Origin of the sequence: Flavobacterium sp. LS1P28 (genome assembly GCF_003970335.1) — a bacterium.
Taxonomy (GTDB): Bacteria; Bacteroidota; Bacteroidia; order Flavobacteriales; family Flavobacteriaceae; genus Flavobacterium.
The window spans coordinates 57,672-161,410 of the sequence record NZ_RYDI01000006.1; the positions used below are offsets into that span (position 1 = coordinate 57,672).

The 103,739-nt window shown below is 34.1% G+C and carries 85 protein-coding genes, 1 tRNA gene and 1 pseudogene (1 of these 87 only partly in view); 52 read left to right on the top strand and 35 right to left on the bottom strand.

All coding sequences use genetic code 11. The annotated features are described in order from the left end of the window. The 15 genes from EKL97_RS06835 to EKL97_RS06905 all read right to left on the bottom strand — a co-directional run. On the bottom strand, nt 1-157 hold the 5' portion of the coding sequence (locus tag EKL97_RS06835) for a 4'-phosphopantetheinyl transferase superfamily protein (RefSeq protein WP_126568514.1). Its footprint begins 329 nt before the window's first position; 157 of the gene's 486 nt are visible here — the first part of the coding sequence; it begins with the start codon at nt 155-157; its stop codon lies beyond the left edge, outside the window. After that, on the bottom strand, nt 154-429 hold the full coding sequence (locus EKL97_RS06840; RefSeq protein WP_126568515.1) for an acyl carrier protein: 276 nt from the start codon (nt 427-429) through the stop codon (nt 154-156). Before EKL97_RS06840 ends, EKL97_RS06835 begins: the two co-directional genes overlap by 4 nt. A gap of 90 nt (nt 430-519) precedes the next feature. Continuing rightward, nucleotides 520-1,794, bottom strand: coding sequence for a beta-ketoacyl-[acyl-carrier-protein] synthase family protein (locus tag EKL97_RS06845; RefSeq protein ID WP_126568516.1), 1,275 nt, complete (start codon nt 1,792-1,794; stop codon nt 520-522). Between the two features lie 124 nt (nt 1,795-1,918). After that, nucleotides 1,919-2,392 carry a 3-hydroxyacyl-ACP dehydratase FabZ family protein gene (locus EKL97_RS06850; protein WP_126568517.1) on the bottom strand — a complete coding sequence of 158 codons (474 nt, stop codon included), beginning with the start codon at nt 2,390-2,392 and terminating at the stop codon, nt 1,919-1,921. Between the two features lie 25 nt (nt 2,393-2,417). Continuing rightward, a complete protein-coding gene (locus tag EKL97_RS06855) occupies nt 2,418-3,470 on the bottom strand; it encodes a type III polyketide synthase (RefSeq protein ID WP_126553243.1) in 1,053 nt (350 codons plus the stop codon). Beyond that, nucleotides 3,467-4,177 (bottom strand): methyltransferase domain-containing protein, encoded by a 711-nt coding sequence (locus EKL97_RS06860; protein ID WP_126568518.1) that lies wholly within the window; start codon nt 4,175-4,177, stop codon nt 3,467-3,469. Before EKL97_RS06860 ends, EKL97_RS06855 begins: the two co-directional genes overlap by 4 nt. Continuing rightward, nucleotides 4,178-5,308: an NAD(P)/FAD-dependent oxidoreductase gene (locus tag EKL97_RS06865; protein ID WP_126568519.1), complete on the bottom strand. Its 1,131-nt coding sequence runs from the start codon at nt 5,306-5,308 to the stop codon at nt 4,178-4,180. It lies immediately after the preceding gene. A gap of 129 nt (nt 5,309-5,437) precedes the next feature. Then, a complete protein-coding gene (locus EKL97_RS06870; protein WP_126568520.1) occupies nt 5,438-6,712 on the bottom strand; it encodes a mechanosensitive ion channel family protein in 1,275 nt (424 codons plus the stop codon). A 254-nt stretch (nt 6,713-6,966) separates the two neighbouring features. Further along, entirely contained in the window at nt 6,967-8,874 is a 1,908-nt protein-coding gene (acs, locus tag EKL97_RS06875; RefSeq protein ID WP_126459723.1) for an acetate--CoA ligase, read from the bottom strand. 529 nt (nt 8,875-9,403) lie between these two features. Beyond that, complete coding sequence (gene ilvC, locus EKL97_RS06880; protein WP_126553235.1) at nt 9,404-10,873, bottom strand: ketol-acid reductoisomerase; 1,470 nt, start codon at nt 10,871-10,873, stop codon at nt 9,404-9,406. A gap of 107 nt (nt 10,874-10,980) precedes the next feature. Continuing rightward, nucleotides 10,981-11,502, bottom strand: coding sequence for an acetolactate synthase small subunit (gene ilvN, locus EKL97_RS06885; RefSeq protein WP_126459729.1), 522 nt, complete (start codon nt 11,500-11,502; stop codon nt 10,981-10,983). A 151-nt stretch (nt 11,503-11,653) separates the two neighbouring features. Beyond that, nucleotides 11,654-13,348, bottom strand: a complete 1,695-nt coding sequence (gene ilvB / locus EKL97_RS06890; protein WP_126568521.1) for a biosynthetic-type acetolactate synthase large subunit — start codon at nt 13,346-13,348, stop codon at nt 11,654-11,656. Between the two features lie 57 nt (nt 13,349-13,405). After that, the gene (ilvD, locus tag EKL97_RS06895; RefSeq protein ID WP_126568522.1) at nt 13,406-15,079 is read right to left on the bottom strand and encodes a dihydroxy-acid dehydratase; all 1,674 of its coding nucleotides are present in this window, start codon (nt 15,077-15,079) and stop codon (nt 13,406-13,408) included. 61 nt (nt 15,080-15,140) lie between these two features. After that, entirely contained in the window at nt 15,141-16,259 is a 1,119-nt protein-coding gene (leuB, locus tag EKL97_RS06900; protein ID WP_126514921.1) for a 3-isopropylmalate dehydrogenase, read from the bottom strand. A 38-nt stretch (nt 16,260-16,297) separates the two neighbouring features. Then, on the bottom strand, nt 16,298-17,473 hold the full coding sequence (locus EKL97_RS06905) for a 2-isopropylmalate synthase (protein WP_126568523.1): 1,176 nt from the start codon (nt 17,471-17,473) through the stop codon (nt 16,298-16,300). 154 nt (nt 17,474-17,627) lie between these two features. Between EKL97_RS06905 and EKL97_RS06910 the strand changes: the two genes are divergently transcribed. Continuing rightward, complete coding sequence (locus EKL97_RS06910) at nt 17,628-19,172, top strand: hypothetical protein (RefSeq protein WP_126451594.1); 1,545 nt, start codon at nt 17,628-17,630, stop codon at nt 19,170-19,172. A 192-nt stretch (nt 19,173-19,364) separates the two neighbouring features. Here EKL97_RS06910 and EKL97_RS06915 read toward each other — a convergent pair whose 3' ends face one another. Continuing rightward, nucleotides 19,365-21,341 (bottom strand): thiamine pyrophosphate-dependent enzyme, encoded by a 1,977-nt coding sequence (locus EKL97_RS06915; protein WP_126568524.1) that lies wholly within the window; start codon nt 21,339-21,341, stop codon nt 19,365-19,367. A gap of 171 nt (nt 21,342-21,512) precedes the next feature. Between EKL97_RS06915 and EKL97_RS06920 the strand changes: the two genes are divergently transcribed. The 8 genes from EKL97_RS06920 (at nt 21,513) to EKL97_RS06955 (ending at nt 30,121) form a co-directional block, all read left to right on the top strand. Further along, nucleotides 21,513-22,463 carry an isopenicillin N synthase family dioxygenase gene (locus tag EKL97_RS06920; protein WP_126459743.1) on the top strand — a complete coding sequence of 317 codons (951 nt, stop codon included), beginning with the start codon at nt 21,513-21,515 and terminating at the stop codon, nt 22,461-22,463. Between the two features lie 242 nt (nt 22,464-22,705). Continuing rightward, entirely contained in the window at nt 22,706-23,035 is a 330-nt protein-coding gene (locus tag EKL97_RS06925) for a translation initiation factor (RefSeq protein WP_126568525.1), read from the top strand. 119 nt (nt 23,036-23,154) lie between these two features. After that, entirely contained in the window at nt 23,155-24,024 is an 870-nt protein-coding gene (locus tag EKL97_RS06930; protein ID WP_126568526.1) for a nucleoside phosphorylase, read from the top strand. Nucleotides 24,025-24,118: 94 nt separating this feature from the next. Next, the gene (locus tag EKL97_RS06935; protein WP_126568527.1) at nt 24,119-25,243 is read left to right on the top strand and encodes an SDR family oxidoreductase; all 1,125 of its coding nucleotides are present in this window, start codon (nt 24,119-24,121) and stop codon (nt 25,241-25,243) included. A gap of 75 nt (nt 25,244-25,318) precedes the next feature. Beyond that, nucleotides 25,319-25,846 carry a GNAT family N-acetyltransferase gene (locus EKL97_RS06940; protein ID WP_126568528.1) on the top strand — a complete coding sequence of 176 codons (528 nt, stop codon included), beginning with the start codon at nt 25,319-25,321 and terminating at the stop codon, nt 25,844-25,846. Next, nucleotides 25,846-26,697, top strand: coding sequence for a substrate-binding domain-containing protein (locus EKL97_RS06945; protein WP_126568529.1), 852 nt, complete (start codon nt 25,846-25,848; stop codon nt 26,695-26,697). Before EKL97_RS06940 ends, EKL97_RS06945 begins: the two co-directional genes overlap by 1 nt. 20 nt (nt 26,698-26,717) lie before the next feature. Next, nucleotides 26,718-27,650 (top strand): transglutaminase, encoded by a 933-nt coding sequence (locus EKL97_RS06950; protein WP_126451587.1) that lies wholly within the window; start codon nt 26,718-26,720, stop codon nt 27,648-27,650. A gap of 212 nt (nt 27,651-27,862) precedes the next feature. After that, the gene (locus EKL97_RS06955) at nt 27,863-30,121 is read left to right on the top strand and encodes an acyl-CoA dehydrogenase (protein ID WP_126568530.1); all 2,259 of its coding nucleotides are present in this window, start codon (nt 27,863-27,865) and stop codon (nt 30,119-30,121) included. Between the two features lie 148 nt (nt 30,122-30,269). Here the strand turns inward: EKL97_RS06955 and EKL97_RS06960 are convergent, their stop codons facing one another. From EKL97_RS06960 to EKL97_RS06980, 5 genes are read right to left on the bottom strand one after another with little or no spacing between them, the layout of a single operon-like run. Further along, nucleotides 30,270-31,577: a TolC family protein gene (locus EKL97_RS06960; RefSeq protein ID WP_126568531.1), complete on the bottom strand. Its 1,308-nt coding sequence runs from the start codon at nt 31,575-31,577 to the stop codon at nt 30,270-30,272. Further along, nucleotides 31,570-33,996 (bottom strand): ABC transporter permease, encoded by a 2,427-nt coding sequence (locus EKL97_RS06965; RefSeq protein ID WP_126568532.1) that lies wholly within the window; start codon nt 33,994-33,996, stop codon nt 31,570-31,572. Before EKL97_RS06965 ends, EKL97_RS06960 begins: the two co-directional genes overlap by 8 nt. A gap of 2 nt (nt 33,997-33,998) precedes the next feature. After that, nucleotides 33,999-36,428 carry an ABC transporter permease gene (locus EKL97_RS06970; RefSeq protein WP_126568533.1) on the bottom strand — a complete coding sequence of 810 codons (2,430 nt, stop codon included), beginning with the start codon at nt 36,426-36,428 and terminating at the stop codon, nt 33,999-34,001. A 12-nt stretch (nt 36,429-36,440) separates the two neighbouring features. Next, nucleotides 36,441-37,145, bottom strand: a complete 705-nt coding sequence (locus EKL97_RS06975; RefSeq protein ID WP_126459762.1) for an ABC transporter ATP-binding protein — start codon at nt 37,143-37,145, stop codon at nt 36,441-36,443. Nucleotides 37,146-37,195: 50 nt separating this feature from the next. After that, complete coding sequence (locus EKL97_RS06980) at nt 37,196-38,434, bottom strand: efflux RND transporter periplasmic adaptor subunit (RefSeq protein WP_126568534.1); 1,239 nt, start codon at nt 38,432-38,434, stop codon at nt 37,196-37,198. A 140-nt stretch (nt 38,435-38,574) separates the two neighbouring features. Here EKL97_RS06980 and EKL97_RS06985 point away from each other — a divergent pair, with 140 nt between their 5' ends. After that, nucleotides 38,575-39,924, top strand: coding sequence for a sigma-54-dependent transcriptional regulator (locus EKL97_RS06985; RefSeq protein WP_126568535.1), 1,350 nt, complete (start codon nt 38,575-38,577; stop codon nt 39,922-39,924). After that, on the top strand, nt 39,896-41,260 hold the full coding sequence (locus EKL97_RS06990; RefSeq protein WP_317125233.1) for a HAMP domain-containing sensor histidine kinase: 1,365 nt from the start codon (nt 39,896-39,898) through the stop codon (nt 41,258-41,260). The genes EKL97_RS06985 and EKL97_RS06990 overlap by 29 nt, the downstream gene beginning before the upstream one ends. A 56-nt stretch (nt 41,261-41,316) precedes the next feature. On the opposite strand, the gene EKL97_RS06995 is transcribed toward EKL97_RS06990, so the two are convergent. The 6 genes from EKL97_RS06995 to EKL97_RS07020 form a co-directional block, all read right to left on the bottom strand. Next, a complete protein-coding gene (locus EKL97_RS06995) occupies nt 41,317-42,627 on the bottom strand; it encodes an MFS transporter (protein WP_126568536.1) in 1,311 nt (436 codons plus the stop codon). Between the two features lie 177 nt (nt 42,628-42,804). Beyond that, nucleotides 42,805-43,620, bottom strand: a complete 816-nt coding sequence (locus EKL97_RS07000) for a M48 family metallopeptidase (RefSeq protein ID WP_126553209.1) — start codon at nt 43,618-43,620, stop codon at nt 42,805-42,807. Between the two features lie 88 nt (nt 43,621-43,708). Beyond that, nucleotides 43,709-46,108 carry a glycoside hydrolase family 31 protein gene (locus EKL97_RS07005; RefSeq protein ID WP_126568537.1) on the bottom strand — a complete coding sequence of 800 codons (2,400 nt, stop codon included), beginning with the start codon at nt 46,106-46,108 and terminating at the stop codon, nt 43,709-43,711. A 309-nt stretch (nt 46,109-46,417) separates the two neighbouring features. Beyond that, nucleotides 46,418-48,325, bottom strand: a complete 1,908-nt coding sequence (gene glgB / locus EKL97_RS07010; RefSeq protein WP_126459777.1) for a 1,4-alpha-glucan branching protein GlgB — start codon at nt 48,323-48,325, stop codon at nt 46,418-46,420. A gap of 68 nt (nt 48,326-48,393) precedes the next feature. Continuing rightward, entirely contained in the window at nt 48,394-49,674 is a 1,281-nt protein-coding gene (locus EKL97_RS07015; protein WP_126556343.1) for a glucose-1-phosphate adenylyltransferase, read from the bottom strand. Beyond that, nucleotides 49,671-51,092: a glycogen synthase gene (locus tag EKL97_RS07020; protein WP_126556340.1), complete on the bottom strand. Its 1,422-nt coding sequence runs from the start codon at nt 51,090-51,092 to the stop codon at nt 49,671-49,673. The genes EKL97_RS07015 and EKL97_RS07020 overlap by 4 nt, the downstream gene beginning before the upstream one ends. A gap of 153 nt (nt 51,093-51,245) precedes the next feature. On the opposite strand from EKL97_RS07020, the gene EKL97_RS07025 reads away from it, so the two are divergent. After that, nucleotides 51,246-52,112, top strand: a complete 867-nt coding sequence (locus EKL97_RS07025; protein WP_126555815.1) for an alpha/beta fold hydrolase — start codon at nt 51,246-51,248, stop codon at nt 52,110-52,112. 39 nt (nt 52,113-52,151) lie between these two features. Beyond that, nucleotides 52,152-52,541, top strand: a complete 390-nt coding sequence (msrB, locus tag EKL97_RS07030) for a peptide-methionine (R)-S-oxide reductase MsrB (protein ID WP_126514806.1) — start codon at nt 52,152-52,154, stop codon at nt 52,539-52,541. 471 nt (nt 52,542-53,012) lie between these two features. On the opposite strand, the gene EKL97_RS07040 is transcribed toward msrB, so the two are convergent. Continuing rightward, on the bottom strand, nt 53,013-54,635 hold the full coding sequence (locus EKL97_RS07040) for an amidase (protein ID WP_126568538.1): 1,623 nt from the start codon (nt 54,633-54,635) through the stop codon (nt 53,013-53,015). Nucleotides 54,636-54,902: 267 nt separating this feature from the next. Here EKL97_RS07040 and EKL97_RS07045 point away from each other — a divergent pair, with 267 nt between their 5' ends. The 5 genes and pseudogenes from EKL97_RS07045 (at nt 54,903) to EKL97_RS07065 (ending at nt 57,568) form a co-directional block, all read left to right on the top strand. Beyond that, entirely contained in the window at nt 54,903-55,148 is a 246-nt protein-coding gene (locus EKL97_RS07045) for a hypothetical protein (protein ID WP_126561604.1), read from the top strand. Nucleotides 55,149-55,321: 173 nt separating this feature from the next. After that, nucleotides 55,322-55,762 (top strand): KTSC domain-containing protein, encoded by a 441-nt coding sequence (locus EKL97_RS07050; protein WP_126561605.1) that lies wholly within the window; start codon nt 55,322-55,324, stop codon nt 55,760-55,762. A gap of 372 nt (nt 55,763-56,134) precedes the next feature. Next, entirely contained in the window at nt 56,135-56,908 is a 774-nt protein-coding gene (locus tag EKL97_RS07055) for a DUF4369 domain-containing protein (RefSeq protein ID WP_126555812.1), read from the top strand. Nucleotides 56,909-56,926: 18 nt separating this feature from the next. Beyond that, nucleotides 56,927-57,313, top strand: a pseudogene (locus EKL97_RS07060) (TlpA family protein disulfide reductase); the annotation flags it as partial. A gap of 174 nt (nt 57,314-57,487) precedes the next feature. Further along, a tRNA-Tyr gene (locus EKL97_RS07065) sits at nt 57,488-57,568 on the top strand. 118 nt (nt 57,569-57,686) lie between these two features. Here the strand turns inward: EKL97_RS07065 and EKL97_RS07070 are convergent. Both EKL97_RS07070 and EKL97_RS07075 read right to left on the bottom strand, forming a co-directional pair. Next, nucleotides 57,687-58,373: an SIMPL domain-containing protein gene (locus EKL97_RS07070; protein ID WP_126459784.1), complete on the bottom strand. Its 687-nt coding sequence runs from the start codon at nt 58,371-58,373 to the stop codon at nt 57,687-57,689. Nucleotides 58,374-58,423: 50 nt separating this feature from the next. After that, nucleotides 58,424-59,062: a rhomboid family intramembrane serine protease gene (locus tag EKL97_RS07075; protein WP_126459787.1), complete on the bottom strand. Its 639-nt coding sequence runs from the start codon at nt 59,060-59,062 to the stop codon at nt 58,424-58,426. A 114-nt stretch (nt 59,063-59,176) separates the two neighbouring features. On the opposite strand from EKL97_RS07075, the gene EKL97_RS07080 reads away from it, so the two are divergent. Then, the gene (locus EKL97_RS07080) at nt 59,177-60,046 is read left to right on the top strand and encodes a lysophospholipid acyltransferase family protein (RefSeq protein WP_126568539.1); all 870 of its coding nucleotides are present in this window, start codon (nt 59,177-59,179) and stop codon (nt 60,044-60,046) included. Between the two features lie 85 nt (nt 60,047-60,131). On the opposite strand, the gene EKL97_RS07085 is transcribed toward EKL97_RS07080, so the two are convergent. After that, nucleotides 60,132-61,619: an aminotransferase class V-fold PLP-dependent enzyme gene (locus EKL97_RS07085; RefSeq protein ID WP_126562165.1), complete on the bottom strand. Its 1,488-nt coding sequence runs from the start codon at nt 61,617-61,619 to the stop codon at nt 60,132-60,134. Nucleotides 61,620-61,786: 167 nt separating this feature from the next. On the opposite strand from EKL97_RS07085, the gene EKL97_RS07090 reads away from it, so the two are divergent. Together EKL97_RS07090 and EKL97_RS07095 are read left to right on the top strand one after the other, a co-directional pair. Then, nucleotides 61,787-62,203 (top strand): DM13 domain-containing protein, encoded by a 417-nt coding sequence (locus EKL97_RS07090; RefSeq protein WP_126555800.1) that lies wholly within the window; start codon nt 61,787-61,789, stop codon nt 62,201-62,203. A 10-nt stretch (nt 62,204-62,213) separates the two neighbouring features. Next, on the top strand, nt 62,214-63,116 hold the full coding sequence (locus EKL97_RS07095; RefSeq protein WP_126568540.1) for a hypothetical protein: 903 nt from the start codon (nt 62,214-62,216) through the stop codon (nt 63,114-63,116). 97 nt (nt 63,117-63,213) lie between these two features. On the opposite strand, the gene EKL97_RS07100 is transcribed toward EKL97_RS07095, so the two are convergent. The 3 genes from EKL97_RS07100 to EKL97_RS07110 form a co-directional block, all read right to left on the bottom strand. After that, complete coding sequence (locus tag EKL97_RS07100) at nt 63,214-63,804, bottom strand: porin family protein (RefSeq protein WP_126568541.1); 591 nt, start codon at nt 63,802-63,804, stop codon at nt 63,214-63,216. A gap of 26 nt (nt 63,805-63,830) precedes the next feature. Beyond that, nucleotides 63,831-64,604, bottom strand: coding sequence for a membrane metalloprotease (locus EKL97_RS07105; protein ID WP_126568542.1), 774 nt, complete (start codon nt 64,602-64,604; stop codon nt 63,831-63,833). A 104-nt stretch (nt 64,605-64,708) separates the two neighbouring features. After that, nucleotides 64,709-65,752 carry a hypothetical protein gene (locus EKL97_RS07110; protein ID WP_126555792.1) on the bottom strand — a complete coding sequence of 348 codons (1,044 nt, stop codon included), beginning with the start codon at nt 65,750-65,752 and terminating at the stop codon, nt 64,709-64,711. Nucleotides 65,753-66,010: 258 nt separating this feature from the next. Between EKL97_RS07110 and EKL97_RS07115 the strand changes: the two genes are divergently transcribed. The 4 genes from EKL97_RS07115 (at nt 66,011) to EKL97_RS07130 (ending at nt 70,694) form a co-directional block, all read left to right on the top strand. Beyond that, entirely contained in the window at nt 66,011-66,526 is a 516-nt protein-coding gene (locus EKL97_RS07115) for an RNA polymerase sigma factor (RefSeq protein WP_126459810.1), read from the top strand. Nucleotides 66,527-66,588: 62 nt separating this feature from the next. Further along, nucleotides 66,589-67,503, top strand: coding sequence for a FecR family protein (locus EKL97_RS07120; RefSeq protein ID WP_126568543.1), 915 nt, complete (start codon nt 66,589-66,591; stop codon nt 67,501-67,503). Continuing rightward, the gene (locus tag EKL97_RS07125; RefSeq protein WP_126568544.1) at nt 67,490-70,024 is read left to right on the top strand and encodes a TonB-dependent receptor; all 2,535 of its coding nucleotides are present in this window, start codon (nt 67,490-67,492) and stop codon (nt 70,022-70,024) included. The genes EKL97_RS07120 and EKL97_RS07125 overlap by 14 nt, the downstream gene beginning before the upstream one ends. Nucleotides 70,025-70,124: 100 nt before the next feature. Beyond that, nucleotides 70,125-70,694: a PepSY-associated TM helix domain-containing protein gene (locus EKL97_RS07130; RefSeq protein ID WP_126459818.1), complete on the top strand. Its 570-nt coding sequence runs from the start codon at nt 70,125-70,127 to the stop codon at nt 70,692-70,694. 193 nt (nt 70,695-70,887) lie between these two features. On the opposite strand, the gene glmM is transcribed toward EKL97_RS07130, so the two are convergent. Continuing rightward, nucleotides 70,888-72,279 (bottom strand): phosphoglucosamine mutase, encoded by a 1,392-nt coding sequence (gene glmM, locus EKL97_RS07135; protein ID WP_126568545.1) that lies wholly within the window; start codon nt 72,277-72,279, stop codon nt 70,888-70,890. A gap of 120 nt (nt 72,280-72,399) precedes the next feature. Between glmM and EKL97_RS07140 the strand changes: the two genes are divergently transcribed. The 27 genes from EKL97_RS07140 (at nt 72,400) to EKL97_RS07270 (ending at nt 103,609) form a co-directional block, all read left to right on the top strand. Then, entirely contained in the window at nt 72,400-72,981 is a 582-nt protein-coding gene (locus EKL97_RS07140) for an ACP phosphodiesterase (protein WP_126568546.1), read from the top strand. 276 nt (nt 72,982-73,257) lie between these two features. Then, a complete protein-coding gene (locus EKL97_RS07145) occupies nt 73,258-73,671 on the top strand; it encodes a GxxExxY protein (RefSeq protein WP_126454889.1) in 414 nt (137 codons plus the stop codon). Nucleotides 73,672-73,816: 145 nt separating this feature from the next. Beyond that, a complete protein-coding gene (gene ggt, locus EKL97_RS07150; protein WP_126568547.1) occupies nt 73,817-75,502 on the top strand; it encodes a gamma-glutamyltransferase in 1,686 nt (561 codons plus the stop codon). 14 nt (nt 75,503-75,516) lie between these two features. After that, nucleotides 75,517-77,202, top strand: coding sequence for a gamma-glutamyltransferase (gene ggt, locus EKL97_RS07155; RefSeq protein WP_126568548.1), 1,686 nt, complete (start codon nt 75,517-75,519; stop codon nt 77,200-77,202). 212 nt (nt 77,203-77,414) lie between these two features. Then, complete coding sequence (locus tag EKL97_RS07160) at nt 77,415-79,199, top strand: chloride channel protein (RefSeq protein ID WP_126568549.1); 1,785 nt, start codon at nt 77,415-77,417, stop codon at nt 79,197-79,199. Between the two features lie 101 nt (nt 79,200-79,300). Beyond that, nucleotides 79,301-82,132: an excinuclease ABC subunit UvrA gene (uvrA, locus tag EKL97_RS07165; protein WP_126568550.1), complete on the top strand. Its 2,832-nt coding sequence runs from the start codon at nt 79,301-79,303 to the stop codon at nt 82,130-82,132. Nucleotides 82,133-82,168: 36 nt separating this feature from the next. Continuing rightward, nucleotides 82,169-82,528 carry a cupin domain-containing protein gene (locus EKL97_RS07170; protein ID WP_126459837.1) on the top strand — a complete coding sequence of 120 codons (360 nt, stop codon included), beginning with the start codon at nt 82,169-82,171 and terminating at the stop codon, nt 82,526-82,528. 120 nt (nt 82,529-82,648) lie between these two features. Beyond that, nucleotides 82,649-83,377: a TIGR00730 family Rossman fold protein gene (locus EKL97_RS07175; protein ID WP_126459840.1), complete on the top strand. Its 729-nt coding sequence runs from the start codon at nt 82,649-82,651 to the stop codon at nt 83,375-83,377. A gap of 198 nt (nt 83,378-83,575) precedes the next feature. After that, entirely contained in the window at nt 83,576-86,323 is a 2,748-nt protein-coding gene (locus EKL97_RS07180) for an aminopeptidase (RefSeq protein ID WP_126568559.1), read from the top strand. A gap of 186 nt (nt 86,324-86,509) precedes the next feature. Further along, nucleotides 86,510-88,918, top strand: coding sequence for a thiamine pyrophosphate-dependent enzyme (locus tag EKL97_RS07185; RefSeq protein ID WP_126459843.1), 2,409 nt, complete (start codon nt 86,510-86,512; stop codon nt 88,916-88,918). Nucleotides 88,919-89,259: 341 nt separating this feature from the next. After that, nucleotides 89,260-89,937, top strand: coding sequence for a peptidoglycan DD-metalloendopeptidase family protein (locus tag EKL97_RS07190; RefSeq protein ID WP_126459846.1), 678 nt, complete (start codon nt 89,260-89,262; stop codon nt 89,935-89,937). A 3-nt stretch (nt 89,938-89,940) separates the two neighbouring features. Then, complete coding sequence (locus EKL97_RS07195) at nt 89,941-90,423, top strand: hypothetical protein (protein WP_126555770.1); 483 nt, start codon at nt 89,941-89,943, stop codon at nt 90,421-90,423. 325 nt (nt 90,424-90,748) lie between these two features. Further along, nucleotides 90,749-91,300 (top strand): helix-turn-helix domain-containing protein, encoded by a 552-nt coding sequence (locus tag EKL97_RS07200; protein WP_126460145.1) that lies wholly within the window; start codon nt 90,749-90,751, stop codon nt 91,298-91,300. 47 nt (nt 91,301-91,347) lie between these two features. Then, nucleotides 91,348-93,942 (top strand): ATP-binding protein, encoded by a 2,595-nt coding sequence (locus EKL97_RS07205; RefSeq protein WP_255416333.1) that lies wholly within the window; start codon nt 91,348-91,350, stop codon nt 93,940-93,942. Nucleotides 93,943-93,944: 2 nt separating this feature from the next. After that, entirely contained in the window at nt 93,945-94,379 is a 435-nt protein-coding gene (locus EKL97_RS07210) for a response regulator (protein ID WP_126459855.1), read from the top strand. Nucleotides 94,380-94,584: 205 nt separating this feature from the next. Further along, on the top strand, nt 94,585-94,776 hold the full coding sequence (locus EKL97_RS07215; RefSeq protein WP_126555764.1) for a hypothetical protein: 192 nt from the start codon (nt 94,585-94,587) through the stop codon (nt 94,774-94,776). A gap of 302 nt (nt 94,777-95,078) precedes the next feature. After that, the gene (locus EKL97_RS07220) at nt 95,079-95,300 is read left to right on the top strand and encodes a hypothetical protein (protein ID WP_126555761.1); all 222 of its coding nucleotides are present in this window, start codon (nt 95,079-95,081) and stop codon (nt 95,298-95,300) included. A gap of 122 nt (nt 95,301-95,422) precedes the next feature. Further along, the gene (locus EKL97_RS07225; protein WP_197037190.1) at nt 95,423-95,857 is read left to right on the top strand and encodes a hypothetical protein; all 435 of its coding nucleotides are present in this window, start codon (nt 95,423-95,425) and stop codon (nt 95,855-95,857) included. A 275-nt stretch (nt 95,858-96,132) separates the two neighbouring features. Beyond that, nucleotides 96,133-96,351 carry a hypothetical protein gene (locus EKL97_RS07230; RefSeq protein ID WP_126459867.1) on the top strand — a complete coding sequence of 73 codons (219 nt, stop codon included), beginning with the start codon at nt 96,133-96,135 and terminating at the stop codon, nt 96,349-96,351. A gap of 343 nt (nt 96,352-96,694) precedes the next feature. Next, the gene (locus EKL97_RS07235; protein ID WP_126568552.1) at nt 96,695-97,333 is read left to right on the top strand and encodes a porin family protein; all 639 of its coding nucleotides are present in this window, start codon (nt 96,695-96,697) and stop codon (nt 97,331-97,333) included. A 33-nt stretch (nt 97,334-97,366) separates the two neighbouring features. After that, complete coding sequence (locus EKL97_RS07240; RefSeq protein WP_126459873.1) at nt 97,367-97,519, top strand: lmo0937 family membrane protein; 153 nt, start codon at nt 97,367-97,369, stop codon at nt 97,517-97,519. Nucleotides 97,520-97,545: 26 nt separating this feature from the next. Next, entirely contained in the window at nt 97,546-97,815 is a 270-nt protein-coding gene (locus EKL97_RS07245) for a YtxH domain-containing protein (RefSeq protein WP_126555752.1), read from the top strand. Nucleotides 97,816-97,955: 140 nt separating this feature from the next. Next, entirely contained in the window at nt 97,956-98,171 is a 216-nt protein-coding gene (locus tag EKL97_RS07250; protein WP_126576256.1) for a histidine kinase dimerization/phospho-acceptor domain-containing protein, read from the top strand. Between the two features lie 364 nt (nt 98,172-98,535). Next, nucleotides 98,536-100,227 (top strand): Ig-like domain-containing protein, encoded by a 1,692-nt coding sequence (locus EKL97_RS07255; protein ID WP_126562179.1) that lies wholly within the window; start codon nt 98,536-98,538, stop codon nt 100,225-100,227. A gap of 3 nt (nt 100,228-100,230) precedes the next feature. Next, nucleotides 100,231-102,264 (top strand): OmpA family protein, encoded by a 2,034-nt coding sequence (locus EKL97_RS07260; RefSeq protein WP_126568553.1) that lies wholly within the window; start codon nt 100,231-100,233, stop codon nt 102,262-102,264. A gap of 429 nt (nt 102,265-102,693) precedes the next feature. After that, nucleotides 102,694-103,173 carry a nuclear transport factor 2 family protein gene (locus EKL97_RS07265; RefSeq protein ID WP_126562180.1) on the top strand — a complete coding sequence of 160 codons (480 nt, stop codon included), beginning with the start codon at nt 102,694-102,696 and terminating at the stop codon, nt 103,171-103,173. Then, nucleotides 103,163-103,609: a DinB family protein gene (locus EKL97_RS07270; RefSeq protein WP_126568554.1), complete on the top strand. Its 447-nt coding sequence runs from the start codon at nt 103,163-103,165 to the stop codon at nt 103,607-103,609. Before EKL97_RS07265 ends, EKL97_RS07270 begins: the two co-directional genes overlap by 11 nt. The last annotated feature ends 130 nt before the right edge of the window (nt 103,610-103,739 follow it).

A 103,739-nucleotide genomic window follows, 5' to 3' on the forward strand; every position in this document is an offset into this window, starting at 1 on the left:
TTCTGGACCATAAATTCCAAACCATTACTTCTGGATTTACGGCATTAGAAATTAACAGCTGTTCGTTTTTAGTAAATATTTTATCTAAAAAGCGGTTGCGTTTCCAATTGCTTTCTTTTTTGGCTAAAGCCAAATCGACAAGGTCATTTCCTATCATTTTTCTGGTGATTCACTACTTTTTTCAGCTAATTTGGTTTCAATAATAGCCATAGCTGCTTTTACATTTATCATGCGTTCCATTGATTCGTTATCAATCAAAATATTATATTTTTCCTCTATATCCAAAATAACATCTACTAAATTAGCGGAGTTTATCTTTAAATCATTGATGAAATCCGTATCTTCAGAGAGTGAGTCAAAAGCTTCTTGATTCAGAATATATGGTTTTACAATGGCTTTTAGCTCCTGAATAGTTTCTTGTTTGTTCATAATTAATATTGATTTTACAGCACTTAAGTACATTTCGTTTTCTAACGACAAAAAAATTACCACAAATTGGGGAATTTACGGTTCATTTTTTCATTTTTTAAATTTTTTAAAAATTACACACCCATTCACATCACCAAAACCAAAACTGGCTTTTGCTAATGTATTTATTTCTATATCAAGTCGTTGTCGTGGAACTCTTGATTCATCAATTAGTGCTGTTATTTCTGGATTCAAATCGGCACAATTGATATTCGGGAAAATAAATCCGTGATGCAATTGCAGTACCGAAGCCACGCTTTCAATACTACCGGCGCCACTTAAACAATGTCCAACCATCGACTTTAAAGAATTGATGTATGGAAAATCAATTCCTTTTCGATTTAAAGCCTCACTCCAATTCTGAATTTCCAGACTATCTTTGGAAGTGGCTGTCAAATGTCCGTTGATTGCGTCAATTTCACTGGCTGAAATTCCGGCATTTGTCAAAGCATTTTGAATGCATCTTTGCACCGCAACCGGATTTGGTGCAGTCATGGTTCCTAAACCGCGCTGCCCTCCTGAATTGATATTTCCACCTAAAACTTCCGCATAAATTCGTGCGCCACGTGCAATCGCACTTTCTAAATCTTCTAAGACCAAAGCACCTGCTCCGCTTCCGGGAACAAATCCGGAAGCAGCTGTGCTCATTGGTCTAGAACCCTGTTTTGGTGTTTCATTATGTTTAAAAGTACATACCTTCATAGCATCAAATCCGCCCCAAATATACGGACCGGAATCACTGGTACTTCCGGCTAAAATACGTTTTGCCTGCCCTGATTTGATGCGTTCATACGCCATTAAAATACTTTCGGTGCCAGTGGTGCAGGCCGAAGAATTAGTAGAGACTTGATTTCCAAGTCCTAATTTCCCACCCAGATACGCACTCACACCACTATTCATTGTTTGCGCTACGGCTGTACTTCCCAGTCTTCTCGTTTGTAAATCATCTATTTTATAAATGCTTTCGCGAAATTTATCAATTCCGGAAGTTCCTGTTCCAAAAATAGTTCCGCTGTCCCAATCCGGTTCTTCGTTAATTTCCAATGATAATCCGGCATCCTTCCAGGCATCAATTCCGGCAATTACGCCATATAAAATCCCTGTTGAATTGAAGTTTCTAAGTTCTAATTCCGTAAAATAATGCCCTGCTAATTCTGCAGAAACTTCGGGTTTTCCTACAATTTGACAAGAAAATTGCAATCGCTCCAACTCAGCGTCGTGCCTGATCCCGGAAATTCCGTTTTTGATGGCATGAGTGAACGCATCAAGACCTACTCCATTTGGAGCAACTACACCAAGACCCGTTATAACTACTCTTTTGTTCATTTTTTAATGTTAAATAATATTCAATTTCAATAACAATGGCAAAAAAATAATAATTTTAATACTACCAAATAGAGTACTACAGTGACAAAATATTGAAAAGAATTAAATTATACTGTTGCTTAATTTATTTTAATTCGGTTTTGAGTCCCACTTCTTTGGAGAGGGTTGGGGTGAGGATCATTCCCGCTATTGTTCCTGTGCAAACATTTTCTCCTTTTTCGTTTTTCATGATGACCTTACATTTTAATTTTCCAAATCTAAAATATATTTTTTCTGAAATTACGATCACTTTTTCATTTGGAAAAACAGGTTTTAAAAATTCTATTTCACTTGATGTTAAGGCAATTGAAGTACTAGAACTAAATGAATCATCTAACAAAAAAATGCCAAGACAAACCAATCCAATTTGCGCCATGACTTCTATCAAAATTACACCTGGAGTAACTGGAAATTCCTTAAAATGACCTTTGTAAAAATCAAGATTTTCATCAAAAGTAAAGGTTCCTTCCACTCCGTTTTCATCGATTTGGAGAATTTCATCCACAAACAAAAAGGATTTGGAATACGGTAATTTTGCTATAATTTCTTCTTTTTTCATAGTTTTTCTATTCCCCATTTGGGAGCTAAAACTCCAATAAAATTCGTTGTGCCGAAAATCCCGGTCCAAAACTCAGCATTAATCCTTTTTCTCCTTTTTTAGGCTGCTTATCCATGATTTGTTCTAAAACATACAAAACTGTGGCGCTGGACATATTTCCATAGGAGCGCAAAACCTCTTTGGTATCATCAATATTTTTTCCCAAACCAGAAAATAAAGCCTCAACGGTTTGCACAATTTTCTTTCCACCGGGATGAAAAATAAGATGGTCAATATCCTCCATTTTTAAATTATTTTTTTCTAAAAAAGGATGAATAATATCCGGAAAATGAGAAACAATCGTTTCCGGTACTTCAATATCAAGTACCATCTGCAATCCAGAATTGGTGAGTTTAAAACCCATCATGTGGATGTTATCATAAAAATGATACATCTCCTCTGCTACAATCTCAGGACCTTCGTCATCTTCATGTGAGGAAAGTAAAACGCAAGCGGCACCATCACCAAAAATGGCAGCACTTACGATATTTGCCATCGAAAAATCATCGAGTTGAAACGTAGCCGTGGGACTTTCTACGGCAATTACCGCAGCTCGTTTTCCGGGATTGGCCTGCAAGAAATTTTTAGCATAAATAATTCCTGAAATCCCGGCGGCACAACCCATTTCGGTCACGGGAAGCCTTACTATATCCTGACGCAACTTCAATGTATTGATTAAATACGCATCGAGAGACGGAATCATAATTCCGGTGCAGCTCACCGTGATGATATAATCTAAATCTTGCGGATTCCAATTTGCTTTTTTTAAAGCTTTTGCTAATACTTTTTCACCTAAATCAATGACTTCACGAACATAAATAGCATTTCTTTCTTCAAATGAAGTTTTGGTAAACACCTCTATCGGATCCATTATGGAATAGCGTTTGTCAACAGCTGCACCTTCAAAAATTTTCTTTACTTTTCTGATGAATCGTTCGTCTTGCCCCACTAGCCAAGCATCCAAAAAAGGAATTATTTCAGCTGTTGTTCTGGAATATTTAGGCAGCTGTTTGGTTACGGTTTTAATTTTTACACTCATATTTTTGAAATTATCCATTGGTATCTAAAAGCCCATTTCCAATGAATTTTATAGTTTTTAAAATTTAATTTTTTCGAGAACGCTATCAATTCTTCTTTCTTAAAACCTCTTAAAATTGATATTAATCCGTCTTCTCGTGACATAGCATTCAACTGAAATACAACACATAATGCCTGAAATAATCGATAGGCAATGGCGCTACGATGTAAATCATTGATTACAATTCCGATGGATGTATTGTTATAAAGAACTTTCAATAATCGAATAATCTCATCGTCTTTGAAATGATGTAACGTCAAAGTGCACAAAACAATATCATATTTTAGATTATTAAATGATTCATTAAAAATATCTTCGCAGCGATAACTGATATTAGCATATTTATCTGATAATTGTCGTGCATGTGAAATTGTAAAATTGTTAGCATCGATGCCTATTAACTGGAAATTTAGGTTGTTTTTAAGACCAAAATCAGCCAGGGTTCGCAACATATCCCCATTACCACAACCCACGTCTATAATAACAATTTCTTTAGATTTGGAATCCTGAACAAGTTCTTGTACTCCTCTTAGAGTTAACTGGTTTCCTCCTAAAAGCTGATTGATCCGGGCAATTTTATCTAAGGCATCACGTAAAATCTCACCTTCCATGGTAAAATCATCCATGATTTCCGGTTTATCAGTTCTATATTTGGTATTTAGTGTCATTTACGAGTGAAGAGTGATTGGTTTTCCGTGTGTGTTTTTTATAATTTTTAGCAATAAAAATGGAAATATAATTAATATACGCATCAATACTGCTGAAAGTTTTTGTTTTTGTAAAATATTGGATAAAAACCGTCCCATTTTAAGTCTTCCCTTAAAATTTAAATTCCATTCTTGCAGGTATCGCTTTTCTAATTCGGCTCTGGATTTAATCTCGGTGTTATAAAATTGAACTACTAATTCTGATGCGATTTTGGCGCTATGAATTGCCATAGCCATTCCGTTTCCGCACAAAGGATGAATTAATCCGGCTGTATCGCCAATCATTAAAACATGGTTTTCAACGGCGTGTTTCTTTTTGAAAGAGATTTGGCTTATGGTCAATGGTTTTTCAAACAATAATGTACTGGTTTCAAAAAGGGTTTTTAAGTGTGGGTTTTGAGAAACAATAGTATTTTGATATTCAGTAATGTTTTTAAACTGCTTAAACGTTTTATAATCGGCTAGATAACACATGTTAATCACTTCGTTTTCAACTTTAGAAACACCGCAATAGCCTCCTTTAAAATTATGCAAACCCACTACATCATTGGGAAATTTCCCAGAATAATGTGCTTTTACGGCCAGCCAAGGTGATTTTTTATGAATAAATTCTCGATTCATTTTTTGGTCAATAATAGAACGTTTGCCAAAAGCACCAATCACCATTTGGGACTCTAAAACCATTAAATTTGTCGTGGTTATTATAAATTTATCCTGCTCAAAATGAACATTTTCTACTTGATCTTTTAGTATTGTACACCCGTTATCGATAGCCTTTTTATACAAATATTCGTCTAAAACAAAACGGCTGATGCCAAAACCACCAAGAGGTAAAATACTTTGTATTGTTTTTCCTCTTGCAGTAGAAAACTCAAGTTTTGTAATGTGTGTCGGCTTTAAATGGGCTATATCTAAATCCAACCAATTGAGATATGGCATCACTTCATTAGAGATGTATTCGCCACACACTTTATGTTTTGGATAACTATTCTTTTCAATAACCGTCACCTGAAGCCCTAATTTAGATAAATGTATAGCCGAAGTCAGTCCAGCTAACCCACCACCAATAATTACTACTTGTTTATCTTTCATACAAAAGTAAATTTATGGATTTGTTTGCTAGTATGGGTATAACAAATGATAAAAAAACTGGCCTTATTGTTTAATTTTAGTTAATACATGCAATTGCTTCATCAATTGTCTTTGAAGATACCCCTTAAATTACCGGTTGAAATTCCGAAAATCATTTCCTGTAGGTTCCTCAAAAACCTCGAGTTCAAATTCAGAAGTGATGGTAAATAGATGATCAAAAATATCAGATATAATAGTCTCGTATTTTAACCATTCTTTTTCTGCGCTAAAGCAATAAATTTCTAGTGGTAATCCTTTCGATGTAGATTCTAGCTGACGCACCATTATAGTCATGTCTTTATTAATACTGGGATGAGCCGTAATGTATTTTTCAGCATAGATTCTAAAAACGCCTATATTAGTCAGCCTCCTGATATTTACTGAAACGATCTCATTGTCCAATATTTCCGAATTAGTTTTTTGTACCTCATTTTCTTTTTGAGTGATGTAATTTTGAATTAGTTTGTATTTTTTGAATTGCGAGAGCATTTTTTCATCACAAAACTGAAAACTACTGACTTTTAAATAAATAGCTCTTTTTATTCGTCTCCCGCCAGAATCACTCATACCTCGCCAGTTCTTGAAAGAGTCTGTGATAAAAGCATAAGTGGGTATTGTAGTGATCGTTTTATCCCAATTTTGAACTTTTACAGTATTTAAATTGATTGACATCACATCGCCGTCCGCATCATATTTTGGCATCGAAATCCAGTCCCCTACCCGAACCATATCATACACGGACATTTGAATACTGGCAACAAACCCCAGAATGGTATCTTTGAAAATTAAAAGTAAAATAGCCGTCATGGCGCCCATTGCCCCTAGAAAATAGAAAGGACTTTTGCCTAACATGATGGATAAAACCAGTATTCCTCCAATAAAATAGACTACAATTTTAAGTACCTGAATGTAACTGGTAATCGGTTTGTCTTTTAAAATTAAGGTATTGGACACTATTTCATCAAAGACTGATAATACAGTAATAACAGAATGTATTATTACTAAAATTATAAAGATATTTGATAGAATAATTATATACTCAATTGCTTTTGGAAAATCTCCAAAGATGTATGGAGCAACCATGATAATGATGAAAGCAGGGACTAAATAGGCTATTTTTTCAAAAACTCTTCTTTCTATCAGGACATCATCCCAAACTACTTTTGTTTTTAAAAAAAATTTGTGCACAAAACGAACTATAATTATTTTCGTTAAATACCAAGACAAAAAACTTATTATAAACAATACAAAAATAAGCGTCAAAAGTTTCAAATACAAAGCCACTATTGGATCTAAACCAAAATCTTCAATAAACCATTTGTCTAACCAGAGTGCGATGTTGTATTTTTTTTCAATTTGAATCATAGTAAATTTAGCTTTAAAGGTAAAGATAGGTTACCTATTCTAAGCAGTCAAAAACCAGCTCCGCATTGTGTTTACATTAACATCTTCTACTAGTATTTACAGCTATTTTATTTTCTTTGAATGAAATACAATCTTGTCATATTGCATTTTAAACTAAAAAACCCTTTCAAAGTTTAAACTTTGAAAGGGTTTTGAATTAAAAGACGCTATTTAATAAATTGGATGTTCTAATTGTTATTTTGACATAAATGGCATTACAACTTTCCTTCTTTTATTTCTTCTACAATCTCTGGATTTAATAAGGTAGAAATATCTCCAAAATTAGAATAATCTCCTTCTGCAATTTTTCTAAGGATTCGTCTCATGATTTTTCCGGAGCGTGTTTTTGGTAAACCGGTAACAAACTGAATTTTATCTAACTTAGCAATAGGCCCAATATGATCTGAAATATGCTGATTAATCTCTTTGGCTAAGTTTTCTTTATTTCTGGTTTCTCCGGTTTCTTTAAGGATTACAAAACCATATAATGCATTCCCTTTGATGTCGTGAGGAAAACCTACAATGGCTGATTCCGCAACAGCAGGATGTTCATTTATAGCATCTTCAATAGGTGCTGTTCCCAGATTATGACCGGAAACAATTACCACATCATCTACTCTTCCTGTGATTCTATAATACCCAACCTCATCACGTAAAGCACCGTCTCCTGTGAAAAATTTACCTGGAAAGGCAGAGAAATACGTGTCTTTGTAGCGCTGATGATCACCCCAGATTGTTCTGGCAATTCCTGGCCATGGAAATTTGATGCACAAACTACCAACGACCTGATTCCCTTCTATTTCATTTCGTTTTTCATCCATTAGTACGGGTTGAATTCCGGGTAATGGCAACGTGGCATAAGTAGGTTTTGTTGGGGTAACAAATGCAATAGGCGATATCATAATTCCTCCTGTTTCAGTTTGCCACCAAGTATCTACAATAGGACATCTTCTGTCCCCAACATGATTGTTGTACCAATGCCAAGCTTCTTCGTTTATAGGTTCACCAACTGACCCAATAACTTTTAAGGACTTCAATGGGTATTTTAATACAAAATCTATATTTTCTTTGGCAAGCGCACGAATAGCAGTTGGCGCCGTGTAAAACTGGGTAACTTTGTGTTTTTCGATGGTTTGCCAAAAGCGACTGAAATCAGGATAAGACGGAACGCCTTCAAAAATTACGGTTGTAGCTCCGTTCAATAACGGGCCGTAAAGAATATAGGAATGTCCGGTAATCCAGCCAATGTCAGCGGTACACCAAAAAACATCATTTTCTTCATAATTGAATACGTTCTTGAAAGTGTAGGCAGTATACACCATATACCCTGCAGTGGTGTGAACCATTCCTTTGGGTTTTCCTGTTGAACCGGAGGTGTACAAAATAAACAACGGATCCTCAGCATCCATGATTTCGGCTACATTATTATCTGAAGCCTGATCCAAAAGTGGTTCCAACCATTGGTCACGACCTGCTTTCATATTGATCTTTGAATGAATTCTTTTGGCAACTAAAACTTTTTCAACACAAGGACATTTTTCCAACGCTTCATCAACAATTACTTTTAAGTCGATTGTTTTGTTACCACGAAATCCACCATCAGAAGTAATAACCATTTTACATTCACTATCATTAATTCTGGCTGATACCGCAGAAGCTGAAAAACCAGCAAAAACAACAGAATGTATGGCGCCAATTCTGGCACATGCTAATATTGAAACGGCTAATTCTGGGATCATAGGCAAATAAATACAAACGCGATCTCCTTTACTTATGCCTTGCTCACGCAACACATTTGCCATTTTGCAGACCCGTTGATGCAATTCATTATAGGTAATATGCAATGCTGCTTCTGAAGGATCATTCGGTTCAAAAATAATAGCCGTTTTTTCGCCTCTTTTTGCAAGATGTCTGTCGATACAATTTTTTACAATATTCACTTTGGCTTCAGTAAACCATTTTATGTCGGCTTCAGCCATATTAAAATCAACAACTTTATCCCATTGTTGGTACCATGTAAAATTTTCCTCTGCTATTTTTCCCCAAAATTTTCGAGGTTCACGAACTGATTTATTGTAATGTTTAAAATATTGTTCTAAATTTTCAATTTTATAGTAGCTCATGTTTTAATTTTTTATAAAAGTATTAAATCTAAGTCTATTCCTAATACTATTTAGACTATAAATACCCAGGAAAAAAAATGGATTATTCAATATAAATAGCTTTTAATTACTAATATGATTAATTTTTACTTTTTTGAGGGAATATGTAAAACACAAAAAGCGGAAATATATAAATACCTCCGCTTTTTGTATCAACAAAAAATCCCTAACAATTAATTTAGTAACGACAAATAGTATTTTATTTGAACTATAACTAACCAACCAACCTATTCAGTTGTAATAAAACACCAATCGCTAAAAATTTTCGCAGTGATTTATTTAAGATCAATCGCTATTATACTGCACCATTTTTATAAGTTATTAGGGATTACTTCACTTAATGTTCAATCTCGCTCGACATTAAGTGAATGTAAAAGCGACTATATTCATACTATTTCTTTAATAAATTTTAACTAATTCAAAATATTATAAAACCAATGGTATAGCGCTAATCCCAACACACCCTCTTGTGTGGTAATTCCTAATTTTTTTATCCAATTTTTTTCATCGCAGTCATGGATTCTCTCAACCACTCCCCAACTTCTTCTATTGGATGTTGACGAATGCTTTTGTTTACTGCAATAAGAACCGCATTGTCAACTCCATTTGAAGTTGAAAAAGGTTTCCCTATCACATTAGTATCTACCGTTTTCATAAAATTAATCAACAATGGTTTGCAGGCGTGATCAAATAAATAACAACCATATTCTGCAGTATCCGAAATGATTCGGTTCATTTCATACAGTTTTTTTCGGGCTACTGTATTGGCAATCAGAGGCAATTCGTGTAAAGACTCATAATACGCTGATTCTTCAATAATTCCTGTTTGAGTCATGGTTTCAAAAGCCAATTCGACACCCGCTTTCACCATGGCAATCATCAAAACACCATTGTCAAAATACTCTTGTTCTGAAATATGTGCAGCTGTTGGTGCTGTTTTTTCGAAGTTAGTTTCTGCAGTTGCAGCTCTCCAAGTCAATAAATTGATATCATCATTAGCCCAGTCGATCATCATATTTTTGGAAAATTCGCCAGAGATAATATCGTCCATGTGTTTTTGAAACAACGGACGCATGATGTCTTTTAATTTATCTGCTAATTCATACGCTTCAATTTTTGCGGGATTAGACAAACGATCCATCATATTTGTAATTCCACCATGCTTTAAAGCTTCTGTAACTGTTTCCCAACCATATTGAATTAATTTTGAAGCATAAGCAGGCTCGATTCCTTTTTCAACCATTTTATCGAAACATAAAATAGAACCGGTTTGTAACATGCCACAAAGAATGGTTTGTTCTCCCATTAGATCTGATTTTACCTCGGCTACAAATGAAGAGTTTAAAACCCCGGCTTTGTGACCACCAGTAGCAACCGCATACGCTTTTGCTTGTTCAAAACCAGCTCCGTTTGGATCATTTTCGGGGTGAACCGCGATTAAAGTGGGTACACCAAAACCTCTCTTGTATTCTTCACGTACTTCTGATCCAGGGCATTTTGGCGCACACATAATTACAGTGATATCTTTCCGAATTTGCATTCCTTCCTCTACAATATTGAAACCATGAGAATAAGCAAGCGTTGATCCGTTTTTCATCAAAGGCATGATTGCCGTAACTACAGCTGTATGTTGCTTGTCTGGTGTAAGGTTGCATACCAAATCAGCTGTTGGAATTAATTCTTCATACGTTCCCACTTTGAATCCATTATCAGATGCATTTTTAAACGAAGCTCTTTGTTCCGAAATTGCATCGGCGCGTAAAGCATAAGAAATATCCAAACCAGAATCTCTCATGTTCAACCCTTGGTTCAACCCTTGTGCTCCACATCCTACAATGACTACTTTTTTTCCTGCTAAAGCTTTAATTCCGTCTACAAATTCAGACTGATCCATGAATTCGCAAACACCTAATTGTTCTAATTGTAATCTGAGTGGTAATGAATTGAAATAATTTGCCATTTTTTATTGTTTAATGATTGTAAAATTTAATAATTGTAATAATTAATGCTGATAAGATTGAGATTCCTCCTTCGTCGGAATGAGAAACTACATAGCGACTGAACACTCTAAGAAAGTTTTTCTAATAATGTTGAAATCTCCATTTTTGCTTTGGAAACTGATATTCTCCCGGAACGAACAAATTGCATGATTCCAAAAGGTTTTAATTTATCGTATAATGATTCAATTTCAGCACGTTGTCCTGATTTTGAAATCACAAAATAGTCTCTAGCTACTGTAACTATCTCGGAATGGCTTTCTTTGATGATATTCTGAATTTGTTTTTCGTCAAATAGCAAGCTCGACTCAATTTTGAATAATGCATTTTCTAAGAAAATAGTTTCTTCGTCAATATGATAAAAAGCTTTGATGACTTCAATTTGTTTCTCGATTTGTCCTACAATGTTATGTACCCATTTTTCGGTAGTATTCACCACGATAATAAATCTGGAAACACTTTCTATCTCCGATTCGGATACATTTAAACTCAAAATATTGATATGGCGTTTCAAGAATATTCCAGATATTCTGTTCAATAAGCCAACGTTGTTTTCTGAATAAACAGAAATGGTGAATGTTTTATTTTCCATGTTTTTTATCCTCCCCCAGCCCCCTCCAAAAGAGGGGGTGCCGAAACTAGCTTAGGGTATGTTTATAATTTTTATTACTAATTCAAAAATATAATCTATTAACAATTTCTCTTTCAATCTCCCTCCCCTTCGGGGAGGGTTGGGATGGGGATTAACTCAATCTTATATCAGATACCGATGCTCCTGTTGGAATCATTGGGAATACGTTATTTTCTTTTTCTACCATAACTTCCAGGAAATAGGATTCTTTTGAAGTCATCATTTCGGCAACAGCCGCATCAAGATCTTCCCTTTTGGTTACTTTTTTTGCTTTGATGTAATAGCCTTCAGCAATGGCTATAAAATTAGGATTGATCATTTCGGTCGAAGCGTATCTTTTGTCAAAGAACAATTGTTGCCATTGACGAACCATACCTAAAAATTCATTGTTCAAGACCACAATTTTCACAGGAACTTTAGTCTGGAAAATAGTTCCTAATTCCTGAATGGTCATTTGAAACCCTCCATCTCCAATTATGGCTACTACTTCTCGATTTGGCATTCCCATTTTGGCACCAATCGCAGCAGGCAATGCAAATCCCATGGTTCCTAAACCACCAGAAGTGACATTACTTTTGGTCGAATTGAATTTGGCATACCGACAGGCAAACATTTGGTGTTGTCCTACATCCGAAACCATAATGGCATCTCCTTTAGAATGCTTGTTAATCATTTCAATCGTTTCTCCCATAGAAATTCCTTCTTTCTTAGGCTTTAACTCATCATTGATTACAGCTTCTAATTCAATTTCATATTTTTCTTTGAATTTATTGTGCCAGGATTCATGTGTATTATTTTCGATAAAAGGAAGTAAAGCGGTTAAAGACTCTTTGACATCTGCTAAAACGGCCACTGTTGTTTTTACGTTTTTATCGATTTCGGCTGAATCAATTTCAAAGTGGATTACTTTTGCTTGCTTTGCATAGGTTTCCAGATTTCCGGTGACACGATCATCAAAACGCATTCCAAGGGCAATCAAAACATCACATTCATTCGTCAAAACGTTAGGACCATAATTACCGTGCATCCCTAACATCCCTACATTCAGCGGATGATCAGTAGGCAATGCCGAAAGTCCTAAAATAGTCCAAGCGGCGGGAATTCCTGATTTTTCAACAAATGCTTTGAGTTGTTCTTCGGCTTCACCAAGGATAATTCCCTGACCAAATACGATAAAAGGTTTTTTGGACGTATTAATAATTGCAGCTGCTTCCTTAACTTTTTCCAGATTTAAAGTCGGCTTTGGATTGTAACTTCTGATGCTGGTACATTTTTTATAGCTGAATTCCATTTGGTCAAACTGAGCATTTTTTGTAATATCAATTAATACGGGCCCTGGACGACCTGATTTAGCAATATAAAAAGCTTTTGCCATGATCTCCGGAATTTCAGAAGCTTCGGTAATTTGATAATTCCACTTGGTAACCGGAGTCGATATCCCAATAATATCTGTTTCCTGAAAGGCATCAGATCCCAATAAATGTTTCCCTACTTGTCCCGTGATGCACACCATGGGAGTCGAATCAATCTGTGCATCTGCAATTCCGGTAACTAAATTTGTGGCTCCCGGACCTGAAGTGGCTATCGTTACTCCTACTTTACCGGTCGCTCTTGCAAAACCTTGTGCAGCATGGGTAGCGCCTTGTTCATGACGTACTAAAACATGGTGTAATTGATCTTTAAATTTATATAATTCATCGTAAACGGGCATAATCGCGCCACCTGGGTAGCCGTAAACCAAATTTACTCCTTCTTCTAATAAGCATCTAATAACGGCTTCGGCGCCGGATATTGTATTATTTTTCATTATTATTTTTTTAGGCTTATGTCAATTTTGCTATTGCTATTGGCGTTGATTTTGAAGTTATTTATCAGTTACACATCCTGTCGAAGCGCTCGAGACCGCTCTGATGTATTTTAATAAAACTCCCTTATTTACTTTTAATTCAGGTTGAATCCAATTTGCTTTCCTATGTGCAAACTCTGCATCCGATATTTTTAAATTGATTGTATTTTTGACTGCATCAATAGTGATAATATCTCCATTTTTGACGAGCGCTATACCGCCTCCTTCAAAAGCTTCGGGTGTAACATGTCCCACAACAAATCCATGTGAACCACCAGAAAACCTGCCATCAGTAATCAGGGCTACGCTTTTTCCAAGACCAGCACCCATGATAGCTGAAGTAGGTTTAAGCATTTCAGGCATTCCGGGGCCACCTTTTGGACCACAGTACCGGATGACCACTACATTCCCTGGTTTGACTTCACCCCCGCGAACCCCAGTTATTACATCATGTTCATTTTCATAAACAATGGCATCTCCTTCAAAATACTCCCCTTCATTTCCGCTAATTTTAGCCACACAGCCTTCCTCAGCAAGATTTCCATACAAAATTTGAATGGTTCCTGTTGCTTTTAGTGCTTTTTGGATTTCGTGTATTACTTGCTGACCGTCGTTCAAATCCGGAACAGCAGCTAAATTTTCAGCTAAAGTTTTTCCAGTTACTGTCAAACAGTCTCCATGTAACAATCCTTCTTTTAATAAATATTTCATTACTGCGGGAACTCCTCCAGCTTCATGGAGATCTTCCATCAGGTATTTTCCACTCGGTTTCAAATCGGCAAGTAATGGTGTTTTGTCACTTATATCTTGAAAATCTTTAAGTGTAATTTCAATATCTACAGCATGTGCCATAGCGATTAAGTGCATTACTGCATTCGTAGAACCGCCTAAAACAGCTACCATGGTAATCGCATTTTCAAATGCTTTACGTGTCATGATATCTCGAGGTTTTATATCTTTTTCTAACAAAATTCTGATTGCTTTTCCAGCATCAATGCATTCTTGTTGTTTTTCGTCACTTAATGCCGGATTAGAAGAACTGTAGGGTAAGCTCATTCCTAAAGCTTCAATAGCCGAAGACATCGTATTGGCCGTATACATACCTCCGCAGGCTCCTGCGCCGGGACATGCGTTTTGAATCACTCCTTTGAAATCTTCCGGAGCGATTGTATTGTTGAATTTTTTTCCCAATGCTTCAAAGGCAGACACTATATTTAACGATTCCCCTTTCCATTTTCCAGAATGAATTGAGCCTCCATAAACCATGATAGAAGGGCGATTGACTCTTCCCATGGCCATGACGGAACCGGGCATGTTTTTATCACAGCCTGGAATAGCGATTAGTGCATCATACCATTGTGCTCCCATTACGGTTTCAATAGAATCTGCAATTACATCTCTGGAAACTAAAGAAAAACGCATTCCATCAGTACCGTTTGAAATACCGTCACTTACACCAATAGTATTAAAAATCAACCCTACTAAGTCCTCTTTCCAGACTCCTGTTTTTATTTTTTTAGCCAAGCCGTTCAGGTGCATGTTACAGGGATTTCCCTCATATCCCATACTAACAATTCCAACTTGTGCTTTTTTTAAATCTTCTTCAGTCAGACCAATACCGTACAACATTGCTTGTGCTGCAGGTTGTGTTTCATCTTGTGTTATGGTTTTGCTGTATTTATTTAATTCCATTGTCGGTTTATTTGTGTCGGTTTTTATCTGTTTAAAATTATTGAAAGTCAACGAGTGTTGCCTAAACAATAGTCGATTGTCCTATGTAAACATTGTCATTATTGAAATACAATAATTCATCTTTGCTTAAAATATAATTGGATATAAAATCACCTACTTCATTGGTGCCAAATTTAGAATAGGGATTCAAATCTGCTGTGACGACATTTAATTCAATTGCTTTTTCTACCGCTTCATATACTTTTTTAGCTTCTAACTGAAGGCCAAAATGTTCTAAAAGCATAGCAGCAGATAATATTGAGGCAATTGGATTGGCCGTATTTTTGCCTTTTGCCTGAGAAAAAGTGCCGTGTACCGGTTTAAAAAGGGCACTGGAATTCCCCAGAGATGCTGATGGCAATAATCCAATGGCTCCTGTGATTACACTAGCTTCATCCGATAAAATATCACCAAATAAATTCTCGGTCAAAATGACATCAAATTGTTTTGGATTAATAATGATTTGCATCGCGGCATTATCAACATAAAGGAAATCTAAAGTTACATCAGGGTAATTTTCGCTGATTTCCTGGACTACTTTTCGCCATAATCGTGACGTTTCAAGAATACTAGCTTTGTCTACCAGAGTCACTTTTTTTTGTCTTTTCTGAGCTGTTCTAAACGCTAAATGACTAACCCTAATGATTTCCTCATCGGAATACTCACATAAATCAGAGGCTAATGTGCCTTGTGCATTCGTCTTTTTTTCACTGAAATAAGATCCCCCGGAAAGCTCCCTGAAAATCACAAAATCAGTACCCTCAATGATTTTTCTTTTCAAAGGGGATAAATCTAATAAATCCTTATACGGTTTAACAGGTCTTATATTGGCATATAATCCTAATGCTTGTCTCAATTTCAATAAGCCGTTTACAGGGCGCAATTTTGGATCATGATTGTTGTCGTATTTTGTATTGCCAACAGCGCCAAACAATACAGCATCGGTATTCAGACAAAGATTCAATGTTTGTTCCGGCAATGGATTTCCTGTTTTTTCAATCGCAACGGCACCTATTAGTGCATCTTCAAATACAAACTCATGATCGAAAACCACACCAATTGCATACAATGCTTTTTTAGCCTGTAGGATTACCTCCGGACCTATTCCGTCTCCTGAAAGTACTGCTATTTTTAAATTCATAATAGTGCGATTTAAATTGTAATAGAAATCAAAATATTTTAGTTGAGGATTATTTCCTTACTCATTTTACAGGCTTCAATTATTTGATGAATATCATCATCAAGGACTTCTTTTTTGATATCGGCAAACCTCAAAAATTCAATATACACAACATCCAATTGTGTTTTTGAAAGTTCGTACCCCACTTTTTTGGCTCTGTAGGCCAATGCTGCTCTGCCACTTCTGGCGGTAAGAACAATTGATGATTCATTGACACCAACTTCCAACGGATCCATGATTTCATAAGTCGCTCTGTTTTTGATTACCCCATCCTGATGTATTCCGGAGCTGTGTGCAAAAGCATTAGCACCAACAATTGCTTTATTGGGTTGCACCATCATTCCCATACTTTCAGATACTAATCGGCTCATTTCATTCAGCTGACGGGTATTGATATTGGTATCTAAATTCAAATACGGATGTTGTTTGAAAATCATCACTACTTCTTCCAGTGCTGTATTTCCGGCTCTTTCGCCTATTCCGTTTATGGTACATTCAATTTGTCTGGCTCCATTTACCGCTCCTGCAATTGAATTTGCTGTAGCCATTCCTAAATCATTATGACAGTGGCATGACAGGATTACGTTATCAATTCCTTTGACGTTTTCTTTTAGATATTTAATCTTTGCGCCATATTCTTCCGGCAAGCAATAGCCAGTTGTATCTGGGATATTAAGCACGGTAGCACCTGATTTAATGACTGCTTCACAGACTCGAGCCAAGAACTCGTTGTCCGTTCTACCAGCATCCTCCGCATAAAACTCCACATCTTCAACATACGATTTAGCATGGGAAACGGCAAATTTTGCTCGGGCAATAATATCTTCTCTGGTAGTATTCAGCTTGTGTACAATGTGTGACTCCGAAGTTCCTATTCCGGTATGTATTCTTGGTCTTTTTGCATGTTTTAAGGCTTGTGCCGCAACATCTATGTCATTTTTTATCGCTCTGGTTAATCCACAAACAACTGCATTCTTAACGATTTTACTTATTTCTGAAACAGATAAAAAATCACCTGGACTAGATACCGGAAAACCCGCTTCGATGATGTCAACACCCATTTCGTCCAGTCGATTGGCTATGACTAGTTTTTGATTGGTATCTAATTTACATCCCGGAACTTGTTCGCCGTCTCTCAAGGTGGTATCAAAAATTTGAACTTTCTCTCTATTCATTTTCATTTATTTAATGTAATTTCACAACTTGATAACAAAAATATCTTTCATTACGTTAATATAAAACTCAATTTAATGAAATATACTGTTTATAAAGCAATAAAAAACTTAGTAAACAATTGAATTACAAAACATTAAGCTACACTATTCTACAATGGCTAACCATCAAAAAGATTTCTTGTTCGTATTAATTAAATCGCTTTCAAAATCTGAAAAAAGACAATTTAAGATTTTTGCCAGCCGATTAGAAACCAGTTCCAATACAAAATTCATCGAGTTATTTAATGTTTTAGACAAATCAGAAGTCTATGAGGAGAAGCTTATTTTGAAAAGTGGGATTATCAAAAAAGTACAATTATCCAATCTGAAATCGTATTTATATAAACAAATTTTAGTAAGCATCCGATTGAATATTCCCAGTCAGAATATTCGATATCAGCTAAGAGAACAGATTGATTTTGCCGCTATTTTGTACAATAAAGGGCTGTACAAACAAAGTTTAAAAATCTTGGATAAAACAAAGATTTTAGCGTTGGAAAATGACGAAAAACTCATGGCCTATGAAATTGTAGAATTTGAGAAACTCATTGAATCCCAATACATAACCCGAAGTATTCAAGGACGCGCAGATGAATTGGTTATTCAGGCTAAAGAACTGAATTATCGCAATACCATTTCCAGTAAATTATCTAATTTATCCTTGCAATTGTATGGTATTATGCTTAAAACCGGATATGTAAAAAGCGACGAAGAATACACCTATATAGATGATTATTTCAACAAGCATATTTCAAGATTTGACGAGAAAAAGTTCGGTTTCAGAGAGAAATATTGGTTTTACAATGCCAATCTTTGGCGAAGCTTTTTAGTTCAGGATTTTTTATCCTGTTACAAATATGCTTTAAAGTGGGTGACTCTTTTTTATGACAACCCAAGTATGATTCATTTAAATCCGGTGTTTTTCCTGAAAGGCAATCATTATTTATTGGAGTCTCTATACATGCTGAAGTACAAATCAAAATTCAAAAAATATTTATTACTGCTGGAAAATACCATAAAAGATTCCCATTTTCCTGTAAATGATAATATTGCATCTTTATCATTTCTGTATTTATATAATAATAAATTAAATTATCATATACTGGAAGGTACTTTTGCAGAAGGAGAATACTTAATTCCTGAAGTTCTAGGCAAGTTGAAAATACATACCGATCATCTTGATGAACACCACGAAATGCTGTTTTACTATAAATTTGCTTCTATATATTTTGGGAATGAAAAATATACAGATTGTATTTTTTATTTGGAGAAAATCATAAACAATAAAAATCTTTCCATGCGAGAAGATTTAATGTGTTTTGCCAGATTACTCTGTTTGATAGCTCATTATGAATTAGGAAAAGATTATTATTTGGAAAATCAATTGAAAAACACCTATAAATTCCTAATCAAAATGAATGATTTGCATGAAGTGCAAAAAGAAATTATTAAGTTTTTGAAAAATTTAAACTCCATTTATCCAACAGATATCAAAAAAGAATTTGTAAAAATGAGAACAAGATTTATAGAACTGGAGAAAAACACCTATGAAAAAAGAGCTTTCCTTTATTTGGATATTATTTCTTGGCTAGAAAGCAAAATCGAAAACCGAAAAATAAGCGATATCATTAAGGAAAAAGCAAAATTGAATAATCGATAAAATAAAGTGGAACTATGCCCTTAATAATTTAAACGGATGAACGGATTTTTTAAAACAATTCTCGCAGGTTACGGCGCCAAAAAACTAGGCGGCGGCTGTTTTGGCACAATTTTAATTTTCATAATTATCTATTGGATATTAGGTTATTTTTAGAATTAAAACGCTAAAAATAACCTACTTATAATTTAAAAATTAATACGTCAATAGTTCTTTTAGGTCATTTTCGAATCGGCCTTTCGGCAAATATTGATCTTCCAATGCTTTAGTAAACGGAATTGGTGTGTCTAAACTTGCCACTCGTTTTACAGGAGCATCTAGGTATTTGAAACAATTTTCCATTATCATTGCCGAAATATCACTGGCAATTCCACCAAACATACTGTCTTCCTGATAAATAATTACTCTTCCCGTTTTCTTTACCGAAGCAAAAATAGCTTCGGTATCCAAAGGTTGTAAAGTTCTTAAATCCAATAAATCCGCTGAAATTTCAGGATTTTTTGCTAAAGTATCCAAAGCCCAATGCACTGCGGCACCAAACGAGATGATCGTAACCTGATCTCCTTCTTTCAACAAAGCCGCTTTTCCTAGTGGAATCGTATAATAATCAGAAGGAACCTCTTGATAAACGCTTCTGTACAATTGCTTGTGTTCAAAAAACAGTACCGGATTTGGGTCGTTTATGGAAGTATTCAATAATCCTTTCGCATCATACGGAAATGCTGGGTAAACCACTTTTAATCCCGGTGTTTTAGTAAACCAAGCTTCATTGGTTTGCGAATGAAAAGGCCCAGCTTGTGTTCCGCCACCGCAAGGCATTCGGACTACAACATCTGCTTTTTCTAACCATCGGTAATGTGATTTGGCTAATAAATTCACAATTGGATTGAATCCTGTCGAAACAAAATCGGCAAACTGCATTTCCACAATTGCTTTATAGCCATTTATAGACAATCCCATTCCTGCCGAAACCACTGCACTTTCACAAATTGGCGTATTGATGACACGCTCTTTGCCAAACTGCGCTACAAAACCATCTGTGATTTTGAAAGCACCACCATAGTCAGCAATGTCTTGGCCCATGATTACTGAGTTCTCATGGCGTTCCATCGATTGTCTCAAACTGGCAGAAATGGCATCTACAAAACGAATATTTTCTTTTTTTTCTGAATGGTTAACTTGTTCAAATACATGCGTTTTATAAACATCATTTAGCTCTTCACTTAAAGTAGCTTTAATTTCTGGTTCGGCATTGGCAATAGCCAAACTTTCATCAATATCCTTCTTTATTTCAGCATGTAAAGCAGCGTCAAAATCCGCGGTAAGAATCCCATTTTCTGACAAGTATTTTCTATAATTTTCTACTGGATCTTTAATCGCCCACAGGTCCATTAATTCCTGCGGAACGTATTTAGTCCCACTCGCCTCTTCATGTCCACGCATCCGGAAGGTTTTAAATTCCAATAAAACAGGACGTGGATTTTCTTTCATCGAAGCTTTTAATTCAGATAATAAATTATAAACTTCCAGAATATTATTTCCATCAACAATATGGCTTTCCATTCCGTAGCCTTTTCCTTTATCGGCCAGGTTTTCGCAACGGTATTGTTCATTTGTAGGTGTTGAAAGCCCATACCCGTTATTCTCTATCACAAATAAAACCGGTAATTCCCAAACCGAAGCAATATTCAACGCTTCATGAAAATCGCCTTCACTTGTTGCTCCTTCGCCTGTAAAAACGGCAGTAACTTTTCCGTTTTTCTTTAGTTTATTGGCTAAAGCGATTCCGTCAGCCACACCTAATTGCGGACCTAAATGCGAAATCATTCCTATAATTTTATATTGTTGGGTTCCAAAGTGAAAACTGCGATCACGCCCTTTGGTAAAACCATTGGCTTTGCCTTGCCATTGCGAAAAAAGACGGTACAACGGAATGTTTCTCCCGGTAAAAACTCCTAGGTTTCTATGCATTGGCAAAATGTATTCATCCGAATCTAAAACTGCCGTAACACCAACAGAAATTGCCTCTTGACCTATTCCAGAGAACCATTTTGATACTTTTCCCTGACGGATAAGAATCAGCATTTTTTCCTCTATCAGTCTTGGTTTCAGTATTCTTTTATATAAATCTAATAATTGATCGTCAGTAAGATTTTTTTTGTCAAAGGTCATTTTTCCCGTTTTATTATATGGTTCAAAGATAAAAAAATATAACAGTTTGATATTGTTTTGTTATATTTTTTTACATTGTTTGTACGTTTTAAAATTCAGATATAAAATTATTCTTTACATTTGTATCTGCAAGGTTTTTAACCTTCAAGTTATTAAAAAATATTTAAAAGTATGCAAAACATTCCTAGTGTTGACTTGCGTGATTTCCTTTCGGACGATCCGAAACGTAAACAAAAATTTGTAAATGAAATCGGAAGTGCATTTGAAGATATTGGCTTCGTAGCACTCAAAGGGCATTTTTTAAACGACCAGTTGGTTGATGAATTGTATGGTGAAATCCGAAATTTTTTCGCTTTACCTTTAGAAACAAAACACGGGTATGAAATTCCTGGTATTGGCGGACAAAGAGGGTATATTTCTTTTGGAACAGAGCATGCCAAAGGCAGAAAAGAAGGCGATTTGAAGGAGTTTTGGCACTTTGGACAATACGTATCCGAAGGTTCAAAATATGCTTCTGAATATCCTGAAAATGTCGAAGTAAAAGAACTGCCTCGTTTTAATGTAGCCGGTAAGGAGGCCTATCAAATGCTGGAGAAAACCGGTGTTTATGTTTTAAGAGCTTTGGCAATTCACCTTGGTTTGGATGAATTTTATTTTGACCAATATGCCAAAGATGGAAATTCAATCTTACGACCTATTCACTACCCACCAATCACGTCTGAACCAGAAAATGCTATTCGTGCTGCTGCTCACGGTGATATCAACTTGATTACTTTGTTGATGGGTGCGCAAGGGAAAGGGTTACAAGTGCAAAATCATAACGGAGAATGGATTGATGCCATTGCAGAACCGGATGAATTAGTGATCAATGTGGGTGATATGTTATCGCGTCATACGAATAACAAATTGAAATCGACCATTCATCAGGTGGTAAACCCACCAAGAGAGTTATGGGGAACTTCACGGTATTCTATTCCGTTTTTTATGCATCCGGTGAGTGATATGAAATTGAATTGTTTGGAAAACTGTATTGATGCAGAACATCCAAAAAAATTCGAAGACATTACTTCGGGAGCCTATTTATACGAACGTTTAGTAGATTTAGGGCTTATTAAAAAATAAACTTAAATTTACTTCAGATACCAAAAGACATTAAGTGTATGCTTAATGTCTTTTGTTTTTTTTTAATGGTGGAGACTTAAAGAAAACAGCATAATTTTAACCACATAGAAACAGAGATAGAAGAGAACAATATAGACCATTTTTGGATTTACATAGCAATGTTTTACTGTAAAAAAGTAAAACGCCTCATTCTATAAAATATGGCTATGATTCTATGTGGTAAAAAATAATTTAAATATAATATGGACTTACAAGACCAATTAAAAAACCTTTTTCCGGATCACGAACCATCGCCTGAAGAGCAAATTAAAGAAGTGACACACGAATTATACGTTCAAAAGGAGCCTATGATTTGCAAATTCGAAAAGCGAAAAGGAAAAGCAACCACTATAATTGAGGGTTATGAAGGAACCGACGCCGATTTTAAAGTTCTTGCTAAGGAAATTAAAACCAAATTGAGTGTTGGCGGTACTTTTAAAGACGACTCTATCATTATTCAAGGTGATTATCGCGATAAAATAATGATTATTTTAAAAGAAAAAGGCTTTAAAGTAAAACGTGTGGGAGGGTAATCCCCACCTAACCTCCCCAATGGGGAGGAACCAAAACGAAATAAAAGAATACAATCTAAATCAGGAATCGGCTTCCTCTCCTTTGGAGAGGGCTAAGGAGAGCAAAAAATACTTTAATAATGATACAATCATCCGAATTAATATTAAATCCAGACGGTAGCGTATACCATTTGAATTTAAAACCAGAACATATTGCACACGATATCCTCTTTGTAGGAGATCAAAATCGCGTGGAGAAAATCACACAGTTTTTTGACAGCATTGAATTTTCGACACAAAAAAGAGAATTCAAAACCCAAACCGGGATTTTCAAAGGCAAACGAATTACTGTAATGTCCACAGGAATTGGTCCTGACAATATTGATATCGTTATCAACGAATTGGACGCTTTAGTCAATATTGATTTGGAAACCCGTCTACCAAAAGAAAATTTGACTTCATTGAATATCATCCGAATTGGAACTTCGGGTTCTTTACAAGCGGATATTCCTGTGGACAGTTTTGTACTATCAAAATTCGGATTAGGATTGGATAACATGCTCCGCTCCTATTTGATTGACGAAGTTTCGAATCTTGAAATGGAAGATGCTTTTGTAAAACACACCAATTGGGATTTACGAAAAGGAAAACCATACGTGATTGCTTGTTCCGAAAAATTGGAAAAAATTATAGAAAGCGACAAAATGCACAAAGGAATTACCGCAACTGCAGGTGGTTTTTATGGTCCTCAAGGTCGCGTGTTGCGTTTGAATATTCAAGATGAAGCATTAAATTCTAAAATGGATAATTTTAAATTCGGTGACAACCATATCACGAACTTGGAGATGGAAACTGCAGCTATTTATGGACTATCGGCACTTTTAGGGCACAATGCATTATCATTAAACGCCATTATTGCCAATCGTGCTTCGGGAACATTTAGCAAAGATCCATACAAAGCCGTTGATGAATTGATTGCGTATACATTAGAAAAAATTGCTTTAGGATAGAGAAATTAATTTTCAAAATCTTCTCCAATTGTAGTTTTAAAAAAGTGCTGTTTAATTTTTTTAAAACTACATTTGTTTTTAGAACAAAATGATAATGAAAATAATACTTACAGGTGCAACAGGAGTTTTGGGATCTCATATTATGTATGAAATTCTGGAGCTTTTCATCAACACTAAAATTGATGGAAAACTATTTATTATTGCCCGAAATAAAGGAAAAAACTCCGCTTTAGATAGAATAAACGAACTTTTATCCAGCAGCTATACACCACAAATCATAAAAGACAAAGGGATAGCAAAACTGCACGAATACATTGAAATCATTGATACTGATTTGGCTGTCATTCAGGACACTTTTTCAAGCCAAATAAAAGATGCGTATTTCATTCATTCGGCGGGATTTGTGAATTTATCTACCGATGAAGAACAACGCGAAAAGATTTTTGAAGAGAATACTAAAATCACAAAATCCCTTTTCAATCTATTTCATCCTTTTATAAAAAAGTTTATCTACATCGGAACTGCTTTTTCATCTGGAAACCGAAAAGGATTAATTGACAATGATTTTCATAGTTTAGGATTCAAACCCGAGCATCGCAATGCCTATGAAAATGCTAAATTCCATTCGGAAAATTTTATAGCACAAGAATGTAAAAAAATTGGTTTGCCTTTTCAAATTCTGCGTCCAAGTGTGATTGGAGGCAAAATGTTAGGAACTGAAAATCCGTATTTTATTTCAAAATATATGGTTTTTTATCTTTTGGCAAAATTTTTTCATTTTACTTCCCAACGAAAAGGAGAACAAGAAAATGTGCGTTTTATCGTTAACGAAGACACCGTTTTGAACATTATTCCGGTGGATTATGTGGCAAAAGTGATTGTAAATACGTTTCAAAGAGACGATATTGAACAGCTTAATATTGTACATCATAAAAGTTTCAATATGGCAGATGGATTACAGTTAATCATGAGGGAAGTGGGCTATACCAATTTTACCTTAATACAAAATTCGTTTGACTTCAAATACAAAAACACCATCGAAAAACTGTATTATGAAAGCATTGGAAAACATTTAAATCCGTATTTTACTACAGCTGCCAACGAATACGATACCACTTTGTTGAACTCCATTCTGGAAATACCCAAACTAGATCAGGAAGCCTTCACCAATATGATTCGGTATGCAAAATTGAATAATTTTAAAGATATTAATGTGTGATTGCTTCATTCCTCGCAATGACATAATACCACTGCTACCAGACTAAATCGTTAACCATGAAATTTCTAATAAAACATGAATCTTATTTTAGAAACCGACCGATTAATTTTAAGAGAAATGCTATTTTCAGATGCCGACGCATTATTTGAAATGGACAGCAATCCTAAGGTACATCAATATCTTTGGAACAAACCATTGACGGATATTAGCGAAGTACATTCCTATATAGAACTTGTTAGAGCACAATACTTTCGAAATAATATTGGGCGATTTGTGGTTGTTTTGAAAGAAACTAATGAATTAATGGGTTGGGCCGGATTAAAATACAACACTGAAATGGTAAATAACAAAGTTCATTTCTATGATATTGGTTATCGGTTAAATGAAAAATTCTGGGGCAAAGGATACGCCAGCGAAGCCAGTTTTGCCTGGCTGGATTATGGTTTTAATGTAATGAAAATAAAAATTATGGAAGCAGCAGCACACACGGATAATATTGCCTCAAACAGAATATTAAAAAAAATTGGACTAAAAATGACGGAACAATATCTGGAAAATGGTGTTTCTTGGAATTGGTACGAATTAAAAAATCCTAACCTATAATGAACACAATAAAAATAGCCGGAGTTCCGGAACATTTTAATCTTCCTTGGCATTTAGCCATAGAAAGCGGAGATTTCGAAAAAGAAAATATCGATTTACAATGGACTGATGTTCCTGAAGGAACCGGAAAAATGTGTCAAATGCTTCGTGATGGCGAAACAGATATCGCCGTAATCCTAACCGAAGGAATTGTAAAAGATATCGTTGACGGAAACCCAAGTAAAATAGTGCAGCTGTATGTAGAAAGTCCATTAATTTGGGGAATTCACGTAGCAGCTAACTCCAATTATAAGACAGTAGCAGACTTAGAAAACACCAAAGTGGCCATTTCCAGATTGGGTTCCGGCTCGCAATTAATGGCCTATGTCAATGCCAATAATCAAGGTTGGAAAACAGATAATCTTCACTTTGAAATTGTAAATACTATCGACGGCGCTGTTGAAGCCTTAACAAATGGAACTGCCGATTACTTTATGTGGGAACGTTTTATGACCAAACCATTAGTCGATAAAGGTATTTTCGGAAGAATTGCTGATTGCCCTACTCCGTGGCCTTGTTTTGTAATTGCGGTTCGAGAAGAATTTTTGAAAAATAATCCAGTCCTTATTTCAAAAATTCTGGCAATCATTAATCAAACTACAGAAGATTTCAAAGACATTCCAAGTATTGACAAAACGTTGGCTTCAAATTACCATCAAAAAATAGAAGATATTCAAGAATGGCTATCGTTAACACAGTGGTCACAAAAACCATTAACTGTTGAAATGTTAAACAAAATTCAAAATCAGCTTTTTCAACTTAAAATTATCGAGAAAAAAGGTACTTTTGAAGACATTGTAAAAGCAGTCTAGATTATTGTTTTTATGCTACCATGATAAAAATAAAAAAAATCAATTTTCAAGGAATTAAACAAAAATTTCAGGTTGCAAAACCTTGGGATGACGTTATTATTTTTGTCCTGAACATATTGATTGCCATACCGGTTTTTATCATCTTACATCAGAATTTAATCAACCCAAATTGGCCTCTTAATATTGATAGAGTCGTTCTGTTTATAGTAATGATAGTCGTTATTCAAGTGCTCTTGCGGTTCATGAGAACGATTATTCTTTTTTGTATTATCCTTTATTTTTTAATTTTAATTTATGGTTCTACTATAGGGAATTATGGGTTTAACAGCGTTTTTGAAGATTACAATTCTATCATGTATACCATGTCAGACAATCCATATCCGCAAGATATTATCATTGCTAAGCTACTTCCTTTCCCTAGTAAATCTAAGATTATTAATGCGATAGAATATCAAAATCCTAAAATTAGAAATTTTGCAATTATGGCAACGTCAAAACATTTTAAAGATATAAAAGGGTATTCGGATTACAGGACTATTATCCAGTGTTTTGCAGTTTTCAAAGAAATTAACAATCGGTGGAACTACGTCAGCGATCCAAAAGGCGGGGATTATATAGCAACAGCCACGGAGTCCTTACTTTATTTTTCGGGTGATTGCGATGACCATTCGATATTAATGGCAGCCAGCATCAAAGCTATTGGCGGTACACCGCGATTGATTCATACCAAAGGGCATATTTATCCGGAAATTTTGATTGGTTCAGTTACTGATTTAGAAAAAGTAAATTTTCTAATTAAAAATATCCTTTTTGTAAATGAAAGCAAAGAAAAAAAACTCTTTTATCATGTTGATGAACGCGGCCAAATCTGGATGAATTTAGATTATACGGCCAGATATCCCGGAGGTCCTTTTTTATCAGAAGAAATTTTAGGAGCTTTGACCTTGAATTAATTAAAAGCTTTTTTTAGTACTAATACTTCTCATTTGATAAAAATTAATGAATCTTAAAGAAAAACCAATTGCAGTATTTTCTAATTTTTTTGATACTTTTTGAGAGTTATTTTCCGCTCTAAATACAGAAGTATCCCGTTGTTACGTCATTTTATTCATTAATTTTTTCTATCTTAACCCAACTGAAAATATTATTTTAATTAAAGTGTGCTATGGAAAATTCAAAACTCAAAGCCTTTATTCCTTTATTTTACCTTGCTTGGTCAGACGATCTTTTAACTCAAAAAGAGTTTGTTACTTTGCAAGAGTTCATACGCTCACAACAATGGATTTCCAGAAAAGAGCAGGAATATCTACTTTCAAAAGTAACGGTTTCAGCACCTCCTTCAAGAATAGAACTTGCGGAGTGGAAATTTGAAATAGATACTGCTATTGATCAGAATCCTTTGCTGAAATCTATATTTGATGTTTCAATGGTACTTGCAGAAAAAAATTCTGTTATCAAAGATCTTGCGACTGATTTTATGAAACTGGAAAACGATTTGGGAATTTTAGGTGAAGAAGCCGTTTCAAATTTAAAAAAAACGGCAAAAACCGTTACTTCAAATTATCATACGAGCAACACATTCGACATAGAAAAACTAACTCAGATTCTGGATGGCAAACAGGCTGCTATTATTAAAAAAGTGAAAACGGTCATCAGTCGACCGGATTTTGCCTATGAAACTTCGACTGATATAGCGGTTTATCGTGAAAAAGTATACGATTGGTGCACAATTCTTGCAAAAGAAAATCTGGGAAATATGGCGTATCCTAAAAAATACGGCGGCGGTGAAAATAGTGCCGATTATTTTGCTATAATGGAAACATTAAGCTACCATGATTTGAGTCTGGTCATTAAATTTGGAGTGCAATTCGGGCTTTGGGGAATGAGCATACAATCACTAGGTACCGAAAAACATTACAGCAAATACTTAAAAGATATTGGTTCGCTAAAGTTGCCCGGCTGTTTTGCCATGACCGAAACCAATCACGGTTCAAATGTAAAAGGATTAGAAACAACTGCTACATATAACCACGACAACCAAACGTTTATCATTCATACACCACATGAAAAGGCGCAGAAAGAATACATTGGCAATGCGGCAGTACACGGTCAAATGGCTACGGTATTTGCTAAATTGATTATTGATGAAATGGATTACGGCGTAAATGCCTTTATTGTTCCAATACGGGATACTAATAGTACAATCCTGAAAGGCATTACTATTAGTGATTGCGGACATAAAATGGGACTTAATGGCGTTGATAACGGTACCATTCGTTTTGAAAATGTCGTTATTCCAAAAGAAAACATGTTGGATCGATTTGCTTCGGTAAATGATGAAGGAAAATTTGAAAGTCCAATTCCAAGTGACAATCGCCGTTTTTTTACGATGTTAGGCACTTTGGTTGGCGGCCGAATTGGGATTCCGAGATCTGCTTTGGCGGCAGCCAAATCCGGATTAACAATAGCAATACAGTATAGCGACTCACGCAGGCAATTTGGACCCGAAGGCGGTTCAGAAGTTCCAATCTTAAATTACAGAATACACCAACGCAGGCTACTGCCTTTGCTGGCAAAAACGTATGCTATTCATTTTGCGTTGCAATACGTGACAAATAGATACCTAGAACGAACAGAAACTGAAATGCCAGAAATTGAAGCCTTGGCTGCCGGAATGAAAGCGTATTCAACCTGGAGTACTACTGCTATTTTGCAGGAATGCCGTGAAGCATGCGGTGGCAAAGGATACCTATCAGAAAACAGGATCGATGCCTTGAAAAATGATACCGAAATCTACACAACCTTTGAAGGGGATAATACGGTATTAATGCAATTAGTTGCTAAAAACAGGTTGTCGGAATTCCGCAAGACATTTGGAGAAATGGATGCTATGGGTATAATAAATTACGTTTTTGAGACTGCTAAAACTGCTATTGCTAAAAAAAATCCTATTATAACCCGAAAAACAGATGAGGATCATTTATTAGAGGATGCCTTTCATCTGGATGCCTTTCAATATAGGGAAAAAACGATATTGGCATCGGCAGCAAAACGATTAAAAAAACTGATTGATGGTGGACTTGAACCTTATGATGCCTTTAATGTGGTGCAGCACCACATGATTGATGTGGCTCAGGCATATCTGGAGCGAATTGTTCTGGAGCAGTTTCAAAAAGCCGTACAAGCTATTGAAGATCAGAAAAACAAGGAAATAGTGACAAAATTATGCCGGTTGTATGCGCTTTCACAAATGGAGAAAAATAAAGGCTGGTATCTTGAAGATGGCTACATGGAGGGGATAAAAACAAAAGCCATACGCAAGATGGTCAATCAGCTTTGCTGGGAAATAAGGCCGGATGCTGTCTCATTAGTAAAAGCATTTGACATTCCGGATAGTTGTCTTGCAGCACCAATTGCATTATAAGGATTCAAACTCTTAAAAGTAATTTTCTTTAAACTTAAAAAACTCCATTATTTCTAATGGAGTTTTTTTGTGGTTCATACTGAACTTACAAACCGTTTTTTACCGGATTTAAATAAGTTAGCATTGCAATTTAATTACATCTTATAATTTACAAACTATTATTTTTCAACAAATTAATCTTCAGGTCTACATATTGCAGCCGAAGGTTGTTTTTTAGCACTTCATATTCTGCAGAAATAAATTGATTTTTTACTGATGAATATAAAATAGCTTCCACTTTTCCGCTTTCAAATTTGGCTTGGGTAGTGGCCAGAGACGCCTTCGCATAAGACTGTTTTTGGTTCAATTTATCTTGAAACTCCTTATAATTTCTTTTGTTTTGATTTTCTAATTCAATTTGATTGCGCAAGACTTGTTTTGTCTGTTCGATAACCAGATTTGTCTTTTCACTTTCTATTTTTGAAGCACTAATTTTTTTATTATTTCTAAATCCGTTGAAAACCGGAATTGTCAATTGCATTGCTATCTGCTGACTTTTATTCGCTTCTAATTGAGTGAAAAAAGCATCCGTGTTTGAATTCATCTGGTTTAAAGTTTTATAATAAAAAGAGGAAAACCCGTAATAGGCTGATAACACTGGCAAATTGAAAGCGCGTTCTACGCTAATTGATTTCAAACTGTTTTCGTATTGGAGTTCCGCAAGCTTTATTTTAGGATTAAATATTTGTTGATCAAAATCTTCGGTGGCTCTTTCGTTAAAATAAGACTCCAATACAATTGCATCATAAAGGCTCGTATCGCTAACATTCATGAGTTGGAACAATTGCATTTTTTTAATAGCATACAATTGTTCGGTTTCCAAATTTCGGTTTTCTTCCTCCGAAAAGCTCAATTGCATATCATACAAATCGCTTTGAGGTTTGCTACCAATTGCTACTTCTTTAGTTACTCTGTCCAAATTAAAAGCAGCTTGTTTCAGTTGTTCATTTTGAATTTTAGATAATTCCTGAGTATAAAGTGCCTGATAATAGCTTTCCAAAAGCTGCAGTTTATATTCGTTTTCTAAAACTTCTTTTTCGGCTTTGGCTTGTTCGATATTGATTTTATCTTTTTGAGCATTCGCAAATGCGCCGAAATCAATCAGATTCGTTCTGGCATTGAGATAAAAATTATCACTTTGAAAATTAGAACTTACCCTTGCATTAGTGGCTGGGTCAATCGTGGAACCTAAAATGTACCCTTGTTGTCCATTTAAATTGATAGTTGGCAACATTCGATTTAAAACCGAATTTTGTGATCGCTCTGTTCTTTTTATTTCTAGCTGCCTAATTTTTATTTCGATAGTATTCTGCAATCCCGTTTCCATACAACGGCTTAGCGACCAAGAAGTATCCTGAGCACTTGCCAATGCACAAAAGGCTAAAAAGACAACCGTAAAAACAATTTTTTTATTCATATTTTAAATATTTCAAAACATCTGTTTTTGTTGCTTGATAGGCTCTTGATAAAACAATGATTAACGTTAAAACCAATAGTATAATAAAACCAAAAAGGAATGGAAACAAGGTCATTTCAATTCTAAAAGCAAAATTCTCTAACCACATATTCAACAAATAATAAGTAGGAAACAAAGCAATTAAAAAACCAATGATGCAATATAAAATATACTGTTTTGATAATTCTTTAAGCAAAGTATTGGTTTCTGCACCCAAAGTTTTTCTGATAGCAATTTCTTTCATCCGACTTTGTATCGAATAAGAAGCCAAAGCAAACAGCCCAAATAGAGCAATGAGAATCACCACAATATTCAGTAATGAAAAAAGATTCTTTTGTTTCACATAAGTTTCATAAGTTCTGGCATATTCTTTATCCACAAAATCATATTCAAACGGATACTCTTGATCTACATTTTCTGTCCAAAATCCCTCTATTTTTGCTAAAGTTTGCTCGGAATCCTTTGCATCAATTTTTACATAGATATAATCCAAATTCCATAGCATCCAATCAATAGTTTTGAGATGAAAGAAAACCATTGGAGGAACTTTTGATTGCGGACTCAACAAATTAAAATCTTTGACAACCCCTATTATTTTTAGCTTTTTACCGTTCCAAACTACTGTTTTTTCAATAGGATTTTCCTCTTTCATCATGCTTAAGGCCGTTTCATTTACTAGTAATGAATTGATACTATCCGAGGCTAGTTTTTCAGAAATATTCCTTCCCTCTTTGATTTTAATTTGCATCATATCAAGCATATTGTAATCTACAGCTAAGTTTTTAGCCTGGATATATTCTCCATTATAAGAAAAACCTGTACTACTATCATTTCCTCCACCAAACTTGAAAGTTCCTGTTGAAATTTGTTGAACGCCTTGAATTTTTGCGATTTCCGATTTCACAGTTTGATATTTTTTGAATATCAATTCAATTGCTTCTTTTTTGCTTGTAATATCCTTTCCTATAATCCATCGAATAGCGATTACTTGATCGCCCTTGAATCCTAAATCTTTATTCGCTAAATAAGTGACCTGATCATAAACAATATAAGAACCGACAATAAAAAAACTAGCAATAGCAAATTGAAGAATCAGCATTCCGTTACGCAACCAAATACCACTTTTGCTTCTCCCAAAATTACCTTTTAGTACTTTTAAAGTCTCAAAATTAGCCACGTAAATAGCTGGAAAAACTCCTGCAACACTTACAGTAATAATAAAAATTAAAATAAGCTGGATGTAAAACTGACTTCCGTATATGATTAATTCTTTGTCTAAAAATTCATTATAAAAAGGCAGACTTAATTCTACAATTACTAAGGCTAGAAATATCGAAAACAGATTGATTAGTATGGATTCAAAAATAAATTGACAAACAATATTCATTTTGGAGGCTCCAATGATTTTACGAATACCCACTTCTTTGGCTCTTTTTATAGCATTGGCTGTAGCCAAATTGACATAATTTGCGATAGAAAGAATAATAATAAGTACGGATAATCCTAGCATTATTACTAGGAATTGATAATTTCCTTTTCCTTCTGGCATTCCAGGTGCAAAAGCATGCAATCGGATCGTACATAATGAGTTTAGAACTGATTTTATGGAACCGTAACTTTTTATATATTCTTCGACCGAGATTCCATCTGATTTTGCATCTTTAACTGTTTTATTTTGATAATATAAATCGTTAATTTTTTTTGTTAGCGCTTCTGCTTTATTTGGGTCTTTTAATTTTAGCAGCAAATGAAAATCAAAATTATTCCAGCTATCTTTATTTTCTATATACCGCTCTTTCATCTGGTTAATCACAATAGCAGGATTAATAGAGGAATTCCCTGGGACTTTGTAAACCGCAGTTACGGTTAAAATGGTATCCTCATAATTTATTTGTTTCCCAATTGGATTTTCCTCTTTAAAAAATAATTTTGCCGTTTCTTGATTCATCGCCACACTATTCTCTTTTTGTAAAGCAGTGCTTAAATTTCCCGCTATCCTTTCAAAAGGGAACAATTCGAAAAAATCGTTTTGAGTATTTAAAGTTTTAGTTGTGTTGATTTTTCGTCCTTTATATTTAAAAAAACCTGTTTGATAATAATCGTGGTATACCACGTTTACAACGTTTGGATCCTCTTTTAAATAAGTTTCTAAAGGAACAAGACTGGTTGGAAAAATTACATTTTTCCCTATATCAGAAAAAACTTTAAATACTTTGTCTTTTTCAGAATTCCATTGATCATAACTTTGTTCATCATTCCAATATAGAATGGCAAAAATTAATCCTGCTATTCCTATTGACAATCCTAAAACATTCAAAGCAGCAAACAACTTCTCGTTTTTGAGATGGTATAAAAATATTCGTGTCCAATTTTTTAGCATGGTTATTCGTATTTTAAGTAATGCAAAACATTAACTCGGGTTGCGGTATACGCTTTTAAAAGCACAATTATCAATGTTAAAACTAATAGTATGAGGAATCCAAAAACAAATGGAAATACAGTGATGTCAATCCTAAAGGCGAAATTTTCGAGCCATTTGTTCAACAAATAATACACTGGAAACAAAGCGATTAAAAACCCGATTGCGCAATATAATATATACTGTTTTGATAATTCTTTAAGCAAAGTATTGGTTTCTGCACCCAAAGTTTTTCTGACAGCAATTTCTTTCATCCGACTTTGTATCGAATAAGAAGCCAAAGCAAACAGCCCGAAAAGCGCAATACCAATTACCACAATATTTAACAATGAAAAAAGATTCTTTTGTTTTACATAGGTTTCATAGGTTCTGGCGTACTCCTTATCAACAAAATCATATTTGAATGGGTATTCAGTATTGACTTTAGAAGTCCATAATTTCTCGATATCGGCTATGCTATTTTCCATATCATCAGCTTTTAGTTTTACATACACTCGACGAATGGCTGAGTAAGACATATTGAAGGAAGTAGCATGAAAAATTGTCATTGGCGGAACTTGGTCTTCTGGACTAAATAGATTGAAATCTTTTACGACTCCAACTATTTTTAATTTTTTTCCAAGCAATTCAATTTCTTTTCCCAACGGATTTTTCTCCTTTATCATTTTGAGAGCTGTTTCATTTATGATAACTGAATTAATTGTGTCACTAGCAAATTTTTCGTCAAGACCTCTGCCTTTTATCACTTTAATTTTCATCATGTCAAGCATACCAAAATCAACAGCCATATTTTGTCCTTGAAAGTTTACCTCTTTATATGCAACGTTTGAAGACATTGCGCCATCACCAAACTTAACAATACCTGTCGAAGCCTGTTCAACTCCTTTTATCTTAGATAATTCCCGTTTAATAGTAGTATATCTATTGAATATATTTTGCAATAAAGGCGCTTCCTGATAATAGTCTGAAGCAGGGGGAGTAAAAGTTATAGACATTACTTGATCTCCCTTAAATCCAAGATCTTTATTGCTTAAATAGTTGACTTGCTGATAGACAATATGAGATCCAATAATAAAAAATGTCGCAATAGAAAATTGTAAAACCAGCATACCGTTGCGCAACCAAACGCCACTTTTACTTCTTCCGAAATTCCCTTTCAATACTTTTAAGGTTTCAAAATTGGAAATATAAACCGCTGGAAATATCCCTGCAACCAAAATGGTAATCATAAAAATTACAAGTAATTGCAAATAAAATTCATTGCCGTTTATTATTAGTTCTTTTTCCAAAAATTCATTGTAATAAGGCAACCCTAATTCTACAATTACCAATGCCAATAAAATAGAAAACGAACTGATAAGGATTGTTTCAAAAATGAATTGACTAATAATATTGCCTCTTGATGCACCAACTACTTTACGCACACCCACTTCTTTGGCTCGCTTTATGGCATTGGCCGTAGCCATATTGACATAATTGACAATGGATAAAATGAGAATTAAAACAGATAAACCAACCATTATAAGTAGAAACTGATAGTTACCTCTCCCCTCTGGATAGCCATCAACAACGGAGTGCAATCTGGCGGTTGAGAGCGGTTCCAAAATAATTTTAATACGGCCATCTCTTTTAATTACATCATCAGGTCTAATTCCTTGTTCTTTCGCATTGTTTAGCGTTAATTCATTATAATATATTTGTTCAATCTTCTTTTTGATATCCTCTGCGTTAGAATAGGCTTTTAGTTTTAGAAAGACTTTAAAATTAAAAATATCTCGTTGGATATTATTTGAATCTAAATTCCTTCCTATCCTGTCAATCAATATCTCTGGGACAATGGACGAATTTCCAGGAATACGATAAACTGCGCGAACAACAAACATTCCGTAAAAAACTTTTAGTTGTTTACCGATAGGGTTTTCGTTACCAAAAACTCTTTTCGCAACATCTTCCGAAATGGCAATACTCGTTTCATCTTTCAATGCTGAAATAGCGTCTCCTTTAATAATTTTAAAAGGAAAAAACGAAAAGAAATTACTTTGAACATTGATGATTTTGTTGATTTCTTCACTCTTTCCGTTATAGAAAATCCGGTCATTTACATAATCCCCTTTCATATATAAGATAGTTTCAATTTCAGGATCTTTTTCTAACAAAGATTTTAATATCGGAGGTTGATTTGCAGATACGGTTCCATCAGGCATTTCAATCAATACCTGAAATACATTATCTTTTTCTGGATTCCAAGCGTTATAACTTTGTTCATCATTCCAATAAAGCAATGCAAAAATCAATCCTGCAATTCCAATCGCTAAGCCGAAAACATTCAAAGCCGAAAAAAGCTTGTTTTTTTTGAGATGGTATAAAAATATATTTATCCAATTTTTTAGCATGATTGATAGAATTTATTGGTTGATTAACACATCAACATTACGACTATTTGTTTTTTCTGAAAGTATCATTCCATCTTTCATCAAAATTGTTTTTTGGGAAAAAGACGCATCGTACTCAGAATGTGTAACCATCAGGATCGTTGCTCCGTTGGAATGTAGATCAGTGAGCAATTCCATAACTTCATTTCCATTTTTGCTATCTAGATTTCCTGTAGGTTCATCGGCAAGGATGATTTTCGGATCGTTAATTAAAGCTCTTGCCACGGCCACACGTTGTTGTTGTCCTCCGGAAAGCTGTTGTGGATAATGTTTTAATCGGTGTGAAATCCCTAATTTATCGGCAATTGCTTCTACTTTTTTCTTTCTGTCTGAAGAAGGAACTTTGTTATAAATCAATGGCAATTCGATATTATCATAAACCGATAATTCGTCTATCAAATTGAAATTCTGAAAAATAAAACCAATATTTTCTTTTCTGGCTTTCGATTTTCCTTTTTCTTTCAATCCAATCATTTCCTGATTTAACAATTGATAACTTCCACTGGAAGCGCTGTCGAGCAATCCTACAATATTTAATAAAGTGGATTTTCCACTTCCCGAAGGCCCCATGATGGACACAAAATCACCTTGATTTATGGTTATAGAAACTTCACTTAATGCTTTCGTTTCTAATTCCTCGGTTCTAAATACTCTTGAAAGATTTTTAATTTGAATCATACTATTGTTCGTTTTTTGATTGATGCTATTTTTATGTTTCCTACTATTTCTTATTCTAAATTTAATATTTCCGCCCGTTTATAATCTTTGTACGATGACGTGATTACTTTTTCGCCAGCTTTCAATCCGCCAAGAACTTCATAATATAATGGATTTTCTTTCCCAAGTTTGATTGCTCTTCGTTCTCCTTTGCTGCCGTTGACAACAAAAATCCATTTCCCATTGGTTTCTTCATAAAAACTTCCTTTGGAAAGCACTACTGTTTTTGTTTTTTCTGACAAATTTAATTTAACCCCAAAACTCAATCCCTGTTGTAAATTCAAACTTTCTGAGGAAGTGAAATTCAATTCGACCACAAATCGTCCACTTTTTATTTCGGGAATGACTTTCGTAATCTGAACACGGATTGGTTTTCCATTAAAATCGACTGTTCCTTTTTGGCCATCAGTGATTTTGTTCAAATAAAACTCATCCACATCGGCAAGCAATTTATAGCCTTTCATTACATCAATTGTCCCAATACTTAGTCCCTGAATGTATGTTTTCCCCAGGATCGGTTCAAAAGAAGAAAGTCTTCCTGAAAGCGGGGCTGAGATTAAAAAATGCTGCTTGTTTGTTCTCAAAATCCCCAAACTTTTATCCATGAAAGCGATAGATTGATTCAGTTGTCCAATTTGGATTTGATTCGCCCGTTTCTCTTTGGTAACACTTTCCTTAATGATTTTCATTCTTTCTTTCTGGAAACGTAAATTTTCTACTGTTTTTTCCCATTCATTTTTAGAAAGGATTTCTTGCTCAAATAATTTCTTATTTAAATCGTATAAATTTTTAGAATCCAAATAATCGTGCTCTATTGCAATTAAATCTTTGGCCAAATTCAACTCCTGGTTTCTTAAATCGAGTTTTGATTTGTTCAAATTATTGATTTGTTCGATAATGGCAGTTTCTTGTTGCATATAATTCAACTCGGTGTTGGGATTGTAAAGTCGGGCCAAAGCTTGTCCTTTTTTTACCATCGCCCCATTTTCAACATAAATTTCCTGAACAGCGCCACCTTCGGTAATATTAATCAAAATAGAATTCAATGGCGTTACTTTTGCCTGAAACACGATAAAATCTTCAAAGAAATTATTTTCGACTGTTTTAATAGTAATTTCTGCTCTTTTGACATTCAGGCTCCTTTTTTTAGTCACTGAAGAATAAACCAAAAAGACCAAAACCAAAAAAAGCGGCAATGCGATGAATAGATACTTATTTTTATTATTTTTACGAGGAAGGATGGTGTCCATTGTTGTTATTTTCAAGTGTACAAAGCAATTTCGTGCCAAAATTTTAAACCTTGCAATCGCCTGATTTTTAAATATTTTACTTTTAATACAAATTTCACGTGTTCAGTATTGAACACTTTTTGTCCAAAAACGAACAGTTAATGAAAAAGACAAACGCAAGCATTTTAGTGATTGACGATCAGGAAGACATCCTTTTTGCTGCTAAGATGCTGCTTAAAAAACATTTTGAGAACATTTATACACTCACTAATCCAAAAAATGTGGTTGAATTATTGTCAAAAAGCACCATTGATGTGGTTTTACTCGACATGAATTACAGAATAGGTTTCGAGGACGGAAGAGAAGGTTTGTATCTGTTAAAGGAAATAAAAACGCTTTCGCCAAAAACAATTGTTATTTTAATGACCGCTTTTGGTAAAGTAGAAACAGCTGTTGAAGGATTAAAATCAGGGGCTTTTGATTATATTTTAAAGCCTTGGGACAACGAAAAATTGCTTAATATTGTTAGACAAGCTGTTAGTAAATCACGCAAAGAACAAAAGAAACTAATTGATTTTGCCACTACTGATGATTTCTTTATTGGTAATTCAGAGGCTATAAAAAAGGCTTATTTACTGGCTGATAAAGTCGCAATAACAGAAGCCAATGTTTTAATCCTTGGAGAAAATGGTACCGGTAAATTTGTTTTGGCACATCACATCTATCTGCAGTCCGAAAGAAAAAATAATGCTTTTATTCCCGTTGATTTGGGTTCTTTGAATGCCAATATTTTTGAAAGCGAACTATTTGGTTACGCCAAAGGAGCTTTTACCGATGCCAAAACAGATACTCCGGGACGTTTTGAATTGGCTGAAAATGGAACTATTTTTTTAGATGAAATTGGAAATGTACCACTGCATCTACAATCTAAACTCCTTCAGGCTATTCAAACCAAAACAATAACCCGATTGGGCGAATCCAAATCAAGACCTTTGAATGTTCGTATTATTACCGCCACCAACTTGAATTTAAAGCAAGAAGTAGCAGATAAAAACTTTAGGGAGGATTTATATTATCGCATTAACACTATGGAAATTGTTTTGCCTCCATTACGAGAACGCAACGAAGACAAGATCCCTTTGGCTCACTATCTCTTGCAAAAAATGATGGCTAAGTACGGACGAGATGAAATCGCTTTTGATGAAAAATCATTGGAACAAATCGAAAAACATGCTTGGAACGGAAACATCAGAGAATTGGAAAACAGAATAGAACGCGCCGTGATTCTTTGCGAGAACAATCATATTTCGGTTTCCGACTTAGATTTAGAACAAATAACAACTTACGAGGATAATCCAGACGATATTCAGCTGTCGGCTATCGAAAAAGCAGCCGTCGAAAAGATGCTATTGAAAAACAACAACAATATCAGTAAAACGGCGGAGGAATTGGGATTGTCAAGAGGTGCTTTATACCGAAGAATTGAAAAATATAACATCAGCACCAACTAATATGTTTACATCCTGGAAAATATACCATCTCCTTTTTATAAGATTGCTACTTATTCTTTTGACTACCGGAATTTCCTTCTTTCTTTTTCAAAAAGGATTGGTTTTCACGGCCGTATTTGGTGTCCTTATCATTTTTATACTGCTCGTTGAAATGTATTTTTATGTAAAACAAGCCTTTTTACTTTTCGACAGAACGATTACTTCTATTTTGCAAAATGATTTCACCTCTGATTTTTCAAAGCATAAATCGTATAAAAATTATTCCAACGTATTCAAATTGTATGAAAATCTAAAAAACAAACAAAACGAAGAAGTTTCAAAAGACATTATTTACCGTTCTATTTTGAACAATATTGAAACTGGAATTATTATCCTGCAAAAACAGGAAACCGATTGGAATATATTTTTGATGAATGATTATTTTTCCAAACATTTTAACGTTCCAAAAGTTTCCAAATGGAAATATCTAAAAAATCAGTTGCCTTCTTTGTGTGAAGTTATCGAGGAGCAAGATTTTCAGGAAATTAAAACGTCATTAGAGATCCGTGTGAATCAACAAGACAGACAAACATTTGTACTGCAGACTTCGAGGAGTGAAATTTACAATCAGGATTATTTTATCGTTTTGCTGGATTCGATTCAAAATGTAATCGAGAAAAAAGAAAAAGAGGCTTGGGTCAATCTGATGAAAGTTATTTCTCATGAATTGTTGAATTCGATTACTCCCATTCGGTCACTTTCTCAGAATCTACAGGATTTAGTTCAGCAGGAAACCATTTCAACGGAAGACTTGGACGATATGAAAAGTAGTGTTGCCACGATGTTAAGGCGGAGCGACCATCTACAGCAATTTGTTGAAAGTTACCGCAAACTGGCCATGCTGCCTTCTCCCAAAAAAGAAAAAACAGAATTGTTGAAAATGGTTGAAAACAGTTTCCAAATTATGGATCCAATTTTCAAAAAAGAACAAATAGAAGTCATAAACACGATTGCTTTCGACCACAGGCTAAATGTTGACATGCAACAAATGGAACATGTATTGATTAATCTTTTGACGAATTGTATTTACGCCCTGGCAGATACAGAAAAAAAGCGGATTATTATTTCGGCAGAAGTTAAAGAAAAGCGAATTTTTATTAAGATTACCGATAACGGAAAAGGCATTGAAAAAGAAATAGAAAGCAAAATATTCTTACCTTTTTTTACCACTCGTAACGAAGGAGCCGGAATAGGTTTGACTTTATCTAAAAGTATAGTCGAAGCGCACGGAGGGTATCTGGCATATCAAAATGAAGGTGAAGAAACAGCTTTTGTAATTTGTCTGGTTGATAATTAAATTTCTGTTTTGGATTAATCCTGAAGGAGAGAAAAATTAGTTATAATAATTATATACTAATCTTTTCCGTCTTTATTTTTACTCATAAAACTAAGAGCAATATAACCCAATACAAAGAAAATCGCCAATATAAAAATTGAATTCCTAATCGAATTTGTAATTGAAGCTACAAAACCAAAAATAAATGTACCAAGCACTATGGCAATTTTTTCAGTAACATCAAAAAAACTAAAATAGGTAGCATGATCTTCCGTTTCAGGCAATAACTTGGAATAGGTTGAACGTGATAAGGATTGAATAGCCCCTAAAACCATTCCTATCATTCCTCCAAGCGCATAAATTTGGATATCAATATATGTACTTTTAGCATCTAAGAAGTAGACCGTAAACCAAATAAACGCCCAAATTGCTACAGTAAGTTTTAGTGTTTTTATATTTCCAATTTTCTCTGATATTCTTGAAAATAAATAAGCGCCGAAAATAGCAATTACATTTATTAATAAAATTATAATAATCAATTTACTCGTACTAATTCCTAGTTCTTTTTTAAAGAAAATACCAGCCAATAATATCATTGTTTGTACCCCTATGCTGTAAAGAAAAAAAGCGGTTAAGAATTGTTTTAATTTTGTTAGTTTCTTTATACTTTTTGAAACAACTTTAAGCGCTATTAATCCTTTAAAAATATAATCTTTTTCGGGTTTTTTATGAAATACATTATTAGGCAAATAATAAAAAGTTACTTGGGCAAAACCAATCCACCAAATACCAACAGATAAAAACGAAATCCTCGCCGGTAAAGAAGAATCTGTTATCCCATACCATTGAGGCATCATAACCATCGTCAAATTAAACGCCAATAAAATTACAGAACCAAAATAACCATACATAAATCCTTTTGCACTTACTCGATCATGTTGTTCTGGAAAAGCAATTTCTGGCAAATAAGAATTATAAAAAACAATACTTCCCCAAAAGCCAACACTGGCTAAAATGGTACCTAAAATTCCAATCCACAATGTGTCCTGTCCCTTAAAAAAGAATAAACTCATGACTGATAACGAACCCAAGTAACAAAAAAACTGCATAAATCGTTTTTTGTTACCCGTATAATCAGCAATTCCAGACAATATTGGTGATAAGAGAGCAACTACCAAAAATGAGAATGATAAAGAGTAAGATAGCAAAGTTGAATTAATGAATTCTGTTCCAAAAAAATGAACAATCCCATTGTTTCCGCTTGTTACCGTTTCATAATAAATGGGAAAAACAGCTGTCGAAATTACTAAACTATAAACGGAGTTAGCCCAATCATAAAAAGCCCAAGCGTTAATAAGCTTTTTATCTCCTTTTTGTAATCCTTTCATATTTCATTTATTTATGCTACGAATTTATTTATTTTTTGTTTAACATTAGACAAAACGGGATGAAATCGTACATTAATAATCCATTATCATAAGCACGCCGTTAGGATAAACAAAAAAAAGCTTTTCTGAAAAAGAAAAGCTTTTGTATAAAATTAGATTTACTAATTAATATGATTTTTATCTGTATATAATTCCAACTTTTACAGCTGTTGCTTTAGCTTCAGGAATTAATGCTTTCAAATTCGCAATTCGGGTAGCATCAGAGGGGTGTGTACTCATGAATTCTGGCGGTGCTTGCCCAGCGGATTGCGCTGACATCCTTTGCCAAAAAACAACTGATTCCTCTGGATTGTATCCTGCAATAGCCATTAAAGTAAGTCCTATTTTATCGGCCTCCGTTTCATGACCTCTACTAAAAGGTAACATTCCGCCATATTGTGTGGTTACTCCGTAAGCCTGTTGCCAAATTTGTTGATTCTCAGCACTTTTTCCTCCCGTTGCAACAGCAACTCCTACAGCACCTAATTGTTGCAATTGAGCAGCACTCATACGTTGAGCTCCATGATTGGCTAATGCATGCGAAACCTCATGTCCCATTACGGTAGCTAAACCCGCATCATCTTTAGTTATAGGCAGTATTCCGGTATACACTACAATTTTTCCTCCTGGCATACACCAGGCATTCACATCTTTATTGTCAATTAATTTATATTCCCAACGGTAATCCTTCAAATATTGTGATTGATCTAAATATATTAAATATTTTTCTGCAGCAGCTTTAATTCGAAGACCAACTGTTTCCACTTTTTTTGCATCAGCAGTTCCAGTAATTACTTTGTTTTCACTTAAAAAAGTACCATATTGCTGAAATGAGGTTGGAAACAACTCACTATTGGGAACAAAATTTAAGTTTTTTTTTCCTGTAAGCGGATTAGTTGCACAAGAAGATAAAATACCTAGAGCTAAAACCCCTACTATTAAATGCTTTTTCATGATTTTATTGTTTTTAGATGCCATACAAAAATACAATTATTAATATTTTAAAATTTATAAAATTAAATTTAAAAGTATCATTTTTTTGTTATTCTCCAATAATATACAAAGCTGTAAATCCCTTATCAACAATCAAATAGCCCTCATTATCCAAAGTAATTTTATCAAATACAACTTCAACGTTATCAATTTCTATTGTTTTGACTTTAAAAGGAAGTCCAATCAAATTTAATTTATACTTAGAATAATTAGTGTCGTATTTTCCTTCTTTATGCAACTGAATGATCTGTTCCTTCTCTTTTCCGGTTGCTTGAAAAGACAAAAAGCTATACCGTCCTTTTTTATAATCATATCCATCTTGCGCATCTTCATACACTACTGATTTTTCTTTTCCTTCGTGATAATAAATATCCAGTGTTAACTCATCAAACTCCAGTTCGCCAACATATTGTTGAACCGGATATTTAGGAATGATTGCTCCTGCTTTTACAAAAATTGGAATTTCATCAAACTTAGTACCTACCCATATTTCTTTTCCGCCATTGACCAATTCGTTGGTCCAATAATTATACCATTGTCCACGAGGAATATACATGCGCCTTCCTACTGAATTAGGTTCTAAAATAGGACAAACAAGAATTTGATTTCCAAAAACAAATTCGTCATTTCTATAATGCGTTTGAATATCTTCCTGATCATAATATACTAATGGCTTCAACATAGGAATTCCTTCCTCAATATATTGCCAAAACATGGTATATAAATAAGGTAATAATTGGTATCTTAAATTCACGAACTTTCTAGTGATATTGATCACTTCTTCATCAAAAGCCCATGGTTCCTGATCGCCGTGATCTCCTGAAGAATGAGTTCTGCAAAAAGGATGAAAAACACCCAATTGAATCCAACGGGCATACAATTCGCCTGATGGTTGTTCTGCAAATCCACCAATATCTGATCCTGTAAAACCCATACCAGATAGAGACATGCGTTGCACCTGAATATTTGCAATCCATAAATGTTCCCAAGTGGCTACATTATCTCCAGTCCAAGAAGACGTGTACCGTTGTGCTCCTGCGTATGCTGATCTTGTTATTACAAAGGGTCTTTTTGGATATGCAAATCGTTTCACACCATGATAGGTTGCTCTGGCCATTTGTGTACCATAAATATTGTGTGCTTTTCTATGACTGCAAGGGTTTCCGTCGTAATCATGGCGCACATCCATTGGAAATGTCTTATTAGGAACCTCCATTACTGCGGGTTCATTCATGTCATTCCACACTCCTTTTACTCCAATTTCCGAAATTAATTCTTTGAACAATCCAGCCCACCACTCCCGTACCGCAGGGTTTGTATAATCCGGAAAATTACATTCTCCCGGCCATACTTTTCCTTTCATGTATGGACCGTCAGCTCTTTTGCAGAAATAATCTTTTTCTAAAGCTTCTTGATATACCGAATATTCTTTGTCAATTTTTATTCCCGGATCGATAATTACAACTGTTTTGAAACCATCTTCGGCTAATTCAGCCACCATTCTTTTTGGATCCGGAAAATATTCTTTGTTCCAAGTAAAACATCGAAAACCTTCCATATAATCAATATCCAAATACAGTGCGTCACACGGAATTTTCAACTCTCTAAATTTAGCTGCAACTTCTTTTAAATTGCTTTCCGGATAATAACTCCATTTGCATTGGTGGTATCCAAGTGCCCAAAGTGGCGGCAATTCTGGCTTACCGGTCAAATCAGTATACGTTGTAACCACATCTTGCATTTGGGGTCCGTAAATGAAATAATAATTCATTTCTCCACCTTCAGCCCAATAACTGGTTACATTTCTTCTTTCGTGACAAAAATCAAAATAGGTTCTAAAGGTATTATCAAAGAAAATACCATAGGATTTCTTGTTTCGTAATCCAATATAAAATGGAACAACTTTGTATAAGGGCTCTTGGTCTTTTTGAAAAGCATATTGATCTGTTGCAAAATTTTCCAGTCTTTTTCCCTTCAAATTCATTTGGGTTGCTTTGTCGCCAAGTCCGTAAAAACATTCCCCGTCTTTTGAAGCCTTACTCATTTTGACAATGTTACCGCCATATTCATAGCTTTCTTCCCAATGAAATCCAAGCTCATCTTCTAAAATAATATTTTCTTCTAGATCATAAATAGATACTCTCATGTCTATTTTTTGAATCCTGCATTGTACTTTACTGGTTTTTATCTGATAATACTCTTCTGCTTCAGAAACTTCCAGAAAATTATAACCATGAGAATGACTTTTATCAATTGCATAAGAAAAATCATTGCTAAAATACCCTTTTGTTGTAAATCTAAATCGGATTAAACTATCTCTTAATATGGTTACTTTCAAGATGACACTATTATCGGTATGAAAATAGATTGAATCAACTTCCTGTTCAAAAGAAATTATTTTTGTGGGATATAAATCTCCCTTATATTCTAATTCTGTATTTGTAATCATGTTTTATGGTATTAATTTTAATCTTTTTCTAGCATTCAAACTTACGAAATTACTTTGTAAACAGTTATATGTGTGGGGTTTATTAACGAAAACGTTATAGTTTTTAGGCACTTAAATTTAGAGATAAATAGGTGTGTTTTTTAAAACAAAGAAGGTAAGAAATTAGGAGTTAAAATCAAAAAAAACGATAAATCAACACTAAATTTAAATTAGTTGTTACACCTACATAATTAAGCTTTAAATACTCTTAATCTCTAATTCTCATTGTAATCTGAAGTTCTCTTAACCTCTAAATCGTTTTGTTAAAAATTATCCGATTTTAAAAACAATAACACTTAACGGCGGCAATAGCAATTCAGCAGAATAATCTCTTCCATCATAAGGCAATGACTCAATTGCTATTTTTGTAGTATTAGAAACGCCGCTTCCTCCATAATTTGAAGCATCACTGTTAAAAATTTCTGTCAATTTTCCTTTTTTAGGTAAACCAATTCGATAATCAGGGCGCACCACTTGCGTGAAATTACACACTACAATTATATCGTTTTTTAGATCATTTCCTTTTCGAATGAAAGACATCACCGCATTTTGATGATCCGAATAATTAATCCATTCAAAACCTTCCGGACTGAATTGTTTTTCATATAATCCAGGTTGTGTTTTATACAATTTATTCAAATCTGTAATTAATTTTTTTACGCCTTCATGATAGGGATATTGCAATAAATGCCAATCTAAACTTCCTTCAAAATTCCATTCGTTGCTTTGTCCAAATTCACTTCCCATGAACAATAATTTAGTTCCGGGATGCATAAACATGTAACCATAAAGTAATCTTAAATTCGCAAATTTCTGCCATTCATCTCCTGGCATTCTTCCTGCTATAGATTTTTTTCCGTACACCACTTCGTCATGCGAAAGCGGCAACATAAAATTTTCCGAAAAAGTATAAGTCATCGAGAAAGTCAAATCATTTTGATGGTACTTTCTGTACACCGTGTCTTTTTGAAAATATTCCAAAGTATCGTGCATCCAACCCATCATCCATTTCATTCCAAAACCCAAACCTCCGATAGATGTTGGTCTCGAAACCATTGGGAACGAAGTACTTTCCTCAGCTATGGTTTGAACGCCTTCATAATTTAGATACACGGCTTCATTAAATTCTTTCAGGAAACTAATAGTATCTAGATTTTCTCTTCCACCGTAAATATTAGGTTCCCATTCGCCTTCTTTTCTGGAATAATCCAGATACAACATCGAGGCGACGGCATCTACCCGCAAAGCATCCGCATGGTAATGTTGCAACCAAAATAACGCATTACTAATCAAAAAAGAGCGAACCTCATTTCGTCCATAATTGAAAACTAAACTTTTCCAATCTGGATGATAGCCTTTTTTACGATCTGGATGTTCAAAAAGATTGGAACCGTCAAAAAATCCTAAACCATGTGCATCATCTGGAAAATGAGAGGGTACCCAATCCAGGATTACTCCAATTCCTGCTTCGTGCAATTTATCTACTAAATGCATGAATTCCTGTGGATTCCCAAAACGGGAAGTTGGTGCAAAATACCCCACTAATTGATAGCCCCAAGACGGATCGTATGGATATTCCATGATGGGCATGAACTCCACGTGCGTAAATCCAGTTTCTTTTATATAATGTACTAAATCTTCGGCAAATTCTAGATACGTCAGAAAGCGATTATCTTCTGCATGCCGTTTCCAGGATCCTAAATGGACTTCATATACTGAATAAGGCTTGTCTAAACCATTGTGGTTCTGACGCGTTTTCATCCAGTTTTTGTCTTTCCATTGATACTCTAAATCCCAAACTACTGAGGCAGTGTGTGGTGGTTTTTCACAATAAAAAGCAAACGGATCCGCTTTCTCTGTTATGATTCCACCATTATTAGATTGTATTTTATATTTATAGGTTGTCCCTTTTTTGATGTTTGGAATAAATCCTTCCCAAATGCCAGAGGAGTCCCAGCGAACTTCCAACAGATGTTTACCTTGTGTCCAGAAATTGAAATCCCCAACTACAGAAACAGACTGAGCTGTTGGCGCCCAAACCGCAAAATAAACACCGTCTGTTCCATCAACTGAAAGAAGATGTGCACCTAGTTTTTCATACAGACGAAAATGTTTCCCTGATTTGAATAATTCAATATCGAAATCGGTAAAAAGGGAATGCGAGATAACTTTGCTCATATAACAATTGTATGCTTCTGCTTTGTGTAAAAATCAGAATATTAGTGTAAGAAAAACAGTTTTTAGGGTTACTTAATAATGTAATTGTCTGGTATAACTGCTCCTTTTTTGATAACAACAATTCCATCTTTTATGGCATACAACTCATTAGAAAAATCTTCTAGATGGTTTCCACCATTGATATATACATCATTACCAATTCTGCAGTTTTTATCCACGAGAGCATTACTTATAAAACATCTTTCCCCAATTCCAACCAATTGTCTGTCGCTTTTAAGATCTTCATTCATATCATCAATATTCTGATAGAAATCATTACCCATTACGTAGCTGTTTTGAATGATAGTTCCCTCCCCTATTCTGGATCGAATACCAATTACAGAACGATTAATTTCTTTGGCATTCAAAATGCAACCTTCTGAAATCAATGATTTATCAACCATTGTTTTTTGGAATTTTGATGGCGGCAATAATCTTGGTCTGGTATAAATTTTATTAATATCATCAAATAAATTAAATTTTGGCAAGTCATCCGTAAGTCCAATATTCGCTTCAAAAAAGGAATCTATATTACCAATATCCGTCCAGTATCCTTCATATTGATAACTTAAAATCTTTCTGTGGCCTACCGCTTGCGGAATAATTTCTTTGCCAAAATCTTTGGTTTCTTTATTGGACATGATATCGACCAACAGTTTTTTGTTAAAAATGTAGATTCCCATCGAAGCCAAGTAATTTTTTCCTTCACTTTTCATTTGTTCACTCACATCCGATTCCCAATCCGGTAATAATTCCTTCGCTGGTTTTTCGATAAAGGATTCAATACAGCTTTCGGAGTTTGTTTTTAATATCCCAAATTCAGGCGCATCTTTAGCATTTACTGGCAAAGTAGCAATAGAGATATCAGCTTCGTTCTTAATGTGTTCTTCTAACATATCGTTGAAATCCATTTGATACAACTGATCTCCGGAAAGTATCAACGCATAATCGAAATCATGGTTTAAGAAATGAGGCATACATTGTCTTACGGCATCGGCAGTCCCTTGAAACCAGGTTGGATTATCAGGAGTTTGTTCAGCAGCAAGAATATCAACAAAGGCATGGCTAAAAATACTAAAGTTATAGGTGTTTTTTATGTGTGCATTCAGGGAAGCCGAATTAAATTGTGTCAATACAAACATTCTGTAAATATCTGAATTCATACAATTTGAAATAGGAATATCAACCAATCGGTATTTTCCTCCTATTGGCACAGCTGGTTTTGATCGTGATTCTGTCAAGGGATACAATCTTGAACCTTGTCCTCCACCTAAAATAATTGCAATAACATTTTTCTTTTTGGGTTTCATTTCTTGTTGCTTATTAGTTTGTACATTTCTATATATTCCTGACAAACACGCTCCCATGAATGGTCTGTGTTCATTCCTATTTTTCTAATTTTGTTCAGATGTTCTTTATCATCATATAAATTGACGGCTCTTTGAATAGAATAACAAACATCACCAACTGTAGCCTGATCGTGGCAAATTCCGTTTCCGTCATCGCCAAAATCAACAACTGTGTCTCTTAACCCACCAGTTCGTCTCACAATGGGAATTGTTCCGTAGCGCAACGAATACATTTGGTTTAAACCGCAAGGCTCTACTCTGGAAGGCATTAATAAAAAATCAGAACCGGCGTAAATCAAGTGTGCTAATTCTTCATTATAACCAATAAACGTATTGTAATTTCCTTTGTAATCTTGTAGCAAAGTATTCAATTGTTTTTCAATAATTGTACTTCCGGATCCTAAAATCAAAATATTAATTTGTTGATAATTCTCAGATAAAGCAAGAGCTGCGGCTGGTGGTAATAAATCCCCTCCTTTTTCTTCTAATAATCTTCCAATAAAACTAAAAAGTGGTTTTGTTGGATCTAAATTAAAGAGTTTGCATAATTTTTCTTTATTTTCCTGTTTTCCTTTTTCAAAATTTTTAATCGAATAGTTTTTTTCTATCATCGCGTCTTTTTCCGGATCCCAAACTTCAATATCAATTCCGTTCAAAATCCCTTTAGACTTATACCGAACCAAATTAAATAGTGATTCCAGACCATTTGCTGAATAGTTGATTTCATTTAGATAATTTGGAGAAACTGTGGTAACAGCCCAAGCACATTTTATGGCTACTGCCAATGAATTAATGCAATTATCCCATTCTAAAACATTTACGTGAGCCAAATCAAATTCGGGTAAATAATATAATTTATTAAACCCAAACTGCCCTTGGTATAAACCATTATGAATGGTAATCATGGAAGGAATATTTCGTAATTTTTCGTATTTGTGACAATACAACATCATAAATGGAATCATACCTGTATGATGATCGTGACAATTAATGACATCAGCAACTTCGCTTCTGCCTGTAATCCAATCCAAAGTGGCGATCTGGAAAGACAAAAAACGTTCAATATCATCTTCGTAACCATACACGTCTTTCCTGTCGAATAAATCCGGAATGTCAACCAAATACAATTCAAATCCTAGTTGGTCTGTTTTTTCTTTTAGAATACTATACGGAAAATTAAAATTTCCAAGTTTTACAGAACTCCAATGAACACATTCAAACTCATTTTCTTTTTTAAACTTTGTATCATAACAAGGTATTACAACCCTTACACGATGCTCTGCATTGTTTTGATATTTTGGTAATGCGCCAACTACATCAGCTAAACCTCCTACTTTTGCAACAGGATAACACTCTGCACTGATATGAAATATTTCCATGTATGAACTTTTGATATTTTTAATTAATTTTAACCCCTATTTTAGTCTTTTATATAAATACGCCTGAAAACTTTCTAAAAAATACTACTTTTATGTTTTTCTAAATTTACTAAAAAAATTATAATATAATAACCTGCTTGAAAATTTATTAAAATGACAAAAAAGTCTTCTAATCATACCCAATCATTGAAAATTCCTAAAATTATTTTATTAACCAGTAAATTAATCTCTTTTATTTCACCAAAACTAATTACATTATTTGCAGCTAAACTGTTTACTACACCCATAAAACATAAGATTCCAAAAAGAGAGTTAGAAATGGATCGAAATAGTATACAAAAATTAATTTCAATTCCGGCAATTGGCAAAGAAGTTGTTGTGTATGAATATGGAAAAAGTGACAAGAAAATTTTATTAGTTCATGGTTGGTCAGGACGTGGAACTCAATTATTCAAAATAGCGGATGAATTGCTTAAAGCCGGATATTCTACGATCAGTTTTGATGCTCCTGCACATGGAAAATCACCTGGAAAAACGACTATTATGGTCGACTTTATTGATACAATTTTAGAAATAGAGAAGCAATTTGGGCCCTTTGAAGCAGCTATTGGTCATTCATTAGGAGGAATGTCCGTTTTGAACGCCATAAAAAAAGGTTTAAAAGTAAATCATGCCGTAGTGATTGGCAGTGGTGATGTTGTAGAAGATATTATAGATGATTTTGTGGCAAAATTACAATTGAAACCAAGTGTAAGTACTCTTTTGCGTTTGCATTTCGAAAAAAAATACGGAGAAAAAATGAATAGTTATTCTGCTTTTTTGGCTGCAAAAGAAACAGCGATTCCTATTTTAGTAATACATGATAACCTTGATCCTGAAGTTCCCGTAAAGGCTGGAATTCACATTCATAAATATTTAAAAAATGGAGAGTTACTATTAACAGACGGATTAGGACATAGAAAGATTCTAGGCAACCTTAAAGTAATTGAAAAAACAGTTCAATTCATCCAAAATAAATAATTGAAATACAACACTATACAATTAATAAAAAAAATAATCATGAAATATCCTTTAGAAAAAACAGAACAAGAATGGAAAGAAAAATTAGGAGCAGAACGGTATAGAATTCTTCGACAAAAAGGAACTGAATACCCACATACTGGAACTTATAACTTACATTACGAAAAAGGAACCTATTGCTGTGGTGCCTGCGGTGAATCTTTGTTCGAAAGCAACTCTAAATTTGATGCCCATTGCGGTTGGCCTTCATTTGACGAATCCATTCCTGGAAAAGTAGAATATATTTCTGATGTAACACTTGGTATGAAACGCACTGAAATCCTTTGTGCTAATTGTGGCAGCCATTTAGGACACGTTTTTGATGACGGACCTACAAAAACCGGACAACGCTATTGCGTGAATTCTTTATCAGTGGACTTCAAAGAATAGTGATACGGATTTATTTGAAAATGCAACGGAATGGGATAAAAATTTAGAATCATTATAACAAATAAGTAATAACCATGGTATAATGTCGTATTTTAAAATCAGGATAAAATTACGTAACAATCTGATTTAAAGCTGTTTTACTTAAAGTTAATTCTTTTGACTTTACGACTTTTAAACTTTCGACTTACTTATATAGGAAAAAAACATCCGTTGGAGTTAGAGTAGTGCCCAGAATTTGATTAATCCCAGAATCCGAAGACGGAATCAAAGCTGAGAAACAACTCTTGCAAGTTTTACCAAAAGAAATTTGGGGCGAAATTAGGATGGCTATTTCCTTTTGAGGAAGAGAAATTTCTAAGCCTCAGCCCAAATGTCCGGAATAACCGATTAATTCCATTTGTCAGTATTATAAAAAAAATAAAAGGGTAAAAAGTAATTCACCCTTTTACCCTTTTAAATACCTATGAAATATTATAAAAAAGAAGGTTTAAGTCCCGGTTTTATTCTCTTTTTAGATACTTGTTCATACGCATAGCCCAATCCTATTAATTTCCCTTCTGTATACTGCATACCAAAAAATGATAAACCAACCGGCAAATCATAAGCCAGTCCGCAAGGAACTGTAATATGTGGATAGCCACTTGCTGCAGCAGGAGAAGTTAAAGAATATCCTCCCCAACGATCTCCGTAGATCATATCAATACTGCAAGCAGGTCCCATGGTGATTCCACAAATAGCGTCTAATTTATTTTCTTTAAAAACTGTATTTAGCACACTTTTACTTCCTTCGAAACTTACGGTTAATGCTTCCAGATATTTTTTGTCCTCTAATCCTTTTTTAGCATTAGAACTTTCTAATGTTTCTTGCTTAAAATACGGCATTGCTTTATCTTCATTAGCAGTATTAAAATCGATAACATCTTTCAAACTTTTTACTTTTGCATTGGCTGTAGCCAAATAGGTATTCAATCCATCTTTAAATTCATATTGTAAAACTTCGAATTCGGCCTGACCCAAAGCATTAATTTTCTCCAAATAGTCAATTTCGATAATAATAGCCCCTTGTTTTTTTAGCAGGTTGACAGCAGCATCTAAAAGTGCATTAATGTATTTATTATTTCCTTGTGGCTTTTTTTCAATACCAATACGCTTGCCTTTCAAAGCATTTTTATCTAAAAAAGTTGTATAATCCTTCTGTGCTTTCCCTTTACTTTCAAGGGTTACAGTATCATCTTGGTCTACAGCAGCAATTACGCCTAATAAAATAGCAGCATCCGTTACGGTTCTGGCCATTGGACCAGCCGTATCTTGTGTTTTTGAAATTGGAATAATCCCAGATCGACTAACCAGACCTACAGTAGGTTTAATCCCTACAACTCCGTTTACCGAAGCTGGACAAACAATAGAACCATCCGTTTCTGTCCCAACAGCAACAACACAAAGATTGGCTGAGACTGCTGCTCCTGAACCAGCACTGGAACCGCACGGATTATGATCTAAAATATAGGGGTTTTTAGTCTGACCGCCTCTACTGCTCCAACCGGAACAGGATTGGGTCGAACGAAAATTAGCCCATTCACTCAAATTTGTTTTTCCAATGATTACTGCACCGGCTTCTCTGAGTTTTTTAACGACAAAAGCATCTTTTGAAGCACTATTTCCTGCCATTGCCAGAGATCCAGCCGTGGTTAGCATTTTATCCGCTGTGTCTATGTTGTCTTTTATTAAAACGGGGATTCCATGCAAAGGGCCTCTGCTTTTACCAGCTTTTAACTCTTTATCCAGTGCAACAGCGATAGCCAGTGCATCTGGATTGACTTCGATGACGGAATGCAATTGAGGCCCATTGGTATCAATAGCTTCAATCCGTTTTAAGTATAATTGTACTAATTGTTCTGAAGTATATTTGCCAGAAGTTAATTTCTCCCTTACACTGCTGATGGTTTCTTCGTCTAGTTCAAAAACGGCATTGAAATCTTCAACAGATACTGAATCTTCATTTTTTTTGGTACCGGAGGTACAGCCTGTAATCAAAAGTGTAGTTAAACCTGCGGAAGCAAGTGTTGCTGTAGTTAAAAAAGATCTTCTTTTCATAGATTGCCAAATAAATATTTATATACTATTAATTTCGTTAACATTGAATACTATCTGGAAATAGATGCATTCAATTAAAATCCTAAATTAGTTTTTTTTTGATAAAATCAGTTCATTATTAAATGAAACAAAAGTTAAAGTTTGAAATGGAACAAAATTGGAATAAAAAACCAGAATACTAAAACCAATTGAGCCAGGCTAAATTGTAGCAATACATTTAATAATTGATTAACTTTGCCAAATAGAATTATTTAAAATCAAATTGATATGACAAAGTCTTCACAAGAACAAATGCTGCAAAAAGGAGTTTATACAGGAATTATGGAAAAAGATGAAAACAACAATTTTTTTTGTGGTGCCTATCTTCTGGACTATAAAATGGCTCAAAAACACAGTATTGGAGATTGGATTACGATAAAATCAATCATCGAAAATCCGAGTGATATCAGTTATAATAAATATCCAAAAAAATCCAAAAATTTCGATAAAGCAAACAATAAGCCCCAACAATAAAACTTTTTCAGTTTTTTATTCCTTAAATCTATTGTTTCAGAATACTTTTTTCGGAAAATTTATTGGTCTGAAACCAAAAAAATAAAAAAAAGTGTACCTTTGCAAAAAATTTGTCGCTTTTTGAAATCAAATCACATTGGTTTTATAGTAAAAGACAAGTAGTTACCTTATTTATGAAAAAAATAGTTGAATACCGCAAACTGCTAAATGTAGACAAAACTGCAGAGCTGAAAGATTTGAAAACGATATATCGTAATGCGATGAAAGAAGCGCATCCTGATAAATTTCAAGGAGATGAAACTGGTTTAAAAGCAGCTGAAGAAAACAGTAAAAAAATTATTGAAGCTTATCATTTCTTAGTGAGTATCAATCCTGAAACTCTAAAACAAAACTTACCGGAATACACTGAAACTATTGCAACTGCAAAAATTTCAGACTATAAGTTCGTAGAAGGACGATTGATCATCAATTTTTCAAATGGAAGTGTTTACGAATACATTAGTGTGCCTAAAGCTACTTACGTAAAAATGGTAAATGCTGAATCTCCTGGAAGATTTGCAAAAAGACACATCCTGAATTCCTTTACTTGGAGAAAAACAATCAATCAAGATTAATTTTTTTTAAAGTCCAAAATAAAAAAGCATCCTTCAAAAAAAGGATGTTTTTTTATTTTGGACTTGTCCCGTTCTGAAATAGCAATATACAAACGCCTGCTTGCAAAACCTAAATAACTCGTCTAGAAAGTGTTTTAAATCCCATTTATTCGCTATTTTTTTATAAATCTTAATTGAAAAAAAAATTGATTGCCCCAAAACACATCATGATTAAAAGGTTTTATATTCAAAGAAGGAAGTAAAATAACTACTTGTAAAATAAATGCTAAATCCTAATTAAGAATGAAAAATAATAACAAAAATTTAGGTTGTAAAATTATATATCAATTAAAAATTTAAATACTTTTGCACTCTTAACTTAACTAATTAATAATGAAAAAAATAATTTTATTACTTTCGGCTGCTGTTGTTTTACTATCTTGTAGCAAAGTTGGCAAAGATGAATACATCATTTCAGGGACTGCAACAGGAATTGAAAATGGTAAAACAATTATCTTAGAAACACAAGATGCAAATGGCATGGGACTGATTGCTAAGGATACCGTAAAAGTTGAAAACGGTAAATTTGAGATGAAAGGATCTATTACAGAGCCATCGTTTTATACAATCCAATTAGAAGGGGCTCAGGCTAAAATACCTTTCATATTAGAAAATGGAGAAGTAACGATTGCCATAAATAAAGACAGTATTCAAAAATCTAAAGTTTCAGGAACGTATAACAATGATGAATACGCAACCTTCAACGAGGAAATCACTAAAGTTCAAAAGAAACTAATGGATTTCCAAAACAAAAACATGCAAGCAATGGAAGCTGCTCAACAAAGCAAGGACACCATTGTGATCAATAATTTGATGCAGGAATTTTCTAAACTTCAAGAAGAAGTTGGTATTGCTTCAAAAGCAAAGTATTTAGCGTATGCTGAAACACATCCTAAATCTTTTATTTCAGCGCTAATCATCCAAGGAATGTTAAACGATCCTAGTGCTGATGTTGCAAAATCTGAAAAGTTATACAACAGTTTAGAAGAAGCATTGAAAAAAACAAAGCCAGGAATTGCTATCAAAACCAGACTAGCTGAAATGAAAGCACCGGCTGCTGTAGGCGCTACCGCTCCAGCTACTGCTCCAACTACTGATGGTAAATGAAGAGCAGATTTTTCAGGTCCTAATCCTCAAGGGAAAATAATTTCTCTGAAAGAAAGTTTAGGAAAAGTAACAATAGTTGATTTTTGGGCATCATGGTGTGGGCCGTGTCGTCAAGAAAATCCAAATGTTGTGGCCATCTATAAAGAGTTACACAGTAAGGGTCTTAATATTATTGGTGTTTCTTTAGATAAAGATGCCAAAGCCTGGAAAGAAGCCATTGCTAAAGACAAGTTGACCTGGAATCAGGTTTCAAATTTGAAATTTTGGGACGAACCAATTGCTGCTTTGTATAAAGTAGAATCTATACCTGCCACTTTTATCCTGGATGCATCCGGAAATGTTGTGGCTAAAGATTTAAGAGGAGATGCCCTTAGAGCCAAAATAATTGAGCTTTTAGAACAATAAACACCTTATATCGTACAAATAAAAAAAATCTCCCTAGTGGAGATTTTTTTATTTTATTCAATACCAATGCTTTAAAAATAATAGTAAAATTAAGTACTAATATAGTTTGGAAACTTGAAAACAGTTTTTATATTTGCATCCGGTTAGCACAATAAGCACTACTTATTGAGTCTTGGGGAGATACTCAAGCGGCCAACGAGGGCAGACTGTAAATCTGCTGTGTAAACTTCGCAGGTTCGAATCCTGCTCTCCCCACAAAACTCTTCAAGCGATTGAAGAGTTTTTTTTTGCATACTACTGTTGTGAATTAATCCAAAAAAAATCCTAGCAAATTGATATTTTGAACGGAATTTTTTAATACTTGCAGCTTCTTCTATTCTAAAATAAAACTTACCGTTACATTAGCCGTAATGTTGATTTCGCCTACCGCCATCGTTTCTCTTGAAACTCTAGTATCGCTCATTTCCATTTTCATGGCAGCATACATTGGTTGTGGGCTATAATTTTGTGAATTATCTGATATGATCATGGCACGTCCTACTTTTTGTCCTAATACTGAAACATAATCTTCTGCTTTTAATTTAGCCTCTTTCATCGCTAATTTTCTAGCCTCAGATTGATATTGGGCCAACTTAGAAGATTCAAACACAACAGTATCAATTCTATTAATCCCTTCGTCAACTAAACCTTCCATCAATTCATCATATTTTGATAAATCCTTCAATACAATTTCGATTGTTTGTGTTGCATTATAGCTGTGTTTCTTTTTTTCGTAATCGTATTGTGGGTTCAACGAAACACGTTGCGTTTTATAATCTGCAGGAGCCAAGTTCATTTTTTTGATGAACTTAAGCACAGCTTCAATCTTTTGATCATTTTGCTTTTTGACGTCTTTGGCATTATTCCCTTTTGTTTCAACAGTCACCGTTATACTTGCTTGATCCGGAACAACCTTTACTTTTCCTTCGCCACTTACGCTTATTTGAGGAACTTGTTTGATTTCTTGCCCGTAGGACACTGAAATAAATAAAATAGACAAGATTAATAGTGCTTTTTTCATTTTTTTATCATTTAATTGTTTGTGTTAACTTCTTTTCAAAAGTTGTGCCATTATAATTTTCCCATTTTTGCCATTACGAACAGGATAATTATAGGAATGGCTAATAAAACTGCCATTAAAGCATGATCCACTAATAACTGTGGCTCGTTGACAAGTGTAATCAAATAACCGCCAACAGCGCCTCCAAAATGGGCGGTATGACCTATATTATCATTCTTAGCTTTCATTCCGTAGATTGAATACAATAAATAAAGGATTCCAAAGATATAAGCAGGCATTGGGATAATAAAGAAGATTCCCAACATCATGTCTGGCTGTAACAATATGGCCGAATATAAAACCCCAGTTACGGCTCCAGAAGCACCTACAGCTCTATACCCGTAATCATTTTTATGAAACAATACCGTCAATAAACTTCCAAAAATTAAACTTCCAAAATACACCAGTATAAATGAAAAACTCCCTAAATAACTGATGACTACCGGTGCAAAAAACCACAGTGTCAGCATATTAAAAATCAAATGAGTCATATCTGCGTGAAGAAAACCAGACGATAACAACCGTATTTGTTCGCCTGCACGAATACTTCCAATATGGAATTCATATTTTCTAAAAAAAGAAAGGTCATTAAAACCTTTGTAACTAATCAAAACATTTACAACAATTATTGCTATTAAAATGGTATTCATAAAGTATGTTTATTGTGAATTGTAAAGATAGTCTTTCTCAAATACCATCTTGTATGCGGTCCAAATTTATATCAATCTATATTTTTGCCTTATATTTGTCAAAAAAAATACGGCATGCAATTTCTTATTTACATCTTAATCATTCCCTTTTTGTGGGTCATTTCTATTCTTCCTTTTCGGATTTTATACTGGTTTTCGGATTGTATCTATTTGATTGTATATTATATTATAGGGTATAGAAAAAAAACAGTTAGAGAAAATTTAGCCCTTACTTTTCCTAATTTGAGTTTCAAGGAGCGTCTTATTATCGAAAAAAAATCCTATCACCATTTGTGTGATATGTTCCTGGAAATGATAAAAACCATGACTATTTCAGCTGCTGAAATGAACCGACGATTTGTAATAACAAATATTGAACTGGTTAAAGAATATGAGGATAAAGGGAAAAGCACTGTATTATTAGCCTCCCATTATGCAAGTTGGGAATGGTTATTATCTGTAAATGAAAAAACAATATTTAAAGGAATAGGCGTTTATAAAAAAATTGCCAATAAATACTTTGATAAATTACTACGAGATATTCGATCCAAATACAATGCAGAATTAGTCGAAACAAAAAGAGCGATCCCGTTGATGGCAGAAAATCAACAAAAAGAAATATTATTCATGTATGGCTTAGCCAGCGACCAATCCCCAAAACTAGATCGAGCCTTTCACTGGGATACATTTATGGGCATTGAAGTTCCAGTGCATAACGGAGCTGAAATGCTGGCCAAACGATACGATCTCAATGTCCTTTTTGTAAAAGTAAAAAAAGTAAAAAGAGGATTTTATGAAGCTACTTTTGTCCCTATAACAGATAATCCAAAATCCATTCCCGATTTTGAAATCACCAATACTTTTTTACGGGAAGTAGAAAAACAAATTCTGGAAGCTCCTGAATATTATTTTTGGACGCATAAACGATGGAAACACAGACGGTAGTAATTCATATTCAGAAAAAAATCACACATTAGAAACAATAGCGTTTATGATATGTGATTTTTTTAGTTTCTTAAAACAGCAACTTCTATAAAGAAAACCAGTTTTTTACCAATTCATCTTCTAAATGGCGTGTATTTTTATTTATAAACTCATTTGTAGCCGAATTATAATCATAATCCAAAGCCCAAATTTTATGCTTTTCAGCCAATGCTTTTATTGCGTTACACACAAATTCAATTTCGGCATTTGTAGTTGTAGGATGAATAGACATTCTGATCCAACCTGGTTTTCTGATTAAATCCCCCAAAGTAATTTCGTCAATTAATTTGTGTGAGGTTTCCTGATCCACATGCAATAAAAAATGTCCGTATGTTCCGGCACAACTACACCCGCCACGGGTTTGTATTCCAAATTTATCATTCAATAACTTTACCCCTAAATTAAAATGTAATTCTTCTATAAAAAAAGAAATAACCCCTAACCTGTCGTGATGCTGCCCTGCAAGGATTTTAATATTAGAAACCGCTCCTATCTCTGAGAAAATATAATCCACAATTTCATGCTCTCTCTTCAAGATATTCTCAATTCCCATTTGCTCTTTCAATTGAACCGCCAGTGCAATTTTTATAACCTGAAGAAAACCAGGAGTTCCTCCATCTTCTCTATCTTCAATATTATCAATATACTTGTGCTCTCCCCAAGGATTGGTCCAGCTTACCGTTCCTCCTCCAGGATTATCAGGTATTAAATTTTGATATAGCTTTTTATTAAAAATTAACACCCCGGAGGTTCCAGGTCCACCCAAAAATTTATGAGGCGAAAAAAAAATGGCATCCAATTGATTTTCAATGTCTTCCGGATGCATGTCGATTTTTACATATGGTCCAGAACAAGCAAAATCAACAAAACAAAGTCCGTTGTTTTGATGCATTCTTTTTGCCACTTCATGATACGGTGTTTTAATTCCCGTTACGTTTGAACAAGAAGTTATTGACGCTATTTTGAAAGGTCGCTCTTTGTACTTTTTCAATGCTATTTCTAAATTCTCCATACTGAACAATCCGTCTTCAGTAGAGGGAATTACTACAACATCAGCAATAGTTTCTAGCCAAGACGTTTGATTGGAATGGTGTTCCATGTGAGAAATAAAAACAACTGGTCTTTTTTCGGGTGGGATGGTAATAAAATCTTTCAGGTTTTCGGGTACTTTCAAACCTAGAATTCGTTGAAATTTATTGACTACACCTGTCATTCCTGTTCCATCAGTAATCAAAATATCATCACTGCCGGCATGCACATGGTGTTTGATAATATGGCGCGCTTGATGGTATGCTTTAGTCATGGCAGTTCCAGAAACGGTAGTTTCAGTATGAGTATTGGCTACAAAAGGGCCAAAATCATTCATTAATTTTTCTTCAATAGGACGATACAAACGACCACTGGCGGTCCAATCCGTGTATATAATTTTTTTTGGTCCGTAAGGTGACTCAAATTCTTGATCAATTCCAATTATATTCTTACGAAACTGTTGAAAATATTGTTCTAATTGGGTGGGTACTTCTTTAGTTATCATAGAATTCCTGATTTGAGTTCAAAGGTATTATTTTTTTGCAGAAAAAATATTTTCAGTTTATGGAAAGTGGATTCTAGTGTTTTTAATCTTCTCTTAAATGTAAAGTAGCTGACAAAGTTTAATTTACATTCCTTATACATTTGAATAATCAATAACCAATCCTGATTATGAAAAAAATTTTTATACTCCCACTATTTATTTTACTGCTCTCCTGCGAAGTGGAAGGAGATTTGACGCGTGATCCAGCTATACAAGCCTCACTTCCTGAAAATAGTACATCTGCATTTACTGGAGATTTTATGCCTACATCAGGCATTAAGGTTTCAGGTTCAGCCAAAGTGTATTTGAATACCAATCAAAATGAAGTACGCTTGGACAATTTTAGTATTTCCAATGGCCCGGATTTAAAAGTATATTTATCTAAAACCGCTGCCCCTTCAGATTTTGTGAATTTAGGAAATTTAACCTCGTCAACAGTATATGCAATTCCTCCTCAAGTAAATATTAGTGATTATAAATATGTGCTGATTCATTGTCAGCAATACAGTCATCTTTTTGCAGTAGCGCAATTGTCTCAAAATTAAATTTATATCCATGAAAAAAACAATAATAATTGTACTCGTTGGGCTGTTTTCAGGCTTTAGTTCTTATTCTCAAGGATGCAGTGACGCAGGGATTTGTTCGATAGGAAACAGCTTTCAAAACTCAAAAACTGATTTCAAAAACGGTATAGAAATAGGAAATATTTTTGGCACCGGGGAAGCAGATCTAACTTATTTTTCATCCTATCTTACCTATACCAGAACAATAAACGAACGCTTTTCACTCAGTTCTAAAATCACTTATTCTGTAGCAAACGGCAGTTTTGGACAACGTGGTGCTTTTGGTGATGGCTATTTCATAGGCAACTATAACTGGAAAACTAAAACTACCGCAAAATGGAGCACTCTTATGGGTTTTAAAATACCTTTTACGAGTTCCAATCTAAAAATAAATGAATTTTCGCTTCCGTTAGACTACCAATCCAGTCTGGGAACTTTTGACCTTATTTTGGGTTTGAATCTTACTTATAAAAAATGGGATTTCAATACCGGGATACAGATTCCTGTTTTTAATAACAACAGAAACTCTTATTTTAAGGAGTTTTCAGACACGGATGATTTCCCGTCTACTAATTTATTTGAAAGAAAATCAGATGCTTTATTTAGAACTACCTACACCATTCAGCCCGCTAATACTAAATTTACCTTCAAACCTAATGTATTATTTCTTTATCATTTAGGCGAGGATAGTTTTAAAAATGCTTTTGGAAAAAGAGAAACCATACAAAATTCTGATGGACTCACCATCAATGGAAATTTGATTGGTTCTTATGCTATTGATGCTAAAAATAGTATCGAATTATCATTGGCTGCCCCTTTTGTAATTCGGGAAGTAAGACCCGATGGACTTACAAGAGGTTTTACCGCCGGACTCATCTACAAAGTTTTGTTCTAAAAACAGTTGTAGTAAAGCCCTTTTCGTGAAATTTATTCAGAGTAAAATAAACAAAAAATGCCCAATATCTATTGGGCATTTCAACTGTTTTTTTTAATTATAAATCAAATCCTAACGAAAAATGCAGTACTCGATTTTGTGCTTTTCCTTCCTCATAGATATCGCCCTTGCCTAAGTGATAGCGTACTCCTAAACTTATTCCGGAATCCGTTTTAAAACCTGCTCCAAAATTGACTCCCCAGTCAAAATTATTAGGTTCAAATTCTTGATTGGTATCAAATAAACTAAACCCACTGTTAAACTCCTCTCTATGAGAAATAGCCAATCCAATTTGAGGCCCCACTTCTAAAAAGAAATTTTTAGAAGGATAGGCTTTAAGCATCAATGGCAGGTTGATATAATTTAGCTTTTGTGTAAATGTCCCGCTACTATTCGTAATTACATACCCTTGTTGGGAATACAACAATTCTGGCTGAACAGAAAAACTATTGCTTATAAACGACTCTCCATAAACCCCCACATGAAAGCTATGACGTTGAGCTGTTTCAGCATTTCCGTCAAATTGTACTGAGGATAAACTATACCCTCCTTTTATTCCTCCAAAGGATTTATTATTCGAGTTATTTTGAGCATTCACAGCGAGGGTCATACCAAAAAGCATTACGAGTATTAATTTTTGTTTTTTCATCGATAAGTGTTTTTTAATGTATTCTATTATTTTCCCCCGTTAGCTCTTAGATCTGCAATACATTGTGCATCCAATTGTGGTGCTGTACCTCCTGAGACCATCTCTCCAATACCACTACCTGTTTCTGCAGACCAAAACATTAAACACGTTTTTATATTACAATGCTTTGGGTGTTCCCCATCTTCATGGTTGCTTTGCAGTGCCGTTCCTAAGTTTGTTAAGCCAAAAATATGTCCAAATTCATGTGTTATGACAGTTGTTTCTAATACGCTTCTGCTGGGTTTAAAAGGGCTGTTGCTTAACCCATGAATTGTTTGTTCATAAATAACAAATGAAGTATTTCTATACGCCGTTCCTAAAACAACTCCGGAGCTTGTATTTCTAGCTGATTCTCCATCTGCAAAAAAGGCCCAAACGGCAATTTCATTTGAGGTATTGTATTTTGTTCGGTTTGTTTCTTCAATTGCTACAATTTCTTCATTTGTATACGGAGAAGTCCCTGGTGACGGGATCGATCTCAACACAATATTAATCCCATTGGGCTTATGTGTTCGTGCTTCCAGAAAAGCTACAAAATTATTTATTGAAGTACTGGTTGGCTGAAAACCAGCAACATAAACCACTTCGATAATCATACTTTTAAACTTTTTATCTGATAATAAATCGTTTGCAGAACTACCTGTGGACTGTTTATTTGTAATGGGATTAACAGTCTCAATTCCTTCTGTTACATCATTTTCTTTTGAACAGGATACCAATAAGACAAAACCTACGCACAGGATTACAAGTACTTTTTTCATTATTATCTATTTATATTAAAGTTTATTATTAAAAAACAGCTGCCTAAAAAGACAACTGTTTTTTGAGAATTTCAAAAAAATTAAACCCAACTTAAAAGTCTACTTTATATTTGTTTCAAAACTAATGTCGCCGCTGCATTAGTTGAACTTTGTAATGATATTGTGGTTGCATTAAAAGAAGTTACTTTCCAATCATTATTCAACAAGCTGAAAGAAGCGTTACTTGTAAAATTTAATTTAAGAAAGACTTCTATTTGTGAGCTTACAGCGTACGTACCATTTACAGTTGTATTTAAATTATTTACCGCTTTTACACTCCAATCATTTGCGAAATCTATTGTAAAATCTTTGTAATTAGTTGCTGAATTTACTCCAGAACTTACAAATGATTCTACTTTGAATTTGCCGTTTACCATAATCGTTTCTAATTTTTTTGAATTTTGAGCTGCTTCGTCTTTAGTTGCTTCTGTTTTAAGAGACGCCACAATAGTAGCTTGCAATTCTGCATCACTAGAAATTGTAGTTTTTGAACCATCACTGGTTGTAACTGACATTGGATAATTTACTGAAAACAATTCCGTACTACTAATATTAGTCATATACGTATATAATTGCTGTTCGGATGTGATAACAACGCTTCCCGTTTGTTGTACACTTAAATTATAGGTCAAAATAGTAATTGGAAAACTAATCTTTACTGACGAAATAGCATTCTGACCAGATGATTGTGCGGAGGAACAAGCATTAATTATAGCATTATACTCTGTTTGGTTACTTACATTAACCTCTGTATAATTGCTTAATTTAACTTTTAAAGGAAATTGTAATACTACAGAATCCTGATCATTATTATACTGTCCAAGGATAGAAATGACTTGTTGATAATTGACTTGGCTAAAAAGAGTAACCTGCGTTCCATTTACTCTAGCTGAAGCTGGCAGGATAATAGAAGAACAAGAGGTGCCGTCTAAAAAATCATCCGATGATCCGTCATACATAGAAGTACGTTTCAGATTGTTTGCTGTAGTTGAGTTTGCCGCATTTGTATTTGGGTTTTGTCCTTGCTCGTTATCCACTTCACTTTGACAAGATGCAAATCCGAATAGAGTCATTAATGCTATTCCAGTAATCGTTTTTAATTTTTTCATAACGTTCAAATTTAATATATTTTTGTTTGTAGAGGCGCTGTTTTTGACGCCTTTCTTTTAGTAAGACAACTACGTTCCGTTTTACCCTATTTTATTTTTAAAAAAAATATAAATTTTTATTAAAAAATTCATAAATAACTATATAACAGTACTATACGATTTTATATTTTTTTTAAGTAAAAATCAATTCGAATTAACCTGACTGCTTTTTGAAAAAAAAATTACATTTACAATCTACAAAAAATGAATCCCTTTTAAATGGACGACCAAAAGAGTACACTTTGCGAAGAAAAACACTTTAGAGACTTTTACTTAAAGCAAGTACAATCAGCAACTAATTTTGCCTATTATAAATGTGGTAATACTGATACTGCTTTAGATTTAGTTCAAGATGCTTTTACTAAAATTTGGGAGAATTGTGCCAAAATTGATTTCAGTAAAGTAAAAACTTATTTATTTACAACGATATCAAATTTATTTCTAAATACTATAAAACACCACAAAGTAGTATTGCAGTATGCGAAAGAAACACCAAATTTAGACACCAATAATCAAAATCCAGAATATTTATTTGAAGAAGAAGAATTCAAACAAAAACTTACTAAAGCAATTGCATCCTTAAGTGAAGCGCAACGAGAAGTATTTTTGATGAATCGAATCGATGGCAAAAAGTACCGAGAAATAGCTGAAATACTCGACATTTCTCAAAAAACCGTAGAAAAAAGAATGTCGGCAGCACTGCAACTTTTAAAATCCCAGATAGAAAACCTATAAATAACCATTTTACCGTAGGGTAATTTAAAAGTTAGTTGTCTAATAAACATAGCGATATTAAAATGAAAAACGAAAAAGAAATATTAAAATGGTTAGACGATGCGCTTTCAAGTACAGAAATTGAGGATTTAAAACAATCTGATAGCTTGCAAACACTTGATAAAATTGCTTATTATGCCTCTAAAATGGAAGCTCCACAAGTAGATGCTCAGGAAGCTTTTGCAGCATTTACAGCTAGAAATCAGTCTAAAAAGGAAACAAAAGTCAGAACCCTAAATTTTAAAACAGGGTTTAAAGTAGCTGCAGTTTTAGTGGTTTTATTGACGTCGTCTTATTTTTTGTTTTTTAATAACATTCAGACATTTGAGACCCAAATAGCACAAACAAAAACCTTTAACCTTCCTGATGATTCTGAAGTAATCTTAAATTCTGATTCAAAAATAACTTTTAACGACAAAAAATGGGCTGATCAAAGAGATTTAACTTTAGACGGAGAAGCCTTTTTTAAAGTCAAAAAAGGACAAACTTTTAGTGTGCGAACAGATGTCGGAATTATTACTGTCTTAGGAACACAATTTAATGTAAAAAAACGGAACAAATATTTTGAAGTAAATTGCTATGAAGGCTTAGTTAGCGTGTCCTACAAAAATCAAATCGTTAAATTGCCTCCTGGCAAAACATTCCGAATTATAAATGATGCCATAGAAGGTGTTCAAGACTTAAATGCAAAAAACCCTTCGTGGATTCAAGAAGAATCTAGTTTTGACCGTGTTCCTCTTAATCAGGTTATTGCAGAACTGGAGCGTCAATATGATCTAAAAATTAAAACACGAAATCTGGATACAACTAAATTATTTACAGGTAGTTTTACACATAAAGATCAAAATATAGCCCTTCAGGCGATTACAATTCCGCTTAAATTAAGTTATAAAATGGAAGGCAAAACCGTTATATTTTATAATTATGATGAAAAATAAAGGGCTGATTTTGCTATTACTTTGTTTTGGAAGCTTGTGTTACGGACAAAATTCTCCAAAAAAAATTCCACTAACGGCTCTTATCCTTTCTGTAGAGAAACAATTTAATATTAAATTTTCGTATGCTGTAGAAGATGTAGCGGCTGTTTCAATAGAAAAACCTGAAACTACACTCACATTACCTCAGGTTATAGATTATCTTAATGCTAAAACAGTACTGAATTTTAAAGTTTTAGACAAGCGGTACATTACCGTTTCGGTTATCAATAAAACGATAGCTGTTTGCGGGACTGTCTTTGACCAAGAGAATAAGAGGCCACTTTCCGGTGCTTCTGTACTGGTAAAGAATACTTCCAGAAGCACCGTTACGACTGAAAAGGGTATCTTTAAATTACAAAACATACCTCTGAATTCAACAATTACGCTCTCGTATTTAGGATATGAAATTAAAGAGATTCCTGCAAAAGAACTGTTTTTATCCGGTACTAATTGTCTGGAAATCACTCTTACAGCAAAAAGCGAAACGCTGAACCAAGTGTTAATTAATGTATATTTGACCCCTGGTTTGCAAAAGTTTTTAGACGGCAGTACCGTTTTAAACACAAAAAAATTCGGGATTCTTCCTGGACTTATTGAACCTGATATTTTACAATCCATACAAATACTTCCCGGAATTGAAAGTACCAATGAAAGCATTGCAAACATCAATGTTCGTGGTGGTACTAACGATCAGAACCTGGTCATTTGGGATAATATCAAAATGTACCATTCCGGTCATTTCTTCGGATTGATTTCTGCCTATAATCCAAATCTTACCGAAAAAGTGACTGTCAGCAAAAACGGAACGAGTGCGGAGTATAGTGATGGAGTTTCCAGCACCATAAACATGCAAACCAAAGACGTAGTGACGAACAAATTTTCCGGTGGAGCCGGTGTCAATCTCATCAGTGCCGATGCTTTTCTTGCCATTCCGTTAGCTAAGGATCTGGAACTTCACCTTTCAGGTCGCCGTTCTATTACGGAACTTTTCAATACACCAACTTATAACAATTATTTTGAAAGAAGTTTTCAGGACAGCGAAATCAATGCCGATAGCTCAGACAAGAATACTAATTCTGATTTTTACTTTTACGATTTTACCGCTAAATTACTTTTTGATTTAAATGAAAAACATCAGTTTAGAGCCAATATTATTGGAATAAATAATGCTTTGGCCTATTCTGAGAGCAACGCTAATACGAACAATACTGAAACAAAAGCAAGTACACTTTCTCAAAATAATATTGGTTACGGCGGAAACTGGAAAGCACAATGGACCTCAAAATGGAGTACCAACCTGATTACCTATTTTTCAAAATACAATATCGACGCCACTGATTATAGGATAGAAACTGACCAACGACTCACAGAAACCAATGAAGTTCTGGAAACTGGCGTGAAACTAAATACCCATTATAAAGTAAATAAGCACCTAAGCCTTTTATCCGGGTACCAGTTTAATGAAACAGGAATGTTAAACGAAACTACCGTTAGCGCTCCGTCATATAAACGAACTAAAAAGGATGTGCTGTTAAATCATTCCCTATTTTCGGAAGCGGAATACAACAACTCTAACACCTATTTTAGAGTTGGTATGCGTGTAAATTATTTTCAAAAATTTAATAAATTTTTGATTGAACCAAGAATAAATATCCGACAAAAATTATCAACTACTTTTGCTTTGAAACTGGAAGGGGAATTTAAAAATCAAACTACTGCACAAATAATTGATTTTGAAGCTGATTTTCTTGGCGTCGAAAAAAGACGTTGGGTTTTAGTAAACAATCAAGATATCCCGATTGCAACAAGTAAACAAGGCTCTTTTGGAATAGAATTCAACCAAAAAAAATTAAATATTGAGCTTACTGGATTTTATAAATTGGTAGAGGGAATAACGGCTTCTAATCAGGGTTTTTATAATAGTTTTCAGTTTATTAATGCCAACGGCAGCTATACAGCAAAAGGAATTGAGTTTCTAGCCAATAAAACAGCTCGTAAATATAGTGCTTGGTTCAGTTACACCTATAGCATCAATGATTATGAATTTGCTGTTTTTACGCCTTCTATTTTTCCTAATAATGCGGATATAAGACATTCTTTTTCTATTGGGTTTTATTATGATATAATCAAAAATCTAAAAGTATCTGTTGGTGGAGTATGGCGAAACGGGCAACCGTATACAAAACCCATTCCAGGAAATGAAACCATACAAGACGGAAATGCCACAATGGTCAACTACGATTCCCCCAACAATGAAAATTTAGATAATTTCATGCGTTTAGACGCTTCCTTACAGTATAATTTCAACCTGTCTGAATCAATTAAAGCTTCGTTTACAGCCGGTGTAATCAATGCTTCCAATCAGGACAATGTCATCAATCGCTATTACAAAGTCAATCCAAATGATACTAATGATGCCATTCAAGTAGACAATAAGTCACTTGGCTTAACGCCAAATATAAGTTTCAGAGTAAATTTTTAAGGATTATTTTATTACCACCTAAGGTAGATTATATTGCTTTATTTATAATGTGCTGATAGAAAAATTTAATCGAAATTACCATAAAAAATATTGCATTAAAATGACCGAAAATAATTCAAGAAAACAACAAGCTAAATTACTCCGGATTTTTAGAAAATTACACAGAACAACTGGCGCTTTTTTATTCCTATTTTTCTTTATTGTTTCCGTGACAGGACTATTATTAGGTTGGAAAAAAAATAGTGGCGGACTACTGCAATCAAAATCTTATCAAGGTACTTCGGTGCAATTTAAAGACTGGCTTCCTATTGATAGTTTGCATAAAAATGCTTGCAAAATTGTACATGATTCAATTTCAGCAGATAGTACTTTAGAACTAGAGCGCATTGAAATAAAAAAAGATAAAGGAATGGTGAAATTTATTTTTGCTGAGAATTATTGGGGAATTCAACTAGACGGAGCAACAGGGAAATTATTGCATATTGAAAGACGAAGATCTGATATTATTGAAAAAATACACGATGGATCAATTGTTGACGATTACTTCAAAACGGGTAGTGGTTTCTTCAAATTATTTTACACAACCGCCATGGGATTTGCACTTTTACTGTTTACAATTACAGGATTTTGGCTCTGGTATGGGCCTAAGAGAATGAAACGAAAATCATAAAGTGGTAATTCAAGTAAATAACACTTCATTATTTTCTCTATTATTGCATAAATAATCATAATCATTCCTCTGCAATGTCATCTGCAAAGAAGACTAAAATAAAAGTTTACGCTTTAATTTAGTTCCAAGAACGGATTGAAAAAGCCTGTTTAATAATTCAAACAGGCTATTTGTCAGTATTTATTTTAGATTTCTAAGATATTCCAGCCACTGCTTTTATTTCATCAATAATTCGAAGTGCCAAAGCATCTGCTTTCTCTTGTGAAGCAGCTTCGGTATAAATACGAATTATAGGCTCCGTATTCGATTTTCTTAGGTGAACCCAATTTTCAGCAAAGTCAATTTTTACACCGTCAATGGTTGTACTATCTTCGTTTTTGTATTTTTCCGTCATGGCAACAAGAATCGCATCTACATCAATTTGTGGCGTCAATTCGATTTTGTTTTTGCTCATATAATATTCCGGATACGAAGCACGCAAAGCCGAAACTGTCATTTTTTTGTTAGCCAAATGCGTTAAAAACAGCGCTACTCCCACTAAACTATCACGACCGTAATGCAGTTCCGGATAAATGATTCCGCCATTTCCTTCACCACCTATTACAGCATTATTCTTTTTCATCAACTCGACTACATTTACCTCACCCACCGCACTGGCTTCATAGCTTCCGTTATGCAAATTAGTTACATCACGCAACGCACGGGAAGACGACATATTCGAAACCGTATTCCCTGGTGTTTTACTCAATACATAATCGGCGCAAGCCACCAAAGTATATTCTTCACCAAACATCTCTCCGTCTTCACAAATGAAAGCCAAACGATCCACATCAGGATCTACCACGATTCCTAAATCTGCTTTTTCTTTGACAACCAATTCTGAAATATCGGTCAAATGTTCTTTCAACGGTTCGGGATTGTGAGGAAAATGACCATTTGGTTCACAGTATAACTCGACTACTTCAACGCCCATTAATTCCAATAATCTTGGAATAATAATTCCTCCAGAAGAATTTACACCATCCACAACCACTTTAAATTTAGCTGCTTTTACTGCATCAACATCTACCAAAGGCAAATTCAACACTTCATCAATATGAATATCCATGTAGGCGTCGTTAATCATAATTTTTCCCAAATTATCCACATCTGAGAAATCGAAAGCTTCCGTTTCAGCAATTTCAAGAATTTTCAAGCCTTCTTCTCCATTCAGGAATTCTCCTTTTTCATTCAATAATTTCAAGGCATTCCATTGTTTTGGATTGTGAGAAGCGGTAAGGATAATGCCACCTTCAGCTTTTTCTAACGGAACAGCAACTTCAACCGTTGGGGTTGTTGATAGACCTAAATCAATCACGTCAATTCCTAAACCAATTAAAGTATTTACCACCAAATTGTGAATCATTGGTCCCGAAATACGGGCGTCACGACCTACAACAACAGTGATTTTTTCTTTCCCGATATATTTTTTCAACCAAGTTCCGTACGCCGCGGCAAATTTAACCGCATCAACAGGTGTCAGGTTATCTCCTACTTTACCTCCTATTGTCCCACGTATTCCCGATATTGATTTTATTAAAGTCATTGATTAATTATTTTAAATTTTGAATTATAAATTTTAAATTGCTCACAAATATAATAATTGACGCTTTATAAAAGTCATTTAGAATTCAAAATTAACCATTTAAATTCCTAAATTAGGCGAATGAATTTTCTAGCACACATCTATCTTTCCGGTGATAATGATTTAATCAAAATTGGCAATTTCATGGCCGATGGAATTCGGGGAAAACATTTTGAAAGCTTTCCTTTAGAAATTCAAAAAGGAATTGTTCTGCATCGTGCCATAGACACTTTCACCGATGCGCATCCCATATTCAGACAAAGCACCAAACGCCTGCATGAAAAATACCATCATTATGCAGGTGTAATTGTTGATGTTTTTTACGACCATTTTTTGGCTAAAAACTGGACGAAGTATTCCGATGAAAAACTAGAGGACTTTGTGATACGATTTTACCAATCCTTGTATTATAATTATGAGATGTTGTCAGAACGAACCAAAGGACTAATGCCTACCATGATGAAAGAAAATTGGCTGGTGAGTTATCAAACGGTTGAAGGAATTGAGCATATTTTGACTCAAATGGACCATCGCACCAAAAATGAATCTAAAATGCGGTTTGCTACCAATGAGCTTTCAGAATTTTATTCGGAATTTGAAAAGGAGTTCACGGAATTCTTTGAAGAATTGAACGCTTTTGCAAAACAAAAAAGAATTGATTAATGATTTTTTTTACCACATAGAAACATAAGTTTGTTTTTTGTAGAGACAGATTAGAAAATAATTTTCAAACATAAGTAATAACCATGGTATAATGTCGTATTTTAAAATCAGGATAAAATCATGTAACAATCTAATTTAAAGTTATTTTACTTAAAGTTAATTCTTTTGACTTTACGACTTTTAAACTTTCGACTTACTTAGTAGTATTACAAAGACAATATTATATTTAAATCAACAACGCTTTAAGAAGATTAATAATTCGAAAGGACTAAAAGGATGATTACACAAAAATATCTAAATGAATTAAGCTTTCAAATTATTGGGGCAGCAATAGAAGTTCATAAAATCATGGGTAGAGGTTTATTAGAAAGCGTCTATCACCAATGTATGAAAGAGGAATTACGGGTGCGGAATATTAATTTTATTTCAGAGCTTAAAATACCTGTCATTTACAAAGGCAAAATCATGGAATCTGATTTTAGATGTGATTTGCTAGTTGAAAACTTAATTGTTATTGAGTTTAAAGCCGTCTCAGAAATACATCCTGCTTTTGAAGCAAAACTTTTAAATCATATGAAATTATTAAAATCACCAAAAGGTGTTTTGATAAATTTTAATTGTTATAATATTTTCAAAGAGGGGCAAAAGACTTTCGTTAATGAATTTTATAAAATTTTACCAACAGAGTAACTAAATCCGTCTATGAAATCTATTTTTAAGCGAAGTTTTTTTACACACAAACTAAAATTCTATGTCTCTATATGGTCAAACCATTTAAAGTATTACAATATAAAACAACCAAAACAATACACCTAAAACCAAAATATATTATACAATGAAAAAAATAATGTTCCTACTTGCCTTTGCCGTTTTAGGTTGCAAATCAAATGAAAAAACAGTCGAACCAACAGGTTTAGTGACTTCTAAAGCGATGGTCGTTTCCGCTCGTGAAGAAGCGTCGCAAATTGGAGTTGAAATCATGAAAAAAGGCGGTAATGCTTTTGATGCTATGGTTGCCATGGAACTGGCTTTGGCGGTTTCACATCCTCAGGCGGGAAATATTGGTGGTGGCGGTTTCATGGTTTTCAGAAAAGCCAATGGTGAAACAGGCGCTATCGATTACAGAGAAAAAGCACCTTTGGCAGCATCTAAAGATATGTTTCTAGACAAAAAAGGAAATGTAATTGAAGGAAAAAGTACTGCGACTGCTTTGGCATCTGGAATTCCGGGTACCATTGCAGGAATATTTGAAGTACACAAAAAATATGGCTCTTTACCCATCAGTGAAATTCTCAAACCTGTAATTGCTTTGGCAGAAAGAGGTGTTATTGTCACTAAATTTCAAGCCGAAAGTTTGGCGTATCACAGAGCCTCCTTTATAAAAAGTAATGGTAAGAACAGTTTGTTTTCTAAAGTATATAAAGAAAATGATACTATAAAATACATCGCTTTGGCAGCAACATTAAAACGAATTGCTAAAAACGGACGAGATGAATTTTACAAAGGAGAAACTGCTCAAAAGTTAGTTGCTTTTCTTGCTGAAAAAGGTGGAAATACCACCATTGAAGATTTTAATAGTTATAAAGCCAAGTGGCGAACTCCAATTACTTTTCAATATAAAAATTTAAAAATCACCTCGATGTCGCCTCCCAGCAGTGGTGGAATTTGTTTGAATCAAATCATGAAAATGATTGAGCCCTTCAACCTCTCGCAAATGGGACACAACAGCCTAAAAACGATTCAAGTCATTACTGAAGCAGAACGAAGAGCCTATGCGGACAGGAATTATTTCTTGGGTGATCCTGATTTTGTAAAACTTCCGGTAAAAGAATTAGTAAGTCCATCCTATTTAGAAAAAAGAATGGCTGATTTTTCATTTGATAAAGCTTCTAAATCTTCGGATATTGCCCACGGAGCAATCAAGGGATATGAAAGCAACCAAACCACACATTACTCTATTGTTGATGCCGCTGGGAATGCAGTTTCAGCAACAACTACTTTAAATGATAACTATGGTTCTAAAATATATTGTGACGAATTGGGTTTCTTTTTGAATAATCAAATGGATGATTTCAGTGCCAAACCGGGTGTTCCCAACTTATACGGACTCACTGGAAGTGAAGCCAACAGTATTGCTCCCGGAAAAAGAATGTTAAGTTCCATGACACCCACGATTGTCGAAAAAAACGGTACACTTTTTATGGTTGTAGGTACGCCGGGAGGCTCCACCATTATCACATCGGTGTTACAAACGATATTAAATGTGTATGAATTTGATATGAGCATGCAAGAAGCGGTAAACGCCCCACGTTTTCACCATCAATGGTTACCCGATGAAATTACTTTTGAACCCAATTCATTCGATACAGAATTATTGAATAATCTGAAGAAAAAAAGCTATTTAATCAATGAAAAAAACAAAGAAATCATTGGTGAAGTTGATGCAATTTTGGTTTTGCCAAATGGAAAATTAGAAGGTGGAGCAGACAAAAGAGGTGATAATAAAGCCGTTGGTTTTTAAATTTATACATTCAAATGAAAAAAATTAGTATTCTACTATGTATGCTTTCTATTGGGTGTAAAACCCAAAATATAATGGTTCAGCCCACAGGATTGGTTGCTGATAAAGCAATGGTCGTTTCGGCACGGGTAGAAGCTTCCAAAATTGGAGTTGAAATCATGCGAAAAGGGGGTAATGCTTTTGATGCGATGGTGGCAACCGAATTGGCTTTGGCAGTAGCCTACCCTTTTGCAGGAAATCTTGGCGGTGGCGGTTTTATGGTGTACCGAAAAGCGAACGGTGAAATTGGTTCGTTAGATTACCGTGAAAAAGCGCCGATAGCAGCCACGAAAAACATGTTTCTGGACGAAAAAGGAAATGTCATAAAAGGAAAAAGTACTGAGTCTCCGCTGGCTATTGGAGTTCCTGGAACAATTGCCGGTGTTTTTGCAGTTCATGAAAAACTAGGTTCATTACCGATTGCAGACATCCTGAAACCTGTAATTGCATTAGCCGAAAAAGGGGTTATTGTTACCAAAAAACAAGAAGACCGACTAGCTGCTTATCGAGATAGAATTATAAAAGTAAATGGGAACAAAACGTTATTTGCAACTGCTTTCAAAGAAAATGATGTAATACAATATCCTGCGCTGGCAGCTACGTTGAAAAGGATTTCAAAAAATGGCAGAGCTGAATTTTACAAAGGGAAAACTGCTGAAATATTAGTGAAATACCTTCAAGAAAAAGGAGCTATCATCACCTTACAAGATCTGGCTCAATACGAAGCCAAATGGAGGACGCCACTCACTTTTGATTACAAGGATTTAAAGATAATCTCGATGCCTCCACCCAGCAGTGGCGGAATATGTCTCGCTGAAATATTCAAAATGATAGCGCCTTTCGACCTGGCTAAAATGGGACATAACTCAACCGAAGCCATTCAAGTTATTGTTGAAGCCGAAAGAAGGGCTTACGCAGACAGAAGTTATTATCTGGGCGATCCTGATTTTGTAAAAATCCCTTTAAAAGCCTTAATGGCAGATGCGTATTTGAAACAAAGAATGTCGAATTTTAGTTTTGAAAAAGCCACCTTATCATCGGATATAAAAGAAGGAAAAGTAAATTATAATGAGAGTACAGAAACTACTCATTATTCTATTGTAGATCAGTTTGGGAATGCTGTTTCGGCAACAACAACATTAAACGACGGTTACGGGTCTAAATACTATTGTGATGAATTGGGATTTTTCCTCAACAACGAAATGGATGATTTCAGTGCTAAACCAGGTGTGCCTAATATGTTTGGATTGGTAGGAAATGAAGCTAATAGTATTGCGCCACAAAAACGAATGCTGAGTTCCATGACGCCAACAATTGTGGAGAGAAACGGCAAATTATTCATGGTTGTGGGTTCTCCCGGAGGCTCGACAATTATTACATCCGTATTGCAAACGATTTTAAATGTTTCTGAGTATAATTTCAGCATGCAACAAGCAGTAAACGCACCTCGTTTTCATCATCAATGGTTACCGGATTTAATCACTTTTGAGCCTAATACTTTCGATGCTAAAACTTTTGAAACCTTAAAGTCCCGAGGATACATCATCAATGAAAAAACAACACCTGTAATAGGAAAAGTAGATGCGATTTTGGTTTTACCAACTAAAAAATTAGAGGGTGGTGCTGATTTTAGAGGTGACGATACAGCGGTTGGATTTTAGTCCGTCGATTGTGCTCGGAATGATGACAAATTTACTTTTTTATGAAATTTACACACGCCTTAGAAAACGCTTTTACACAAAATAGATCCAAAAGCTGTGCAGCAGTTTGTCGCAAATTGTAATTTAAACCCCTTAAGCACAAAAGAAGCTTTAAAAAACATTTGTTAGGATTAAAATAATAGTAGTTTTGCATCCCCTTTAAAAAAAATATAATGTTCAAAAAGTTGATCACCAAATTAGAAGTAATAATTGCCATAGCACAGTCTTTATTAACTCCAAAACAGTTTATATTTTTATCTGCTGTTTTAGTTGGTATCTCTTCTGCATTTGCCGTGATCGTTTTAAAAACTTTTGCTCATTGGGTTTTTTCTTTTGCCACGTATGTCAGTGGAATATTAAAATTAGGTTTTCTTAATAGTATCTTGCCTATAATTGGTATTCTGCTTACTGTTTTTGTAGTCAAAAGAGTTTTGGGAGGAACCATACAAAAAGGAACTTCGCAAATTTTATATGCTGTTGCCAAAAAAGCAAGTATTATTCCAAAAAAACAAATGTATTCCCAAATTGTTACTAGCTCACTAACAGTTGGATTAGGAGGGTCTGCAGGTCTGGAGAGCCCTATTGTTATTACAGGAGCTGCTTTTGGGTCTAATTATGCCCAAAAATATAAACTGAGTTATAAAGACCGAACGCTTCTAATCGGTTGTGGTGTTGCCGCAGGTATTGCCGCTGCTTTTAATGCGCCAATTGCTGGGGTTTTATTTGCTATTGAAGTGTTATTAGTTGATGTGAGTATTGCGGCATTTACACCCATTATGATTGCAGCGGCAACAGGCGCATTAGTATCCGTCATTGCCTTGGACGAAGCCATCTTACTGTCCTTTAAGCAACAGCAAAGTTTTGATTATCACAACCTTTTTTTTTACGTACTTTTAGGCTTGTTTACCGGGTTTGTTTCCGTTTATTATTCCCGTAACTTTCAAAGGGTAGAACATTTTTTTGCCAGACTTAAATTATCGCCTTATAAAAAAGCCTTATTTGGTTCTTCTATTTTGGCCATTCTTATTTTTATTTTTCCAACACTTTTTGGAGAAGGATATGAAAGTATCAAAACATTATCCGAAAATGATCCCGGAAAATTATTGGAGAACACTTTATTCAGTAGTTTTAGAAATAATAGTTGGGCGCTTTTATTGTTTGTAGGTTGCACCATGATGATGAAGGTTTTTGCTACAGGAATAACCTTGAGTAGTGGTGGTAATGGAGGTAATTTTGCACCTTCCCTATTTCTGGGGTCTTATGTTGGTTTTTTCTTTGCTAAATTTTTAAATTTAACCGGATTAACGAAACTTCCTATCAGCAATTTCACTTTGGTTGGCATGGCCGGAATATTGAGTGGCTTGTTTCATGCGCCATTGACTGCGATTTTCTTAATTGCTGAAATTACAGGAGGTTATAATTTAATGATTCCACTTATGATTGTTTCTTCTATCAGTTTTGCTATTTCAAAGCGTTTTGAAAAACATTCTATGGATGTAAAAAATCTTATTCAAAAAGGACATGCATTTACCAGCAATAAAGACACTAATGTTCTTTCCACATTAGAAACAAATTCTATTATTCAAACGGATTTTTTAACGGTCACGCCAAATGAAAATTTAGAAAAATTAGTAGATTTGATATCACATTCTAATCAAGTAATTTTTGCTGTAGTAGATCCAGAAAATCAACTTCTAGGAATGGTTCATTTTAATACTATTCGGGAAATAATATTCAATACCTATAGAGTTAAATATACTTTGGTCAAAGATATTATGATAAAACCTTTGGAAACAGTCACTCCGGATGACAGTATGGAAACCGTCATGAATAAATTTGAAAAATCTAAAGTAGCCTTTTTGCCAGTACTCAAAAACGACAAATATTATGGTTTTATTTCTAAATCTATTGCGCTTGAGGCATACAGAACTAAACTAAAATCGATGACGATAGAATAATTTCGTAATTACTTTTAACACAAACTTCTAAAGTGTTCTATCGAAAGAATAAATCAAAATAGTAACTTTGTTTCCGAAAAATTCGGAATCTGCGAAAAATTATGTTAGACAAAGACAATACCATCGAAGTTCAAGGCGCTCGCGTTCACAACTTAAAAAATATAGATGTTTCTATTCCTCGGGAAAAACTGGTTGTAATTACCGGTCTCTCAGGTTCTGGAAAATCCTCCTTAGCTTTTGATACTATTTATGCCGAAGGGCAACGCCGTTATGTAGAAACTTTTTCGGCTTATGCACGCCAGTTTCTTGGTGGCTTGGAACGTCCCGATGTGGATAAAATTGACGGACTTTCTCCTGTAATTGCTATTGAACAAAAAACGACCAGTAAAAGTCCGCGTTCCACCGTGGGAACTATCACTGAAATTTATGATTTCCTACGTTTGCTTTATGCTCGTGCAGCTGATGCATACAGTTACAACACCGGCGAGAAAATGGTTTCTTATTCTGATGAGCAAATCAAAGATTTGATTATTCAAGATTTTACCGGAAAGCGAATCAATATTTTAGCGCCAGTTATTCGGTCTCGCAAAGGACATTATGCGGAGCTTTTTCAACAAATTGCCAAGCAAGGTTTTCTTAAAGTACGCGTAAACGGCGATGTATTGGATATTACTTTGGGAATGAAATTAGACCGTTATAAAACACACGACATCGAAATTGTTGTGGATCGAATGGTGATTGAAGCCACCCCAGATAACGAGAAACGTTTGTCGGAAAGCATCAATACAGCCATGCATCATGGGGAGAACGTCTTGATGGTTTTGGATCAAGATTCCAATGAAGTACGATTTTTTAGCCGGAATTTGATGTGTCCTACTACTGGAATTTCCTATCAGAATCCCGAACCCAATTTATTTTCTTTCAATTCCCCAAAAGGCGCTTGTGATCATTGCAATGGCTTAGGAACAGTCAATGAAATTAACCAAAAAAAGATTATTCCAAATCCAAAATTATCCATAAAAAATGGCGGTTTTGCGCCTTTGGGCGAATACAAGTCATCTTGGATTTTTAAGCAACTTGAAATCATAGGCGAAAAATATAGTTTCAAATTGACGGATGCCATAGAAATCATTCCGCAGGAAGCGATGGAAATGATTTTGAATGGCGGCAAAGAAAAATTCACCATCAACTCAAAAGATTTAGGCGTTGCCCGAGAATACAAAATTGATTTTGAAGGGATTTCACATTTCATAAAAAACCAACATGATGAAAGCGGCTCTACATCAATCAAGCGCTGGGCAAAGGAATTTATGGACGAAATAAAATGTCCGGTTTGTGACGGTTCCCGTTTAAAAAAAGAAGCGATGTTCTTTAAAATCAATGAAAAGAATAGTACCGAATTGTGCGATATGGATATTTCGGATCTAACGGTTTGGTTTAATGACTTAGAAAATCATTTATCCGACAAACAAAAACGCATCGCTACCGAAGTCATCAAAGAGATTAAGGATCGATTGAACTTCTTAATGAATGTAGGCTTGGATTATTTGGCTTTAAGCCGAAGCTCTAAATCACTTTCGGGTGGTGAAGCACAACGCATTCGATTAGCGACTCAAATTGGTTCGCAACTTGTAGGTGTTTTATATATCTTGGATGAGCCAAGTATTGGTTTACACCAAAGAGATAATGATAAATTGATTCATTCCCTGGAACAATTACGCGATATTGGAAACTCTGTAATTGTGGTAGAACACGATAAAGATATGATTGAACGTGCAGATTATGTAATTGATATTGGACCAAAAGCAGGAAAATACGGAGGAGAAATCATTAGCATTGGAACTCCTGCAGAAACAATGGCCTCAAATACCATTACGGCACAATATCTCAATGGGAAGATGAAAATTGAGGTTCCAGCAAAACGTCGGGAGGGAAATGGGAAATTCCTAAAACTGACCGGAGCAACCGGAAATAACTTGAAAAATGTTTCGATAGAATTGCCTTTGGGCAAAATGATTTGCGTGACTGGAGTTTCCGGAAGTGGTAAATCTACGTTAATTAATGAAACGCTCTACCCTATTTTGAACGCGTATTATTTTAATGGTGTCAAAAAACCAAAACCGTATAAAAAAATTGAAGGACTGGAACATATTGATAAAGTGATTGATATTGACCAAAGTCCGATTGGCAGAACGCCACGCTCTAATCCTGCAACTTATACCGAAGTTTTTACCGAAATCAGAAATCTGTTTACGATGACTTCTGAAAGTCTGATTCGGGGATATAAAGCCGGACGTTTTAGTTTTAATGTCAAAGGCGGACGTTGTGAAACCTGCCAAGGTTCTGGAGTGCGAACGATTGAAATGAATTTTTTACCTGATGTATATGTAGAATGTGAAACCTGCCAAGGAAAGCGTTTTAACAGAGAAACTTTGGAGATTCGATACAAAGGAAAATCCATTTCGGATGTGTTGAATATGACAGTAGATGAAGCGGTTCCGTTCTTTGAAATGATTCCGAAGATTTATAGAAAAGTAAAAACTATTCAGGATGTTGGATTAGGATATATTACCCTTGGACAACAAAGCACTACACTCTCCGGCGGTGAGGCACAGCGCATTAAGCTGGCGGGAGAATTATCTAAAAAAGATACTGGGAACACGTTTTATATTCTGGATGAACCCACAACTGGTTTGCATTTTGAAGACATTCGAGTGTTGATGGAAGTGATCAATAAACTGGTTGACAAAGGAAATACGATTTTGATTATCGAACACAATATGGACGTGATTAAACTTGCGGATTACATCATCGACATTGGCCCTGAAGGCGGAAAAGGCGGCGGACAACTCATTGCCAAAGGAACTCCGGAAGAAATTATTAAAAATAAGAAAAGCTATACAGCGCAATTCTTGAAAAAAGAATTACTTTAGTATACATAAAAAATAAAAAAATAATTTTTGGAAATTATGAATTTAAAAGAAGCGTTCAGTAGTGTCGAAAACTATTTTTCACCTAAAATAATTGGTGAAGTTAATGATCAATTTATTAAAGTGGCAAAAATCAAAGGCCAAGATTTACCATGGCATAATCATGAAAATGAAGATGAATTATTTTACATTGTAGAAGGAGAACTTTTAATGGAAATTGAAAACGAACCTAAATTCACTATGAAAAAAGGAGATTTATTTGTGGTAAAAAAAGGTATAAACCACAGAGTTTCGTCAACTGACGACTGTTTAATAATGCTGATAGAATCAAAAACTACTGAACATACTGGTAAAGTTATATCTAAAATAACAAAATCCATTGAAGAGCAAACGTATTAAATTTGCTTAGCCCTGATAGCAATGAAAATCCTTTATTGTTTTTCTTTAAAACAATAAAGATTGAAATGGATAGCAGGAAATAGCTCCAAAAAAAAGAGAAATTAAAATATATTTTTGAAAATGAGATTAGAAGATTTTGATAACGACGAAGATAGAGTAATCCAAGACCGACTGAAAAGAAAGACTTGGAACGAAATTAGGACCAATGATAGTTGGGCGATTTTTAAAATCATGGCCGAATTTGTTAATGGTTATGAGAGCATGGGACGCATAGGTCCGTGCGTAACCATTTTTGGTTCTGCCAGAACAAAGCCTGAAGACCCCTACTATTTGCTTGCTGAAAAGATTGCCTATAAAATCAGTAAGGCCGGTTATGGTGTAATCACTGGCGGTGGTCCAGGAATTATGGAGGCAGGAAACAAAGGTGCACATTTGGGTGGTGGAACATCAGTAGGATTGAATATTGAACTGCCTTTTGAGCAACATTTCAATCCATATATTGACAGTGATAAAAACCTTAATTTTGATTATTTCTTTGTTCGCAAAGTGATGTTTGTCAAATATTCTCAAGGTTTTGTAGTGATGCCGGGAGGTTTTGGAACGATGGATGAATTATTTGAAGCGATGACTTTAATACAAACCAAAAAAATTGCTCGATTCCCAATTATACTTGTTGGTTCCAGCTTTTGGGCAGGATTAATTGAATGGATAAAAACGGTTTTAGTGGAAAAAGAAGGTACAGTTCATGCCGAAGATTTGAATTTATTTAAAATTGTAGATACAGAAGATGAAGTGGTTGACGTCCTGAATGCCTTTTACAAGAAATACGATTTATCTCCAAATTTTTAAACAAAAAAAGAAGTTGCTTCAAAACAGCTTCTTTTTTTTGTTTTATTTTAAGATCCCTAGTAAGAATACTATCTAATTATAAGTACATTTATTTTTTTAATAAATCAATATCTGAATTTGAAATCATACCTTAAAATATTCTGTTACATTCTTTTTTTATTAGCTACATTGAATCAATATGCACAGCAGCACTCTACCATCTCTGTAGTGTTAAATATTGAAAAAAAGACATTGGATATTAAGCAGGAAATCATTTTTAATAATCAGTCCGATGATACGTTGACATCTATTGTTTTGAATGACTGGAATAATGCCTTTTCCAATAAAAATACGCCTTTAGCCAAACGATTTTCGGATGAATTTTATAGAGGATTTCATTTAGCCAAAGAAGAAGAGCGTGGTAGCACAATAAATTTAATTATTACAGATGCCACTCAGCAGTTTTTGTCTTGGCAAAGGACAGAGAAAAATCCTGATTATGTAGTTGTCCAATTAAAAAATCCGCTACTTCCAAACCAGAAAATCAATTTAAATCTCTCGTACATTACTAAAATCCCCAGCGAAAAATTTACAAAATTTGGTTACCACAACAATGGAACTGTAAACCTTAAAAACTGGTACCTTACTCCTGCGCGTTATGAAAACCATGCTTTTATCAAAAACAGTAATAATAATCTGGATGATATTGCCAATGCTATTTCTAACTTTGAAATTGATCTTAAAATACCCACTACTTTAGAAGCAACATCCGATTTAAACAGTGAGAAAACAACTGATAATAATGGCTTTTCAAACTACAAATTGTGGGGGAATAACAGAACTGATTTCAGTCTGATCATTGAGCCTAAATTGAATTTTGAGAGTTACAAAAACAGTTCAGTTGAAGTACTGACGGATATGAAAAGCAACAAATTAGACAACATTCAAAAAGCAATTGCAATTGACCGAATTGTGAATTTCGCAAGTGATTTGATTGGAAAATATCCTTACGAAAGAATTGTAGTTTCCCAAACGGATTATGAGAAAAATCCGTTTTATGGATTGAATCAGCTTCCCTCATTTATAAGTCCTTTTTCTGATGAATTTATTTTCGAAATTAAATTTCTAAAAGCCTATTTAAATGAATATTTAAAAAAGAGTTTACATCTGGATCCTAGAAAAGACAATTGGATTTATGATGGTATTCAAGTTTATGCGATGATGAAATATATGGATGAAAATCATCCCAAAGCTAAAATGATGGGCAGTGCATCAAACATCCGATTGCTAAAAAGTTTCAATCTGACCAATATTGACTTTAATGGACAATACAGTTATTTCTATATGTTGATGGCTCGCAAAAATCTGGATCAGCCATTAGGCGATCCAAAGAACACTTTAATAAAATTCAATGAACAAATTGCCAGTAAATACCGTGCGGGATTAAGCATTCGGTTTCTGGATGATTATTTGTTAAATGATGCTGTAAAGACCAGTATTCAACAATTTTATAAAAAAAATCAGTTGGAACAAGTATCGAGATCCGATTTTGAAATTTTATTAAAATCAAATACAACTAAAGATATCAGTTGGTTTTTTAATACAATCATTAATTCAAGAGACATCATTGATTATAAATTTTCAAGCGTCTTAAAAACCCAAGACAGTATCACTTTTTCAATTAAAAACAGAACTGGAACTCTTATTCCCATTCCAGTTTATGGTACTAAAAAAGGTCAAATTGTTTTTAAGCAATGGCTGGATATTAATGAAACCGATACTACTTTCACGATACCCAGAAATAATGCTGACAAAATTATTTTAAATCTAAAAAATGAAGTTCCAGAATATAACTTAAGAAATAACTGGAAGAAATTAGAAGGGTTTTTCCCTAATAATCGTCCTCTAAAGTTTGTTTTCATGAAAGACTTAGAGGATCCTTATTACAATCAAGTACTGTATGTTCCGTCAATATATTACAATTTATACGATGGTTTAACTCCCGGCATCAGATTGCATAACAAAACCATTCTGGAAAAGCCTTTTGTTTTTGATGTCAATCCATCTTATTCTACTAAATCAAATAACGTATCTGGTTCAGCATTTTTTGTGGTCAACCAAAATTTTAGAAACACAACGCTGTATAATGCCCGATATTCAGTAAGTGGATCCTATTTTCATTATGCACAGGATGCAGCGTATCTTAGACTAAATCCAACGGTGCAATTGCGTATCCGAGAGCCCAACTTCAGAGATAATAGGAAACAGCTTTTCTTATTCCGACAAGTAATTGTCAATAAAGAAAAAAGTATCCTGGTACTTGACAACTCCCCCGAAAATTATTCTGTTTTTGATGCGAGATATATTAATACCAAAACAGAAGTTACCAACCATTTTAATTTTACTACGGATCTACAAATTTCTGGTAAATTCGGAAAAATTACAGGTGAAATTGAATACCGAAAACTCTTTGAAAACAACCGGCAAATTAATTTACGGTTGTATGCGGGAAGTTTTTTGTATAATAAAACGCAATCCGATTTTTTCAGCTTCGCATTAGACCGGCCAACGGATTACCTTTTTGATTACAATTATTTTGGAAGGTCTGAAAGTACAGGGATTTTTAGTCAACAATATGTATTGGCCGAAGGCGGTTTTAAATCAAAAATTGCTACGCCTTATGCCAATCGATGGCTTACCAGCTTTAATGCCAGTTATAGTATCTGGAACTGGATTGAAGTATATGGTGACATTGGTTTAATCAAAAATAAAAATGTAAAAGAAAGATTTGTCTATGACAGTGGTATACGCCTAAATTTAGTCACAGACTATTTTGAATTATATTTTCCGGTCTATTCTACAAATGGATGGGAAATTGCCCAAAACAATTACAATGAAAAAATACGCTTCATCGTAACTTTTTCACCTAAAACATTAATCAATCTTTTTAATCGAAAATGGTTCTAATCCAATAAGATTCTCATTAATTATTAAACTATTCTTAGTGAATTGATTTTAAAATTACATATACTAAAAAAATAAGATACTTTTTATTAGAATAAATTACAATAATTTAATTATATTTATTTCAATGAATTATGAATCTAGCTACTTTTTAAGTAAATTTGCACCTCAAAGTTATACTTTTCAATTATGATAAAAGAAAAAACCAATACTACATTGACATTTGAAGATTTCAAAATCGAAGTATTAAATGACTATAAAATAGCCATATTAAGCAGAGAATGCAGTCTTTTAGGACGTAAGGAAGTATTAACTGGAAAAGCTAAATTTGGGATTTTTGGAGATGGAAAAGAAGTACCACAACTGGCAATGGCGAAAGCATTCCAAAATGGAGATTTCCGTTCTGGCTACTATCGGGATCAAACGTTTATGATGGCTATTGGTGAACTTAGTATCCAACAATTTTTTGCCGGATTATATGGTCATAATGATATCGAACAAGAACCAATGTCAGCAGGAAGGCAAATGGGCGGTCACTTTGCTACCCATAGCCTAAATGAAGATGGAAGTTGGAAAAACTTAACAAAACAAAAAAACTCTAGCGCTGACATTTCCCCAACTGCCGGACAAATGCCACGTTTATTAGGACTGGCTCAAGCATCAAAAATTTACAGACAAGTCTCCGGAATACCAAATGCAGCTAATTTTTCTAATCAAGGAAATGAGATTGCCTGGGGCACCATAGGAAACGCAAGTACTTCAGAAGGCTTATTTTTTGAAACTATCAATGCAGCGGGTGTTTTACAAGTACCAATGGTAATGAGTATTTGGGATGATGAATATGGGATTTCTGTTCATGCAAGACATCAAACCACAAAAGAAAATATTTCTGAAATTTTAAAAGGATACCAAAAAGACAAAAACACAAATGGCTTTGAAATTTTAAGAGTAAAAGGGTGGGATTATGCAGACCTGATTGCCACGTATGAAAAAGCTGCCACTATAGCCCGAGAAAATCATACTCCTGTTTTGATACACGTAAATGAATTGACACAACCGCAAGGACATTCCAGTTCTGGTTCTCATGAGCGCTACAAAAATACGGACCGATTGGCCTGGGAAAAAGACTATGATTGCATCCGTCAAATGAGATTATGGATGATTGCTATCAATATTGCTTCTCCTGAAGAAATTGAAGCCATTGATACACAAGCCAAAAAAGATGTTTTAGAAGGCAAGAAAGCGGCCTGGAATGCATTTTTAGAACCCATAATTGAAGAGCAAAAAGAAATAGTCGCTCTATTACAAAAAATAGCCGAAAGCAGCAAAAACAAAGAAGCGATATTAAAACATATCGTTGATTTAAGCAGTATCAAATCTCCTTTGAAAAAGGAAATTCTGGTGACAGCCCGAAAAGTATTGCGTTTAATCCTAAATGAAAATAGCAAAACTGAACTGTCACTTTGGATAAAAACCTACACTGCTAAAACACAAAAGAATTTTAGCAGCAACTTATTTTCGGAAACGGATTTAAATGTGTTCTCTGTCAAAAAAGTTCTGCCTATTTATGCTGAAGATGCCAAGGAAGATACAGATGGACGTATGATTTTGCGGGATAATTTTGATGCAATTTTTACTAAATATCCTGAAACATTAATTTTTGGTGAGGATGCTGGAGCTATTGGTGATGTCAATCAAGGTTTAGAAGGAATGCAAGAAAAATACGGAGAACTCCGCGTTGCCGATGTAGGAATTCGTGAAGCAACCATTTTAGGTCAAGGGATTGGAATGGCTTTAAGAGGTCTTCGCCCTATTGCCGAAATTCAATATTTAGATTATTTATTGTATGCAATTCAAATCATGAGTGATGATTTAGCTACGTTGCGCTATAGAACCGTAGGAAAACAAAAAGCACCATTAATTATCCGTACTCGTGGTCATCGTTTAGAAGGCATCTGGCATTCTGGTTCTCCTATGGGAATGATTATAAATGCCATTAGAGGAATTCACGTTTTAGTTCCTAGAAACATGACTCAAGCAGCCGGTTTTTATAATAGTTTATTAGAATGTGACGAGCCTGCTTTAGTCATTGAGTGCCTGAACGGTTATCGATTGAAAGAAAAAATGCCTTTAAACTATGGCGAATTTAAAACACCAATTGGAGTAGTTGAAACCTTAAAACAAGGAACAGACATTACACTCGTTTCCTATGGTTCTACTTTGCGATTAGTACAGCAAGCTGCCAAGGAACTCCTTGAAATAGGTATAGATTGCGAGATTATCGACCTACAATCTTTGCTTCCGTTTGACATTAATCAAGATGTTGTAAAAAGTATTGCTAAAACAAATCGTCTTTTAGTAATTGATGAGGATGTTCCTGGTGGTGCTTCAGCTTATGTTTTACAACAAATTATTGAGCATCAAGATGGTTATAATTATTTAGACAGCAAACCTCAAACGCTAACAGCAAAAGCACATCGACCTGCTTACGGAACAGATGGTGATTATTTCTCTAAACCTTCAATAGAAGATATTTTTGAAAAAGTGTATGGTATGATGAATGAAGTAAATCCATCAAAATATCCAAATTTATACTAAGATCCAATTCATAAATTAGAATCCCAATTGGAAACGATTGGGATTTTTTTTGATAGAAAAAATACACAAACTCATTTCTAAACAGTCATTAGATAATCCATTATTAGATTGTATATCCCATTTAACGGATAAGCATGAAAAGTTGATGACGTTTTAAAAGAAAAATTCAGCTGCTAAACTCGGTACCTATTTATAAATAAATTCTTAAAATTAGGAGTTAAAAATTATACTTGTACACTCAAATTAAAAGGTTCTATCTGCTAATTAAAAGTTATAAAGCGGGCGTAAAATTTTTATACAGCCTTTTTTTATTTAAATTTAAGCTTTTTAAAACCCAATAAATGACAAAACTAGAAACTATCTTACACAACATTCAAAATGTTAAAGTTATAGATCAAACAATTGATTACAACAGCTACCTGCCATTAGATTTATCCAATACAAATGAAATCTTATCAAAACGAAATATACATACCGCAGTTGCCTTTGAAGAATATATTGAGGATTATTTAGCTCAAAATAATGCAAAAGTTGCGTTTGGAGGATATAATGAAATTAGAAATTTATACAAACGGAGTGAAATTTTTAATGACACGAAAACCGATGAAAGAAACATTCACATTGGTCTAGACTTATGGATCAAGGCAGGAACGCCAGTTCTGGCAGCATTAGACGGATTTATCCACAGCTTCAATTACAATACTGGTGTGGGTGATTATGGCCCCACTATTATTCTGGAACATAAAATAGAAAATCAAAAATTCTATACTTTATACGGTCATTTGTCCCTTGAAAGCATTAGTAACATTAATATTGGTGATGTGTACGAAAAAGGAAGTCAGCTGGCTACATTAGGCGATTCTGCTGTCAATGGTGATTATGCCCCACATTTGCATTTTCAGATTATAAAAAAAATAGCAAAAATCCTTGGTGATTATCCGGGTGTCTGCAGCAAAAATGATTTGAGCTACTATTTGAAAAATTGTCCGGATCCTAATATCCTATTAAAAATTAAATAAATCATGAAAAAAATAATTATTGTATTTAGCATTCTTTTACTTATTGGATGCAAATCAAAAACTATTGTAATTGCCCCAGAACCCGAATTTGAGAACGCTAAAATTGTGAAGCTGGACTTAACAGCAATCGATGCGGATCAAAAAGCCAAAGCGTATGAATTAGGAAAGCGAGTTTTGATGACCTGTAATACTTCAAAATTCAAGCCTTTTAACCTCAATGAAGCCACAACGTCAGTAATAAAAAACACCACCGAAGAAAGACTGACAAAGACCTGTACGCGTTTTCGCCAATATTATGGAACTTTTATTGATCTTCAGTTAGTTGAGGTATATAAAAACAATTTTGACGGAAGTACTCTTTTCAGATACAAGGCATCATATACTAAAAAAGTAGCCAACAAGGAACTTCGAGTTACAATGAATGAAGAAAATAAAGTTTCCTCTATTAAATCATTAGATTGGGTAAATTCATTTTTGATGAAATAATTTTTTAAAAAATAGCACTGCATTTTTTCTTCAGGAATAGTTGTTGCAAAACAGAATAGAAATACTAAATTCCAAAAATAGTTTTAATGCCAATTATTTTAAAATTGCTAGAATATTACTGGTGAAAAATATTTAACGAAATTTACTAATTGTAAAAAATTAATTACTATAATTCAATTGAATATTTCGGATTAATATCCTATTAAAAATAGAATACCTTTAATTATATAACTTATAAGTTAAATTATATAATGTACCTTTATTACTAGAAGCTATTTTTGTCTAAACTGTAAAAGAAATATTTTTGAAACTATATATAAAATACATGGTAAGCAATCGCTGTAAAATTGCAGTGAAAGAAGAGCTAAAAAAACTAAACCTTCACTTTATGGTTGTCGATTTAGGAGAAGTTGAAATTATGGAAAATATTACTTTGGAGCAACGACAACAATTAAAAATTGCTCTTTTAGATTCTGGACTTGAATTGATGGATGACAAAAAGTCAATGCTTATTGAAAAAATTAAAAATATAATTATCGAAATGGTGCACCATTCAACTGAAAATATTAAGATCAATTTTTCCGATTATTTGAGCCAACTCTTAAATCACGACTACACCTATTTATCTAACTTGTTTTCAGAAGTGCAGGGAACCACAATTGAACAATTTATAATTTCACATAAAACAGAACGGATCAAAGAATTAATTATTTACGGCGAATTAAATATAACTGAGATCGCTTGGAAAATGAATTACAGCAGTGTTGCCCATTTATCAAGTCAGTTCAAAAAAGTAACCGGACTTTCCCCTTCTCACTTTAAAAAATTAAAAGATAAAAGACGAAGCCCAATTGAAGAAATCGGGAATTTAAATTAGAACAATCAACACCTTATTTATCTACCTTCATAAATAAAACAGAAATCATTAAAAATCAAGAATCACAATACGCAAGAAGTTTAATAGAAGCCAGTCTGGATCCCATAATTGCAATAAATACGGAAGGGAAAATTACGGATATAAATCAAGCGACAATACATATAACGGGATTTACTCGCGATTTTTTAATTGATTCTGACTTTTTTGATTATTTTACAGAAAAACAAAAAATACAAGACATCTATCATGAAGTTCTCCAGAAAGGGGCTGTGTCTGATTTTCCGCTTACAATTCAAAATAAGAATGGCCGTTTTACGGATGTATTGTTTAATGCCTTTGTATACAAAGATAATTTAGGAACTATAATAGGCGTACTAATTGTTGCTAGAGATAGTGCAAAACAAAAATGGGCGCTAGATTTAAAAATTGCAAACAATGAACTTGCTTTTCAAAACAAGATCAAAGAAAAACGAGCTGCTGAATTAGTTATTGCCAATGAAGAATTGGCTTTTCAAAACAATGAAAAAGAAAAACGCGCGGATGAATTAGTTATTGCCAATAAGGAGCTTTTATTTCAAAGTAAAGAAAAAGAAAAACGAGAAATTGTAAATAAAAAACTAGAGGAACTTACGTACAACGCAAAATTAGCGTATCAGTATTCACTCAGTTTAATTGAAGCGAGTCGTGATCCATTGGTTACAATTAATACCAAAGGAAAAATTACTGACATGAATGAAGCCTTAGTAAATATCACAGGAATCCCTCGAGAGGAACTTACTGATTCTGATTTTTTTGATTATTTTACGGAACAACAAAACGCAAGAGAAGTATATCAGGAAGTATTTGAGAAAGGATCTGTTGCAGATTCACCACTTACACTACGGCATAAAGACGGCAAACTAACAGATGTATTATTCAACGGATCCGTATACAAAGATGACAAAGGAAACATCCTTGGTGTAGTAATTGTTGCCAGAGATGTTACTGAGCAAAAAAGAATTGCGACAGAGTTGATTGAGGCCAGAGTTTTTGCTGAGTTAACTACAGAAATTGCTGAAGAAGCTAAAAAAAATGCTGAAAGCGCCACTATTATAGCAGAGAATGCCGTAAAAGCAAAACAACAATTCTTATCAAATATGAGTCACGAAATACGTACCCCAATGAATGCCATCATTGGATTTACAAAAGTGGTTTTGAAAACAGAATTGACACCCAAACAAAAAGAATACATCAGTGCGATTAAGATGAGTGGTGATGCCCTAATTGTGCTGATCAACGACATACTCGATCTAGCAAAAGTTGACGCAGGAAAGATGACATTTGAAAAAAAACCTTTCAAAATGAAATCATCCATATCAGCTATGCTGCATTTATTTGAAACAAAAATTCAAGAAAAAAACTTACGATTAATAAAGCAATACGACAGTAAAATACCAAATGTACTTGTGGGAGACCCGGTGCGTTTGCATCAGATTATTTTAAACCTCGTGAGCAATGCCGTAAAGTTTACATCAAAAGGAAACATTACAGTAAGCGTACATTTGATACATGAAGACGAAGATCGAGTCATTATTGAATTTGCCGTTACTGATACCGGAATTGGTATCCCAGAAGAAAAAATAGACAAAATATTTGAAAATTTTCAACAAGCTTCCAGTGGAACTTCACGATTGTACGGAGGAACGGGACTAGGTCTGGCAATTGTCAAACAGCTGATAGAGCCACAAGGCGGGACTATAAGGGTAAGAAGTACCCTAAATGAAGGTTCTACATTTAGTTTTACTTTAAGTTTTCAGAAAACAAATGCCGATGTTGAATTAGAAAATGAGTTAATCGAATTAGATACCGAAATCAAGAATATTAAAGTCTTAGTAGTTGAAGATATTCCGCTCAATCAATTGCTAATGAAGACATTATTAGACGATTTTGGATTTGAGTGCGATATTGCCGAAAACGGGAAAATAGCTATCGAAAAACTAAAAGCGAAAGAGTACGATATTATTCTAATGGATTTACAAATGCCAGAGATGAACGGATTTGAAGCTACAGAGTATATCCGTAAGAAAATGAATTCAAAAGTCCCAATTATTGCTTTAACTGCTGATGTCACCACAGTTGATTTAGCTAAATGCAAATCGGTAGGAATGAATGACCACCTTGCAAAACCAGTTGACGAAAGACTGCTGTACAGCAAAATTGTTGGAATATTAAAAAAACCAAAACTGGAAAAACTGAGTGAAAAACTTAATAACGGTTTAAAGGAAAACAATAGTAAAGAGAAAAAAATAAAATGTATTGATTTGATTTATTTGAATCAAAAAACAAAATCAAATCCAACCTTAATGATGGAAATGATATCCCTGTATTTAGTACAAACACCGCCTTTAATGAATACTATAAAGCAAAGTTTAGAGGACAAAAACTGGAAATTATTAGGCGCTGCTGCCCATAAAATGATCCCTTCATTTGCCATAATGGGTATTAACAGTGATTTTGAAAATATGGCAAAAAAAATTCAGAACTTTGCAATTACACAAGATCAATCAGAGGGAATATATGATTTAGTATTACAACTAGAAAAAATTTGTCTGCAAGCCTGTATTGAACTAGAGGAAGAACTTAATATAATTAAAAACACATAATAGTGAAAAACGAAAATAAAATAAAAATCTTCTTAGTAGATGATGATGCATTATTTTTAAAATCTTTAGAAATTGAATTTACCACAAATACTGATTTTATCGTTGAAACCTTCTCTACCGGTGAACACTGCTTGGCAAATATATCCAATAATCCAGATGTGATCATTTTAGATTACCAACTTGATGGTATTGAGAAAAATGCCATAAACGGAATTAAAACTTTAGATCAAATTAAAGCTTTCAATCCAGATATTCCAGTGATCATGTTGTCCTCACAGGATAAGATTGAAATTGCAGTAAACTGTATGCATCACAAAGCATTTGATTATGTAGTAAAAAGTGAAACTGCCTTTATTCGGTTAAATAAAAATATCAAAACTATTTTTAAATATCAAAAAATGACAAAGGAATTGAATTGGTTCATGGATAGAATGTGATACTAAATCCCTTTTTTTTAAGTGTGAATGATGTAACTTTTATAGACAATTATATAACACTCGTAAAGTCTAATCGGAATACATTTGTATTGTAATACCATTATTTACAGCTGTTTGAAGATATTTTTATTTTGTGTATTTGTTTCTAATTAGACTTTCACGAGAAATTACTAAAACTATAGCAATCCATTTAAAAAAAAGAAATATGAATCTTAAAAGAATCTTTGGAACTGTACTTACTTTTCTTGGAATTAGCGGTCTAATCTATACTGCGGTATTATTTTCTAGTGCCTCAGACGATATGAGTGACATTAAATCCCTCCTTATTTATGGCATATTAGGTGCCGTATTTTTCGCTTCAGGTATTAGTCTGATTCGTACAACAAAAGATGAATAATAAAATATCTTCACTCTGCACAACTGTCAAAACAACACTCCATAAATAGAACGGAATTATCTTATAATTTAAATTGTTTTATACCAAATTGACAACTCTATAGCTGTACTTTAAAAGCCATTTGCTCAAGCACACCCACTGGAACTGTTTAATTTCTTGAGTGAGAATGAACATTTTTTAAAATAAAATTCGAAATCAAACATCCCAATCAGATGACACCAAATCAGCAACATACCTTTGTAAAAGAATATTTTTCAAAAGCATAAACGCATCTCCATACAATCACTTTTAAATAAAAAAAAATGAAAACAAGAACCATTGGAATCGCGATGATTTTTTTAGGAGTAATTCTGTTACTTTACAACAGCTTTAACTATGTAACCACTGAAAAAATTGTTGATATAGGCCCAATACAAATAAATAAAAAAGTAAACCATCCAATAAAATGGTCCCCCATTATAGGGGCTGTACTTGCTATTGGAGGAGTTGTTTTAATTATGAAAGACAAGAAACAAAGTAATTAATTACAAAGAATAAATTTTTTATTAATCTGTGAATATTACAAGTTTAAATAAAAGTTATTCAACAACTAATTTAATAAAAAAACTTAAATTTGTATTATATATACTCTTAAAATAAAACTAAAATGAAAATAAGTGCTGATTTAAAAAAAATATTTATGGGTGGTTTAGCAATGCTGATGCTGCTTTCGATTTCTTCATGTGGTAAAAACATTGCTTTTCAAAATTCTATTGTGGTCCCCGCAGCAAATGGCTCGGTAAATGTCACAAAAGACAGTAACAAAAATTATTTGATAAAAATAAAAATATCAGATTTAGCCGAAGTAAACAGATTACAGCCTTCAAAAAATGTTTACGTTGTCTGGATGGAAACAGACGGGGATATTGTGAGAAATATTGGTCAAATAAAAAGCGATAGCGGATTTTTGTCCTCAAAACTTAGAGCAACTTTTGAAACAGTTACAGCCTACAAGCCGTCAAAAATATTTATAACTGCTGAAGATGACGGAGATATTCAATATCCGGGGATGCAGATGATTTTGTCTACCAACAAATTTTAAATTTATAAAACCTACCTGATATGAATCCATACCTGGTAGGTTTTATTTTTAAAAAGTTACCTTTTCTTTTTTTGGAATAGCAATAATCCAAAAAAACCTTAGGACATGAAACCCGCAATAACAATTCTTACTCTGGAATAAACAACCGTATTTTGAATAAATTTACTTTATAACCACTACTTTATCAAGTATTTATTCTAATTATTAAAGATGAAATTCGTGAATTTGATTGCATCTTTTTTAAAAAAATAAAGGTTACCTTAAACTATTTTAGTATGAAAACAGAAAAACAACTTAGCGAATCTATTCTTGAAATTACGATAAAAATACACGACCAGTATCCTGAGTTATCTAAATACCTAGCGGAGATTCCCATCACTGTTCCAATTATTTCAAATCCTGAAATAAATATCCAAACATTAACAAATTACTACAAGTCTTTAGAAAATATCCTTAAAGAATACACTATTAATCACCCTAGAACTGCCAATTAATCAATTTCGGTATATGAAATGAATGAGGCAAAATACATGTGGCTCTAAGCCTTAGTCTGTAACCCGTGAATAATGTAACTAATCCTAAAAGTTATGTAATCGTTTTTAGGTATAAAGAGCTGAACTTTGTAAAGTGACAATTCTTTCACAGGTAATTATCAATAAAGCGGAATGAATCAGATTTAAAAGGAAATTGGAAAGACAAAAATAAAAATCAAAAGAAAAATTTGGAGATTGAAAAAAGTGTGAATAATATAAACTTATCAAAAAGTATTGTAACATAATTATTTTGAAACAGTTGCATCTTTGCAAAGAACAATTTTTTAATTAAAAAATTAAACAAATGAAAAAATCAAAATCAATTATTTTAGCTTCACTATTTGTAAGCCTTATCACTTTTACAACTATTGAAGCACAAGAAAAAACAGCTTCTTTTGGTTTTAAAGGAGGATTAAATTTCTCAAATCTTTACACGGATAATGTAGATGACAATAATGTATTAACAGGTTTTAATGCCGGTTTATATGCTAAGCTTCCCATTACTAATACTATTGCTATTCAGCCTGAGATTAACTATACCACAAAAGGAGCAGAACTGGTGTACAACAATTCTTTTGCTAACGGAACAGCTAAATTCAATGTCAATTATATTGAAGTACCAGTCTTATTGGTAATGAATCTTACCGATAATTTTAATGTCCATGTTGGGCCTTATGCCGCTTATATGGTAAGTGGTAAAACAACCAATGATTCTAACTTATTTAGTTCCGAAAGTGAATTAGACACCAATGATTTCAATAAGTTTGACGCCGGTATCTCCGGAGGTATTGGTATCGATTTAGATGTTGCAAACTTTGGAGTACGATATAATTATGGTTTAACCAAAGTAGGAAAAGAAAGAAATTATTCCGGTACTAATTACACTTATCCTGATGCAAAAAATAGCGTATTGAGCGTATATGTGGGACTTAGACTTAACTAGAAATTAAAATATTAATCATTAAAAACTAAAATCATGAGCAATCTATTATATACCATAGCCGTAATTTTAATTATCTTTTGGGCGGTTGGGTTCTTCGCATACAGCGCGGGATCAATTATTCACATCCTTTTGGTTATAGCTGTAATAGCAGTGATATTGAGACTGATAAAAGGCCGAGGAATTTAAATTCATTGTTATTAAAAATAAACATTATGAAAGCAGATAAAATTATATTAGGAGTATTAGGAGGAGTTGCCGTAGGAGCATTATTAGGAGTCTTGTTTGCGCCTGAAAAAGGAGACAAAACAAGAAGAAAAATCATGGACAAAAGCAATGATTATGCTGATGAACTAAAAGGCAAATTAGACTCTTTATTAGGGACAATAACTCAAAAGTATGAGAAAATTTGGAACGAAGGCGAAAATTTAATTGGCAAGGGAGAAACTAAATTTGTAGAAGCTAAAAAGGAATTTAAAATTTAAAATTTTTAAATTACAGTTAAAAAAAATTCTCAATATCAATTTGTTCCAATTTTCAGTGTGGAAAACAATGTAACTACAGCATAAATGCTTTTTAAAAAAGCAAAAGAAACCATAAAGAATATATAAAAGGTCTTGAAGAAATGATCTTCATGACCTCGCATAGAGTGAGGCAACCTATTGCCAATATCATTGGGTTAGCCAATTTACTTGAGGAATCTATAAATTCCCCAAATGAATTAAAGGAATTTTCAGAGTACATAAAACAATCTACCATAGCGCTGGATATTTTTACAAATGAATTGACAACATTTATTTTTGCATTAGAAAAAAAAGGTAAAAAGAAAAAAAAGACATAAACAGATTATATTCGTATTATTTACAAATCAAGAATGAAAATTCTTGATTTTTTTTATGTCTTTTTTTAAAATTAATTTTTGCATTTTACGCTATTTACTTTTTTGAACTTAAAATTGGACATCGATATAAAACTACAAAAAAGCTTTTAAACTGTAAAGAGATCCTGTAAAAGGCAACTATTCTCTTTTAATATTGCGTTAAGTAAACACAAAATATAACTAATTGATTTTTAATACATAAAAGTAAAGATAACAATTTACAAGAGTAAATCTTGCAAGTAATTTCGCTAATTCCATAACATATTCCTACTTTAATAAACTCACCTTTGTCTGCATATAACTTAATCCCCTAAATAAACAAAAAATGAAAATTAAAAATTTATTAGTAACTTTTGCAATACTATTTATTGCATTAATTTCTGGTTGCGCTAAGGATGACTTTCAAGAAATTGATGGTGTTTGTCCAGAAGTTGTCTCGACAAGCCCTGAAAATGGAGCTATTAATGTAGCACTAGACAAATCGATTACCGTTATTTTCAATGAGGAGATGAACGCATCAACTTTTAACCAATCCTCTTTTACTTTACAAGGCTCCACTTTAGTTACAGGAACTGTTTCATTCAGTGGAACAACTGCTACACTTGATCCTACATCCCCATTATCTGCGAACACAACCTATATCGGTAAAATTAAAACATCCGTTAAAGATGTAATGGGAAATGCATTACAAGTAGACTATGTTTGGACATTTAGTACCGGATCTACAGTTACTCCAATGGTAATAGAAACAGATCCGTTGAACAATGCCACCAATGTATTTCTGAATAAAGTGGTTGCGGCAGAGTTCAATATGCCAATGAATCAAGCGACTGTAAACGCTACCAATTTCACCTTAAAACAAGGCGCTAATTCCGTTGCTGGTACGGTTACTTATAACGGAACAAAAGCTTATTTTGTACCTAGTATTCCTTTAACTGTCAATACCGTCTATACAAGTACGATCACAACTGGAGTCAAAAATATACAAGGAACATCACTTGCAAATAACTTTGTTTGGACATTTACCACAGGCGCCACTAGTGGACCTTCAGTAGTCACAACAGATCCTGAAAATAATTCTTCTGGTGTTGCTCTGAATAAAACTATTACTGCTGGTTTTAGTGTAGAAATGGATCCTACTACTATTAGTAATTCTACCTTTACTTTAAAAAATGGTACTACAGCGGTAGCAGGAGCTATTTCCTATTCAGGGACTACACTTTCCTTTATTCCTACAAGCCCACTTACAGCAGGGACTACTTATACCGCAACAATTAGTACAGCTGCTAAAAATTTAGCGGGTACTCCTCTGGCAAACGATTACGTTTGGAACTTCAGTACTAGTTCAAACTTGGTTGGAAATACAGTAAATCTTGGATCAGCAGAAAGATTTGGAATTTTATCCGGTGTTGGAGTAAGTAATAATGCAGGTTTCAGTGTAATTAATAATATGGATGTGGGTATCAGTCCTGGTGTTCGTTCTTCAATAACAGGCTTTCCTCCCGCTGTTATAATAAATGGTGCTATTTATGCTTCTGATGATACTGCCCCTGTAGGGATTGCTGCCCTGCTAACACAAGCAAAACTAGACCTGACTAATGCATATCTTTTTGCAGAAGGAGCTTCTTATAGTGCGCCAATAACTGTATCCGGTGATCAGGGCGGAAAAACACTTGTTGCAGGTATATACAAATCAACATCCACACTTTTAGTACAAAATGGAGATTTGACTCTTACCGGTTCTGCAACTGACGTTTGGATCTTCCAAGTCGCATCTGCTTTCACTACTGTTGGTGGTGCAGGTGGAAATATAAAACTTAGTGGTGGAGCACTTGCTAAGAATGTGTATTGGCAAACGGGAAGTTCTGCAACTATTGGAAACTACACAAAATTTGAAGGGAATATATTAGCCTTGCAATCTATAACAATGGGAGCATATTCAACTGCAAATGGCAGAATGCTTGCTCGAAATGGAGCAGTAGTAATGACGCACACAAATATAATCTCTAAACCGTAAAAAATGAAAACTAAAAATAATTTCAAAATGGGATCATGCGCTGCATGGTCCCCTAATAATCTGAATTTCAAAAGTGTTGCGATAGTTGCTTTGACATGGTGGAGCATTCAAACCCAAGTTCAGGCACAAGAAACACTAGTAGTAAAATATGCAAAACCTACTTGGCTTTTTGGAGCTGCAGCTGGTGCCAATTTTAATTTTTATCGCGGTTCAACAAATCAGTTGAATGCTAATTTCACACCACCCGCTACTTTCCATGAGGGAGACGGTATTGGACTTTTCATTGCGCCGCTTGTAGAATACAGGCCTGCTGATTCCAGATGGGGCATCATGTTTCAAGCAGGTTATGACAGCCGTAAAGGTTCTTTTGACCCCGTTACTACCGCATGTGACTGTCCTGCAGATTTATCTACTGATCTTAGTTACATCACCGTGGAACCCAGCGTACGTTTTGCTCCGTTCAAATCTAATTTCTATGTGTATGGAGGCCCGCGTTTAGCTTTCAACTTAGACAAATCATTTACCTATCAATTGGGCACTAATACGGCATTTCCGGATCAAGAGACTTCTCCTGAAGTAAGAGGTGATTTTAGTGCCATTAACAAAACAATTTTATCTCTTCAAATTGGAGCTGGATATGACATTCCGCTATCTTCAGACAGCAACAAAACACAATTTATATTGTCGCCTTTTGTCGCTTTCCAACCCTATTTTGGTCAAGATCCACGTGCTACAGAAACATGGAACAATACTACTGTCAGAGCTGGTGTTGCGCTCAAATTTGGACAAGGGAAAAATATTCAGGAAGCAACAGATCTGGCTAAGGACCGTGAAGTACAGTTCTCCGTAAATTCTCCTAGTAATGTTCCGGGAGAAAGAAGAATGACAGAGATTTTCCCACTTAGAAACTATGTGTTTTTTAATCAAGGATCTACTGAAATTCCAAGTCGTTATGTTGTATTAACGAAAGACCAAGTAAAAGACTTCAAAGAAGACCAACTGGAAGTTTTTGTTCCAAAAAAATTGTCTGATCGTTCTAAACGTCAAATGACTGTGTATTATAATGTATTGAACATTCTGGGTGATCGAATGCAAAAAAATCCTACAGTTACAATTATCTTGGTAGGTTCGTCAGAAAAAGGATCCCAAGAGGGTTTAGTAATGGCAGCATCAATCAAAACTTATCTAGTATATATATTTGCTATTGATCCGTCTAGAATCATGACTAAAGGTCAAGACAAACCAACTATACCTTCTGAACAACCAGGCGGAACTCAAGAACTAGTCTTACTTCGTGAAGGCGATCGCAGAGTTTCTATCGAAAGTAATTCACCGGATTTACTAATGGAATTTCAAAGTGGACCTGATGCGCAATTAAAACCTGTACAAATAATAGCACTACAAGAAGCTCCTATTGAAAGCTATGTTAGCTTCAACAATAAAGGAGCCGGTGAAGCCTTATCTTCATGGTCATTACAAATTACTGATGAGCAAGGTACGGTTCAAAATTTTGGACCATATACTCAAGACAAAGTTAAAATTCCTGGGAAAGCAATTTTAGGGAGCCGTCCAGAAGGTGATTACACCGTAAAAATGATTGGTCAAACTAAAAGTGGTAAAATTGTAGAAAAAGAAACTCCTATTCACATGGTACTTTGGACTCCTGCAAAAATGGAGGAAGGCACCAGATATAGTATTATTTATGAATTTAATAAATCTAAAGCAATTGGTATCTATGAAAAATACCTTAGCGAAGTAGTAACCCCACAAATACCTGTTGGAGCAACAGTACTAATTCACGGTCATACTGATAGTATTGGTGAAGAAACCTACAATCAAAACTTGTCTTTAGCCCGTGCTAACGATGTGAAAGGGATCCTTGAAAAAGGGTTATCTAAAGCCGGTAGGAATGACGTAAAATTTGAAGTAACCGGAGAGGGCGAGAATGAAAATAATTCTCCTTTTGAAAACAAAACCCCTGAAGAACGTTTTTACAACCGTACCGTCATAATTGATATAATGCCCGCTATTAAATAAGTAAAATGCACGTATTATAAATTGACAAAGAGGGTAGAAACGCAAAGTTCTATCCTCTTTTTTTGTGCTGAAATTTATTTCAGATATCATGAATAGAAATTCATTTTCATAATTAAGTAGCAAGAAAGATATATTCTCGCAATTATTAAAGAAAATTTTTGCAACAGATTGGGCTGATTAAAAATATTTTAAAGCTATGAAGCGCATTAATCTATGCAAATCTGTGAAATCTATGGAAAGAAATGAAGATCTTTATTACTATTTTAGTCCCAAATTAATACCAATTTTTTTGAATTAATTTATTAGTTCTGAATCTTATAATTTTACAAAGTAAAGGTAAATTAGACGTAATCCCTTTCCAATTTTGATTTTAAACACTTACTTTTCGTAAAAATTTTAGTATTTTTACTTTTCACTTTATTTAAAAACATGACCGAAAACGAGAAAATCCTTACCAAATTCTATAGTGCTATTGCAAATGCAGATTCACCAACAATGTGTAACTGTTATGATTCCAGTATTCAATTTCGTGATCCAGTTTTTGGTCTATTAAAGGGAAATGATGTTTGCCTAATGTGGAAAATGCTCCTCGAAAAAAGCAAAGGGAATATTACAATTAAATTCTCTGCGGTCAAGGCTGATGACTATATTGGCTCCGTACAATTTATAGCTACCTACAATTTCAGTAAGACTAATAGAAAAGTAGTAAATCGTATTCAGGCACAATTTCAGTTTAAAGACGGATTAATTATAAAACACACCGATGATTTTGATATTTTTAAATGGTCCAAACAAGCTTTTGGAATCACCGGATACCTACTAGGCTGGACTGGTTTTTTTCATAAAAAAATTCAAGAGCAAGCCCTTTTATCATTAAAAAAATATAAAGAAACTCAACATGCTGATTGACACCCTGAAAATGCTTTTCATTAGAGATTTAAACATTCTGAAATCCGAAATTGAATCGTATGAAAACGAAAGTGATATTTGGAAAACACAAAAAGGAATCGCTAATTCAGCCGGAAATCTATGCTTGCATATTATAGGAAATCTCAACACATATATTGGAGCCCAATATGGAAAGACGGGTTATATAAGAAACAGACCATTAGAATTTTCACTGAAAGATATTTCAAGAGCAGAATTAGTATCAAAAATCGAAGAAACGATAGTTATCCTTGTCAATGCACTTAATACCCTCTCAGAAGAAGATTTGAAAATGGAATATCCACTTTTAGTTTTAAAGAACAAAACTTCAACTGAGTTCATACTCCTCCATTTGACCACGCACCTTGCCTATCATTTGGGACAAATTAATTACCACAGGCGATTATTGGACGCTTAAATATTTCCCACAATATTCAATTTACTGTAATTCGATTAGTTATAACAAACATCTTTGGACATGCTAACTTAGCCATCACATTAAGTTAAGAAATAATCTTAATTTTAGCCTATGAAACAAGTCCGCAAAA

What these genes read in the sequence shown, in the direction of transcription:
- EKL97_RS06840 (WP_126568515.1), bottom strand. Translation starts at nt 429, where the DNA reads ATGAACAAACAAGAAACTATTCAGGAGCTAAAAGCCATTGTAAAACCA.
- EKL97_RS06845 (WP_126568516.1), bottom strand. Translation starts at nt 1,794, where the DNA reads ATGAACAAAAGAGTAGTTATAACGGGTCTTGGTGTAGTTGCTCCAAAT.
- EKL97_RS06850 (WP_126568517.1), bottom strand. Translation starts at nt 2,392, where the DNA reads ATGAAAAAAGAAGAAATTATAGCAAAATTACCGTATTCCAAATCCTTT.
- EKL97_RS06855 (WP_126553243.1), bottom strand. Translation starts at nt 3,470, where the DNA reads ATGAGTGTAAAAATTAAAACCGTAACCAAACAGCTGCCTAAATATTCC.
- EKL97_RS06860 (WP_126568518.1), bottom strand. Translation starts at nt 4,177, where the DNA reads ATGACACTAAATACCAAATATAGAACTGATAAACCGGAAATCATGGAT.
- EKL97_RS06865 (WP_126568519.1), bottom strand. Translation starts at nt 5,308, where the DNA reads ATGAAAGATAAACAAGTAGTAATTATTGGTGGTGGGTTAGCTGGACTG.
- EKL97_RS06870 (WP_126568520.1), bottom strand. Translation starts at nt 6,712, where the DNA reads ATGATTCAAATTGAAAAAAAATACAACATCGCACTCTGGTTAGACAAA.
- acs (WP_126459723.1), bottom strand. Translation starts at nt 8,874, where the DNA reads ATGAGCTACTATAAAATTGAAAATTTAGAACAATATTTTAAACATTAC.
- ilvC (WP_126553235.1), bottom strand. Translation starts at nt 10,873, where the DNA reads ATGGCAAATTATTTCAATTCATTACCACTCAGATTACAATTAGAACAA.
- ilvN (WP_126459729.1), bottom strand. Translation starts at nt 11,502, where the DNA reads ATGGAAAATAAAACATTCACCATTTCTGTTTATTCAGAAAACAACGTT.
- ilvB (WP_126568521.1), bottom strand. Translation starts at nt 13,348, where the DNA reads ATGAAAAATAATACAATATCCGGCGCCGAAGCCGTTATTAGATGCTTA.
- ilvD (WP_126568522.1), bottom strand. Translation starts at nt 15,079, where the DNA reads ATGGAATTAAATAAATACAGCAAAACCATAACACAAGATGAAACACAA.
- leuB (WP_126514921.1), bottom strand. Translation starts at nt 16,259, where the DNA reads ATGAATTTAAAAATAGCAGTACTTTCAGGAGACGGAATAGGTCCGGAG.
- EKL97_RS06905 (WP_126568523.1), bottom strand. Translation starts at nt 17,473, where the DNA reads ATGAATAGAGAGAAAGTTCAAATTTTTGATACCACCTTGAGAGACGGC.
- EKL97_RS06910 (WP_126451594.1), top strand. Translation starts at nt 17,628, where the DNA reads ATGGCTAACCATCAAAAAGATTTCTTGTTCGTATTAATTAAATCGCTT.
- EKL97_RS06915 (WP_126568524.1), bottom strand. Translation starts at nt 21,341, where the DNA reads ATGACCTTTGACAAAAAAAATCTTACTGACGATCAATTATTAGATTTA.
- EKL97_RS06920 (WP_126459743.1), top strand. Translation starts at nt 21,513, where the DNA reads ATGCAAAACATTCCTAGTGTTGACTTGCGTGATTTCCTTTCGGACGAT.
- EKL97_RS06925 (WP_126568525.1), top strand. Translation starts at nt 22,706, where the DNA reads ATGGACTTACAAGACCAATTAAAAAACCTTTTTCCGGATCACGAACCA.
- EKL97_RS06930 (WP_126568526.1), top strand. Translation starts at nt 23,155, where the DNA reads ATGATACAATCATCCGAATTAATATTAAATCCAGACGGTAGCGTATAC.
- EKL97_RS06935 (WP_126568527.1), top strand. Translation starts at nt 24,119, where the DNA reads ATGAAAATAATACTTACAGGTGCAACAGGAGTTTTGGGATCTCATATT.
- EKL97_RS06940 (WP_126568528.1), top strand. Translation starts at nt 25,319, where the DNA reads ATGAATCTTATTTTAGAAACCGACCGATTAATTTTAAGAGAAATGCTA.
- EKL97_RS06945 (WP_126568529.1), top strand. Translation starts at nt 25,846, where the DNA reads ATGAACACAATAAAAATAGCCGGAGTTCCGGAACATTTTAATCTTCCT.
- EKL97_RS06950 (WP_126451587.1), top strand. Translation starts at nt 26,718, where the DNA reads ATGATAAAAATAAAAAAAATCAATTTTCAAGGAATTAAACAAAAATTT.
- EKL97_RS06955 (WP_126568530.1), top strand. Translation starts at nt 27,863, where the DNA reads ATGGAAAATTCAAAACTCAAAGCCTTTATTCCTTTATTTTACCTTGCT.
- EKL97_RS06960 (WP_126568531.1), bottom strand. Translation starts at nt 31,577, where the DNA reads ATGAATAAAAAAATTGTTTTTACGGTTGTCTTTTTAGCCTTTTGTGCA.
- EKL97_RS06965 (WP_126568532.1), bottom strand. Translation starts at nt 33,996, where the DNA reads ATGCTAAAAAATTGGACACGAATATTTTTATACCATCTCAAAAACGAG.
- EKL97_RS06970 (WP_126568533.1), bottom strand. Translation starts at nt 36,428, where the DNA reads ATGCTAAAAAATTGGATAAATATATTTTTATACCATCTCAAAAAAAAC.
- EKL97_RS06975 (WP_126459762.1), bottom strand. Translation starts at nt 37,145, where the DNA reads ATGATTCAAATTAAAAATCTTTCAAGAGTATTTAGAACCGAGGAATTA.
- EKL97_RS06980 (WP_126568534.1), bottom strand. Translation starts at nt 38,434, where the DNA reads ATGGACACCATCCTTCCTCGTAAAAATAATAAAAATAAGTATCTATTC.
- EKL97_RS06985 (WP_126568535.1), top strand. Translation starts at nt 38,575, where the DNA reads ATGAAAAAGACAAACGCAAGCATTTTAGTGATTGACGATCAGGAAGAC.
- EKL97_RS06995 (WP_126568536.1), bottom strand. Translation starts at nt 42,627, where the DNA reads ATGAAAGGATTACAAAAAGGAGATAAAAAGCTTATTAACGCTTGGGCT.
- EKL97_RS07000 (WP_126553209.1), bottom strand. Translation starts at nt 43,620, where the DNA reads ATGAAAAAGCATTTAATAGTAGGGGTTTTAGCTCTAGGTATTTTATCT.
- EKL97_RS07005 (WP_126568537.1), bottom strand. Translation starts at nt 46,108, where the DNA reads ATGATTACAAATACAGAATTAGAATATAAGGGAGATTTATATCCCACA.
- glgB (WP_126459777.1), bottom strand. Translation starts at nt 48,325, where the DNA reads ATGAGCAAAGTTATCTCGCATTCCCTTTTTACCGATTTCGATATTGAA.
- EKL97_RS07015 (WP_126556343.1), bottom strand. Translation starts at nt 49,674, where the DNA reads ATGAAACCCAAAAAGAAAAATGTTATTGCAATTATTTTAGGTGGAGGA.
- EKL97_RS07020 (WP_126556340.1), bottom strand. Translation starts at nt 51,092, where the DNA reads ATGGAAATATTTCATATCAGTGCAGAGTGTTATCCTGTTGCAAAAGTA.
- EKL97_RS07025 (WP_126555815.1), top strand. Translation starts at nt 51,246, where the DNA reads ATGACAAAAAAGTCTTCTAATCATACCCAATCATTGAAAATTCCTAAA.
- msrB (WP_126514806.1), top strand. Translation starts at nt 52,152, where the DNA reads ATGAAATATCCTTTAGAAAAAACAGAACAAGAATGGAAAGAAAAATTA.
- EKL97_RS07040 (WP_126568538.1), bottom strand. Translation starts at nt 54,635, where the DNA reads ATGAAAAGAAGATCTTTTTTAACTACAGCAACACTTGCTTCCGCAGGT.
- EKL97_RS07045 (WP_126561604.1), top strand. Translation starts at nt 54,903, where the DNA reads ATGACAAAGTCTTCACAAGAACAAATGCTGCAAAAAGGAGTTTATACA.
- EKL97_RS07050 (WP_126561605.1), top strand. Translation starts at nt 55,322, where the DNA reads ATGAAAAAAATAGTTGAATACCGCAAACTGCTAAATGTAGACAAAACT.
- EKL97_RS07055 (WP_126555812.1), top strand. Translation starts at nt 56,135, where the DNA reads ATGAAAAAAATAATTTTATTACTTTCGGCTGCTGTTGTTTTACTATCT.
- EKL97_RS07070 (WP_126459784.1), bottom strand. Translation starts at nt 58,373, where the DNA reads ATGAAAAAAGCACTATTAATCTTGTCTATTTTATTTATTTCAGTGTCC.
- EKL97_RS07075 (WP_126459787.1), bottom strand. Translation starts at nt 59,062, where the DNA reads ATGAATACCATTTTAATAGCAATAATTGTTGTAAATGTTTTGATTAGT.
- EKL97_RS07080 (WP_126568539.1), top strand. Translation starts at nt 59,177, where the DNA reads ATGCAATTTCTTATTTACATCTTAATCATTCCCTTTTTGTGGGTCATT.
- EKL97_RS07085 (WP_126562165.1), bottom strand. Translation starts at nt 61,619, where the DNA reads ATGATAACTAAAGAAGTACCCACCCAATTAGAACAATATTTTCAACAG.
- EKL97_RS07090 (WP_126555800.1), top strand. Translation starts at nt 61,787, where the DNA reads ATGAAAAAAATTTTTATACTCCCACTATTTATTTTACTGCTCTCCTGC.
- EKL97_RS07095 (WP_126568540.1), top strand. Translation starts at nt 62,214, where the DNA reads ATGAAAAAAACAATAATAATTGTACTCGTTGGGCTGTTTTCAGGCTTT.
- EKL97_RS07100 (WP_126568541.1), bottom strand. Translation starts at nt 63,804, where the DNA reads ATGAAAAAACAAAAATTAATACTCGTAATGCTTTTTGGTATGACCCTC.
- EKL97_RS07105 (WP_126568542.1), bottom strand. Translation starts at nt 64,604, where the DNA reads ATGAAAAAAGTACTTGTAATCCTGTGCGTAGGTTTTGTCTTATTGGTA.
- EKL97_RS07110 (WP_126555792.1), bottom strand. Translation starts at nt 65,752, where the DNA reads ATGAAAAAATTAAAAACGATTACTGGAATAGCATTAATGACTCTATTC.
- EKL97_RS07115 (WP_126459810.1), top strand. Translation starts at nt 66,011, where the DNA reads ATGGACGACCAAAAGAGTACACTTTGCGAAGAAAAACACTTTAGAGAC.
- EKL97_RS07120 (WP_126568543.1), top strand. Translation starts at nt 66,589, where the DNA reads ATGAAAAACGAAAAAGAAATATTAAAATGGTTAGACGATGCGCTTTCA.
- EKL97_RS07125 (WP_126568544.1), top strand. Translation starts at nt 67,490, where the DNA reads ATGATGAAAAATAAAGGGCTGATTTTGCTATTACTTTGTTTTGGAAGC.
- EKL97_RS07130 (WP_126459818.1), top strand. Translation starts at nt 70,125, where the DNA reads ATGACCGAAAATAATTCAAGAAAACAACAAGCTAAATTACTCCGGATT.
- glmM (WP_126568545.1), bottom strand. Translation starts at nt 72,279, where the DNA reads ATGACTTTAATAAAATCAATATCGGGAATACGTGGGACAATAGGAGGT.
- EKL97_RS07140 (WP_126568546.1), top strand. Translation starts at nt 72,400, where the DNA reads ATGAATTTTCTAGCACACATCTATCTTTCCGGTGATAATGATTTAATC.
- EKL97_RS07145 (WP_126454889.1), top strand. Translation starts at nt 73,258, where the DNA reads ATGATTACACAAAAATATCTAAATGAATTAAGCTTTCAAATTATTGGG.
- ggt (WP_126568547.1), top strand. Translation starts at nt 73,817, where the DNA reads ATGAAAAAAATAATGTTCCTACTTGCCTTTGCCGTTTTAGGTTGCAAA.
- ggt (WP_126568548.1), top strand. Translation starts at nt 75,517, where the DNA reads ATGAAAAAAATTAGTATTCTACTATGTATGCTTTCTATTGGGTGTAAA.
- EKL97_RS07160 (WP_126568549.1), top strand. Translation starts at nt 77,415, where the DNA reads ATGTTCAAAAAGTTGATCACCAAATTAGAAGTAATAATTGCCATAGCA.
- uvrA (WP_126568550.1), top strand. Translation starts at nt 79,301, where the DNA reads ATGTTAGACAAAGACAATACCATCGAAGTTCAAGGCGCTCGCGTTCAC.
- EKL97_RS07170 (WP_126459837.1), top strand. Translation starts at nt 82,169, where the DNA reads ATGAATTTAAAAGAAGCGTTCAGTAGTGTCGAAAACTATTTTTCACCT.
- EKL97_RS07175 (WP_126459840.1), top strand. Translation starts at nt 82,649, where the DNA reads ATGAGATTAGAAGATTTTGATAACGACGAAGATAGAGTAATCCAAGAC.
- EKL97_RS07185 (WP_126459843.1), top strand. Translation starts at nt 86,510, where the DNA reads ATGATAAAAGAAAAAACCAATACTACATTGACATTTGAAGATTTCAAA.
- EKL97_RS07190 (WP_126459846.1), top strand. Translation starts at nt 89,260, where the DNA reads ATGACAAAACTAGAAACTATCTTACACAACATTCAAAATGTTAAAGTT.
- EKL97_RS07195 (WP_126555770.1), top strand. Translation starts at nt 89,941, where the DNA reads ATGAAAAAAATAATTATTGTATTTAGCATTCTTTTACTTATTGGATGC.
- EKL97_RS07200 (WP_126460145.1), top strand. Translation starts at nt 90,749, where the DNA reads ATGGTAAGCAATCGCTGTAAAATTGCAGTGAAAGAAGAGCTAAAAAAA.
- EKL97_RS07215 (WP_126555764.1), top strand. Translation starts at nt 94,585, where the DNA reads ATGAATCTTAAAAGAATCTTTGGAACTGTACTTACTTTTCTTGGAATT.
- EKL97_RS07220 (WP_126555761.1), top strand. Translation starts at nt 95,079, where the DNA reads ATGAAAACAAGAACCATTGGAATCGCGATGATTTTTTTAGGAGTAATT.
- EKL97_RS07225 (WP_197037190.1), top strand. Translation starts at nt 95,423, where the DNA reads ATGAAAATAAGTGCTGATTTAAAAAAAATATTTATGGGTGGTTTAGCA.
- EKL97_RS07230 (WP_126459867.1), top strand. Translation starts at nt 96,133, where the DNA reads ATGAAAACAGAAAAACAACTTAGCGAATCTATTCTTGAAATTACGATA.
- EKL97_RS07235 (WP_126568552.1), top strand. Translation starts at nt 96,695, where the DNA reads ATGAAAAAATCAAAATCAATTATTTTAGCTTCACTATTTGTAAGCCTT.
- EKL97_RS07240 (WP_126459873.1), top strand. Translation starts at nt 97,367, where the DNA reads ATGAGCAATCTATTATATACCATAGCCGTAATTTTAATTATCTTTTGG.
- EKL97_RS07245 (WP_126555752.1), top strand. Translation starts at nt 97,546, where the DNA reads ATGAAAGCAGATAAAATTATATTAGGAGTATTAGGAGGAGTTGCCGTA.
- EKL97_RS07250 (WP_126576256.1), top strand. Translation starts at nt 97,956, where the DNA reads ATGATCTTCATGACCTCGCATAGAGTGAGGCAACCTATTGCCAATATC.
- EKL97_RS07255 (WP_126562179.1), top strand. Translation starts at nt 98,536, where the DNA reads ATGAAAATTAAAAATTTATTAGTAACTTTTGCAATACTATTTATTGCA.
- EKL97_RS07260 (WP_126568553.1), top strand. Translation starts at nt 100,231, where the DNA reads ATGAAAACTAAAAATAATTTCAAAATGGGATCATGCGCTGCATGGTCC.
- EKL97_RS07265 (WP_126562180.1), top strand. Translation starts at nt 102,694, where the DNA reads ATGACCGAAAACGAGAAAATCCTTACCAAATTCTATAGTGCTATTGCA.
- EKL97_RS07270 (WP_126568554.1), top strand. Translation starts at nt 103,163, where the DNA reads ATGCTGATTGACACCCTGAAAATGCTTTTCATTAGAGATTTAAACATT.